Annotated in this window: 109 protein-coding genes (1 of these 109 running past the window's edge); 69 read left to right on the forward strand and 40 right to left on the reverse strand. The window is 61.6% G+C overall.

Features of this window, described 5'->3' with window-relative positions:
- Positions 1-227 precede the first annotated feature (227 nt).
- On the reverse strand, positions 228-953 hold the full coding sequence (locus RA20_RS07680; protein ID WP_039126365.1) for a uroporphyrinogen-III synthase: 726 nt from the start codon (positions 951-953) through the stop codon (positions 228-230).
- 74 nt (positions 954-1,027) lie between these two features.
- Here RA20_RS07680 and tsaD point away from each other — a divergent pair, with 74 nt between their 5' ends.
- The 6 genes from tsaD (at position 1,028) to RA20_RS07710 (ending at position 5,155) form a co-directional block, all read left to right on the forward strand.
- Positions 1,028-2,125, forward strand: a complete 1,098-nt coding sequence (gene tsaD, locus RA20_RS07685; RefSeq protein WP_039126368.1) for a tRNA (adenosine(37)-N6)-threonylcarbamoyltransferase complex transferase subunit TsaD — start codon at positions 1,028-1,030, stop codon at positions 2,123-2,125.
- Positions 2,122-3,084, forward strand: a complete 963-nt coding sequence (locus RA20_RS07690; RefSeq protein ID WP_039126371.1) for an NAD(P)H-dependent glycerol-3-phosphate dehydrogenase — start codon at positions 2,122-2,124, stop codon at positions 3,082-3,084. Before tsaD ends, RA20_RS07690 begins: the two co-directional genes overlap by 4 nt.
- Position 3,085: 1 nt before the next feature.
- Positions 3,086-3,358, forward strand: coding sequence for a YciI family protein (locus RA20_RS07695; RefSeq protein ID WP_039126373.1), 273 nt, complete (start codon positions 3,086-3,088; stop codon positions 3,356-3,358).
- Entirely contained in the window at positions 3,358-3,780 is a 423-nt protein-coding gene (locus tag RA20_RS07700) for an EVE domain-containing protein (protein WP_039126377.1), read from the forward strand. The genes RA20_RS07695 and RA20_RS07700 overlap by 1 nt, the downstream gene beginning before the upstream one ends.
- A gap of 45 nt (positions 3,781-3,825) precedes the next feature.
- Positions 3,826-4,221 carry a DUF1761 domain-containing protein gene (locus RA20_RS07705; RefSeq protein WP_039126380.1) on the forward strand — a complete coding sequence of 132 codons (396 nt, stop codon included), beginning with the start codon at positions 3,826-3,828 and terminating at the stop codon, positions 4,219-4,221.
- A 286-nt stretch (positions 4,222-4,507) separates the two neighbouring features.
- Positions 4,508-5,155 carry a DUF899 family protein gene (locus RA20_RS07710; RefSeq protein WP_052248883.1) on the forward strand — a complete coding sequence of 216 codons (648 nt, stop codon included), beginning with the start codon at positions 4,508-4,510 and terminating at the stop codon, positions 5,153-5,155.
- A 165-nt stretch (positions 5,156-5,320) separates the two neighbouring features.
- Here the strand turns inward: RA20_RS07710 and ahcY are convergent, their stop codons facing one another.
- Both ahcY and RA20_RS07720 read right to left on the reverse strand, forming a co-directional pair.
- Complete coding sequence (gene ahcY, locus RA20_RS07715; protein ID WP_039126386.1) at positions 5,321-6,709, reverse strand: adenosylhomocysteinase; 1,389 nt, start codon at positions 6,707-6,709, stop codon at positions 5,321-5,323.
- Positions 6,710-6,859: 150 nt separating this feature from the next.
- Positions 6,860-7,174 (reverse strand): hypothetical protein, encoded by a 315-nt coding sequence (locus tag RA20_RS07720; protein WP_039126389.1) that lies wholly within the window; start codon positions 7,172-7,174, stop codon positions 6,860-6,862.
- Positions 7,175-7,430: 256 nt separating this feature from the next.
- On the opposite strand from RA20_RS07720, the gene RA20_RS07725 reads away from it, so the two are divergent.
- Positions 7,431-8,021, forward strand: a complete 591-nt coding sequence (locus tag RA20_RS07725) for an HD domain-containing protein (protein ID WP_039126392.1) — start codon at positions 7,431-7,433, stop codon at positions 8,019-8,021.
- Between the two features lie 162 nt (positions 8,022-8,183).
- Here RA20_RS07725 and RA20_RS07730 read toward each other — a convergent pair whose 3' ends face one another.
- Positions 8,184-8,738, reverse strand: coding sequence for an ActR/PrrA/RegA family redox response regulator transcription factor (locus RA20_RS07730; RefSeq protein WP_039126394.1), 555 nt, complete (start codon positions 8,736-8,738; stop codon positions 8,184-8,186).
- A gap of 78 nt (positions 8,739-8,816) precedes the next feature.
- Entirely contained in the window at positions 8,817-9,437 is a 621-nt protein-coding gene (locus RA20_RS07735) for an SCO family protein (protein WP_039126397.1), read from the reverse strand.
- Between the two features lie 116 nt (positions 9,438-9,553).
- On the opposite strand from RA20_RS07735, the gene regB reads away from it, so the two are divergent.
- From regB to RA20_RS07785, 10 genes are all read left to right on the forward strand, one after another.
- Positions 9,554-10,951, forward strand: coding sequence for a sensor histidine kinase RegB (regB, locus tag RA20_RS07740; RefSeq protein ID WP_039126400.1), 1,398 nt, complete (start codon positions 9,554-9,556; stop codon positions 10,949-10,951).
- 88 nt (positions 10,952-11,039) lie between these two features.
- Positions 11,040-12,587 (forward strand): PAS-domain containing protein, encoded by a 1,548-nt coding sequence (locus RA20_RS07745; protein ID WP_039126404.1) that lies wholly within the window; start codon positions 11,040-11,042, stop codon positions 12,585-12,587.
- A 49-nt stretch (positions 12,588-12,636) separates the two neighbouring features.
- Positions 12,637-13,113 (forward strand): tRNA (adenosine(37)-N6)-threonylcarbamoyltransferase complex ATPase subunit type 1 TsaE, encoded by a 477-nt coding sequence (gene tsaE, locus RA20_RS07750; protein ID WP_039126407.1) that lies wholly within the window; start codon positions 12,637-12,639, stop codon positions 13,111-13,113.
- Positions 13,110-14,105: an aminoglycoside phosphotransferase family protein gene (locus RA20_RS07755; protein WP_039126410.1), complete on the forward strand. Its 996-nt coding sequence runs from the start codon at positions 13,110-13,112 to the stop codon at positions 14,103-14,105. Before tsaE ends, RA20_RS07755 begins: the two co-directional genes overlap by 4 nt.
- Positions 14,105-14,797, forward strand: coding sequence for a nucleotidyltransferase family protein (locus RA20_RS07760; protein WP_241482224.1), 693 nt, complete (start codon positions 14,105-14,107; stop codon positions 14,795-14,797). Before RA20_RS07755 ends, RA20_RS07760 begins: the two co-directional genes overlap by 1 nt.
- Positions 14,787-17,720, forward strand: a complete 2,934-nt coding sequence (gene addB, locus RA20_RS07765; RefSeq protein WP_193748798.1) for a double-strand break repair protein AddB — start codon at positions 14,787-14,789, stop codon at positions 17,718-17,720. The genes RA20_RS07760 and addB overlap by 11 nt, the downstream gene beginning before the upstream one ends.
- A complete protein-coding gene (gene addA / locus RA20_RS07770; RefSeq protein ID WP_039126415.1) occupies positions 17,717-21,070 on the forward strand; it encodes a double-strand break repair helicase AddA in 3,354 nt (1,117 codons plus the stop codon). Before addB ends, addA begins: the two co-directional genes overlap by 4 nt.
- 63 nt (positions 21,071-21,133) lie before the next feature.
- Entirely contained in the window at positions 21,134-21,454 is a 321-nt protein-coding gene (trxA, locus tag RA20_RS07775) for a thioredoxin (RefSeq protein ID WP_039126418.1), read from the forward strand.
- 156 nt (positions 21,455-21,610) lie between these two features.
- Positions 21,611-21,958 carry a Lin0512 family protein gene (locus RA20_RS07780; protein ID WP_039126420.1) on the forward strand — a complete coding sequence of 116 codons (348 nt, stop codon included), beginning with the start codon at positions 21,611-21,613 and terminating at the stop codon, positions 21,956-21,958.
- Complete coding sequence (locus RA20_RS07785) at positions 21,955-22,320, forward strand: Lin0512 family protein (RefSeq protein WP_039126422.1); 366 nt, start codon at positions 21,955-21,957, stop codon at positions 22,318-22,320. Before RA20_RS07780 ends, RA20_RS07785 begins: the two co-directional genes overlap by 4 nt.
- Positions 22,321-22,387: 67 nt before the next feature.
- On the opposite strand, the gene RA20_RS07790 is transcribed toward RA20_RS07785, so the two are convergent.
- Positions 22,388-22,579 (reverse strand): DUF1127 domain-containing protein, encoded by a 192-nt coding sequence (locus tag RA20_RS07790; protein WP_039126424.1) that lies wholly within the window; start codon positions 22,577-22,579, stop codon positions 22,388-22,390.
- A 141-nt stretch (positions 22,580-22,720) separates the two neighbouring features.
- Positions 22,721-23,638 (reverse strand): hypothetical protein, encoded by a 918-nt coding sequence (locus RA20_RS07795; protein WP_039126425.1) that lies wholly within the window; start codon positions 23,636-23,638, stop codon positions 22,721-22,723.
- Positions 23,639-23,741: 103 nt separating this feature from the next.
- Between RA20_RS07795 and hslV the strand changes: the two genes are divergently transcribed.
- Complete coding sequence (gene hslV, locus RA20_RS07800; RefSeq protein ID WP_039126428.1) at positions 23,742-24,305, forward strand: ATP-dependent protease subunit HslV; 564 nt, start codon at positions 23,742-23,744, stop codon at positions 24,303-24,305.
- A 1-nt stretch (position 24,306) separates the two neighbouring features.
- Complete coding sequence (locus tag RA20_RS07805; RefSeq protein WP_039126429.1) at positions 24,307-25,377, forward strand: hypothetical protein; 1,071 nt, start codon at positions 24,307-24,309, stop codon at positions 25,375-25,377.
- Between the two features lie 195 nt (positions 25,378-25,572).
- On the opposite strand, the gene RA20_RS07810 is transcribed toward RA20_RS07805, so the two are convergent.
- Positions 25,573-25,968: a DM13 domain-containing protein gene (locus RA20_RS07810; RefSeq protein WP_039126432.1), complete on the reverse strand. Its 396-nt coding sequence runs from the start codon at positions 25,966-25,968 to the stop codon at positions 25,573-25,575.
- Positions 25,969-26,170: 202 nt separating this feature from the next.
- Between RA20_RS07810 and hslU the strand changes: the two genes are divergently transcribed.
- Positions 26,171-27,484, forward strand: a complete 1,314-nt coding sequence (gene hslU, locus RA20_RS07815) for an ATP-dependent protease ATPase subunit HslU (RefSeq protein ID WP_039126435.1) — start codon at positions 26,171-26,173, stop codon at positions 27,482-27,484.
- A gap of 82 nt (positions 27,485-27,566) precedes the next feature.
- Entirely contained in the window at positions 27,567-28,685 is a 1,119-nt protein-coding gene (locus RA20_RS07820; protein ID WP_039126438.1) for an alpha/beta hydrolase, read from the forward strand.
- Between the two features lie 14 nt (positions 28,686-28,699).
- On the opposite strand, the gene RA20_RS07825 is transcribed toward RA20_RS07820, so the two are convergent.
- The 3 genes from RA20_RS07825 to RA20_RS07835 are packed head-to-tail and all read right to left on the reverse strand — an operon-like array spanning position 28,700 to position 30,993.
- Positions 28,700-29,287, reverse strand: coding sequence for a Smr/MutS family protein (locus RA20_RS07825; RefSeq protein WP_039126441.1), 588 nt, complete (start codon positions 29,285-29,287; stop codon positions 28,700-28,702).
- The gene (gene mltA, locus RA20_RS07830; RefSeq protein WP_039126444.1) at positions 29,288-30,340 is read right to left on the reverse strand and encodes a murein transglycosylase A; all 1,053 of its coding nucleotides are present in this window, start codon (positions 30,338-30,340) and stop codon (positions 29,288-29,290) included.
- Positions 30,337-30,993, reverse strand: a complete 657-nt coding sequence (locus tag RA20_RS07835; protein WP_039126447.1) for a Tim44/TimA family putative adaptor protein — start codon at positions 30,991-30,993, stop codon at positions 30,337-30,339. Before RA20_RS07835 ends, mltA begins: the two co-directional genes overlap by 4 nt.
- 115 nt (positions 30,994-31,108) lie before the next feature.
- On the opposite strand from RA20_RS07835, the gene RA20_RS07840 reads away from it, so the two are divergent.
- Together RA20_RS07840 and secB are read left to right on the forward strand one after the other, a co-directional pair.
- Positions 31,109-31,609, forward strand: a complete 501-nt coding sequence (locus RA20_RS07840) for an FxsA family protein (RefSeq protein ID WP_039126451.1) — start codon at positions 31,109-31,111, stop codon at positions 31,607-31,609.
- Between the two features lie 56 nt (positions 31,610-31,665).
- On the forward strand, positions 31,666-32,154 hold the full coding sequence (secB, locus tag RA20_RS07845) for a protein-export chaperone SecB (RefSeq protein ID WP_039126454.1): 489 nt from the start codon (positions 31,666-31,668) through the stop codon (positions 32,152-32,154).
- A 100-nt stretch (positions 32,155-32,254) separates the two neighbouring features.
- On the opposite strand, the gene dnaQ is transcribed toward secB, so the two are convergent.
- Genes dnaQ through RA20_RS07865 form a run of 4 tightly spaced genes read right to left on the reverse strand, consistent with a single transcriptional unit; the run spans position 32,255 to position 34,992 of the window.
- Positions 32,255-32,980, reverse strand: coding sequence for a DNA polymerase III subunit epsilon (gene dnaQ / locus RA20_RS07850; protein ID WP_039126457.1), 726 nt, complete (start codon positions 32,978-32,980; stop codon positions 32,255-32,257).
- On the reverse strand, positions 32,973-33,566 hold the full coding sequence (gene coaE / locus RA20_RS07855; RefSeq protein ID WP_039126460.1) for a dephospho-CoA kinase: 594 nt from the start codon (positions 33,564-33,566) through the stop codon (positions 32,973-32,975). The genes dnaQ and coaE overlap by 8 nt, the downstream gene beginning before the upstream one ends.
- Positions 33,563-34,396, reverse strand: a complete 834-nt coding sequence (locus RA20_RS07860) for a shikimate dehydrogenase (RefSeq protein ID WP_039126464.1) — start codon at positions 34,394-34,396, stop codon at positions 33,563-33,565. The genes coaE and RA20_RS07860 overlap by 4 nt, the downstream gene beginning before the upstream one ends.
- On the reverse strand, positions 34,393-34,992 hold the full coding sequence (locus RA20_RS07865) for a Maf family protein (protein ID WP_039126465.1): 600 nt from the start codon (positions 34,990-34,992) through the stop codon (positions 34,393-34,395). Before RA20_RS07865 ends, RA20_RS07860 begins: the two co-directional genes overlap by 4 nt.
- 409 nt (positions 34,993-35,401) lie before the next feature.
- On the opposite strand from RA20_RS07865, the gene RA20_RS07870 reads away from it, so the two are divergent.
- The 7 genes from RA20_RS07870 to RA20_RS07900 all read left to right on the forward strand — a co-directional run bounded on the left by RA20_RS07870 (position 35,402) and on the right by RA20_RS07900 (position 42,846).
- Positions 35,402-35,857 (forward strand): CopD family protein, encoded by a 456-nt coding sequence (locus tag RA20_RS07870; protein ID WP_039126468.1) that lies wholly within the window; start codon positions 35,402-35,404, stop codon positions 35,855-35,857.
- A 176-nt stretch (positions 35,858-36,033) separates the two neighbouring features.
- Positions 36,034-37,305, forward strand: a complete 1,272-nt coding sequence (rho, locus tag RA20_RS07875; RefSeq protein WP_039126471.1) for a transcription termination factor Rho — start codon at positions 36,034-36,036, stop codon at positions 37,303-37,305.
- A 30-nt stretch (positions 37,306-37,335) separates the two neighbouring features.
- The gene (mnmE, locus tag RA20_RS07880; protein WP_039126473.1) at positions 37,336-38,622 is read left to right on the forward strand and encodes a tRNA uridine-5-carboxymethylaminomethyl(34) synthesis GTPase MnmE; all 1,287 of its coding nucleotides are present in this window, start codon (positions 37,336-37,338) and stop codon (positions 38,620-38,622) included.
- Positions 38,623-38,635: 13 nt separating this feature from the next.
- Entirely contained in the window at positions 38,636-40,510 is a 1,875-nt protein-coding gene (gene mnmG, locus RA20_RS07885; RefSeq protein ID WP_039126817.1) for a tRNA uridine-5-carboxymethylaminomethyl(34) synthesis enzyme MnmG, read from the forward strand.
- Positions 40,507-41,124 (forward strand): 16S rRNA (guanine(527)-N(7))-methyltransferase RsmG, encoded by a 618-nt coding sequence (gene rsmG / locus RA20_RS07890; RefSeq protein WP_039126476.1) that lies wholly within the window; start codon positions 40,507-40,509, stop codon positions 41,122-41,124. Before mnmG ends, rsmG begins: the two co-directional genes overlap by 4 nt.
- Positions 41,117-41,926: a ParA family protein gene (locus RA20_RS07895; protein WP_039126479.1), complete on the forward strand. Its 810-nt coding sequence runs from the start codon at positions 41,117-41,119 to the stop codon at positions 41,924-41,926. Before rsmG ends, RA20_RS07895 begins: the two co-directional genes overlap by 8 nt.
- Before the next feature lie 26 nt (positions 41,927-41,952).
- Positions 41,953-42,846, forward strand: coding sequence for a ParB/RepB/Spo0J family partition protein (locus tag RA20_RS07900; protein WP_039126482.1), 894 nt, complete (start codon positions 41,953-41,955; stop codon positions 42,844-42,846).
- On the opposite strand, the gene RA20_RS07905 is transcribed toward RA20_RS07900, so the two are convergent.
- Genes RA20_RS07905 through rph form a run of 4 tightly spaced genes read right to left on the reverse strand, consistent with a single transcriptional unit; the run spans position 42,836 to position 45,665 of the window.
- On the reverse strand, positions 42,836-43,189 hold the full coding sequence (locus RA20_RS07905) for a YbaN family protein (protein ID WP_039126485.1): 354 nt from the start codon (positions 43,187-43,189) through the stop codon (positions 42,836-42,838). The genes RA20_RS07900 and RA20_RS07905 overlap by 11 nt on opposite strands.
- 4 nt (positions 43,190-43,193) lie before the next feature.
- Positions 43,194-44,348: a radical SAM family heme chaperone HemW gene (gene hemW / locus RA20_RS07910; RefSeq protein ID WP_039126487.1), complete on the reverse strand. Its 1,155-nt coding sequence runs from the start codon at positions 44,346-44,348 to the stop codon at positions 43,194-43,196.
- Positions 44,341-44,955, reverse strand: a complete 615-nt coding sequence (gene rdgB / locus RA20_RS07915) for an RdgB/HAM1 family non-canonical purine NTP pyrophosphatase (RefSeq protein ID WP_039126490.1) — start codon at positions 44,953-44,955, stop codon at positions 44,341-44,343. Before rdgB ends, hemW begins: the two co-directional genes overlap by 8 nt.
- Entirely contained in the window at positions 44,952-45,665 is a 714-nt protein-coding gene (gene rph / locus RA20_RS07920; protein ID WP_039126493.1) for a ribonuclease PH, read from the reverse strand. Before rph ends, rdgB begins: the two co-directional genes overlap by 4 nt.
- 143 nt (positions 45,666-45,808) lie before the next feature.
- Here rph and hrcA point away from each other — a divergent pair, with 143 nt between their 5' ends.
- Together hrcA and RA20_RS07930 are read left to right on the forward strand one after the other, a co-directional pair.
- Positions 45,809-46,873: a heat-inducible transcriptional repressor HrcA gene (hrcA, locus tag RA20_RS07925; RefSeq protein WP_039126495.1), complete on the forward strand. Its 1,065-nt coding sequence runs from the start codon at positions 45,809-45,811 to the stop codon at positions 46,871-46,873.
- A 9-nt stretch (positions 46,874-46,882) separates the two neighbouring features.
- Positions 46,883-47,443 carry a nucleotide exchange factor GrpE gene (locus RA20_RS07930; protein WP_039126498.1) on the forward strand — a complete coding sequence of 187 codons (561 nt, stop codon included), beginning with the start codon at positions 46,883-46,885 and terminating at the stop codon, positions 47,441-47,443.
- 84 nt (positions 47,444-47,527) lie between these two features.
- Here RA20_RS07930 and mutS read toward each other — a convergent pair whose 3' ends face one another.
- The gene (gene mutS / locus RA20_RS07935; protein ID WP_039126501.1) at positions 47,528-50,158 is read right to left on the reverse strand and encodes a DNA mismatch repair protein MutS; all 2,631 of its coding nucleotides are present in this window, start codon (positions 50,156-50,158) and stop codon (positions 47,528-47,530) included.
- A gap of 102 nt (positions 50,159-50,260) precedes the next feature.
- Positions 50,261-51,094 (reverse strand): flagellin N-terminal helical domain-containing protein, encoded by an 834-nt coding sequence (locus RA20_RS07940; RefSeq protein ID WP_039126504.1) that lies wholly within the window; start codon positions 51,092-51,094, stop codon positions 50,261-50,263.
- A 296-nt stretch (positions 51,095-51,390) separates the two neighbouring features.
- On the opposite strand from RA20_RS07940, the gene RA20_RS07945 reads away from it, so the two are divergent.
- The gene (locus RA20_RS07945) at positions 51,391-53,646 is read left to right on the forward strand and encodes an NADP-dependent malic enzyme (protein ID WP_039126507.1); all 2,256 of its coding nucleotides are present in this window, start codon (positions 51,391-51,393) and stop codon (positions 53,644-53,646) included.
- Between the two features lie 6 nt (positions 53,647-53,652).
- The gene (locus RA20_RS07950) at positions 53,653-54,525 is read left to right on the forward strand and encodes a ribokinase (RefSeq protein ID WP_039126510.1); all 873 of its coding nucleotides are present in this window, start codon (positions 53,653-53,655) and stop codon (positions 54,523-54,525) included.
- A 78-nt stretch (positions 54,526-54,603) separates the two neighbouring features.
- Here RA20_RS07950 and msrA read toward each other — a convergent pair whose 3' ends face one another.
- Positions 54,604-55,269 (reverse strand): peptide-methionine (S)-S-oxide reductase MsrA, encoded by a 666-nt coding sequence (msrA, locus tag RA20_RS07955; RefSeq protein WP_039126512.1) that lies wholly within the window; start codon positions 55,267-55,269, stop codon positions 54,604-54,606.
- Positions 55,270-55,417: 148 nt separating this feature from the next.
- Between msrA and RA20_RS07960 the strand changes: the two genes are divergently transcribed.
- Positions 55,418-56,326, forward strand: coding sequence for a D-amino acid aminotransferase (locus RA20_RS07960; protein ID WP_039126514.1), 909 nt, complete (start codon positions 55,418-55,420; stop codon positions 56,324-56,326).
- A complete protein-coding gene (locus RA20_RS07965; RefSeq protein ID WP_039126820.1) occupies positions 56,326-57,039 on the forward strand; it encodes a sulfotransferase-like domain-containing protein in 714 nt (237 codons plus the stop codon). The genes RA20_RS07960 and RA20_RS07965 overlap by 1 nt, the downstream gene beginning before the upstream one ends.
- Before the next feature lie 69 nt (positions 57,040-57,108).
- Here the strand turns inward: RA20_RS07965 and RA20_RS07970 are convergent, their stop codons facing one another.
- The 3 genes from RA20_RS07970 to RA20_RS07980 all read right to left on the reverse strand — a co-directional run bounded on the left by RA20_RS07970 (position 57,109) and on the right by RA20_RS07980 (position 59,159).
- Positions 57,109-57,393 carry an SCP2 sterol-binding domain-containing protein gene (locus tag RA20_RS07970; RefSeq protein ID WP_039126517.1) on the reverse strand — a complete coding sequence of 95 codons (285 nt, stop codon included), beginning with the start codon at positions 57,391-57,393 and terminating at the stop codon, positions 57,109-57,111.
- Positions 57,394-57,471: 78 nt separating this feature from the next.
- The gene (locus tag RA20_RS07975; protein WP_039126520.1) at positions 57,472-57,936 is read right to left on the reverse strand and encodes a DUF1810 domain-containing protein; all 465 of its coding nucleotides are present in this window, start codon (positions 57,934-57,936) and stop codon (positions 57,472-57,474) included.
- Positions 57,933-59,159, reverse strand: coding sequence for an argininosuccinate synthase (locus RA20_RS07980; protein ID WP_039126523.1), 1,227 nt, complete (start codon positions 59,157-59,159; stop codon positions 57,933-57,935). Before RA20_RS07980 ends, RA20_RS07975 begins: the two co-directional genes overlap by 4 nt.
- A 137-nt stretch (positions 59,160-59,296) precedes the next feature.
- Between RA20_RS07980 and RA20_RS07985 the strand changes: the two genes are divergently transcribed.
- Together RA20_RS07985 and ilvA are read left to right on the forward strand one after the other, a co-directional pair.
- The gene (locus RA20_RS07985; RefSeq protein WP_039126524.1) at positions 59,297-60,070 is read left to right on the forward strand and encodes a hypothetical protein; all 774 of its coding nucleotides are present in this window, start codon (positions 59,297-59,299) and stop codon (positions 60,068-60,070) included.
- A gap of 72 nt (positions 60,071-60,142) precedes the next feature.
- Positions 60,143-61,369: a threonine ammonia-lyase IlvA gene (ilvA, locus tag RA20_RS07990; protein WP_039126526.1), complete on the forward strand. Its 1,227-nt coding sequence runs from the start codon at positions 60,143-60,145 to the stop codon at positions 61,367-61,369.
- Between the two features lie 15 nt (positions 61,370-61,384).
- On the opposite strand, the gene RA20_RS07995 is transcribed toward ilvA, so the two are convergent.
- Complete coding sequence (locus tag RA20_RS07995; protein ID WP_039126528.1) at positions 61,385-61,708, reverse strand: Hpt domain-containing protein; 324 nt, start codon at positions 61,706-61,708, stop codon at positions 61,385-61,387.
- A gap of 188 nt (positions 61,709-61,896) precedes the next feature.
- Here RA20_RS07995 and RA20_RS08000 point away from each other — a divergent pair, with 188 nt between their 5' ends.
- Entirely contained in the window at positions 61,897-63,150 is a 1,254-nt protein-coding gene (locus tag RA20_RS08000; RefSeq protein WP_152618457.1) for a PP2C family protein-serine/threonine phosphatase, read from the forward strand.
- A gap of 80 nt (positions 63,151-63,230) precedes the next feature.
- Here the strand turns inward: RA20_RS08000 and RA20_RS08005 are convergent, their stop codons facing one another.
- Positions 63,231-63,674 carry an NUDIX hydrolase gene (locus RA20_RS08005; RefSeq protein ID WP_039126534.1) on the reverse strand — a complete coding sequence of 148 codons (444 nt, stop codon included), beginning with the start codon at positions 63,672-63,674 and terminating at the stop codon, positions 63,231-63,233.
- A 77-nt stretch (positions 63,675-63,751) separates the two neighbouring features.
- On the opposite strand from RA20_RS08005, the gene hslO reads away from it, so the two are divergent.
- From hslO to RA20_RS08045, 8 genes are all read left to right on the forward strand, one after another.
- Positions 63,752-64,738 (forward strand): Hsp33 family molecular chaperone HslO, encoded by a 987-nt coding sequence (hslO, locus tag RA20_RS08010; RefSeq protein ID WP_039126537.1) that lies wholly within the window; start codon positions 63,752-63,754, stop codon positions 64,736-64,738.
- Complete coding sequence (locus tag RA20_RS08015) at positions 64,713-65,348, forward strand: CoA pyrophosphatase (RefSeq protein WP_052248884.1); 636 nt, start codon at positions 64,713-64,715, stop codon at positions 65,346-65,348. Before hslO ends, RA20_RS08015 begins: the two co-directional genes overlap by 26 nt.
- Positions 65,339-66,490, forward strand: a complete 1,152-nt coding sequence (locus RA20_RS08020) for a CCA tRNA nucleotidyltransferase (protein ID WP_039126541.1) — start codon at positions 65,339-65,341, stop codon at positions 66,488-66,490. The genes RA20_RS08015 and RA20_RS08020 overlap by 10 nt, the downstream gene beginning before the upstream one ends.
- A 221-nt stretch (positions 66,491-66,711) precedes the next feature.
- Positions 66,712-68,550, forward strand: a complete 1,839-nt coding sequence (locus RA20_RS08025) for an ABC transporter ATP-binding protein (protein ID WP_039126544.1) — start codon at positions 66,712-66,714, stop codon at positions 68,548-68,550.
- Complete coding sequence (locus RA20_RS08030) at positions 68,547-70,394, forward strand: ABC transporter ATP-binding protein (protein WP_039126547.1); 1,848 nt, start codon at positions 68,547-68,549, stop codon at positions 70,392-70,394. Before RA20_RS08025 ends, RA20_RS08030 begins: the two co-directional genes overlap by 4 nt.
- 54 nt (positions 70,395-70,448) lie before the next feature.
- Complete coding sequence (locus tag RA20_RS08035; RefSeq protein ID WP_039126826.1) at positions 70,449-71,696, forward strand: class I SAM-dependent RNA methyltransferase; 1,248 nt, start codon at positions 70,449-70,451, stop codon at positions 71,694-71,696.
- A gap of 1 nt (position 71,697) precedes the next feature.
- Positions 71,698-72,507 (forward strand): ion transporter, encoded by an 810-nt coding sequence (locus RA20_RS08040; RefSeq protein WP_039126550.1) that lies wholly within the window; start codon positions 71,698-71,700, stop codon positions 72,505-72,507.
- A gap of 91 nt (positions 72,508-72,598) precedes the next feature.
- Positions 72,599-73,126 (forward strand): L,D-transpeptidase family protein, encoded by a 528-nt coding sequence (locus RA20_RS08045; RefSeq protein ID WP_039126552.1) that lies wholly within the window; start codon positions 72,599-72,601, stop codon positions 73,124-73,126.
- Between the two features lie 101 nt (positions 73,127-73,227).
- On the opposite strand, the gene RA20_RS08050 is transcribed toward RA20_RS08045, so the two are convergent.
- A complete protein-coding gene (locus RA20_RS08050) occupies positions 73,228-73,710 on the reverse strand; it encodes a CAP domain-containing protein (RefSeq protein ID WP_039126555.1) in 483 nt (160 codons plus the stop codon).
- A gap of 170 nt (positions 73,711-73,880) precedes the next feature.
- On the opposite strand from RA20_RS08050, the gene RA20_RS08055 reads away from it, so the two are divergent.
- Both RA20_RS08055 and RA20_RS08060 read left to right on the forward strand, forming a co-directional pair.
- Positions 73,881-74,498, forward strand: a complete 618-nt coding sequence (locus tag RA20_RS08055) for a L,D-transpeptidase (protein ID WP_039126559.1) — start codon at positions 73,881-73,883, stop codon at positions 74,496-74,498.
- Positions 74,499-74,636: 138 nt separating this feature from the next.
- The gene (locus RA20_RS08060; RefSeq protein WP_039126562.1) at positions 74,637-74,819 is read left to right on the forward strand and encodes a hypothetical protein; all 183 of its coding nucleotides are present in this window, start codon (positions 74,637-74,639) and stop codon (positions 74,817-74,819) included.
- Between the two features lie 80 nt (positions 74,820-74,899).
- Here RA20_RS08060 and RA20_RS08065 read toward each other — a convergent pair whose 3' ends face one another.
- The 3 genes from RA20_RS08065 to RA20_RS08075 all read right to left on the reverse strand — a co-directional run bounded on the left by RA20_RS08065 (position 74,900) and on the right by RA20_RS08075 (position 79,983).
- Positions 74,900-77,908 carry an aminotransferase class III-fold pyridoxal phosphate-dependent enzyme gene (locus RA20_RS08065; protein WP_039126565.1) on the reverse strand — a complete coding sequence of 1,003 codons (3,009 nt, stop codon included), beginning with the start codon at positions 77,906-77,908 and terminating at the stop codon, positions 74,900-74,902.
- 71 nt (positions 77,909-77,979) lie between these two features.
- Positions 77,980-79,041 carry a ferrochelatase gene (gene hemH / locus RA20_RS08070; RefSeq protein WP_039126568.1) on the reverse strand — a complete coding sequence of 354 codons (1,062 nt, stop codon included), beginning with the start codon at positions 79,039-79,041 and terminating at the stop codon, positions 77,980-77,982.
- Positions 79,042-79,152: 111 nt separating this feature from the next.
- A complete protein-coding gene (locus RA20_RS08075; protein WP_039126571.1) occupies positions 79,153-79,983 on the reverse strand; it encodes a methyltransferase domain-containing protein in 831 nt (276 codons plus the stop codon).
- Between the two features lie 13 nt (positions 79,984-79,996).
- On the opposite strand from RA20_RS08075, the gene RA20_RS08080 reads away from it, so the two are divergent.
- The 4 genes from RA20_RS08080 (at position 79,997) to RA20_RS08095 (ending at position 82,351) form a co-directional block, all read left to right on the forward strand.
- Positions 79,997-80,725 carry a ComF family protein gene (locus RA20_RS08080; RefSeq protein ID WP_039126574.1) on the forward strand — a complete coding sequence of 243 codons (729 nt, stop codon included), beginning with the start codon at positions 79,997-79,999 and terminating at the stop codon, positions 80,723-80,725.
- 82 nt (positions 80,726-80,807) lie between these two features.
- Positions 80,808-81,065: a glutaredoxin 3 gene (gene grxC, locus RA20_RS08085; RefSeq protein ID WP_039126576.1), complete on the forward strand. Its 258-nt coding sequence runs from the start codon at positions 80,808-80,810 to the stop codon at positions 81,063-81,065.
- Between the two features lie 15 nt (positions 81,066-81,080).
- On the forward strand, positions 81,081-81,911 hold the full coding sequence (locus tag RA20_RS08090; protein WP_039126578.1) for a carbon-nitrogen hydrolase family protein: 831 nt from the start codon (positions 81,081-81,083) through the stop codon (positions 81,909-81,911).
- Positions 81,911-82,351, forward strand: a complete 441-nt coding sequence (locus tag RA20_RS08095) for a MarR family winged helix-turn-helix transcriptional regulator (protein ID WP_039126581.1) — start codon at positions 81,911-81,913, stop codon at positions 82,349-82,351. Before RA20_RS08090 ends, RA20_RS08095 begins: the two co-directional genes overlap by 1 nt.
- Before the next feature lie 293 nt (positions 82,352-82,644).
- Here the strand turns inward: RA20_RS08095 and ubiG are convergent, their stop codons facing one another.
- Positions 82,645-83,391, reverse strand: a complete 747-nt coding sequence (ubiG, locus tag RA20_RS08100) for a bifunctional 2-polyprenyl-6-hydroxyphenol methylase/3-demethylubiquinol 3-O-methyltransferase UbiG (protein ID WP_039126584.1) — start codon at positions 83,389-83,391, stop codon at positions 82,645-82,647.
- A 50-nt stretch (positions 83,392-83,441) separates the two neighbouring features.
- Between ubiG and pip the strand changes: the two genes are divergently transcribed.
- Together pip and RA20_RS08110 are read left to right on the forward strand one after the other, a co-directional pair.
- Positions 83,442-84,422 carry a prolyl aminopeptidase gene (gene pip, locus RA20_RS08105; protein ID WP_039126588.1) on the forward strand — a complete coding sequence of 327 codons (981 nt, stop codon included), beginning with the start codon at positions 83,442-83,444 and terminating at the stop codon, positions 84,420-84,422.
- Complete coding sequence (locus tag RA20_RS08110) at positions 84,419-85,264, forward strand: ABC transporter substrate-binding protein (protein ID WP_039126590.1); 846 nt, start codon at positions 84,419-84,421, stop codon at positions 85,262-85,264. The genes pip and RA20_RS08110 overlap by 4 nt, the downstream gene beginning before the upstream one ends.
- Positions 85,265-85,316: 52 nt before the next feature.
- Here RA20_RS08110 and RA20_RS08115 read toward each other — a convergent pair whose 3' ends face one another.
- Positions 85,317-86,255 carry a c-type cytochrome gene (locus RA20_RS08115; RefSeq protein ID WP_039126593.1) on the reverse strand — a complete coding sequence of 313 codons (939 nt, stop codon included), beginning with the start codon at positions 86,253-86,255 and terminating at the stop codon, positions 85,317-85,319.
- A gap of 140 nt (positions 86,256-86,395) precedes the next feature.
- Here RA20_RS08115 and RA20_RS08120 point away from each other — a divergent pair, with 140 nt between their 5' ends.
- The 6 genes from RA20_RS08120 to infB all read left to right on the forward strand — a co-directional run bounded on the left by RA20_RS08120 (position 86,396) and on the right by infB (position 93,267).
- Positions 86,396-86,863, forward strand: coding sequence for an RNA polymerase sigma factor (locus tag RA20_RS08120; RefSeq protein ID WP_275041457.1), 468 nt, complete (start codon positions 86,396-86,398; stop codon positions 86,861-86,863).
- On the forward strand, positions 86,860-87,609 hold the full coding sequence (locus RA20_RS24580; RefSeq protein WP_052248885.1) for an anti-sigma factor family protein: 750 nt from the start codon (positions 86,860-86,862) through the stop codon (positions 87,607-87,609). The genes RA20_RS08120 and RA20_RS24580 overlap by 4 nt, the downstream gene beginning before the upstream one ends.
- Positions 87,610-87,918: 309 nt before the next feature.
- The gene (gene rimP / locus RA20_RS08130) at positions 87,919-88,509 is read left to right on the forward strand and encodes a ribosome maturation factor RimP (RefSeq protein WP_039126594.1); all 591 of its coding nucleotides are present in this window, start codon (positions 87,919-87,921) and stop codon (positions 88,507-88,509) included.
- Positions 88,509-90,125, forward strand: coding sequence for a transcription termination factor NusA (nusA, locus tag RA20_RS08135; RefSeq protein WP_039126597.1), 1,617 nt, complete (start codon positions 88,509-88,511; stop codon positions 90,123-90,125). Before rimP ends, nusA begins: the two co-directional genes overlap by 1 nt.
- A 26-nt stretch (positions 90,126-90,151) precedes the next feature.
- Positions 90,152-90,772, forward strand: a complete 621-nt coding sequence (locus tag RA20_RS08140; protein WP_039126600.1) for an RNA-binding protein — start codon at positions 90,152-90,154, stop codon at positions 90,770-90,772.
- 8 nt (positions 90,773-90,780) lie between these two features.
- Positions 90,781-93,267, forward strand: a complete 2,487-nt coding sequence (gene infB, locus RA20_RS08145; RefSeq protein WP_039126602.1) for a translation initiation factor IF-2 — start codon at positions 90,781-90,783, stop codon at positions 93,265-93,267.
- Between the two features lie 663 nt (positions 93,268-93,930).
- Here the strand turns inward: infB and mutT are convergent.
- From mutT to RA20_RS08160, 3 genes are read right to left on the reverse strand one after another with little or no spacing between them, the layout of a single operon-like run.
- Positions 93,931-94,329, reverse strand: coding sequence for an 8-oxo-dGTP diphosphatase MutT (mutT, locus tag RA20_RS08150; protein WP_039126605.1), 399 nt, complete (start codon positions 94,327-94,329; stop codon positions 93,931-93,933).
- Positions 94,326-95,552, reverse strand: coding sequence for a bifunctional glutamate N-acetyltransferase/amino-acid acetyltransferase ArgJ (gene argJ, locus RA20_RS08155; protein WP_039126608.1), 1,227 nt, complete (start codon positions 95,550-95,552; stop codon positions 94,326-94,328). Before argJ ends, mutT begins: the two co-directional genes overlap by 4 nt.
- Before the next feature lie 2 nt (positions 95,553-95,554).
- Complete coding sequence (locus RA20_RS08160; RefSeq protein WP_039126611.1) at positions 95,555-96,406, reverse strand: peptidylprolyl isomerase; 852 nt, start codon at positions 96,404-96,406, stop codon at positions 95,555-95,557.
- A 177-nt stretch (positions 96,407-96,583) separates the two neighbouring features.
- On the opposite strand from RA20_RS08160, the gene secA reads away from it, so the two are divergent.
- The 3 genes from secA (at position 96,584) to RA20_RS08175 (ending at position 102,040) form a co-directional block, all read left to right on the forward strand.
- The gene (secA, locus tag RA20_RS08165) at positions 96,584-99,280 is read left to right on the forward strand and encodes a preprotein translocase subunit SecA (protein WP_039126614.1); all 2,697 of its coding nucleotides are present in this window, start codon (positions 96,584-96,586) and stop codon (positions 99,278-99,280) included.
- A gap of 276 nt (positions 99,281-99,556) precedes the next feature.
- On the forward strand, positions 99,557-100,462 hold the full coding sequence (locus RA20_RS08170) for a hypothetical protein (RefSeq protein WP_039126617.1): 906 nt from the start codon (positions 99,557-99,559) through the stop codon (positions 100,460-100,462).
- Between the two features lie 24 nt (positions 100,463-100,486).
- Positions 100,487-102,040 carry a phosphate ABC transporter substrate-binding/OmpA family protein gene (locus RA20_RS08175; RefSeq protein WP_039126620.1) on the forward strand — a complete coding sequence of 518 codons (1,554 nt, stop codon included), beginning with the start codon at positions 100,487-100,489 and terminating at the stop codon, positions 102,038-102,040.
- Between the two features lie 104 nt (positions 102,041-102,144).
- Here the strand turns inward: RA20_RS08175 and radC are convergent, their stop codons facing one another.
- From radC to dnaK, 3 genes are all read right to left on the reverse strand, one after another.
- The gene (gene radC / locus RA20_RS08180; protein ID WP_039126623.1) at positions 102,145-102,909 is read right to left on the reverse strand and encodes a RadC family protein; all 765 of its coding nucleotides are present in this window, start codon (positions 102,907-102,909) and stop codon (positions 102,145-102,147) included.
- Between the two features lie 616 nt (positions 102,910-103,525).
- On the reverse strand, positions 103,526-104,683 hold the full coding sequence (dnaJ, locus tag RA20_RS08185) for a molecular chaperone DnaJ (RefSeq protein ID WP_039126627.1): 1,158 nt from the start codon (positions 104,681-104,683) through the stop codon (positions 103,526-103,528).
- A gap of 75 nt (positions 104,684-104,758) precedes the next feature.
- Positions 104,759-106,681: a molecular chaperone DnaK gene (dnaK, locus tag RA20_RS08190; protein WP_039126630.1), complete on the reverse strand. Its 1,923-nt coding sequence runs from the start codon at positions 106,679-106,681 to the stop codon at positions 104,759-104,761.
- Between the two features lie 213 nt (positions 106,682-106,894).
- Between dnaK and RA20_RS08195 the strand changes: the two genes are divergently transcribed.
- The gene (locus RA20_RS08195) at positions 106,895-107,497 is read left to right on the forward strand and encodes an alpha-ketoglutarate-dependent dioxygenase AlkB family protein (protein WP_039126633.1); all 603 of its coding nucleotides are present in this window, start codon (positions 106,895-106,897) and stop codon (positions 107,495-107,497) included.
- Positions 107,498-107,574: 77 nt separating this feature from the next.
- Here RA20_RS08195 and RA20_RS08200 read toward each other — a convergent pair whose 3' ends face one another.
- Positions 107,575-108,396 (reverse strand): ABC transporter permease, encoded by an 822-nt coding sequence (locus tag RA20_RS08200; protein ID WP_039126836.1) that lies wholly within the window; start codon positions 108,394-108,396, stop codon positions 107,575-107,577.
- Between the two features lie 112 nt (positions 108,397-108,508).
- On the opposite strand from RA20_RS08200, the gene cysQ reads away from it, so the two are divergent.
- From cysQ to galE, 4 genes are all read left to right on the forward strand, one after another.
- Complete coding sequence (gene cysQ / locus RA20_RS08205) at positions 108,509-109,306, forward strand: 3'(2'),5'-bisphosphate nucleotidase CysQ (protein WP_039126636.1); 798 nt, start codon at positions 108,509-108,511, stop codon at positions 109,304-109,306.
- Positions 109,306-110,106 (forward strand): 3-deoxy-manno-octulosonate cytidylyltransferase, encoded by an 801-nt coding sequence (locus RA20_RS08210; RefSeq protein ID WP_039126638.1) that lies wholly within the window; start codon positions 109,306-109,308, stop codon positions 110,104-110,106. Before cysQ ends, RA20_RS08210 begins: the two co-directional genes overlap by 1 nt.
- A gap of 176 nt (positions 110,107-110,282) precedes the next feature.
- Positions 110,283-111,176, forward strand: coding sequence for a UTP--glucose-1-phosphate uridylyltransferase GalU (gene galU / locus RA20_RS08215; RefSeq protein ID WP_039126641.1), 894 nt, complete (start codon positions 110,283-110,285; stop codon positions 111,174-111,176).
- Positions 111,177-111,226: 50 nt separating this feature from the next.
- On the forward strand, positions 111,227-112,199 hold the 5' portion of the coding sequence (gene galE / locus RA20_RS08220) for a UDP-glucose 4-epimerase GalE (protein WP_039126644.1). The gene runs 11 nt beyond the window's last position; the window shows 973 of its 984 coding nt (coding positions 1-973); its start codon is at positions 111,227-111,229; its stop codon lies off the right edge, out of view.

Here is a 112,199-nt window from a genome sequence, read left to right on the forward strand (position 1 = left end):
GGTCTCGGTCTCGGTCTCGGAAACCGGGGACTCCATATCGTCGGATGCGTCAACCGCCTCTTCAGCAGCGTCCGCAGTCACGTCTTGTTCTGAAGTCTCTGCAACATCTTCTGCCGGCTGGGTCTCACCGGGGCCGGGCTCAATCACGTCTTCCGGATTTTTCTTGTCAGCCACGCCGGCTTCCCCCCTCGATTCCTAAAAATACATTCTTTCGAACACACTGGACACTACTCTGCGCGATCCTTGCCCTCAAGCCGGGATAGCTGCGCTGCGGCATCAAGGACGGCCTCGCCCATAGCCTGAGCATCCGGAGCCCTACTTACGCGCAACGTCTTGCATTTCAAGCCTTTCAGAGGGCCAGCCACCGCCTGGCTCAGCGCAATCAGATGCAAATTCGCCCCGTCCCCGCACAGATTGGCAAAATGGCGCGCAGTTCTGGGAGAGAAAAGCGGCACGATCACGTCATTTTGCGCAGCGATTGCCGCTTGTGCTTCTTCAGGCAGCGGCAGCAGCACCTGATCGTAAACAACCTGTTCGCGGCAGATCAGTCCGGCATCCGTCAAACGCTGTGCGATTTCCCCCCGCGCATGCGCTCCGCGAAGATGCAGCAGCGGCGCCTCTGGGCATTGTGAAGCCAGTGCTGCCACCAGTTCATCCGCGCAGGTTCCGAGGCAGGATGCCTCCCAGCCCTCCGCCGCCGCGGCCTTGGCGGTGCGCTGCCCCACGCAAAAAGCAGGCAGGCGGGCAGCGGTTTCACGTGAAGCGGCCGCGACCCCGTTTGCAGAAGTGAAAATCACGGCCTCGGCGTCCCTGAGCAATACGGGCGCATTTGCCGGGCGGATTTCGATCAGCGGCGCATAAATCACCTGCATATCCGCGCACTCCGCATCCGGCAGCCCGGCCACGAAGCTCTCTGCCGCCGCCAGCGGGCGTGTCATCAGCAAAGCGGCCATCGCAGGGCTCCCGGGATTGTTTGCAGGCAGCTTAGGTGGTAGCCCCGGCTGCAATTCGATGCAACGGTAAGGCCATGACAAAGACCCTGACCATTCTGGGGCTGGAGAGCAGCTGCGACGACACCGCCGCCGCCGTGGTGCGGCAGTCAGAGGACGCGGCACCTGAAGTTCTGTCTTCGATCGTGTTCGGCCAGACCGAACTGCACAGCGCCTATGGCGGCGTGGTGCCCGAGATCGCCGCGCGCGCCCATGCCGAAAAGCTGGACCTCTGCGTCCGCGATGCGCTGGCCGAGGCCGGGCTGACACTGAAGGACATGGATGCGGTTGCAGTGACAGCCGGTCCCGGCCTGATCGGCGGCGTAATGTCCGGCGTGATGTGCGCCAAGGGGATCGCGGCTGCCACCGGCCTGCCGCTGGTGGGCGTGAACCATCTGGCGGGCCATGCGCTGACACCGCGGCTGACGGATGGTATCGCCTATCCCTACCTGATGCTGCTGGTCTCCGGCGGCCATTGCCAGTACCTGCTGGCGCGAGGGCCGGAGGATTTCACGCGGCTCGGCGGCACCATCGACGACGCGCCCGGCGAGGCGTTCGACAAGACTGCCCGCCTTTTAGGCCTGCCGCAGCCCGGCGGACCCTCGGTCCAGGCTGAGGCCGAAGGCGGCGACCCCAAACGCTTCCGCTTCCCGCGGCCCCTGCTGGACCGGCCGGATTGCAACCTGTCATTCTCGGGCCTGAAAACCGCGCTGATGCGGATGCGGGATCAGATCGTGGCAGAGAAAGGCGGCCTCACCCGCCAGGACCGCGCCGACCTCTGTGCCGGTTTCCAGGCGGCTGTGGTGGATACGCTGGCCGAGAAAACCCGCCGCGCGATCCGCCTTTACATGGAAGAACAGCCGGCGCAGCCAACCGTCGCCGTGGCTGGCGGTGTTGCGGCAAATACCGCCATTCGCGCCGCGTTAGAGACTGTTTGTGCTGAAGCTGGCGCTGCCTTTACCGCGCCGCCGCTGCGGCTTTGCACGGACAATGCCGCGATGATCGCCTATGCGGGCCTCGAGCGGTTCAAGGCGGGTGCGCGCGACGGGCTGGACCTGACCGCCCGCCCGCGCTGGCCGCTGGACCAAAGCAGCCCGGCACTGATCGGATCCGGCCGCAAGGGAGCCAAGGCATGAGCATTTCTGTACTGGGATCAGGCGCGTTCGGCACCGCTTTGGCCATCTCTCTGGCCGGCAACGGGCCGATGACCCTCTGGGCCCGCAACGCCATGAAGGCGCAGTCGATGCAGGACAGCCGCCGCAACGGCACCCGCCTGCCCGGCGTGGCGCTGCCGGAGAATCTGTCGATCACTGCAGATATTGCGCAGGCCTGCGCATCTGACGTGCTGCTGCTGGCGGTGCCGATGCAGACTCTGCGCGAGGTTCTGGAAGAGCATCAGGCACATATGGGCAGCAAGACGCTTGTTGCCTGCTGCAAGGGGATCGAGCTGGACTCTGGCCTGGGTCCGGTTGCCGTCATCCAGGAAGCCCTGCCGGAAGCAGACGCCGCCCTGCTGACCGGTCCGAGCTTTGCGGCCGACATTGCCCGCGGGCTGCCGACCGCCCTGACCCTTGCCTGCGGCGACGCAGAGCAATGCAAGGTGCTGCAGGAGCAGCTGACCACCGCCAACCTGCGTCTTTACCGCACAACGGACACTGCCGGCGCCGAGATCGGCGGCGCGCTGAAGAACGTCATGGCGATTGCCTGCGGCGCTGTCATCGGTGCGGGCCTTGGCGACAGCGCCCGCGCCGCCTTGATGACCCGCGGCTATGCCGAGATGCAGAGGATGGCGCTGGCCTGCGGCGCCAAGGCGGAAACGTTGGCCGGGCTTTCCGGTTTCGGAGACCTCACGCTCACCTGCAGCTCCGACCTCTCCCGCAACTACCGTCTGGGTCTTTCCATCGGCCGCGGCGAGGAATTTGATTCCAGCATTACGGTCGAAGGCGCCGCCACCGCGCGGGCCGTTGCAGCGCAGGCCCAGCGGATGGGATTGGACATGCCGATCACACTCACGGTAACCAATTTGCTCGATCAGCGCTTGACGATCAGCGAGGCAGCGGCACATTTGCTTAAAAGACCATTAAAAGAGGAATAAAATGCTCATCGCATTGATTGCCCGCGACAAACCCGGCGCCCTGCAGACCCGTCTCGACAACCGCGACGCGCATCTGGCCTATATCAACGACACCGGTGTTGTGGCACAGGCCGGCCCGCTGCTGGATCAGGATGGCAATATGGCCGGCTCTCTGGTTATTCTGGACGTCGAAGACATGGCAGCCGGCCAGGCCTGGGCGGACAACGATCCCTACAACAAGGCAGGCCTGTTTGAAGCTGTCGAACTGATCACCTGGAAAAAGGTCATCGGCTGATGCGTTACTGGCTGTTCAAATCCGAACCCTCCACCTGGAGCTGGGACAACCAGGTCTCCAAAGGCGAAGACGGTGAAGAATGGGACGGCGTGCGCAACTACCAGGCGCGCAATTTCATGCGCGAGATGAAAATCGGCGATCGCGGTTTTTTCTATCACTCGCAGAAGGAAAAATCCGTGGTCGGCATCGTCGAGGTCTGCGCCGAGGCGCATCCCGACAGCACCACCGAAGACGCGCGCTGGGAATGCGTGGACATCAAGGCGGTGCGCCCCTTTGCCAAGCCAGTCACCCTGGACCAGATCAAGGGTGACCCGCGGCTGGAAGAGATGGTGCTGGTCAAAAACTCCCGCCTGTCAGTGCAACCGGTGAGCGAAGCCGAATGGACCGCCATCTGTGCGCTGGGGGAGACAGATCCCGGCTGATCTGCCAAGCTGCTCTCCACAGGCAGAAAAATCAGGGAGAGCATCATGGAACTTGTAAGTGTGATTGCGGCAGCGGCGGCTGCCTTTGTGCTGGGCGCAGTTTATTACGGTGCCTTGGCCAAGCCCTGGGTCGAGGCCGCGGGGGTGGAATGCGATGAGACCGGCAAGCCGAAGGGCGGCCAGAGCCCGGCGATCTTTGCCATGGCCTTTGTTCTGCAGCTGATCGTCGTTGGCATGATGCGCCATGTATTCACCCTGTCGGGCATTGATTCCCTGGGCGCGGGCCTGGTCGGCGGTGCCGGTGTCGGGCTGTTTTTCATCAGCCCCTGGATCGCGCTGAACAACATGTATGGGATGCGGCCGGTGAAACTGACGCTGATCGACGGCGGCTATGCCACGCTGGCCTGCGCTGCTGCCGGCGCGGTCCTGGGGCTGTTCTGATACCGCTGCGTCTAAATTGAAAAAGGGAAGGTCTTGGGGACAAACAAGACCTTCCCTTCCACCCCGCGTGCTCCATATCCACCACACGCGTATGAAAATCTGTGTCTTGGCCGTCCTGACCGTGACATCAGGTATAGGCTGCCCGGCCCCGATTCCGCAAAGCAATAACCCGGACAATGCGAGACAAATGGGAATGGCCGCTTAAGCCGCGGACCGGACTTGACAGGCAGCTCTTTTATTTAACAGTATTGTTAAATATAGATCAGCCAGCCAGGAAAGGCACATCATGCCTGTAAGCCTCCCCAACGAAAGCGCTGCCTACCGGGCGGCCCGCAACGAACTGCTGAAAGCCGAGCTTGCGCTCAGGGCGCAGACGGAAGAAGTCGCCGCCCTGCGCCGCGCTCTGCCGGAAGGCGGGCTGGTTGCACAAGACTACAGCTTCCGCAGCACCAGCGGGGCTGAGGTCTCCATGCAGGACCTGTTCGGCGGCCACAGCACCCTCGCCATCTATTCGCTGATGTACGGATCGCAGGCCAAGGCCGCCTGCCCGATGTGCGCTGCCTTCCTGGACGGCTGGCGCGGGCAGGTTTCCCACGCGCAAGAGCGGATGGCGTTTGCCGTTGTCGCGCAATCCTCACCGGAGCGGCTAACGGCGCTGCAGGAGGACAAAGGCTGGCAGGCGCTGCCGCTCTATTCTGCTGAGGGCACCAGCTATCAGCAGGACTACCTGGCTGAGAATGACACCGGCGCGCAGCTGCCGATGCTGCATGTCTTTACCCGCACAGGGGACAGCATCCGGCATTTCTGGGGGTCCGAGATGTTCTTTGAGCCCAGCCCCTGGCAGCCCCGCCACATCGATGCGCTGTGGCCACTCTGGAGCTTGTTTGACCTGACACCCGAAGGCCGCGGCAGCCATATGCCAAACCAGCGCTGAGCATTGATCAGCCTGCCCTTCTGATGAGGGCGGCGCCCTCCCGCGGGGAGGGTCGGGCGCTGCCCGGCAGTGCCGCCGGGCGGATCGTTGTTGTCGAGATGATTTGACAAAAGAAAAGCGCCGCCGGATTGCTACAGCGGCGCCTATTCTTCCAAGCGGAACCGCTTAGTAGCGGTAGTGCTCCGGCTTGAACGGGCCTTCCGGCTTCACGCCGATGTAGGCAGCCTGCTCAGAGCTCAGTTGGGTCAGTTTGACGCCGATACGGCCCAGGTGCAGGCGGGCGACTTTCTCGTCCAGATGCTTGGGCAGGATGTAGACGTCGTTTTCGTAGTTGTCGCCGCGGGTCCACAGTTCGATCTGCGCCAGCACCTGGTTGGTGAAGGAAGCGGACATCACGAACGACGGGTGGCCGGTGGCGTTGCCGAGGTTCAGCAGACGGCCTTCGGACAGCAGGATGATGCGGCTGCCCGAGGGCATCTCGATCATGTCCACCTGGTCCTTGATGTTGGTCCACTTGTGGTTCTTCAGCGCCGCGACCTGGATTTCATTGTCGAAGTGGCCGATGTTGCCGACGATCGCCATGTCCTTCATCTCGCGCATGTGCTCGATGCGGATCACGTCCTTGTTGCCGGTGGTGGTGATGAACACGTCGGCGGTTGCGACTTCATCTTCCAGCAGGGTGACCTCAAAGCCGTCCATGGCGGCCTGCAGGGCGCAGATCGGGTCGGCTTCGGTCACTTTCACCCGGGCGCCGGCGCCGCGCAGCGAGGCAGCCGAGCCTTTGCCCACGTCGCCATAGCCGCACACCACAGCGACCTTGCCGGCCATCATGGTGTCGGTGGCGCGGCGGATGCCGTCGACCAGCGATTCCTTGCAGCCGTATTTGTTGTCGAACTTCGACTTGGTGACCGAGTCATTGACGTTGATCGCCGGGAACGGCAGCTGGCCGTTCTTCTGCAGATCATAAAGGCGGTGCACGCCGGTGGTGGTTTCCTCGGAAACACCCAGGATCGCGTCGCGGGTCTTGGTGAACCAGCCCGGGGAAGCCTCCATGCGTTTCTGGATCTGTGCCTTGATAACCGCTTCTTCCTCAGACTGCGGCACCGGGATGATCTCTTCGCCTGCTTCGGCACGGGCACCCAGCAGCACATAAAGGGTGGCGTCACCGCCATCGTCGAGGATCAGGTTGGCGCCTTCCGGGAACATGAAGGATTTATCCAGATAGTCCCAATGCTCTTCCAAGGTCTGGCCCTTGATCGCAAAGACCGGAATGCCGGCTTCGGCAATTGCCGCGGCAGCGTGGTCCTGGGTTGAGAAGATGTTGCACGACGCCCAGCGCACATCTGCGCCCAGCGCCACCAGCGTTTCAATCAGAACCGCGGTCTGGATGGTCATATGCAGCGAGCCGACGATGCGGGCGCCTTTCAGCGGTTTGCTTTCACCGTACTCCTCGCGCAGTGCCATCAGGCCCGGCATCTCGGTTTCAGCGATATCCAGCTCTTTGCGGCCAAAGCCTGCCAGCGCGATGTCTTTGACGATATAATCCCCGGCCATAGTCTGCTCCATTCCGGTTACACGTTATCTTGCCGAAGGCCCTAACACCGGGAGTGTTTAGATTCAACGAAGATACCGGCAACCTGAGAATTCAACTCAGGCCGTCTGGACGGTTCAGGCTGTTGGGGGAGCCCGCCTGGGCGGCCAAGCTCAGCTTGGCGTGCCCGGGACTTTCTTTACTTCCTTAACCTGGAAGAATGAGGAACCGGTTGCCACAACGCAGCTGATTCCGTTTGCATGTGTCACCAGAACAGTGAAGGTTCCGGTTTCATCCGACGACCAGACCTCGATCACAGTGGCCTCGGGACGGCTTTTTTGCAGCCCGCCGGCTGTCAGCCGCTCGGAGTATCCGCTTTCCAGCTTGGCGGTCATGACTTCACGGTCGCCGCAGCTGGCAGCCAGGGCCGGCGGAGCGGTTGCCGCCATGCCGAACAGCAGGGAAAGACCTAACAGACGCTTAAACATGACTTGCTCCTTTCGTTCGCATCACGTTCGCGAAAGGGGCTTGCCTGGGAGGGGCAATGACCCCTGTCGTACTAATAATATGGGGTCGCAACGGGCATTTTTCAAACTCACAACCGGTCACCCTGGCGTCACACAGGGTAAGGCGGCTGCATCTTTCTGCGCCGCAATTTTGCTGATTTCAGCCTATGGAATCCGGGGCTTGCACGGTATTCTGAGACCTCACGCAGGCAGAAGCAAAAAATCTGAAAGGCAGCCCATGAAACACCCCCGCGCCTGGCAACGGATGCTTTCTGGCCGCCGCCTGGACCTGCTGGATCCGACGCCGGTGGATATCGAGATTGAGGACATTGCCCACGGCCTCGCCTTTGTCGCCCGCTGGAACGGGCAGACCCGGGGCGACTTTGCTTATTCAGTCGCTGAGCATTCGCTGCTGGTTGAGGACATTTTCACCCGGATGCAGCCCAAGGCGCCGGTCAAATGGCGGCTGGCGGCGCTGCTGCACGACGCACCGGAATACGTCATCGGCGACATGATCTCGCCGGTGAAGGCTGCCGTAGGACCGGGATACGGAGAGCTGGACCTGCGGCTGACCGCGGCAATCCACCTGCGCTTCGGCCTGCCCGCTGTGCTGCCCAAGACCGTCAAGGCGCAGATCAAACGGGCCGACAAGGTCAGCGCCTGGATGGAGGCGGTGCAGATTGCCGGGTTTTCCGAGAAGGAGGCCACCAAGTTCTTCGGCAGGCCAAATGAAGACATCGTCCGCAACCTGGAGATTCATCTGCGCCCGCCTGTTGAGGTACGGCAGGATTTCGTGGCCCGGCATCTTGAGCTGCTTGAGCTGCTTTAGGCGGCCGCTGCCGAACCTGCACATCCGAAATGGCAATGCAAAGGCTGCAGAGACCCGCGGGCGCGCGCAATCGCGCCGCCCCATGGGAACGGGTCGGCGCGGCCCGGCTTGCTGCCGGGCGAGCCTCATCCGCAAGGCGAAGAGGTCTATTCCGATGTAGCCCTAGCGCGGGCTGCGCTTGGCCAGGATCCGCTGCAGGGTGCGGCGGTGCATGTTCAGGCGCCGGGCAGTTTCCGAGACATTGCGGTCGCAAAGCTCATAGATCCGCTGGATATGCTCCCAGCGCACCCGGTCGGCGCTCATCGGGTTCTCCGGCGGCGGCGGCAGCTCATCGCCGCTGGCCAGCAGCGCGTTCATGATGTCGGTGGCATCGGCCGGCTTGGACAGATAATCAGTCGCGCCGATCTTGACCGCGGCAACTGCGGTGGCAATGGCACCGTATCCGGTCAGCACCACAACCCGGCTGTCGGGCCGCTTTTCGCGCAGCACTTCGACCACGTCGAGGCCGTTGCCATCCTCCAGCCGCAGGTCGACCACGGCATAGGCCGGCGGGCGCGCTGTGGCGATGGCGCTGCCTGCGGCGACCGAGCCGGCAGTCTCAACCTCAAAGCCGCGTTTCTCCATTGCCTTGGCCAAACGCCGCAGAAACGGCTCGTCGTCATCGACCAGCAGCAGCGTCTTGTCGGGTCCAATGTCCTGCAGAGCAGTTTCGGCCATGCCCGGTCCTCCGCGAAGTTTTTCAGTTCACGCAAGAATATGACCGGGCAAGGGGAAAGGTCAAACAGCTATCCTGCTTCAGATTTTCTCGACGAAACAGGCGGTTTTGTCGGCCATCTGCTCCGCCGTTTCATCGCGGCGGAAGAACTCGACAAAGCCATCCTCGGGCAGCACCAGGTAGGAGAAGGTGGAGTGGTCGACCAGGTAGTAATCCTCGTCGCCTTCGTTCTTCTTGAAGTAGGTCTTATAGGCTTTGCTGGCCGCCTTGACCTGGTCCAGCGAACCGGTGAGGCCAATCATCTTTTCATGCAGGTTTTCGGCAAAATCGCCAACGGCCTCAGGGGTATCGCGGTCCGGGTCGATGGAGATGAACACCGGCGTCACACTGATTCCGCGCTCCGCCAGAACGTCGACGGCATCGGCGTTGCGGGCCGAATCCATCGGGCAGACATCGGGACAGAAGGTGTAGCCGAAGTAGACGATTGACGGCTCGGTGATCACGTCCTTGTCGGTCACCGTCTCACCCTGTGCGTTGACCAGCTCGAACGGCCCGCCGATGGTATCCGCGCCGCCGGCGATCTGGCTGCTGCGGCACTGTGCGAATTTGTCGCCCCCGCCGCCTCCGCGTGTCAGCATCCAGGCGCCGCCCAGCAGGGCAGCAACAAAAACGGCAGCAAGAAGAGCATAAAGGCGGGTCATGAGATCACACTTTTCGTCAGGGAAGGGTTGTTGATCGTTTGCGGCGCCAGACCTATCAAGAAATACAGCCGATGCAACTGGCGCACGGCGTCACATCTGCGGGAGCACCGAAGCACATGAGCGAACGCCCTTACCGGCTGCTGAGCGGCCAGGAGCACAGCAACTGGATCCGGCTGCGCACCCTGATCCTGCTGCGCTGGGTTGCAATTGCGGGCCAGGTGACGGCCATCGCCGTTGCCCAGTACCGCTTCAACCTGCAGCTGGAGCTGGCGCTGTGCTACCTCGCCATCGGCGTTTCGGCCGCGGGCAATCTGATCGCCGTCTTTGCCTTCCCGGAAAACAAGCGCCTGAGCGAGTTCGAGAACTTCCTGATGGTGCTGTTCGACCTCCTGCAGCTGGCGTTCCTGTTGTATCTGACCGGCGGGCTCAACAACCCCTTTGCGCTCTTGGTGCTGGGGCCGGTGACAATTTCCGCTGCGGTGATGGGGCTGCGCTCCACCCTGATCATCGGCGCCACAGCCATCATCCTGGTCACCCTGATGGCCGAGTTCCACCTGCCGCTGCGCACCGAGCAGGGGTTCATTCTGCGCATTCCGGATGTGTTCATCTTCGGCAACTGGATTGCGATTGTGATCGCCATTCTGTTCATCGGGGCCTATTCCTTCCGGGTCAGCAACGAGATGCGGTCGATGTCGGACGCGCTGAGCGCCACCCAGCTGGCCTTGTCGCGCGAGCAGAAGCTGACCGATCTGGGCGGTGTGGTTGCGGCCGCCGCGCATGAGCTGGGCACGCCGCTTGCGACCATAAAACTCACCAGCGCTGAGCTGATCGAAGAGCTGGATGACCGCCCCGACCTGCGCGAGGATGCCGCCCTGATCCGCGAGCAGGCTGACCGCTGCCGCGACATCCTGCGCAGCATGGGCCGGGCCGGCAAAGACGACCTGCACCTGCGGCAGGCTCCGTTCTCGACCCTGGTGAACGAGGCCGCCGAGCCGCATATGAACCGCGGCAAGGCGATCCTCTACAATGAGGAGCCGCTGGAGGGCGGGGATTTCCAGCAGCCGACCGTGATGCGGAAACCCGAGATCATTCACGGGCTGCGGAACCTGGTGCAAAATGCCGTCGACTTTGCCAAAACCACCGTCTGGATTGATGCCGCCTGGAACGACGACCGGATCATCCTGCGGATCTGCGATGACGGCCGCGGCTTCCCGCCTCAGCTGATCGGCCGGATCGGCGACCCCTTTGTGCGCCGCCGCCGCGGCGAGAGCGAACTGAAACAGCGGCCGGAGTATGAAGGCATGGGCCTGGGCCTGTTCATTGCCAAAACCCTGCTGGAGCGCACCGGCGCGCAGCTGCGATTCGCCAACGGAACCGACACCTTCCAGACCCTCAACCCCTACCAGGACCGCCGCGGCGCAATTGTCGAGGTGTCCTGGCCGCGCAAAAAGATCGATGCCCTTGCCGGCGGCGGCAGCCCGGCGCTCGGAAAAAATATTCCTCTAGAAATTTAACTATTCACTTTTGGGCAACCAATTAAACTTGATTTAACCTTTATTAGGGAACCATGCCGGTAAACGAGAGCTGAACTGGGCAGGAAACATGCAGAACTTCGCTTCGATCGAATGGTTTGTACTGGCAGCACTGTGCGCCGCAACCGCCGCGGCCGCGGTCTGGTGGCTGTCGCCAACGCCCCGCCGCCGCGGCATGGAACATGACCTGCTGGCCGGTGACGGCCGCACCGATGCGGTGTTCCTGTTCGACGAAAACAGCCTGATCGGCTGGTCCTCCGGCGCCCGCAAGTTCATTGGCGACCAGGCCGAGAACTTCGACTGGAGCATGCTGCGCGACCAGCTTGCCCGCAGCTACCCCGGCCTGCCGCAATCCCCTGGTTTTCTTAAGGATGTCGGCCCGCTGGTGCTCTCCGGCACCGCCTCTGCCGAAAGCCGCGAGGCGCATTGCGAATGGATTGACGGAGTCACCCGGGTGCAATTGCGCCGCAGCACCCTGGAAGAGCAGAACAAATCCCTGGATCAGGAACTGACCACCCTGCGTGCCGCTGTGCATCAGGCCCCCTACCCGGTCTGGCTGCAGTCGGAAGAGGGCAATGTCACCTGGTCCAACCTTGCCTATGACGATCTCAGCCAGAAGATCCGCGGCCGCAGCGCCGATTTTGCGGAGCCCCTGTTCACCGATCTGCACGACCCGATGACCAGCGGAAAGCCTGAGCGAATCTCCATCCCGCTGCCGGAAAGCAGCAAAAAGCTGTGGTACAACGTCTCGACCACCGAAACCGAGGCCGGCTGGCTGTGCCATGCGGTGGACGTCAACGCCGTGGTCGACGCCGAGGTCGCACAGCGCAACTTTGTGCAGACCCTGGCCAAGACTTTTGCCCAGCTGTCGATCGGCCTTGCAATCTTTGACCGCAACCGCCAGCTGGTGCTGTTCAACCCGGTGCTGATCGACCTGACCGCCCTGCCCGCAAATTTCCTCAGCTCGCGCCCGAACCTGCTGACCTTCTTCGACCGGCTGCGCGACCAGCGGATGATGCCGGAACCGAAAAGCTATTCCAGCTGGCGCCACCAGATGGCCGACCTGCTGGAAGCTGCCGCCGAAGGCCGTTACCAGGAAACATGGTCGCTGCCGTCGGGCTCGGTCTACAAGGTCTCGGGCCGGCCGCACCCCGATGGCGCCATCGCCTTCCTGTTCGAGGACATCACCGCCGAAGTGACCCTGACCCGCCAATTCCGGTCCGAGCTGGAAATGGGCCAGTCAATCATGGATCAGATGGACGAAGCGATTGCGGTTTTCGCCAACGATGGCAGCATGACATTCTCCAACAGCGCCTATGGCAGCTTGTGGCAGATGGACCCGGAGGCCAGCTTTGCCAAAGTCTCGATCATGGACGCCAGCCGCGTCTGGCAGGACACCTGCGCCCCCACCCCGGTCTGGGGCGAGATCCGCGACTTTGTCGCCGGCTGCGAAGGGCGGGATACCTGGTGGTCCCATGTGCAGCTGCGTGACGGAACGGCAATGATCTGCAAGGTCTCCGCGATCCAGAACGGTGCCACCATGGTCAGGTTCCACACCCCGGAAACTGCCACTTTGCCAGCGGATCAGGAGCGTTTCCCCGCCCTCAGTCAAAACTGAACCCGGAAACCCGCTTGCAGCAGGCAAACGGCGGCGCCATTCTAGCGCCATGACACCGAATACCGCGTCCCGCACGCTGAACTCACCGGATGAAACGGCCCAATTGGCCGCAGAAATCGCCGGGGCCCTGCGCCCCGGCGATTGCCTGCTGCTGGAGGGTGTGATCGGGGCCGGCAAGACCCATTTCGCCCGCCATCTGATCCAGTCGCTGATGGATGTTCCCGAAGATGTCCCTTCGCCGACGTTCACCCTGGTGCAGACCTATGACGTGCCCGCCGGAGAGCTGTGGCACACCGACCTCTACCGGCTCTCCTCCCTGGATGAGCTGGAAGAACTGGGCCTGACCGAAGCTTTCGACAGTGCCATCTGCCTGGTCGAATGGCCCGGCCGGCTGGCTGAGCTGACCCCGCCCCACGCCCTGCACCTGACCCTTGCCCTGGATCCCGATCACGAAGACCGCCGCCACTTGACGCTGAGCTGGAGCGACGCGAAATGGCAGCCCCTGATGGAGCGCATCTGCGCATGACCGACCGCAACACCCTGTGCGAAACCTTCCTCGCAGCAACGCCTTACGCTGGCTGGCAGCGCGGGCCCCTGGCCGGCGATGCCTCGAACCGGCGGTACGAGCGGCTGACCTCTGGCGGCAGAACCGTTGTGCTGATGGACGCGCCGCCGGAGAAGGGCGAGGACGTCCGCCCCTTTATCCGCATTGCGGAATACTTGCGCGCCCAGGGCCTCAGCGCGCCGGAAATCCTGGCCCGGGACGTCGAGCACGGCTTTTTGCTGCTGGAAGATCTGGGCGACGATCTCTTTGCCCGTGCTGTCCTGCGTGAACCCAAGCTGGAAAAGGAGCTGTACCAGGCAGCAACCGATGCCCTTGTTGTCCTGCACCAGGCGCCGATGCCGGAACTGGAGCCCTACGGCCCCCGGATGATGGCAGAAATGGCTGGTCTTGCCCTGTCCAAGTACCGCGACGGTATCCTGGGCGGACATGATCCAAACCTGCAATCCAGGTTTGAAGACCAGTTCGAAGACATCCTGCGCGAAACCATTAAGGGCGATCCGGTGCTTGTCCAGCGCGACTACCACGCGGAGAACCTGCTGTGGCTTCCCGAGCGCTCGGGCGTTGCCCGGGTTGGCCTGCTGGATTTCCAGGATGCCCGCTCCGGCCACCCGGCCTATGATCTGGTCTCGCTGCTGCAGGATGCCCGCCGCGATGTGCCCGCCGGCATCGAAATGCAAATGATCGACCGCTACATTGCCGCCGCCGGCGCCGACGATTCCGGTTTCCGCACCGCCTATACGGTGCTGGGCGTGCAGCGGAACCTGCGCATTCTTGGCGTCTTTGCCCGCCTCAGCATGGAGTATGGCAAGCCGCACTATGTGGACCTGATCCCGCGGGTCTGGGACCATTTCATCCGCGGGCTGGAGCATCCTGCATTGGCGCCGGTTGCCGGGCTGCTGCGCGACAGCTTGCCTGCGCCCACTCCGGACAACCTGAACAAGCTGAGGCCCTGATGCAGCGTTCCCCCGATGCCGTGATGCTGTTTGCCGCGGGTTTTGGCACCCGGATGCGGGAGCTGACCCGTGACAAGCCGAAACCGATGATCGACGTCGCTGGCCGGCCATTGATTTCCCACGCGCTGGAGCTGGCCAAGGCCATCCAGCCGGCCCGGATTGCGGCGAACCTGCATTACAAGCCTGAGTCTCTGAAAGCCTTGTTAGAGCCTGAAAATGTGCAGATCAGTCTCGAAAGCCCCGAGATTCTCGACACTGGCGGCGGGCTGCGCTACGCCTTGCCTTTGCTGGGAGACGGGCCGGTTTTCACCATGAACACTGATGCCATCTGGAAAGGCCCGAACCCGCTCCAACTGGCGCTTGAGGCTTGGGATCCCGACCGCATGGACGCGCTGCTGGTCTGCGTGCCGCTGGAACGCGCCGTGGGCCGCACCGGCGGCGGTGATTTCTCGGCAGACGCGGAGGGCCGCATCAGCCGCGGCGGAAATCTGGTCTATGGCGGTGTTCAGATCCTGAAAACAGACGGACTGCACCAGGTCGAAGAACAAGTGTTTTCGCTGAATGTGCTGTGGAACAAAATGGCTGCGGACAACCGGCTGTTTGCACTGGAATATCCCGGCCGCTGGTGCGATGTGGGCCGCCCCGAAGGGATTACATTGGCCGAGGAGCTGATCGCCGCAGATGATGTTTGAACCCTCCAGCACACCGCGCGTCTTTGCCGTGCCCTGCGGCGTCGATTTCCCGCGGGCGCTGGTCGAGGGCCTGCGCAGCCGCGCCCATGGACAGCCGCCCGAGGCACTGGCCTGGGCCGAGTTGATCCTCAACACCTCCCGCATGGCGCGCCGGGTTCGGATGCTGTTTGACGACGGCCCTGCCCTCTTGCTGCCGCGGATGCTGATGCTGACGGATCTGGCCCAGCGCGCCACGCTGGAGGGCCTGCCGCCCGCCCTGCCCCCGCTGCGGCGCCGGCTGGAACTGTCGCAGCTGATCGCCAAACTGCTGGACGCCCAGCCCGATCTGGCCTCGCGCGCCTCGCTCTATGATCTGTCTGACAGCCTCGCGGCGCTGATCGACGAGATGCAAGGCGAAGGCGTCAGCACCGATACCATCCGCGATCTAGATGTCTCCGACATGTCCGGCCACTGGGCGCGGGCACAGGCCTTTATCGGCATCGCCGATGAGTTCACCGGTCTGCATGAGGGCGCGATGGATGCCCAGGCGCGGCAGCGTCAGGTGGTGCTGAACCTGATCGAACAGTGGCAGCACACCCCGCCTCAGCATCCGGTGATCCTGGCCGGTTCCACCGGCTCGCGCGGGACTACGCTGCTGCTGATGGAAGCCATCGCCCGCCTGCCGCAAGGCGCCGTAGTGCTGCCCGGATTCGATTTCGACCAGCCGGCACAGGTCTGGAGCGGGCTGGATGACCCGATGATCTCGGAAGATCACCCGCAGTACCGGTTCCACAAGCTGATGAAAGACTTGGAGATTTCACCGGCGGATGTACTCCCTTGGACCGATGCAGCGCCGGTCTCTCCAGACCGGAACAAACTGGTGTCCCTTGCCCTGCGCCCTGCTCCGGTCACCGACGCCTGGATGAGCGAAGGCCCGCTGTTGACCGGATTGGACGCGGCCACGGAAAAGGTCACCTTGGTTGAGGCCCCCAGCCCCCGTTCCGAGGCTTTGGCCATTGCATTGCGTCTGCGTCAGGCAGCCGAGGACGGCCAAACTGCCGCGCTGATCACACCTGACCGGATGCTGACACGCCAGGTTTCCGCCGCGCTCGACCGCTGGGACATCCTGCCCGATGACTCGGCCGGCCAGCCGCTGCAGCTGTCTCCTCCCGGCCGTTTCCTGCGCCATGTGGCGGGGCTGTTCTGCAAGCCGCTCACCTGCGACAGCCTGCTGACGCTCCTGAAACACCCGCTCACCCACGACGGCGCTGATCGCGGCAATCACCTGCGCCAGACCCGCGAGCTGGAGCTGTCCTTGCGCCGCAACGGCCCGCCCTTCCCCGATGCCGAAAACTTTGCGGCCTTTGAAACGGGCCGGGAACTGACGCCCGGCTGGACCGCCTGGCTGAGCAGCAGTTTCGCAAATCAGGAGATCACCGGCACCCAGCCCCTGACGGATTGGGTCACGCGCCTACGCGATCTGGCTGAACGCATCGCGGCCGGCAGCCAGGCCGACGGCGCCGGAACCCTGTGGGACAAGAAGGCTGGCCAAGCCGCGCTTGCCTGCATTGAGGATCTTGAAGCCGAAGCGCCCTATGGCGGCGAGATGACCGCCCGCGATTTTGCCGACTTGCTGGGCGCTCTGCTCAGCCAGGGCGAAGTGCGCGACCGCGATGCGCCTTACGGCTTGATCATGATCTGGGGCACGCTGGAGGCGCGCGTTCAAGGCGCCGATCTGGTGATCCTTGGCGGTCTCAACGAAGGCAGCTGGCCGGAAGCCGCCTCTCCCGACCCCTGGCTGAACCGACAGCTGCGCAATCAGGCGGGGCTGCTGCTGCCGGAACGCCGCTTCGGCCTGTCGGCGCATGACTTCCAGCAGGCCATTGCCGCGCCCGAGGTCTGGCTGACCCGATCTGAGCGGTCCGAGGAAGCCGATACAGTCCCCTCGCGCTGGTTGAACCGGCTGACCAACCTGCTCTCCGGCCTGCCAGATCAGGGCGGCCGCGATGCGCTGGACAGAATGCGGGCCAAAGGCCGCCAGTGGCTTGGCTGGGCCGATGCGTTGGAGGAACCAACGCCGGTCCCGCAAATGCCGCGCCCCTCGCCGCGCCCGCCGGTGCCGAGCCGCCCGCGCCGGCTGACGATCACCGAAATCCCGCGGCTGATCCGCGACCCTTATGCGATCTACGCCAAACATGTGCTGCGGCTGAAACCGCTCAATCCGCTGGTGCAGGAACCCGATGCCTTGCTGCGCGGCATCGTGGTGCATGAGGTGTTCGAGCATTTCATCAAGGAAGCCCAGGCTGATCCGTCCCTGCTGACTGCCGATCACCTGGTCGAAAAGACCCGCGAGCTGCTGGACACCCATGTGCCCTGGCCGGTTGCGCGCATCCTGTGGCACACGCGCATCCGCAAGATCGCCGCGGATTTTGTGCTGGCAGAGCAGGAACGCCAGTCCCGCGCCAAACCTGTTGCCTTTGAGGCCAAGGGCAGCGCCCGGCTGGACCCGCTGGACTTCACCATTGCCTGCCGCGCCGACCGGATCGACAGGGACGACCACGGTTTCCTGCATCTTTATGACTACAAGACCGGCGCGCCGCCCTCGGAGGCGCAGCAGAAGAAGTTCGAGAAACAGCTGCTGATCGAAGCTGCCATGGCCGAGGAAGGCGCCTTTGAGGATCTTGGCCCGGCCGAGGTCGCCCGCGCCCTGTTCATAGGATTGGGCAGCAAGATGAAGGAAGTGCGTGCGCCGCTGGATGAGCAGCCGCCCGCCAGGGTATGGGATGAGCTGCGCACCTTGATCGGAGCCTATTTCGAGCCTGAACAAGGCTATTCGAGCCGCCGCATGGTGCATCGCGACGATATCGCCGGCGACTATGACCACCTGGCACGCTACGGCGAATGGGACCGCAGCGCCACGCCGCAGCCGGAGGATCTGGCATGACCATCCGCGATGCCGCCTCCGAGGCGCAGTTCCGCGCCGCCCGCCCCGATGCCTCGACCTGGCTGGCGGCCAATGCCGGATCGGGCAAGACCAAAGTGCTGACCGACCGGGTTGCGCGGCTGTTGCTGAAGGACGTGCAACCGCAGCATATCCTCTGCCTCACCTATACCAAGGCCGCAGCCAGCGAGATGCAGAACCGGCTGTTCAAACGGCTGGGCGAATGGGCGATGCTGGGTGATCCGGCGCTGATTGGTGCCCTGACCGAGTTAGGCGAAGTCAACACTGCTGCCGAGGATCTTGCCAAGGCCCGCACCTTGTTTGCCCGCGCCATCGAGACGCCTGGCGGGCTGAAGATCCAGACCATCCACTCCTTTTGTTCGTCGCTCCTGCGCCGCTTCCCGCTGGAAGCCGGCGTCAGTCCGCAGTTCTCCGAGATGGACGACCGCGCGGGCCAGCTCTTGCGGGCGGAAATCATGGAGGACTTTGCCCAAGGCGAGGAGGCCCCATTAGTCGACGCCCTGGCGCGCCATGTCAGCGACAGCGATTTTGAGACCCTGACCGCAGCAATCTGCCAGCGCCGCGCCGATTTCGGTGAGCCGCTGGACTGGGCCGGGCTGCTGGAGCTGTTCGAGCTGCCCGAAGGGTTTGACGAAACCGCACTGGAAGCATTGGTCTTCCTTGGCGGCGAAGAGGAGCTGCTGCAGCGGACCCGTGAGATGCTGGGGCAGGGCGGCGCTACCGACCAGAAAGCGGCCGCCAAGCTGGCGGGCGTCACCGCGCCTGCGCTCGCCGATCTCAGCACGCTGGAAAGCATCTTTCTGACCGGCGCCAGCGCCAAGGAGCCGTTTACCGCCAAGGTCGGCAAGTTCCCGACCAAGAAACTGCGTGAATCGCATCTCTCGCTAATGGATCAGCTGGAGCCCCTGATGCTGCGGGTGGAGGATGCGCGCGTCAAGCGGCTCGGTCTCACCGCTGCCCGCAAAAGCCACGGCCTGCACCGGTTTGCCGCTGCCTTCCTGCCGGAATATGAACGCCGCAAGCAGCTGCGCGGCTGGCTCGACTTTGACGATCTGATCCTGAAGGCCCGGCAACTGCTGAACGATCCGGGCGTGGCGGCCTGGGTGCTCTACCGGCTGGACGGTGGCATCGACCATATCCTGGTGGACGAGGCGCAGGACACCAGCCCGGTGCAATGGGACGTGATCGAGAAGCTGGCGCAGGAATTCACCGCCGGCGAGGGCGCGCGGTCGGATGTGGAGCGCACCATCTTTGTGGTCGGCGACAAGAAACAGTCGATTTACTCCTTCCAGGGCGCCGATCCGGATGCCTTTGACCGGATGCAGCAGGAGTTCGGCAAGCGGCTGGCGGAAACCGGGGCAGGGCTGCAGGACGCCTCGCTGGATTTCTCTTTCCGCTCCTCGGCTGCGATCCTGAAGCTGGTCGATCTGGTGTTCAAGGACAGCCCCCGCGCCGGTTTCCGCAAGGAGGCCCTGCACCGCGCCTTCAAATCCGATCTGCCGGGCCGGGTGGACCTGTGGCCGGTGGTCGAAAAGGTCGAGGATGACGAGGACCCCGACTGGACCAGCCCCGTCGACCGCCCCAGCAGCCGCCATCACACGGTGATCCTGGCCGAACGGATCGCAGGTTCGATCAAGCAGATGATTGAGACTGGCGTGACAATCCCCGAGGATGGCACGCAGCGCGGCACGTTCCGGCGCCGGCCTGTGACAGCCGGCGATTTCCTGATCCTGGTGCAGCGCCGCTCCGATCTGTTCTCGGAAATCATCCGTGCCTGCAAAAAGGCCGAACTGCCCATCGCCGGCGCCGACCGGCTCAAGGTGGGGGCGGAACTGGCAGTGAAGGACATTGCCGCACTGCTGCGGTTCCTGGCGCTGCCGGAAGACTCTTTGTCACTGGCGGAGGCTCTGAAATCGCCGCTGTTCGGCTGGGGCGAGCAGGCACTGTTCGACCTCGCGCACCGGCGCGAGGCGATGTACCTGTGGCCGGCGCTGCGCGAACGGGCAGGGGAGTTTCCCGAAACCATGGCGGTGCTGAACGACCTGCGCGCCAATGCCGATTTTCTGCGCCCCTTCGACCTGATCGAGCGCATTCTGACCCGCCATGGCGGCCGTCAGAAACTGCTGGGCCGGCTGGGCCCGGAGGCCGAGGACGGCATCAATGCGCTGCTGTCGCAGGCGCTGGCCTATGAGCGGACGGATGTGCCGAGCCTCACCGGGTTTCTGGTCTGGATGCAAACCGATGATCTGGAAATCAAACGCCAGATGGGCGCCGCCGGCGACATGATCCGGGTGATGTCGGTGCATGGTTCCAAGGGTCTGGAAGCGCCGATCGTGATCCTGCCGGACACCGCCAAACGGCGGCCGCCAACAGATGCGGAAATCATGCTGGCGGGCAGCACTCCGGTTTGGAAGGTGCCGAAGGAGCAGATGCCCGCCGCCATGCTGGCGGCCCGCGAAGCGGCGCAGGAAAAGCTGCAGAATGAGCGGCTGAGACTTTTGTATGTGGCTCTAACCCGAGCGGAAAAGTGGCTGATCGTGGCAGCTGCCGGCGACGCAGGTGAAGCCGGCGACAGCTGGTACCGCATGGTCGAAGGCGCCATGCGGGAAGGCGGCGCCATGGAATGCGATACCGGAGGCGGCTCCGGCCTGCGCATGCAGCATGGTGATTGGGACGGTTTGCCGCTGGACATTCCGGCGGTCATAGAAGCTGAAACCCACAGCTTGCCGGAGGTCTTCACCCGGCCCGCCCGTTCTTATGAAGCACCGGCGCCGGCGCTCAGCCCCTCGGACCTGGGCGGCGCCAAGGCCTTACCCGGTGATCAGGGTCTGGATGAGGACGCAGCCAAAGCCCGCGGCAGCCGGCTGCATTTGCTGCTAGAGCATCTGCCGGGCCGGCCGGAGGCAGATTGGCCGCAACTGGCGCAGAACCTGTTGCAGGGTTCTGAGGACACCGCAGAATTGCTGGCTGAGGCGTCTGCAGTGCTCAGAAATCCGGAGCTCTCGCACATATTCCAGCCGGAAACGCTGGCGGAAGTACCCGTAGCTGCGGATCTGCAGGGAAACCGCCTGCACGGCATCATCGACAGGCTGATTGTCACACCGGAAAAAGTCCTGGCCGTGGATTTCAAATCCAACGCTTCGGTGCCGGAAACGCAAGAACAATGCCCGGAAGGCCTGCTGCGCCAGATGGGCGCCTATGCCCATGCGCTGGCACAGATTTATCCGGACCGTACTGTTGAAACCACGCTGCTTTGGACCCGCACTGCAACCCTGATGCCGCTTGCGCACGACCGCGTGACAGCGGCGCTGATGCGGCGGATGGAACCTTGACGATCCGTTAAGCCGTACCTAGGTTCCAACTCCAGTTGCCACATACTCTATGGAGACATGCATATGTCCACCGTTGCCGTCACCGACGCCACTTTTGACGCCGAAGTCAAGAACTCCGATATCCCCGTTGTGGTGGATTTCTGGGCTGAGTGGTGCGGTCCCTGTAAGCAGATTGGCCCGGCTCTGGAAGAGCTGGCCGCAGAATTCGACGGCAAGATCAAGATTGCCAAGGTCGACGTTGACAGCAACCCGAACTCCGCCGCCGCCATGGGCGTGCGCGGCATCCCGGCGCTGTTCATCTTCAAGGACGGCCAGGTGATTTCGAACCGCGCCGGCGCCGCCCCCAAGGCCGCGCTGCAGAGCTGGATCGAAGAAGCCATCTAAGCCGGATCCCTCTCGAAGGGTTTCACAGGGCTGTCCCCGAGGGGCGGCCCTTTTATTGTGTCTTGCGCTCTGGTGTAGCCGCCAGCGGCAAACTGGCTCTTTTAAATGTGTCTGTGTCCTGCGACGCTCCGCGCCGAGACAGGTACAGGAGGCACTATGGCCAAGACACGGGTATTGGTGGAATTCGGCATGGGCACATCGCTCAGGCGCGAGGACTACACTGAGGCCGCCCGCCGCGCGATCAAGGACGCGCTGTGGCACAACTCCGTCAGCATGGCGGAGCTGTTTGAGTTCCAGAAGGAAGACATGATCATCGACGCCGAGATCGGGGTGCAGAAGCCTGAGGCCGTCGACACGGACGCGCTGAAGGAGATCTTCCCCTACGGCCGGCCCAGCATCCGGATTGTGGAAGGCGGGCTCAACATCGAAAAACCCCACGGCGGCCGCACGGTGATCGCCAATGCCGCCGTTGTGGTGTCCTTTGACATGGAGGCCGCACAATGAGCGAAAAACGCATCATCCTGGAAATGGGCATGGGAAATGACCTCTACGGCCAGGACTATACCAAGGCAGCCCGGCGCGCGGTGCAAGACGCGCTGCATCACTCCTCGATCACCCTGTTTTCCAAGCTGGGGATCGATCACAGCGAGATGCGTGTCGACGTGACCATCGGCGTGCAGCAGCCGGAGGCGGTGGATTGCGGTCTGGTGGCTGAAGATTTGCCGCGGGGCAGGGCCAATGTGCGCGCGGTCAAGGGCGGCCTGGATGTCGAAGACGCCGAGGCCGGCACCAGGCACGTGGTTGCCACGGCTGCGATTGAGGCCTGGCTGCCGGATCAGGCTGGAAAGTACAAAATCAGCGGCTGAAACAAGGCTCAAAAAGAAGAAAGCCGCCCAGGCGGGCGGCTTTTTGAAATCGGTTCTGGCCGGCTGATTACAGCGAAGCGATGTCGCCGCGGACCAGGCCGATGTCTGCCAGCTGTGCGTCCGACAGCTTGTCCAGAGCGTTCCGGGTTTGACGGGCCTCGTTCCATTCCACGAGAGCAGTTTTCACGTTGATCAGTGTGTCGACCACGCGGAGAACGGTGACTGCTCCGAGCGGCGCGTAGATGTTTGCGGTAGTCATTGCGCTAGTCCTTCTGAGAAACAGCCGACCCTGTGCCGGTTGTGAGCCCCATGTAGGATGTGCTGCTGAGTCCCACAATTGCTGGAATCTCAGCCCCGCTCTGCACTGGCTGCATGGCGGGTTGCTTAGGTTTTAACGCGGTCAGACTGGCCATCCGGCCGCCTTCAGGCGGTTACGTATCTTCTCCTCCGCAGTATCCAGCCCGCCGTTGATCGACATCTGCTGCCAGAACCAATGCACATAGCCTGCAAAGTCCGGCTGCAGATGCGGGCCCATCTCCAACGCCGCTGCCGCGCCGTCCTGGATGACATTTGCGGCAATGTGGTGAAAGTCGATCTGCCCGAACAGAACCGCAGGTTTGGCAAAGAAGTACCCGAAGAAGGCAGCAGAGGAGTTCTGCGTCACCACGTAATCGCAGCCGGCTAGCAATCCGGCCATGCCGCCAATACGCACTGTCAGGCGGGGAAACCGCTTTTCCAGCTGTTCAAGCGCCGCCAGTTCCTCAGCGGAATAGGTCTCTTTCGGATGCAGGGTCGCCACCACAGGGCGGGTCCGGTCCTGCTCCAGCACCTGTTCCACCATGCGAAGCGGCGAACAGCATTGAAACGACCGGTGCTGAAGCAGCCGGCCTTGCAGCGGAACATATACAAAGCCTTGTTTTTTCACCTGTGCCGCGGCGGGGCCGAACTGCCGGTTTTGCCAGAACTTGTAAAAGCGCTGCGCCTCTTTGCGATCCGCCTTTTCCGCCGGGAAGCTGCTGCGGGCAACCTGCCAGTCCCAGCGCTTGGCCGTGGTTTCAATGGCCCAGAACGGGTACTCATACACTTTGCGCATGGTCAGCGCCCGGTCGTGAAACGGATCCGCCATGTGGAACATGGCATACCCCGGGCGGGAAACCGACAAGGTGAGCTGCTCTTGTTTCGGGCCGGTGAAGGCGACGGAGAACCCGGCCTCCCGAACGACATTGCACAGCTTGTTGATGAAATTATGCCGCCCCGCCTCTGCGCGCCGGCGCAGGCTGTCGTGCAGATAGAAAGTAAGAATACGCGCCTCGCTCATTCCCAGATTGATAAGGCTGCTGTGCCTGCGGGGGCAAGACCGCTTTCCCTTGTGCCGGAATGGGGATGGTTCCATATAAAGGGCAACTCAATTGGAGGCATGAATGGCAGACGATCAATTCCCCGGCTGGCACGGCACAACCATTATCGGCGTAAAGAAGGGCGGCGAGGTGGTTATCGCCGGCGACGGCCAGGTGTCGCTGGGCCAGACCGTGATCAAGGGCACCGCCCGCAAGGTGCGCCGCCTGTCGCCCGGCGGCTTTGATGTTGTGGCAGGTTTTGCCGGCTCGACCGCGGATGCCTTCACGCTGCTGGAGCGGCTGGAAGCGAAGCTGGAAGCCACGCCCGGCCAGCTGGCCCGTGCCAGCGTGGAACTGGCCAAGGACTGGCGCACCGACAAATACCTGCAGAAGCTGGAAGCGATGCTGATCGTCACCGACGGCAAGGACATGTTTGTGATCACCGGTGCCGGCGATGTGCTGGAGCCGGAACACAACGTGGCGGCCATCGGCTCAGGCGGTAATTTTGCCCTGGCAGCGGCGCGCGGCATGATGGACAGCGATAAATCCGCCGAAGGAGTGGCCCGCGATGCGATGGCCATTGCCGCGGATATCTGCGTCTACACCAATGGCAATCTGACCGTCGAATCTATTGGCAAGGAAGCCTGAGGTGTCCCGGATCAGCCAGGATGATCTGCGCGCCGCGGTTGGTTCGGGCCTCCTGAGCGAGGCCCAGGCCGCCTCGCTGCTGGCACTGGCAGACAGCCGCCGGGGCGCTCGCGAGAACCTGGCACCCGGCGATGAGCCGTTTGAGCTGTTCAAAGGGTTCAATGAGATCTTCATTGTCATCGGCCTCTTGATCCTGGCTTCCGGCTGGATGGCCTTTACGGCTGTGGATCTGGCCGGCTCGCTGGGCGGCTATCAGCAAAAAGCAGTCTATTCCGCTGCCGCCGGCGCCGTGGTTCTTTGGCTGCTGTCCGAGTATTTCATCCGCCGCCGCAGGATGGTGGCGCCAGCCATTGCGCTGTCGCTCCTATGGGCCGGCAACGCAGGCACCGGGTTCGCGGCGCATTTCTCGCAGCCCTTCATGATTGCGCAGAACGATTTCTCCAGCCTGCCACTGCCCTTTGCGCTGTCCACTGCCGCCATTGCCGTGTTCTGGCTGCGCTTCCGTGTGCCCTTTGCAATGGCGCTTATTGCTTTGGGGGTCTTTGTTTTTGCCTTGCTGACCGGCGCTATCCAGGCCGGCACCCCGGCAGGGGTGAGCGACCTGTTCCTGCTGTCGGCCAGCGGGCCCTTTGCCTGGATCACCCTGGCCGTCGGACTTGCCGTTTTTGCCGTTGCCATGGCGTTCGACCTCAGCGACCCTCACCGGGTGACACGGCGGTCAGCGCAGGGGTTCTGGCTGCATGTTGTTGCCGCGCCGGCCCTGGTCAACACCATCGCGCTGAGCCTGCTGGACGCCGGCACATCCGGCTCCAACATGCTGCTGTTCGGGATCCTGCTGCTGTTTGCCCTGATTGCGATCATCATCGACCGCCGGTCGTTCCTGATTGCTGCCATTGGCTACAGCGTCACGCTGGCCGGGACTGTGTTCAATGGCGAAGGCACCGCGATCACCATCCTGGCGCTTGGCGTGTTCCTGGTGGCCCTGGGCGCCTTCTGGAGCCGGATTCGCGCAGCCCTGCTGGCGCCGCTTGGCGGGGTTCTGCCCTTGCACCGGCTGCCGCCGTCTCATTAGCTCCATCGAATTCACCGGCTGTCGCGCCAGCGGCAGCCACGCGCCTGCCCGCCCCATGGCGGGCGCGTACCGCCCAGCAGGACCGAGCTGACCAAAGGCAGCAAGCTCTAGCCCTTTGCCTCCCCCAAAACAGAACAAGGGCTGAGCAACTGCCCAGCCCTCCCTTTGGCTTCGCTATGTGAGTGGCGGCGCCGGTTATTTGATCTTGGCAACGCCCAGCGGCACGCCGGCCACTTCGCACCAGATGTAGACTTCATTGTGCTTGGAAATGTCCCAGGTGGCGGGCACCGCGTAACGCTGCTTGCCGGTCAGGCTGAGCAGGGCGCCCAGCTTGGTGTCGGGGTCGTATTTGCCGTCCTTGCCCAGGGCAACACGCGGGTCCGGGCCGCCGTCCAGCGAGAAGTCATCGCCCAGTTCGACGATGTAACGGCCGCCTTCCTCGACGATTTTGACCGCGCCTGAAGTTACGTGGTTCGAGCGGCCCTCGAAATGGCCTTTGACGCCGCCGGCTACGGCAGCAGTTGCACCGGTGAGGGTCACGGCGGCGGTGGTTGCAGCAGCGGCTGCGAAGAAGGAACGGCGATTCAGCATTGTTGTCTCCCTTTGGCTCCTGAACAAAACGCTGGCTGCATCTGGTCAGGTTCCGGATCAAAAAGAAACCGGGGCTCACCGGCCTATTATCTGGCGTGTTTGACCCGTGTTCCGGCGTGAGCCATCCGTGATCAAGGCGTGATCGGCTTGTGTTTTCCTCCGCCATGATTAGGTTCCCGGTGAAACAAGAAAGCTGAGTGACATGACCGATCTGACCCCGCGCGAAATCGTTTCCGAACTGGACCGCTTCATCATCGGCCAGAAGGAGGCCAAGCGTGCCGTGGCCGTGGCCCTGCGCAGCCGCTGGCGGCGCAAGCAGCTGGCGGACGACCTGCGCGACGAGGTCTATCCGAAGAACATCCTGATGATCGGCCCCACCGGTGTCGGCAAGACCGAGATCTCGCGCCGGCTGGCAAAACTGGCGCGCGCGCCGTTCATCAAGATCGAGGCCACCAAGTTCACCGAGGTTGGATATGTCGGCCGCGACGTGGAGCAGATCATCCGCGATCTGGTCGACAGTGCCATTGCCCAGACCCGCGAGTACATGCGGGAAGAGGTAAAAGCCAATGCCCACAAGGCTGCCGAGGACCGTGTGGTCGAGGCCATCGCCGGCACCGATGCGCGCGACGCCACCCGCGAGATGTTCCGCAAGAAGCTGAAGGCTGGTGAGCTGGACGACACCGTTATTGAACTGGACGTGGCAGATACCTCAAACCCGATGGGCAACATGTTCGACATTCCCGGCCAGCCGGGCGGCGGTAATATGGGCATGCTGAACCTCGGCGACCTATTCGGCAAGGCGATGGGCGGGCGCACCACCCGCAAGAAGATGACCGTAGCCGAAAGCTATGAGGTGCTAATCGGCGAAGAGGCAGACAAACTGCTGGACGACGAAACCGTCACCCGCACCGCGCTGGAAGCGGTCGAGCAGAACGGCATCGTTTTCCTGGATGAAATCGACAAGGTCTGCGCCCGTCAGGAAACCCGCGGCGGCGATGTCAGCCGCGAGGGCGTCCAGCGGGACCTGCTGCCGCTGATCGAAGGCACCACCGTCAGCACCAAGCACGGGCCGGTTAAGACCGACCACATCCTTTTCATCGCGTCGGGCGCCTTCCACATCGCCAAGCCGTCGGACCTGCTGCCGGAACTGCAGGGCCGTCTGCCGATCCGGGTGAACCTGCGGGCGCTGACCGAAGAGGATTTCGTGCGCATCCTGACCGAGACCGACAACGCGCTGACCCGCCAGTACACCGCGCTGATGGACACCGAAGAAGTCACAGTCACCTTCACCAAAGATGGCATCGCGGCGCTGGCCAAGATCGCCGCCGAAGTGAACCAGACCGTCGAAAACATCGGTGCGCGCCGGCTCTACACGGTGATGGAGCGGGTGTTTGAGGAGCTGTCCTTTACCGCGCCGGACCGCTCGGGCGAGGCGGTAACTGTGGATGCCGGCTTTGTCATGAAGCATCTGGGAGAGCTGGGCCGGTCCGCCGACGTCAGCCGTTACGTGCTGTAACCCGCCGGAAACCGGCAGCATCTCTGGACATTGGCGGCAGGTGCAGTAGCCTGCCGTTAATTGTTTTTGAGGGCAGACATCAATGCAGGGCCTGCGCGCGGTTGCCGCTTTGTTACTGATCGGATTGGGCGGCTGCACGGACCGGTCCTACAGCCCAACCGTGCCGGAAGCATTGGAAGTGGGCACGGCCAAGACCGTTTTTGCCGCAACCACCCGCGAGCCGCTGCCCAACGGAACCTACGGATCCGAGCGGACAGAAGACTTCAGTCTACTGGAGCTTACCGTGTCGATCCCGCCAGGACATAAGGCTGGCGATCTGAAATTCGGTTACGGCGATCCGGATCCGTTGCGGGAATTCACCATGGCCGGGCGAAGGATTTTTGCCTCTGAAGCGGATTTCTCGGCCCGGCTGCGCCAGGAGCTGAGCAAGTTTCCCGCCAACCAGCGCGAAGTGACTGTGTTTGTGCATGGCTTCAACTCCACCCAGGCTGAAACCGCGTTCCGGGCGGCCCAGCTGACTCATGATATCGAAATCCCGGGCGCAACGGTGGTCTATTCCTGGCCCAGCAAGGGAAAGCCGCTGGGCTATGCCTATGACGGCGACAGCGTGCTGTTTGCCCGCGACGGACTGGAAAGGCTGCTGCGGCAGCTGCGCAGCTCCGGCGTGGACCGGATTGTGATCGTGGCCCATTCCATGGGCGGGCTGCTGACAATGGAAACCTTGCGCCAGATTGAAATCCAATCGCCCGGATGGGCGGCCAAGAACCTGGGCGGGGTGGTGCTGATGTCGCCTGATCTGGATGTTGACGTGTTCAAGACCCAGATGCGCAGGTTCGCCAAAGTGCCGGAGCCCTTTTTGATCTTCGTTTCCCGCAAAGACAACATCCTGACCCTGTCGCAGCGGCTGCGCGGACTCGACGGGCGGGAACGGCTTGGCAATCTCAACAACATCGAGGAGGTCAAGGAGTTCCCTGTTGGGATCGTTGACACCACCGAATTTGCCGAAGAAGCCGGTTCTCAGCATTTCGTGGCAGCAACCTCGCCGGCCCTGCTCGCCTTGTTGAATGGTGCACAGGAAACCACCGAGACGTTCAGGCGGGAAAGCAACGTTCCGATTGACCGTATCCTGCCAGGGCAGATTGTTATTCGCGACAATGCCACACGGGTGAACCTGCAAGCGCCGCGGGGCAGCGAAAAGTAACCGTCAGCCCAGGATCAGCGGGAGCGGCGCAGGTAAACGTAATAGGCGCCCTCGCCGCCGTGGCTGATGTGGGCCGGCGTCACCTGCAGCACCGCCTGCGCCAAGGGCGGCAGCGCCAGCCACTGCGGCACCTTATGGCGCAGCACGCCGCGCGGCACCGGAATCGGGCCCGGCTCGTCGCGGTGCTTGCCCTTGCCGGTTACCACCAGCACCAGCCGCTTGCCCGAGGCCTGGGCGGACAGGATGAACCGGGTAAGGGCAGGGTGGGCCCCATCGATGCGCATGCCGTGCAGGTCCAGCTTGCCTTCAGGCCGGATCTTGCCGCGCTTCATGCGGCGGAAGGACTTTTCATCCATCTTCACCGGATCGCCGGCCAGGCTGCGGGCGATCGAGGGCTTGAGGTCGTGTTTCACCGGTTTCGGTCTGGCGCGGCTGCCAACCTCAAACGGATCGAGCCGCGGCTCCGGATGCTTCACGGGCTTGGGCTTGGGTTTCGGCGGGTAAGGCGGCGTGGAATGGGAGCCGGGCGACAGGCGCTCAGTCTGCTTGACGACCTTCTGCCAGAGGTCGATCTCGTCTTCCGTCAATTTCCGCCGTGTCATTCAAAGGTCTTCCGGCAACATTGCATAGGCCCGCTGGATCGGCAGCAGCACCACCATCCGCCCGGGGTCTTTCATTGTGCCGGCCGTTTGTCCAGCCTCGTCGCCGGTGCCGACAAAGATATCAGCCCGCTGTGCGCCCTTGATGGCAGATCCGGTATCTTGCGCAATCATCAGCCGGCGCAGCGGCATATGGCCGTCCTTTTCCACCCAGACCGGCGCACCCAGCGGGGTATAGACAGGATCGGCGGCAATGGTGCGCATCGGCGTGACCGAGCGGTTCATGGCCCCAAGCGGCCCCTTGGAGGCAGCCACTTTGCGCACCTCGCGGAAGAAGACGTAGGAGGGATTGTGAAACAGCAGCTCCTTGCCGTCCACCGGGTTGCGGCGTACCCAGGACTTGATCACCTGAGCGCTGACCTGATGCGCATTGTAGACACCGCGGCGCACTAATTCGCGGCCGATGGATTTGTACTCATGCCCATTGGCCCCGCCATAGCCAACCCGGATGGTCGAGCCATCGGGCAGACGGATCCGCCCGGAGCCCTGGATCTGCAGAAAGAACAGCTCGACGGGATCGTCGACCCAGGCGATTTCCAGCCCGCGGCGCTCCATCACGCCGCTGGTCAGGATGTCCCGGCGCGGCAGCCACAGATTGGTTTGGCGCGCCTCCGGCGGCATTTTGTAAACCGGATAGCGGTAGCGGCCGGACGGGTAGCGGGAGCCGTTCAGCTCAGGCTCGAAATATCCGGTGAACAGGGCCTTGTTGCCATCCTCAATCAGCACCGGGCGGAAGAACAGCTCGAAAAAGGCCCGGGCGCCTTCCGGCGCCTGGGCCTGCGCGGCCTTGCACAAAGCCGCCCAATCCGGGTCCTTGAGGTCGCGGCAGGTTTCCAGAAAAACGGATAGCGCTGCCGCGTGGTCGTCCTCTGCCCAGCCCTCCAGCTGGGAAAACTCCAGAATGCTGGAGACGGTCTCTGACTGCGCCCCGGAGGCGGTCATCGCGGCACCTGCAAATGCAGCTGCCCGAAGTGCCCCCCGAAGCGCGGCAATCATGCGTCCGTCGCGACCAGCTGCCAGTTGGGGTCGTCCGCGCCCATGTTGCGCGCAAAAACCCAGGTGTCCTTCTGGCGTTTCACCGCCTTCGGGTCACCCTCGACAATGTCGCCGCCGCGGTCGCGGACCACCGAGGTCATCTCTCCGACAAAGCGCATAGTGATCTCGGCGCGGCCGGACTGGCTGTCGAACGTAGCATCGGCGACAGTGGTTTCACGCACGCCGATGAACTCCGCCTCGATCTTCAGGCCCTGATCTTCGCGCTGTGCAACGGCGTCGACAAAGCTTTCGAAGACATCCCCGGCCAGGAACGGCTGAATGTCGTCCAGGTTGCCGTGTTCGAACCCCATCAGGATCATCTCGTAAGCGCCACGGGCACCCTGAACGAAATCCTGCACCTGGAACGAAGGCTCAACCCGCTTCATCTCCGCCAGCGCCAGCGCCTGAGCACTGCCGTCGGCGACATAGTCGGTGATGTCCCGGTCCGGGCCGCCTTCGATCACTTCCAGATCAGGGCGGCGGCCGCGTGCTTCGGATTGCGGCAACGGCGGCTTTTCAAAGCCCTCGCGTGTTCCGAGCACGCTTTTCAAGCGCAGGATCAGAAACACAGCAATACCGGCCAAAACCAAAAGCTGAATCACAGGCGACTCCATAGATACCTCATGCTAGGCGTTCGTGCTTGGTTTGAAACCAAAGCGGTCAAGTCTTATGTAGGTGACGGGCGGGGGCAAGTCTACCGCTGCAGCGTATGATCTCAAGGAAACCCTAATGTATCTTTTCCTGGCCTTTCTGATGGTTCCCATCATTGAAATCGCTTTGTTTATTCAGGTGGGGGGTGCCATCGGGCTGTGGCCGACCCTGGCCATCGTGGTTCTGACCGCGGTTATCGGCACCTGGCTGGTGAAAACACAGGGCCGCATGGCGATGGGCCAGCTGAGATCGTCTTTTCAGCAGTTGAACGATCCGGCAGAGCCTTTGGCCCATGGGGCTATGATCCTGTTTGCAGGCGCTTTGCTGCTGACGCCGGGTTTCTTTACCGATGCCTTTGGCTTTGCCCTGCTGATGCCGCCGGTGCGGCTGGCGGTGTACCGCTATCTGCGCGCCCGTGTCACGGTGGCGCAATTCCAGATGGGGCCGGGCAGCATGCATGGCCGCCACTATCCCGGCGCAGCCGGAAAACCGGATGACATCATCGACGGCGATTACGAAGATGTGACCCCGGGGAAGCGCCCCGAAGGCCCCTCAGGCTGGGTTGACGGCCCCCGTTGAGATACCCGGACCAAGCTGTTAAGCACGGTCCAAAGCATTTTTTCAGGAGTATCCCGATGGCCGAAAACGGCGAAGCCCAGCAGCAGCCCCAAGTTCAAATGAACATCCTGGGCCAGTTCATCCGCGACATGTCGTTTGAGAACGTGATGGCGCAGAAAGGCTCTGGCGGCGAGGTTCAGCCCGACGTCAGTGTTCAGGTGAACCTGGATGCCAAGAAGCGTTCCGCCGAGAACCAGTATGAGGTTGTCACCAAGCTGACCGTCGAATCCAAGAACAAGGAAGGCGGCGAAGTCCTGTTCGTGCTGGAGCTGGAATATGTCGGCGTGTTCAACATCGCAGGCGTTCCGGAAGACCAGCTGCATCCGTTCCTGCTGATCGAATGCCCCCGCCAGACCTTCCCGTTCCTGCGCCGGATCGTGTCCGACGTGACCCGCGACGGCGGCTTCCCGCCGCTGAACCTGGACAACATCGATTTCGTGGCGATCTACCGCAACGAGCTGGCCCGCCGCCAGCAAGAGGCCGCCGCGGCTGCCCCGACCCAGTAAGGGTTCAGAGTTTTGAAACAGAAAACGCCGCTGACATTCAGCGGCGTTTTTCGTTTTTCGGGCCGGCTTGGGTCAACCTGCGTGGGCCAAGCTGCGTAGGTCAGGAGGCCTTCCACAGGGCATCATCCCCCATCTTGGCAACAAAAGCGTCATGCGCGGCCTGTTCCTCGGCTGTGATCCGCGAGGGCAGGGGCGTTTGCCGCGGGACCGGGCGCCAGTCATCTTCCACTTGGGCAGTGCTGGAGGAGGCCTGCGTCGACAGGCCAAAATCGGGCTGGCGGCCGCCGATCAGCTCCAGATAGACATCGGCCAGGATCTCGGAGTCGAGCAGAGCGCCGTGCAGGGTCCGGTTCGAGTTGTCGATGTTAAACCGCCGGCAAAGCGCATCCAGCGTCGCCGGCGAGCCCGGAAAGCGCTGGCGGGCCATCGCCAGCGTGTCGATCGCCTGATCCATCGGCAGTTTGGGCAGCCCCATCCAGCCAAGCTCGGCGTTGAGGAATTTCATATCAAAGCTGGCATTGTGAATGACCAGCTTGGAATCCTGCACAAAGTCCAAAAACTTCTGTCCGATCTTGGCAAACACCGGTTTGTCCCGCAGCGTCACCGCGCCGGGTTCGGGTTTTTGCGGCGGTTCCAGCAGGTCCGGGCCGATGCCATGCACCGAGAACGCCTCGGCCGGCATTGAGCGTTCCGGATTCATGTATTCGTGAAACGTCTTGCCGGTGGGCATGTGGTTGTAGAGCTCCACCGCGCCGATTTCCACGATCCGGTCGCCGGAGAACGGGTCAAAACCGGTGGTTTCCGTATCAAGAACGATTTCACGCATGGCTCAGTTTGCTCCTGATATCTGCGAGGATCCCTGCCACCTGCGCCTCGGCATGCTCCAGCGTGTCCGTTTCGATCACATAATCAGAGCGGGCACACTTCTCCTCAATCGGCATCTGTTTTTGCAGGATATGCCGGAACTGCTCAACCGTCATCGTGCCGCGGGCCAGAACCCGTTGCTGCTGGGTTTCCGCGTCAACACTCACACAGGCCACTGCGTCCATTTCGGCATTGCCGCCGGTTTCAAACAGCAGCGGGATGTCGAAGACCAGAACATCGCTTTTTGCTTGCGCCCGGAAGGCGGCCCGGTCCTGCGCGACCAGCGGATGCACGATGGTTTCGATGCGTTTCAATGCGTCTGGATCAGCGCCAATGATCTTCTTCAAGGCAGCACGGCTGACTGCGCCGTCCTCGATTGCCTCAGGGAAAGCGGCCTGCATCGGTGCAACCGCCGCACCGTCTTTGCCATAAAGCCGGTGCACCGCCGCATCCGCATCCCAGACCGCGCAGCCCTGGGCCGCAAACAATTTGGCGGTAGTGCTTTTGCCCATGCCGATCGAGCCGGTAAGGCCGAGGCTGAAACTCATCTGAGCGCCGCCGCGCGGGTGGCTGCATCCACGTCTGGGCGGTGGCCGAACCAGCGCTCGAAACCCGGAACCGCCTGGTGCAGCAGCATGCCAAGCCCGTCGACCACGGTGCAGCCGGCCTCCTCAGCCGCTTGCAGCAGGTCGGTTTTCAGAGGCGCATAGATCAGGTCGGTCACCACGGCGCTGCGCTGCAGTCCGTCCAGCGGCACCCGCAGGCGGGGCTTACCAACCATGCCCAGCGAGGTGGTGTTCACAATCAGAGCGCCTTCTTCAATAATATTGCCGGCCTGGACCCAGTCAGACACTTTCACCCGGCTGCCAAAATCGCTCTGCAGCTGCTCGGCGCGGTCGCGGGTGCGGTTGGTCAGCAGAATCTCGGGCACGCCGGCCTCCAGCAGCGAGGCCACCACCGCGCGGCAGGCGCCGCCGGCGCCCAGCACCACGGCCGGCCCGGACTGCGGTTCCCACAGCGGCGCGCCCTGATGCAGGTTGGTGATGAAACCATAGCCGTCGGTATTGTCGGCCATGATGGTGCCGTCCTTGCGGAAGATCAGCGTATTGGCCGCACCGATCAGCTTGGCCCGGTCGGTGACCTTGTCGGCAATCTCCATCACCGCTTCCTTGTGCGGGATGGTCACGTTGGCGCCGACAAATCCCATCTTCGGCATCATCCGGATGGTGTCCGCCAGATCCTCCGGCTCCACATGCATCGGCACATAATGCCCTTTGATGCCATGCGTGTTCAGCCAGTGGCGTTGCAGCTGCGGGGATTTGGAATGTGCAACCGGACAGCCGATAACGCCGGCGAGCGGGATTTTTGCTTCTGTCATTGCTCGATTACCCCTTGCAGGCCTAAGTAACTGATAAGCTCCATCAGCGGCAATCCCAAGACATTAAAGTAGCTTCCGTCAATGGAGGCGAACAGACGCACGCCTTCCTCCTCCAGCTTATAGGCGCCCACCGCGTTGCGGATGCTGTCCCAGTTCCGGGTCACATAATCCTGCAGATAAGCATCCGAGCATTTCCGCATCACCAGCCGGACCTGTCCCACATGGCGCCAAATAGGTTCACCATCACGGTAGATCACTGCCGCCGACAGCAGCATATGCCGCTTGCCGCACATCTCCTTGAGCTGCGCCAGCGCAACCTCTTCACTGGCTGGTTTGGACAGGAGTTTCCCTTCAAAATCAAGTACCTGGTCACATCCCAGAACCAGTTTACCCGGGTGTCTGCCACTGATCTTGCGCGCCTTGGCTTCGGCCAGCGCATCGGCGATATCCCGAGGCGGCGCCTGTTCGGCCAAAAGCGAAGCCTTGATCGCGTCTTCATCCAGCCGCGGGACGTCAGTGGCAAATTCTATGCCGGCCTGGCGCAGAAGATGCGCCCGGATTTCGGAACCGGAAGCCAGCACTATGTGGGCAGTCATGTGGAAAACCCCGTGGGAAAGACGCAGATCGTTTCAGGACGTTTTGTATGGTTTTCCGCGCTCAAGTAAAGACTCCAGGGGTTGACGCAAATCTCAGGATTCAGCCGGCTGAGTCGTCCTTTGTGAGTCAGGATAACTTTGAATCCGTGGATATGCCGGCTCTCCCCGGATCATCCCTGTCTTATCCCCAAGCACGGATAGGTAAACACATTCTTAACGCACCTTATTTCTAAGGCGTTAAGAAAATTTCCACGACTCCGGTCCCATCCAAGCTGGAATCTTATCCCTGCTGGGGATAAGCGAAGGAGGACTCACTTATCCACCGGAATCCACGCACACTACAAAAACATCATCCTTCTAATAATCATTTAATTATTAGAGAGATCAGATCAGTTCGGGAGATCAGCCCATGGACCTGAGCGATGTCATGTTCGCGCTCTACCCATATGCCAAGTCGCTGCACATCATGGCTGTCCTCAGCTGGATGGCGGGTCTCTTCTATCTTCCCCGTCTGTTCGTGTATCACGTGGAGCAGGCTGAGAATGTGCAGGAAGCCGTACCGATCTTCCTGCAGATGGAAGAGAAGCTTCTCAGGATCATCATGCGCCCAGCCATGTATGTCTCCTGGGCAGCGGGGCTGTTCATCATTCTAACGCCCGGAATCGTCGACTGGAGCTACATCTGGCCCTGGACCAAGGGAGTCTCGGTGATTGCCATGACCTGGTTCCATCACTGGCTGCTGTTCCGCTACCGAGATTTCAAAGAAGGCAGGAATTCTCTCACCGGCCGGCAGTTCCGGATGATGAACGAGGTCCCCACCGTGCTGATGCTGGTGATTGTGGTTTCAGTCATCTTCAAATTCTAACGCAGAGGCGCAGAAACAGGCCCAGCAGCGCCGGAACGCTTGCAGCCGGCGTTTGACTCATCTGAAACGAGTCCCTATGTATGGCTCTCAACGGGCCCGTCCGGGCGTGCCGTGTTTTCCATTCCTGTCGTCAGACCGACCCCCTGGGCAAACGGGGGAGTAGAGGCCGTATATATATGACCGTGCAATCCCTGAATCTGTCCGATCTCAAGGCAAAAAGCCCCAAAGCGCTGCTGGCAATGGCCGAGGAGCTGGAGATCGAAAACGCCTCGACCATGCGCAAGGGCGAGATGATGTTCCAGATCCTGCGCGAACGCGCGGATGAAGGCTGGGAAATCGGCGGCGACGGCGTGCTGGAAGTGCTGCAGGACGGGTTCGGCTTCCTGCGCTCGCCCGAAGCCAACTATCTGCCGGGTCCGGATGACATTTATGTTTCGCCCGACATGATCCGCCAATGGTCTCTGCGCACCGGTGACACCGTCGAAGGCCTGATCAAGGCGCCGCTGGAAAACGAGCGGTATTTTGCGCTGACCAATGTCACTAAGATCAACTTTGAAGAGCCCGAAAAGGCCCGTCACAAGATTGCATTCGACAACCTGACACCGCTCTACCCGGATGAGCGCCTGAAGATGGAGATCGAGGATCCGACCATCAAGGACCGTTCTGCCCGTGTGATCGACCTGGTTGCGCCGATCGGCAAGGGCCAGCGTTCGCTGATCGTGGCGCCGCCACGGACCGGTAAAACGGTGATCCTTCAGAACATCGCGCACTCCATCGAGAAGAACCATCCGGAATGCTACCTGATCGTTCTCTTGATCGACGAACGCCCGGAAGAGGTGACCGACATGCAGCGCTCGGTGAAAGGCGAGGTTGTTTCCTCTACCTTTGACGAGCCGGCAACCCGGCACGTTGCGGTCTCTGAAATGGTTATCGAAAAAGCCAAGCGTCTGGTGGAACATAAACGAGATGTTGTGATTCTTCTCGACTCCATCACAAGACTTGGTAGGGCCTTTAACACCGTGGTGCCGTCCTCGGGTAAAGTTCTGACCGGTGGTGTTGACGCCAACGCGCTGCAGCGCCCCAAGCGTTTCTTTGGTGCCGCGCGCAACATCGAAGAAGGCGGCTCGCTCACCATTATCGCCACTGCACTGATCGACACCGGCTCGCGCATGGACGAGGTGATCTTCGAAGAGTTCAAAGGCACCGGCAACTCGGAAATCGTGCTGGACCGCAAGATTGCCGACAAGCGCGTGTTCCCGGCCATCGACATCCTCAAGTCCGGCACCCGGAAAGAGGACCTGCTGGTCGATAAGGTTGACCTGGCCAAGACCTTTGTGCTGCGCCGGATCCTGAACCCGATGGGCACAACGGACGCGATTGAGTTCCTGCTGTCGAAGCTGAAGCAGACCAAGTCGAACTCCGAGTTTTTCGACTCGATGAACACCTGATCCGGGCCGGCGAGAGAGAAGGGCCACCCCATGGACACGATCTTTGCGCTGGCCTCCGCCCAAGGCAAGGCCGGGGTTGCGGTGATCCGCGTCTCCGGGCCTTTGGCGCTGGAGGCCGGCGCGCAGCTCTGCGGCGGTGTCTTGCCGGCACGGGGTTCCAGCCTACGAATCCTTCGGGACGAATCAGGGGAACGCCTGGATGAGGCACTGATTCTGACTTTCACTGCGCCAAAGAGCTTTACAGGCGAAAATACCGTTGAATTTCAAACACATGGAAGTACCGCAGTGGTGTCTGCCGTACTTGATTCGCTAGGGCGAATCGGTGGTTTGAGAATGGCTGAACCGGGCGAGTTCACCCGCCGGGCCCTGGAGAACGGTAATTTGGACTTGGCCCAGGTTGAAGGCCTCGCCGATCTGATTGATGCTGAAACCGAAGCACAGCGCAAGCAAGCGCAGGTGATTCTCGCCGGCGGGCTCGGTAATCTGGCTGAGAAATGGCGGGAGAAACTGATCCGGGCCGCCTCGCTGATTGAAGTCACCATCGACTTTGCTGACGAAGAGGTTCCTGTTGATGTCACACCGGAAGTTTCTGAACTTCTGGCGGATGTCCAGGCCGGCTTGGAAAAAGAGACCGCCGGCGTCAGAATTGCCGAGCGGATCCGCAGCGGTTTTGAAGTGGCTATCATTGGTGCGCCCAATGTCGGGAAGTCGACGCTTCTGAATGCGCTCGCCGGCCGCGAAGCCGCGATCACATCCGAGTACGCCGGCACGACCCGCGATATCATCGAAGTCCGTATGGATCTTGCCGGTCTGCCTGTCACCTTGCTGGACACTGCCGGCCTGCGCGACACAGACGATCACGTCGAAGGTATTGGCATTGCGCTGGCGCGCAAACGGGCTGAGGACGCGGATCTGCGCGTATTCCTGGCAGAGGATGACGAAGTCCTGGACGTGGAAATGCGGGCCGGCGACATTCGCCTGCGTCCGAAAGCCGATCTGAGAGACGACGCCGGCGATGCGGTGTCCGGCCGTTCGGGGCAGGGGATTGATCGTCTGGTCGGCCACGTTTCCAGCGTTCTGGAAACACGTTCGGCCCAGGCCGGCATTGCCACACGCGCGCGCCATAGGGATGCCATGCTGACGGCCCTGGTAAACCTGCAGGAAGCGCAGGATATCCTGCAGCGCGGCCCTGAGTTTTATGATATAGCGGCTGAGGAAATGCGGTCTGCCATCCGGGCATTGGAAATGCTGGTGGGGCGGATCGGCGTCGAAAACTTGCTGGATGAGATTTTCTCGAGTTTCTGCCTAGGAAAGTGAAGGAGTGTTTCACGTGAAACATTCGGCTTATGATGTCATCGTCGTTGGCGGGGGGCACGCCGGCACTGAAGCGGCACACGCCGCAGCCCGCATAGGTGTCAAGACAGCGCTGGTCACCCTGAACAGGGACGGTATCGGTGTTATGTCCTGCAACCCTGCGATCGGCGGCTTGGGTAAAGGACACTTGGTCCGAGAGATTGATGCCCTTGACGGGGTGATGGGGCGGGTTGCGGATCTGGCCGGCATCCAGTTCCGGCTTTTAAACCGCCGTAAAGGGCCGGCTGTACAAGGGCCACGAGCACAGTCTGATCGGAAGATCTACCGGACAGAAATGCTGAAACTGACTGAGAATCAGCCGAATCTGGATATTATTGAAGGGGAAGTAACCGACTTCCTGATGTCCGGACCTTCCGTTGCCGGCGTGCTCCTTGCTGATGGCAGTGAGATACCAAGCCGGACGGTTATCCTTACGTCAGGTACATTTTTGCGCGGCGTAATCCACATTGGCGACGTTTCAAAACCTGGCGGGCGGATAGGGGATAAGCCCTCAGTCAAACTTGCCGAGCGTCTTGACAGTTTTGACTTGCCTCTTGGACGGTTGAAAACCGGCACGCCGCCCCGGCTGGATGGCCGGACAATTGACTGGGAGAGTCTTGATGCGCAGCCCGGCGATGACGATCCTGTCTTCTTTTCCTTTCTAACAAAGTCTCTCAGTGCCAAGCAGGTGTCCTGCGGCATCACCCATACAAATGCCCGAACGCATGAAATTATCCGGAAGAACCTGGAACGTTCTGCCATGTACGGAGGGCATATCGAAGGCGTTGGGCCGCGCTATTGCCCTTCGATCGAAGACAAGATTGTTCGTTTCGCCGACAAGGACTCTCATCAGATCTTTCTTGAGCCGGAAGGGGTCACCGACAACACCGTTTATCCCAACGGTATTTCCACCAGCCTGCCGACAGATGTTCAAGAGGACTATGTCCATTCGATAAGAGGGCTGGAGCAGGCGGTTATCCTTCAGCCGGGCTATGCCATTGAGTACGACTATGTGGATCCTCGGGCCCTGACGCTGGAACTGTCGTTGAAGGATGTTCCTGGGCTGTATCTTGCTGGTCAGATCAACGGGACTACCGGATATGAAGAGGCTGCAGCTCAAGGGCTTGTTGCCGGGCTTAATGCAGCTCGCAAATGCCAGGATAAGCCACCTGTTATCTTCAGTCGTGCCAGCAGCTACATCGGGGTCATGATTGATGATCTGACCGCAAACGGTGTTACCGAACCCTACCGGATGTTCACCTCGCGTGCTGAATTCCGGCTTTCATTGCGGGCAGACAATGCAGACCAGAGGCTGACCCCGCTGGCCATCGAATGGGGGTGCGCCGGCGCGGAGCGTCGGAAAGCCTTTTTGGAAAAGAGCGAGAAGCTTACTTCAGCCCGGAATGTTCTGGATACGCAAAGCTTTACGCCAAAGCAGGTCAAAGAAGCCGGGATTCGGGTAAATCAGGATGGAAACCGGCGCACAGGTTTGGATGTGCTGGCGTTTCCTGACGTCACCTTCGAGGATGTCCTGCCACTCGTGCCTGAGCTTTCGGAAGTGGAGCCTGACATCCGCCGGCAGGTGGAGAGAGACGCACTTTACGCCAACTACATTGCCAGGCAGGAGCGGGAGATTTCGGCGATGAAGCGTGATGAGGGATATGCAATTCCTGCAGATTTTTCCTATGCAGGTATTGATGGTTTGTCCAAGGAACTGCAGCAGAAACTAACTTTAGCCCGGCCTGAGACATTGGCTAAGGCGGCCCGTATTGATGGAATGACACCTGCAGCTCTGGCCTTGTTGCTGGCGCGACTGCGCCGGGATCGAGGATCCAGGGAGAAATCCGCATGAGCAAAAAACGGATTTTGGAGTCGCTGAATGTTTCACGTGAAACAATGCAGCGGCTGGAGATCTTTGAGCAGGTCATTCAGAAATGGAACCCGAAGATAAATTTGGTTTCCAAGGCTAGCCTGGATCAACTCTGGACCCGGCATATTGCGGATTCTGTACAGGTCTTCCGCTGTGTCGGACAGGTTGATCACTGGGTGGACATTGGCAGCGGCGGCGGTTTTCCGGGACTGATCATTTCCGTACTAGCGGCAGATGAGGCGCCGGCGATGAAAGTAACGCTGATCGAAAGTGATCAGCGTAAGTCGGCCTTCCTGCGTACAGCAGCGCGTGAATGCGGGGCTGCGGTCACCGTTCTGACAGAGCGTATTGAGAAGGCGCCACCCCAGAACGCTGATGTGCTGTCAGCAAGAGCGCTGGCGGATCTTTCACTGCTTTTGGAGTTTTCTGAACGCCATCTAAAAGAAGCTGGAACGGCGGTATTCCCAAAGGGGGAAAGCTGGAAAAAAGAAGTGGATAACGCGCGGGAGCAATGGCGATTCGATGCGGAACCAGTTAGAAGTCTCACAGAACAAGAAGCAGTAATCCTGAAAATAAGGGGAGTGGCACGTGTCTGATTATTCCCGGCCGGAGGGGCCTCGTATTATCGCGGTGGCAAATCAAAAAGGCGGGGTAGGGAAGACAACAACGGCCATTAATCTCGCCGCAGCCTTGGTGGAATGCGGTATGCGGGTGCTGGTGGTGGATCTGGACCCGCAGGGTAATGCTTCGACCGGTCTTGGAATCGAACCATCGGATAGGGATCTGACCACCTATGATCTGCTGGTGGAAGATGCTCAGTTGACCGATGTGATCCGGGAGACCTCGATCGATGATCTCTGCATCATCCCGGCAACCATTGACCTGAGCTCTGCGGATATTGAGCTGTTCACAAATGAAAAACGCAGTTTCCTGTTGCATGATGCTTTGCGTCAGACGGCGATGGATGACTACGACTGGGACTACGTCTTGATCGATTGCCCGCCGTCATTGAACCTGCTGACAGTAAACGCAATGGTAGCTGCCCATTCCGTGCTGGTGCCTCTGCAAAGCGAGTTCTTTGCTCTGGAAGGGGTGACGCAGCTGATGCTGACAATTCGCGAGGTCCGGCAGTCGGCGAATCCCGGATTGCGAATCGAGGGAATCGTTCTGACCATGTTCGACCGACGCAACAACCTGTCGCAGCAGGTGGAGCAAGACGCCCGGGACAACCTGGGTGAGCTCGTTTTCCAGACCAAGATACCGCGCAATGTAAGGGTGAGCGAAGCGCCGTCTTACGCACAGCCGGTTCTGAACTACGACACCAATTCGCTGGGTGCGCAGGCCTACCGTGCCCTGGCAGAAGAAATCATCAATAAACATCACAAGATCGCGGCGTAAATGCAGTACACGTACCGGAGGCAACCATGGCTGACAAAAAAACAAAACCACGCGGGCTGGGCCGGGGGCTGTCAGCATTGATGGCTGATGTGAACCCTGCGCCGGTGAGTACGCAGGCAGAAGCTCCGCGGAATGCAGAAATTCTGGTGCCGATCGAAAATGTCATCGCCAACCCGAATCAGCCGCGCCGGCAGTTTCTGCAGGAAGATCTGGATGATCTGACCGCCTCTATTAAGGAGAAGGGCGTACTGCAGCCGCTGATCGTGCGGCCGCGGCCTGGCGGGCAGTATGAGATTGTTGCCGGCGAACGCCGCTGGCGCGCGTCTCAGGCAGCACAACTGCACGAAGTACCGGTGTTGATCCGGGATTACTCTGACCTCGAGATGATGGAAGTTGCCATCATCGAGAACATCCAGCGCTCTGACCTGAACGCGATGGAAGAGGCGCAGAGCTATAAGCAGTTGATGGAGAAGTTCGGCCACACCCAGGAAAAGATGGCAGAAGCGCTTGGCAAAAGCCGCAGCCATATTGCGAACCTGGTCCGTCTGCTGCATCTGCCGGATGATGTGCAGATCCTGGTGCAAGAACGTAAGCTCTCTGCCGGCCACGCCCGGGCGCTGATTACCTCGGACAATGCCTCTGATCTTGCGAAAAAGATTGTGAAGGGCGGATTGTCCGTCCGCGCAACTGAGGCGCTGGTGAAAAAGGATGCGGCCGGGTATCAGACCGCCACTGCCAAGAAGCCGAAGAAAGCGTCCGAAAAGGATGCCGATACCCGGGCCCTGGAAGGGGATCTGTCGGCGATGCTGAAGATGAAGGTGTCGATCGATCACAAACCGGGCGGGGAAAGCGGCTCTGTGACGATCAGTTACGATGATCTCGATCAGCTGGATGAGCTGTGCAATCTGCTCAGCCGTTAGGGCGGGTCCAGATGAAGGTCAGGACTGCCGACAGTACAACGGCTTGAATGCCAAGGACGTAGGCTGGTACCCCGACAAACAGAGATAGGCCAAAGACGGCGGCAATCGAAAGGGTTGCCGCCTTTTTTGCGCCCGGCCGGATAGCTCCTTGCTCGCGCCAATCGGTGATCATCGGGCCGAAGACATTGTGGGCCAGAATCCAGTTGTGCAGGCGGTCAGAGGAGTTGGCAAAGCAAAAAGCAGCGAGAAGCAGGAAAGGCACCGTTGGAAGAAGAGGGAGGACAATGCCAATGACAGCCAAGGCCACAAAGAATAGTCCAAGGCCGGCGTAGACAAAACGCATTGCTTCAATCCATCAACAGATCGCGGAGAACCGCATTCAATACCGCGCGGCCCTGATCGGTTGCGCGAAGCCTCTGGTCCGAGATAGTGACCATGCCCATCTGTACAAGGTCATCAAGCCGGCTTTTGTGAAGATCCCGGCCGGCGAGCTGAGAATATCGCACCATATCCAGACCTTCAGACAGGCGCATCCCCATCATCAAGTATTCAGCCGCAGCATCTTCTGCTGTGAGAGCTTCGCGCAGGGATTCACCGTTGCCCTTGCCGGCGGCTTGCAGCCAGGCTCCTGGGGCGAGGTGGGTTTCAGTCGCGTATCGGATGCCGTTCAGGGTGAGGCGGCCATGGGCGCCAGGGCCGATACCGGCGTAATCGCCGTAGCGCCAGTAAATCAGGTTGTGACGGGATTCCGAACCGGGTTTGGCGTGGTTGGAAATCTCGTAGCCACCCATACCAAAGTCCGCGCAGATATCCTGGGTCGCAAGGTACATGTCGGCGGCGGTGTCATCGCTAGGCAGGTTGCGCAGCTTGCCGCGGGCGTAGCGGTCGCCAAAGGCGGTGCCGTCCTCGATGGTGAGCTGGTAGAGCGACAGGTGGTCGATGGCCATCGACAGGGCCTCGCGCAGTTCGCCCTGCCAGGCTTCCAGGGTCTGGCCCTGGCGCGCGTAAATCAGGTCAAAGCTGACCCGGTCAAAACAGTTGCGGGCGATGTCAAAGGCGGCCTTGGCTTCAGAGACGCTGTGGATGCGTCCGAGCCGGCGCAGATCCTCGTCGTTCAGTGCCTGAATACCCATGGAGACCCTGTTCACGCCGGCGTCGCGGTAGCCTGCAAAGCGGCCAGCCTCGACAGAGCCTGGGTTTGCTTCAAGAGAGATCTCTATGTCATTGGCAAAGGGCCAGATTTCACGTGCCCGTTCGATGACGGCAGACACTGTTTCCGGCAGCATTAGGGACGGGGTGCCGCCGCCGAAGAAAATCGAGTTCAGAACGCGGTCTGACAGCTGTTCAGAGAGTCTATCCAGTTCGGCCAGATAGGCCCTAACCCATAGGTTCTGGTCTATTTTCGCGGAGACATGGCTGTTGAAGTCGCAATAGGGGCATTTGGCCTGGCAGAAGGGCCAATGCACATAGAGGCCAAAGCCCCCGTTGCGCCAGTCATCCACCGAAACAGCCCTGGACGAACTGGGCCACTGCCTTGCCGCGGTGGCTGATCTTGTTTTTCTCCGCCGGGTCCATTTCGGCGCAGGTGATGTCAAAGCCGTCAGGCTGGAACATCGGGTCGTAGCCAAAACCGTGTTCGCCGCGGATCGGCCAGACCAGCTGGCCGGGCATGACGCCCTCGAAGACTTCGTCATGGCCGTCGGGCCAGGCAATGACCAGGGTGCAGCGGAACTGGGCGGTACGGGGGGCTTGGGCACCGGCTGCGTTCAGCTCGTCATTGGCGCGGGTCATCGCCAGTTTGAAGTCGCGGCCGTTGGGGGTTTCGGCCCAGTCGGCGGTATAGACACCGGGGGCGCCGTTCAGCGCGTCGATGGTGATGCCGGAGTCATCGGAGAGGGCAGGGAGGCCGGTGGCCTTGGCGGCGGCATGGGCCTTGATCCGCGCATTGCCGACAAAGCTGTCTTCGGTCTCTTCCGGTTCCGGCAGATCCATCTCGCCGGCGCCGACCACGCTGACGCCGAAGGGCGCGAGAATCTCGGTGATCTCGTGCAGCTTGCCCTTGTTGTGGGTGGCGACAAGCAGCTTGCCGCCTTCCAGTTTGCGGGTCATTTGCAGGCGGCCTTCTGCATCTCGGCCAGCTCAGATGTGCCTTGGGCGGCCAGATCCATCAGCTGGTTCATCTGGTCGCGCGAGAAGACGGAGCCTTCGGCCGACATCTGCACTTCGATCAGCTTGCCGGAGCCGGTCATGATGAAGTTGCCATCGACGCCGGCCTCAGAGTCCTCGGGGTAGTCGAGATCCAAAACCGGCTGGCCGGCATAGATGCCGCAGGAGACAGCTGCGACCGGATCCAGCAGCGGGTCGATCTGCACGTCGCCGGCTTTCATCAGCTTGTTCACTGCCAGGCGCAGCGCCACCCAGCCGCCGGTGATCGAGGCGCAGCGGGTGCCGCCATCGGCCTGCAGCACATCGCAGTCCACGGTGATCTGGCGCTCGCCCAGGGCAACGCGGTCGACGCCGGCCCGCAGGGCGCGGCCGATCAGGCGCTGGATTTCAACGGTGCGGCCGCCCTGTTTGCCCGAGGAAGCCTCGCGGCGCATGCGGGTGTTGGTGGCGCGGGGCAGCATGCCGTATTCGGCAGTGACCCAGCCCAGGCCGGTGCCTTTGATGAAAGGCGGCACGCGGTCTTCGATGGTGGCGGTGCACAGCACATGGGTGTCGCCCATCTTGATCAGGCAGGAGCCCTCGGCGTGCTTGGTGAAACCGGTCTCGATCGAGACGGCGCGCATTTCATTCAATTCTCGTCCAGAGGGTCGCATGGTATATCCTTTTGCTGTTGGCTTGGGGATAGCCCTGCGGGACAAGGCGATGCAAGCCCGATTGACCTTTTGGCCTGCTGCTCTTTAATGACATCTTGGCAGCGGCTTCTTATGTTGAAACCGCAAGACATGCTGGAAGGCCGATGAGTGACCCGCAAAACATTCTGCAGGATCTGAACGACCGCTCGCGGGAGGTGTTCCGGACGGTGGTGGAAAGCTATCTGGAGAGCGGCGATCCGGTTGGCAGCCGTACTTTAACCCGCAGCCTAAGTGAAAAGGTAAGCGCGGCGACGGTGCGCAATGTGATGCAGGATCTGGAGTTCCTGGGGCTCTTGGACAGCCCGCATATCAGTGCCGGACGGGTGCCGACGCAGCTGGGGCTGAGGATGTTTGTCGATGGTCTCCTGGAGGTCGAGGACCTGAAGGCGCAGGACCGTCAGAAGATCGACGCGACCCTGGGCAAGAATGCCGGTGATGTCGGCGGCATGTTGGACCGTGTGGGCGCGGCTTTGTCGGGGGTCACGCAGGGGGCGTCGCTGGTGCTGACGCCCAAGCATGAGGCCGAGATCCGCCATATCGAATTTGTCTCGCTGGCCCATGACCGGGCACTGGTAGTTCTGGTGTTCTCGGATGGCCACGTGGAAAACCGCCTGTTCACGCCGCCGCCGGGTCAGACGCCCAGCTCGATGCGGGAGGCGGCAAATTTCCTGAATGCCTTGATTGAGGGGCGCACGCTGAGCGAAGTGCAGCGGCAGATCCAGGGTGAGATCGCAGCACGGCGCCAGGAGATCGATAGCCTGGCGCATGCAATGATCGAAAGCGGTTTGGCGGTTTGGGAAGACGATGGCAGTGATCAGGCCCGGCTGATTGTCCGGGGCCGTGCGAATCTGCTGGCAGAAACCGGTGCCGCAGAGGAGCTGGAGCGGATCCGGACCCTGTTTGACGACCTTGAGCGCAAGCGGGATATCGCAGAATTCCTGGAACTGACCGAGGACGGCGAGGGCGTGCGCATTTTTATCGGTTCGGAGAACAAACTTTTCTCACTTTCGGGTTCCTCTTTGGTGGTGTCTCCCTATATGAACGCGGATCGAAAGATCATTGGTGCGGTGGGGGTGATTGGCCCGACACGCCTGAATTACGGACGGATCGTGCCGATTGTGGACTATACGGCACAACTGGTCGGCAAGCTGTTGTCGGACCGGAGTTAGAGGTGAAACATGGCAGAGCTCAAGGACGAAGACTTTCTGGATGACATCGCCGCCGCCGAGGCTGAAGAGCTGGCAGCGCAGACCGAGGAATTTGATGACGCCTCGCTGGAAATCGATGCGCTCCGGGCGGAACGGGATGAGCTGAAAGACCGGTTCATGCGGGCGCTGGCGGATGCCGAGAACGCCCGCAAGCGCGGCGACAAGGCACGCCGCGAGGCAGAGAACTATGGCGGTTCGAAACTGGCCCGCGACATGCTGCCGGTCTATGACAACATGAAGCGCGCGATTGAAGCGGCGACCGATGAGCAGCGCGAAGTTTCCGCGGCGCTGATCGAAGGCGTGGAACTGACCATGCGTTCGCTGCTGGGCGTGTTTGAGAAGCATGGCATCCGGATTGTCTCGCCAGAGGTTGGCGACAAGTTCGACCCGAAGGTGCATGAAGCAATGTTCGAAGCGCCGGTGCCGGGCACCAAAGCGGGCGATATCATCCAGGTGTCGGCGGAAGGTTTCATGCTGCACGACCGCCTGCTGCGCGCAGCACAGGTTGGCGTGTCTTCGACGCCGGCATAAGAAAAAGCGCCCCTGCGGGCGCTGCCTCCGGCGGGAGTATTTTTGGCAAGATGAAAGAGCGGTCCCGGTTGGGGCCGCTTTTGTTTAGCCTGCGGCTTCTTTCAGCTTGTAGAGCATTTCCAGCGCTTCACGTGGCGATAGGTCATCCGGGTGGATGCCGGCCAGGAGTTCTTCTGCCGGCGAGGGGCCTGTGGGTGCCTTGGGCTGTGGCGGCGGGGCAGCTGCAAACAGGGGCAGGTCGTCGATCTGGATCTTGGTGCCGCCTTCGCGGCTGCCTTGCTCCAGCATGTCGAGGACATCACGCGCCCGGGCCACCACAGAAGCGGGAAGACCGGCCAACTGTGCCACTTGGACACCATAGGAACGGTCGGCGGCGCCTTTGCGCACCTCGTGCAGGAAGATCACTTCGCCTTCCCATTCCTTGACCGCAACGGTGGCGTTGTCGACGCCCTCCAGCTTGGCGGCGAGCTGGGTCAGCTCGTGGTAGTGGGTTGCAAACAGCGCCCGGGAGCGGTTCACCTCGTGCAGATGTTCCAGCGTCGCCCAGGCAATGGAGAGGCCGTCATAGGTGGCGGTGCCGCGGCCGATTTCATCCAGGATCACCAGGGCGCGGTCGTCGGCCTGGTTCAGAATCGCGGCAGTTTCGACCATTTCGACCATGAAGGTGGAGCGGCCGCGGGCCAGGTCGTCGGAGGCGCCGACGCGGCTGAACAGCTGGCTGACCAGGCCGATATGGGCAGCCTCAGCCGGGACATAGCTTCCCATCTGGGCCAGCAAGGCAATCAGGGCGTTCTGGCGCAGAAAGGTCGATTTACCGGCCATGTTGGGGCCGGTCAGCAGCCAGACCGCGGCACCGTCCTGGGCTGTCAGATCGCAGTCGTTGGCCACGAAAGTCTCGCCGCCCTGCTGGCGCAGCGCCTGTTCCACCACCGGGTGGCGGCCGCCTTCCACGTGGAACGCACGGCTGTTGTCGACCTTTGGGCGGGTCCAGTTTTCACCGCGGGCCAGATCGGCGAGACCGGTGAGCAGGTCCAGCTCGGCCAATCCCCGGGCGGCAGTGTTGAGCCGGGCCGCGCAATCAAGAATAGCGCCGGAAAGCCTTGCATAGAGCCTTTTTTCAATCTCCAGCGCCAGATTGCCGGCATTCAGGATGCGGGTCTCGATCTCGCTGAGTTCCACCGTGGTGAAGCGCACCTGGTTGGCGGTGGTCTGGCGGTGGATGTAGGTCTCGTTCAAAGGCGGCGACATCATCTTGTCCGCGTGGGTGGCGGTGGTTTCGATGAAATAGCCCAGCACGTTGTTGTGCTTGATCTTCAGCGAGGCAACGCCAGTGTGCTCGGCATATTGCTTTTGCATCGAGGCAATGACCGAGCGGCCTTCGTCGCGCAGGGTGCGGGCTTCGTCCAGCTCCGGGTCATAGCCGGTGGCGATGAAACCGCCGTCACGCGCCAGCAGGGGCGGTTCGGCGATCAAGGCTGCGTCCAGCAGTGAGAGCAGGTCATCGAATCCCTGCAGGTCGGACATGGCGCGAGCCATCAGATCGGGCAGGTCCTGACCAGAGCAGAGATCAGCAATCACCTCTGCCTGAGAAAGCCCGTTTCGGATGGCGGCCAGATCGCGGGGACCGCCGCGCTCCAAGGCGAGGCGCGATAGGGCGCGGTCCAGGTCAGGGGTCTTGCGCAGTGAAGCACGCAAATCTTCTGCGGTCTGCGTCTGATCAACAGTGAAATCCAGGGCGGCAAGGCGCTGGTGGATCACATCCAGACTGCGCGAGGGGCTGGACAGGCGCTGTTCCAGCAGGCGGGCGCCGCCGGGGGTGACGGTGCGGTCCACCACCGACAGAAGCGAGCCGGCCCGGCCGCCGGACAGCGAGCGGGTCAGTTCCAGATTGCGGCGGGTTGCGGCGTCAATCTGCACCACCCGGTCCTGGGCCTCCTGCTGCGGCGGCTGCAGCAGCGGCAGCTTGCCTTTCTGGGTGATCTCCAGATAGTCGATCAGCGCACCCATGGCTGAGACTTCCGCGCGGGTGAAGGTGCCAAAGCCGTCCAGGGCGCTGACGTTGAACAGGCTGCAGATGCGTTTTTCTGCTGCGGTGCTGTCAAAGCTTGCTTTGCCCAGCGGGGTCAGCGGGATTTTGTATTCATCAGCCAGCGGCAGGGCGGCGTCATAGGCGGGGCCGTCGGCGACAATCAGTTCGGAGGGGGCGAGGCGGGCCAACTCAGGAGACAGGCGGACCCGGGCAACCGGCATCACGTGAAACGCGCCGGTGGAGATATCGGCCCATGCAAGCGCGGCCTCATCCCGCAGTTCGGAGTAGGAGACCAGGAAATTGTGGCGGCGTGCCTCCAGCAGGGAATCCTCAGTCAGGGTGCCAGGGGTCACCAGCCGCACCACATCGCGTTTCACCACGGATTTGTAGCCGCGTTTCTTGGCCTCGGCCGGGCTTTCCATCTGTTCGCCCACGGCGACGCGGAAGCCTTTGCGGATCAAAGTCAGCAGATAGCCCTCGGCGGCATGAACCGGCACGCCGCACATCGGAATGTCTTCACCGTTATGCTTGCCGCGTTTGGTCAGCGCGATGTCGAGGGCTTCGGCCGCATTCACCGCGTCCTCAAAGAACATCTCGTAGAAATCGCCCATCCGGTAAAAAAGCAGCGCGTCTGCATGCGCTGCCTTGATCTCGAGATACTGCGCCATCATGGGCGTTACGGTCATGAAAAGTCCCCCGGGGTCGTCGTTGCATGACATTTACATTGGGGGGAGTCCGAGGGGAACCCGGATATGGCCGCCGCCGGCTGTCCCGGCGGCGGCCTGCTGTCAGTAGAGGTTGCGCAGCGTGTCGGGCATGGTGTTGGCGATTGAAAGCGCCACGGTGCTGAGCTGCTGCTGGGCCTGCAGGGCACGCCATTGGGCAGCGGCTTCCTCCATGCTGGTATCGATCATCGAGCTGACGCCCTGGGTGATCGAATCCGATAGCTTGCTATTGAAATCGTTCTGTCCAGCCAGGCCGTTGGCGCTGGCGCCTAAAGCAGCCGAACTGTCGATGGCGTAAGACAGAAAACCTTCGATTTCGCTCAAAGCTGTCAGCGCACTGGCACTGTCAGTGATGGATGTCCGGTTGCCGAGGTCAAACAACGGGCTGCCTTCGAAATCAACACCGTCAACGCTGAGGGTTGACACGCCACCGGCACTGGACAGCGAAGAAGCAACCGTAAGCGAGGTGCCGCCATTGCCATCAACATTGGTTTTCAGCAGGTTTACGCCGTTGAAGCTGGAGGATGAGACAATTGAATTGATCTGCTCGGTTTTGCTGGCCATGGCGGCTTCATACGTGCTGAAGTCGCCCATGCCGCTGCTGGCCATGATTGCCAAAGACCTCATTTCTGACAGGGTCTCGGTGATCTGCTCAGCCCCGGCAGAGGCCACGGCTACGGTTGCCTCGCCCAAGGACAGAGAATCCGAAACCGAGCGCAGGCCGGAGATGTCCGAGTTCATCAGCTCTGATATGGCCCAAAGCGCAGCATTGTCCTGCGCGGTATTGACTTCCTGACCGGTTGAGATGCTGTTCTGAACACTGTTGAGCTGTTCAGTAGTGCCTCCCAAGGTCTGCAAGGCAACCATCGCACCGGAATTGTTGTGGATGCTTATCATTCCTCATTATTCCTTTGATCCTATGCCCGGTTTCGGGCGGACAGACGTCATTCTGACAGGTGCTTCCAGACTTGATATTCGAGCCGCAGCGCCACCTGGCCTACAGGTGCGGGTTAACAGCTAATGAATAATTGCAGCATCTGGCGGTCTACTTTAAGGCGAAAGGTTGACGGAATTTATCGTCTTTTAGCCGCTTTTTTCTCAATTCTGGCTATACAGATTCTTGAAACCCTTGATTGAGGGCTGCGGTTGGCTGGGATAAGACGGGCTGCGACGAGGAGAGGACACGAGTTTCAATGCCCAAATCAAAGATCACCAACGAAGAAGCCCTGGCGTTCCACCTGCAGCCGACGCCGGGTAAATGGGAGATCAACGCCACCGTTCCGATGACGACGCAGCGGGACCTGTCGCTGGCCTACTCTCCGGGTGTGGCAGTTCCCTGTGAAGCGATCGCAGAAAACCCCGAGACCGCCTATGATTATACCAACAAGGGCAACCTGGTTGCTGTGATCTCCAACGGTACCGCAGTGCTGGGCCTGGGCAATCTGGGGGCGCTGGGCTCGAAACCGGTGATGGAGGGCAAGTCGGTCCTGTTCAAACGGTTTGCCGATGTGAACTCGATCGATATTGAGCTGGACACTGAAGATCCGGACAAATTCATCGACGCGGTCAAGCTGATGGGTCCGACCTTTGGCGGCATCAACCTGGAAGACATCAAGGCGCCCGAGTGTTTCATCATCGAGCAGCGCCTGAAGGAAGAAATGGACATTCCGGTCTTCCACGACGACCAGCATGGCACCGCGGTGATCTGCGCTGCGGGCCTGATCAACGCGCTGCATCTCTCGGGCAAGAAGATCGAGGACGTGAAAATCGTCCTGAACGGTGCCGGTGCGGCGGGCATCGCCTGTATCGAACTGCTCAAGGCAATGGGCGCGCGGCACGAAAACTGCATCGTCTGCGACACCAAGGGTGTGATCTACCAGGGCCGCACCGAGGGCATGAACCAGTGGAAATCGGCGCATGCCATCACTACCGATCTGCGCACTCTGGAAGAAGCGATGCGCGGTGCCGACGTATTCCTTGGCGTGTCGGTCAAGGGCGCGGTGACCCAGGAGATGGTTGCCTCGATGGCCGACAATCCGGTGATCTTTGCGATGGCCAACCCCGATCCGGAGATCACCCCGGAAGAGGCGCATGAGGTGCGGGTGGATGCCATTGTTGCGACTGGCCGGTCGGACTATCCGAACCAGGTCAACAACGTGCTGGGCTTCCCCTACCTGTTCCGCGGCGCGCTGGACATTCACGCCCGTGCCATTAACGACGAGATGAAAATCGCCTGTGCCCATGCCTTGGCCGCTCTGGCGCGTGAAGACGTGCCGGACGAGGTGGCGCTGGCTTATGGCAAGTCGCTGTCCTTCGGCCGCGATTACATCATCCCGACCCCGTTCGACCCGCGGCTGATCCACCGGATCCCGCCGGCGGTTGCCAAGGCCGGCATGGACACTGGAGCGGCCCGCCGCCCGATCATCGACATGGATGCCTATGAAGTCGGCCTCAAGTCCCGCATGGACCCGACCGCTTCGATCCTGCGCGGCCTCAACGCACGGGCCCGCTCGGCCCAGTCGCGGATGATCTTTGCCGAGGGCGACGACCCGCGGGCGCTGCGCGCTGCGGTGATGTACCAGCGCTCGGGCTTTGGCAAATCGCTGGTGGTCGGCCGTCAGGAAGATGTGCGCGAGAAGCTGGAAAAAGCCGGCCTGGGCGACGCAGTGCGCGAGCTTGAGGTGGTCAATGCCGCCAACACCCCGCATTTTGATGCCTACAAGGATTTCCTCTACAGCCGCCTGCAGCGCAAGGGGTTTGACCACAAGGATATTCACCGCCTGGTCGGCCGCGACCGGCATGTGTTCTCTAGTCTGATGCTGGCGCATGGCCATGGCGACGGTCTGGTGACCGGGGCTACCCGGAAATCCGCGCATGTTCTGGAGCGGATCAACCATGTGTTTGATGCCGATGCCGAGCATGGTGTTGCCGGCGTCACCGCGCTTTTGCACAAAGGCCGGATCGTGCTGATCGGCGACACGCTGGTGCATGAATGGCCGGACGAGAACCACCTGGCCAACATCGCCGAGCGCGCCGCCGGCGTGGCCCGCCACATGGGGCTTGAGCCGCGGGTGGCTTTTGTCAGCTTCTCCACCTTCGGCTACCCGGTGTCGGAACGGGCCGAGAAGATGCATGTCGCCCCCACCGTGCTGGATCAGCGCGGCGTCGATTTTGAATACGAAGGCGAGATGACCGTTGATGTGGCGCTGAACGAGCGGGCGCAGCGCTACTACCCGTTCCAGCGCCTGACCGGCCCGGCCAATATCCTGATCGTGCCGGCCCGCCACTCGGCTTCGATTTCGGTCAAGCTGATGCAGGAGATGGGCGGCGCCACCGTGATCGGCCCGATCCTCTCGGGCATCGACAAGCCGATCCAGATCTGTTCCACCACCTCCACCACCAATGACATTCTGAACATGGCGGTGCTGGCGGCTTGCAACATCGGGTGATCCGGCATGGCGATCTGGAATCTGGGCTCGATCAACGCGGATATGGTCTATGCCATGCCGCATCTGCCGGCGGCGGGGGAAACCCTTGCCGCCTCCAGCCTGGACCGGTTCCTGGGCGGCAAGGGCGCCAATATGTCGGTTGCCGCCGCCCGTGCCGGCAGCGAGGTGTTTCACATCGGTGCAGTAGGGCCGGACGGGCTTTGGGCGCGCGAACGGCTGACGGCCTTTGGCGTGGACACAGGCCATGTCATGGAAACAGGGACACCGACCGGACATGCGGTCATTGCGGTTGAACCGGGCGGTGAGAACCAGATCATCCTGTTTCCCGGCGCCAACCGTGCTTTGGCGCTGGAGCAGCTGACACAGGCGCTTTCCAAAGCCAGGGCAGGCGACACTCTGGTGATTCAGAATGAAACCAGCTTGCAGGCTGAGGCGGCAGAGCTGGGCCGGCGGCTGGGTTTGCGGGTCTGCTACGCGGCAGCCCCTTTCGATGCTGATGCTGTGCAGGCAGTGCTTCCGTTTCTGGACTTTCTGATCCTGAACGAAGTCGAGGCGGCACAGCTTGAGCAGGCCATTGGCAAGCCGCCCGGTGCAATCGGCGTCAGGGATGTGATCATCACGCTCGGCGCCAAGGGGGCCCGGCATATCGATGGCGGCACGGGCGCGGTTCAGGATGTGCCGGCCTTGCCGGTCACCGCGGTCGACACCACCGGTGCCGGCGACACGTTCACCGGCTATGTGCTGGCAGGCCTGGACCAGGGCCTGGCCATGGAGAAGGCAATGGCAGCAGCCAGCCGCGCCGCGGCATTGATGGTGACACGGCACGGCACGGCAGACGTCATTCCTGAGCTGGCAGAGGTACAGGCCGCCCGTTTCTGATCCTGGGCGCCCTGCTTCTTTCTGGTTCCAAATACCCCGGGGGAATTGGCTGTCAGGCCAAGGGGGCAGCGCCCCGCCTTAATGCCCTTTGGCAAAGGGAGCAGCATCCCCCCACAATTGCGCTACCCGTGCGTCACGGCCGCAGGCCTGGCGGTAGCGCTTGTAGGCTGCGGCCTGCCTTTTCGGGCCAAAGCGGGTGAACACCAGGCTCTCTCCCTTGTAGTAGTCCTGGTGGTAATCTTCTGCCTCGTAGAATGTGCCTGCCTGCAGGACCGGAGTCACAATTTTCTGCCCCAAGGCCGCCTGAGCGTCTGCCTTTACCTGGCTGGCCAATGACTTTTCTGCAGGATTAGAGACAAACACAGCGGTTCGGTAGCTGTCTCCGCGGTCGCAGAACTGGCCGCCGGCATCGGTGGGATCGACTGAGCGGAAAAACAATTCCAGAAGCCGTTCCCGAGACACTTCTGCCGGATCAAAGGTGATTTGCACCGCCTCGTAGTGGCCGGAACCTCCGCGGGTCACCTCCTTGTAGGTCGGGTTTTCCGTCTTGCCGCCGGTATAGCCCGAAACCGCTTCGACCACCCCGGGGACGCTCTCGAAATCGCTTTCCACGCACCAGAAACAGCCGCCCGCAACGGTCAGCACCTCGGTGGACTGGGCCTGCAGCGGATTTGTTTGCGCTGCAGTGCCGATGGCAATCAGGCCCATCAGGGCCAGGGGTTTCAAGGTTTCCAGAACACGCATTCTCTGCCTCCATCCTGTTTGCAGCCACCCTGCCGGCTCGCGCCCGGCCGCTCAACCCGCCGGCGCCGGATTTCACAGACAGGTGACAGCAAGTTACTGCTTGGAAATTGGATCCAATATTACTAGTTTGCGCCCGCAGGAGGACAGCATGACCGAAAAGATGAGCACCCATCAGGCACAGGAAGATCAGCGCAACGAAGAGATCCTGATCTATCTGAATGGCGAGGTAGTACCGAAGGCTGAGGCCAAGGTGAGTGTCTATGACAGCGGTTTCATGCTGGGGGACGGTGTCTGGGAGGGGCTGCGGCTCTACAACGGCACCTGGGCATTTATTGATGAGCATCTGGACCGGTTGTTCGAGGCGGCCAAGGCGATTGACCTGGACATTGGCATGGACCGGGAAGCTGTCAGAAATGCCGTGTTAGAGACACAAAAAGCCAATGGCATGACCACAGATGCCCATGCGCGCCTGATGGTGACGCGCGGGGTGAAGACGCGGCCGTTCCAGCATCCATCCCTGTCGCAGCAGGGGCCGACCATGGCGATCATCATGGAGCATTCGCGCCCCAACCTGCCGCGGCCGATCAAGCTGGCGACGGTGCCCCATATCCGCGGGCTGCCGATGACCCAGGATCCCAAGCTCAACTCGCATTCCAAACTGAACTGCATCATCGCCTGTGTGGCGGCTGAAAAAGCCGGCGCGGATGAGGCGCTGATGCTGGACGTGAATGGTTTTGTGAACACCACCAACGCCTGCAACTTCTTCATCGTGCGCAAGGGCGAGGTTTGGACCTCGACCGGCGATTACTGCATGAACGGAATCACCCGGCAGAAGGTAATCGACCTGTGCCGCGAAAACGGTATCCCGGTGTATGAACGGAACTATTCGCTGGTCGACACCTATGGAGCCGATGAGGCCTTTCTGACCGGCACCTTCGGGGCGCAAACCCCAGTGGGCGACATTGACGGCCGGCAGATCGGCAGCGGCGTGATGGGGCCGATGACCGAGCGCATCCGCGGCCTGTATAAGGCACTCATTGAGCGGGAGTGCGCCTGATGCGGATTGCCATGTGGTCCGGGCCGCGGAACCTGTCGACGGCTATGATGTATGCCTTTGGCAACCGCGGCGATTGCGCGGTGGCGGATGAGCCGTTTTATGCGGCCTACCTGGCGATGACCGGCCTGGATCATCCCATGCGGGCAGAGATTTTGGACAGCCAGCCGCAGGATCCGGAAACCGTGGCCAAAGCGCTGCTGGGGCCGGTCCCAGCGGCCAAGCCGTTTTACTATCAAAAGCATATGACCCACCACATGATCCCCGGCGTTCCGCGGGACTGGATGCGGGAAGTGGTCAATGTCTTCCTGATCCGGCATCCGGCCCGGGTGATAGCCTCTTATGCGGTGAAACGGGAAAACCCCACGCTAGAGGATATCGGTTTCCGCCAGCAGGCCGAGCTGTTTGATTTGGTGCGCAGCTGGGGGCAGACGCCGGTTGTCGTGGACAGCCACGATATCCGCGAGGATCCGGCCGCCAAGCTGGAGCAGCTGTGCGAGGCAATTGGCATGCCGTTCTCGCCCAGAATGCTGAGCTGGCCCAAGGGCGGCCACAAGGACGATGGTGCCTGGGCCGCGCATTGGTACGGGGCGGTTTGGAACTCCACCGGTTTTGCCGGCCCGGAAGAGGCGCTGCCTGAGGTTCCGGAGGAGCTGCAGCCAGTGCTGGAGGCAGCGATGCCGTACTATGAGAAGATGAAGGCGGCAAAGATTTGAGGGAAGGAGGGGCTTTGCCCCTCGCGTCTGGGGCGCTCACCCCAGGATATCTTGGCCAGAAGAAGAGACTCAGGTGATCAGCTTGCTGAGTTTCAGGGCGACGCTCATGTCGCCGGAGATTTTGATCTTGCCCATCATAACGGCGGTCATCGGATTGAGCTTGCCGGTCAGCAGTTTGGTCAGGTTTTCGGGAGACAGCCGCAAGGTGCAGTCGGTGTCCCGGTCTATGGTACTGGCGTCTCCGTTTGCCAGGACAATCACACCGTCCTCACCGCAATCGAATTTGAGGGAGCCGTCAAAGCTCTTGCCGGTCAGGCCATTCTTGATGTGTGCGGCAATTTCGTCCAGCGCCATAACGTCCTCCCCAGCTGAGGGAAGGGTTAGGCGGGCTAGTTATCACAGGCAATATTGACCAAGGGGGAGGCTGGGTCGTTACCCGGCGGCAAGCGCCTCTTGGGTCAGCGGGCAGGGCTGGCCGCCATAGAAGGCATTCAGCACTTGCTGGAAGTCTTCCGGCGCGTCCGGCACCGCGGCAAACAGTGTCATCGAGGAGCGCAGTTTCTTGGCGTCGATGCCGCCGAGGATCTGTGCAGCATCCTGGCCCTGATGCGACAGCATCAGCCGGCTGACCTCGATCAGGCGGGCGCGCAGTTTCCCGTGGTTCAGATAGGCGGTGGCTTCAGCAAGATCCTCGATCCCGTAAAGCTGCGCCATATGGGAACGGCCGAGCTCGGCCAGCTGGGGAAAGACGAACCACATCCAGTGGCTCGTCTTCTGTCCTGCAGAGAGTTCCCTCAGGACATCCGCCCATACGGTGTCCTGAGCTTCGACGAACATATCCAGCTCTTCCGCGAAATCGTCCTCGAAATCGCCGTCTATGTCGTCGTATTCACTCATTTCTTGACGCGGCGCTCGCGGGCGGCCAGCAGCTTGAGACGCAGGGCGTTCAGCTGGATGAAGCCTGCGGCGTCTTTCTGGTCGTAGGCGCCGGCGTCTTCTTCAAAGGTCACATGCGCCTCGGAGTAAAGCGAGTTTTCCGACCAGCGGCCAACGGTGTTTACCGAGCCTTTGTAGAGTTTCACGCGCACGGTGCCGGAGACATGGGTTTGGCTCGCGTCAATCGCCGCCTGCAGCATTTCGCGCTCGGGCGAGTACCAGAAGCCGTTGTAGATCAGCTCAGCATACTGCGGCATCAGCTGGTCTTTCAGATGCATCGCGCCGCGGTCCATGGTGATGGATTCGATGCCGCGGTGGGCTTCCAGCATGATGGTGCCGCCCGGGGTCTCGTAGATGCCGCGGGACTTCATGCCGACAAAGCGGCCTTCGACCAGGTCGAGGCGGCCGATGCCGTGCTTGCGGCCGTATTCATTGAGCGCGGTCAGGATGGTTGCCGGCGACATCGCCTTGCCGTTGATGGCAACCGGATCGCCTTTTTCAAAGGTGATCTCGATGTATTCCGGGGTGTCGGGTGCGTCTTCCGGGTGCACGGTGCGCTGGTAGACATAGTCGGGCGCCATTTCCGCCGGGTCTTCCAGCACTTTGCCTTCAGAGGAGGTGTGCAGCAGGTTGGCATCGACGGAGAAGGGCGCCTCGCCGCGCTTGTCCTTGGCGATCGGGATCTGGTGGGCCTCGGCGAATTCCAGCAGCTTGGTGCGCGAGGACAGATCCCACTCGCGCCAGGGCGCGATCACCTTGATGTCGGGGTTCAGCGCGTAAGCCGCCAGTTCAAAGCGGACCTGGTCGTTGCCTTTGCCGGTGGCGCCGTGGGAAACGGCATCGGCACCAGTCTGTTCGGCGATCTCAACCAGGCGCTTGGAGATCAGCGGGCGGGCGATGGAGGTGCCCAGCAGGTACAGACCCTCGTAAACCGCATTGGCACGGAACATCGGGAAGACGAAGTCGCGGACAAATTCCTCGCGCACATCTTCGATGAAGATGTTCTCCGGCTTGATGCCCAGCATTTCCGCTTTCTTGCGGGCGGGCTCCAGCTCTTCACCCTGGCCGAGGTCGGCGGTGAAGGTGACAACTTCGCAGCCGTATTCGGTCTGCAGCCATTTCAGGATGATCGAGGTGTCGAGGCCGCCGGAGTAGGCGAGCACAACTTTCTTGGGCGCGGACATGGAATTCCCTCTCAGGTCAGAACGTGTGGGGCGTAGCGGGTTTTGCCCGGAAGGGCAAGGTTGTCCGGGGTTTTCTAATCCGCCGGGCACGCATAACGTGCGCGGCAATACAAAACGTTCTTTTGGAGAATGCCCGTATGAAAGGCTGGTCGATTTTCGCACACTCGGTTCGAATGGTTCTTAGGAACTTCGAGTGGGCGATAAGAATTGCACTTGTGCCCGTCTTGATTGGTTTTGCGCTCATCTATGCTGTACTCAGCTCAACCGGGCAACCGATTGCCATGTTTTGGGATGAGCAGGCTTTGTCAGATACTTTGCAATCCGGCAAGCTGGGTTTTTCGTTCATCGCCGCAATGCTGATCTTCATAGCGGTTCAATTTTGGATCTTTGTGGCATGGCACCGGTTCATCCTTCTGGAAGAGTATCCAACAAGCTGGTTTCCCGCTTTCAAAGGAGATCGGATATTGTCCTATTTCGGGCACATGCTGGTCATCGGGTTTCTAGTGGTTGTGCTCTATATTCCACTGATGCTTCTTGTTAACGGCCTTATCTCTGCGATGGGACCGGGAGCGCTGGTACCTATGCTTCTCTTGATCGCTGGGTACTCTATTTTCGTTCTTATTGCGATGTACCGAATGCTTCCCGTTTTGCCGGCTGTAGCCATTGGCAGGCCGCTATTGCTGCGTGAGTCGTGGAGAGCCACTTCCGGATCCTCCGGCACAATCTTCGTTGTTCTTGTCCTGTTGGGGATTCTGCAGCTTTTGCTGCAGTTTATTTCTGGGTTGTCGATAGCAGTTTTCGCCCCGCTTGGAGTTGTCTTTTCAGCGGTGGCCATGCTGGTCATGTCCTTGGTGAGTGTCAGCGTTCTCACCACTTTCTATGGCCATTTTGTCGAAGGCCGCGCGGTTTGACAGCCGGTATTCTTATGTATGCTTTTCGCCCGCCCCTTGCCTTGGGGGCGGGCTTGCGCCACTGAAGGATACATGAGCGATTTCAAGACCCAGGCCCGCAAGGCCGAGGCGGCGATGCGCGATGTGTTTCCGCCCACGCCGCTTCAACGCAATGTGCATCTGTCCGAGCGTTTCGGCGCTGACATTTATCTGAAGCGCGAAGACCTGAGCCCGGTCCGCTCTTACAAGATCCGCGGCGCGCTGAATGCGATGCGCAAGCAGCCCGATCAGGAGCTGTTTGTCTGCGCCTCGGCCGGCAACCACGCTCAAGGCGTGGCGTTCATGTGCCGCCACATGGGCAGGCGCGGGGTGATTTTCATGCCGGTCACCACGCCGCAGCAGAAGATCCAGAAGACCCGGATGTTCGGCGGCGACAATATCGAGATCCATCTGGTTGGCGACTATTTCGATATCTGCCTTGCGGCGGCGCAGGAGTGGTGCGCCAAGGAGGGCGGGCATTTTCTGTCACCCTTCGACGATGCGGATGTGATCGAAGGCCAGGCCTCGATCGCGGTGGAGATCGAAGCGCAGCTGGGCAAGGCGCCGGATCATGTGATCCTGCCGGTCGGCGGCGGCGGCATGTCTTCCGGCGTTGCATCCTGGTTTGGCGATGAGGTGCACAGCCTGTTTGTGGAACCCTCCGGCGGTGCCTGCCTGCGCGCGGCGCTTGCCGCGGGCAAGCCCGTGGCGCTGGATCACGTCGATACCTTTTGTGATGGTGCTGCGGTGGGCCGGATCGGCAGCAAGACCTTTGACATCCTGAAGGACGTTCCGCTGCCGGATGTGCTCAGCATCGCGGAGGACCGGATCTGCGCCACCATCATCGAGATGCTCAACGTCGAGGGCATCGTTCTGGAGCCGGCCGGGGCACTGTCGGTGGAGGCGCTGCAGGACGTGCGCAGCTGGATCCGCGGCAAGACCGTGGTGTGCCTCACTTCCGGCGGCAACTTCGATTTCGAGCGGCTGCCCGAAGTCAAGGAACGGGCGCAGCGCTATTCCGGAGTCAAAAAATACTTCATCCTGCGCCTTCCGCAGCGTCCCGGCGCGCTAAAGGAGTTTCTTGGCATTCTAGGGCCGGAGGATGACATCGCCCGCTTTGAATATATGAAGAAGTCTGCCCGGAATTTCGGATCGGTGCTGATCGGCATTGAAACCAAACGGCCGGAGAACTTTGAGCTGCTGTTCGCGCGGTTGGATGCAGCTGGAATGACCTATACGGACATCACCCAGGACGAGACACTGGCGCAATTCGTGATCTGATGCCGGGCTGAGAGGTCAGAATCTTTCCTGCAAACCTGCCAGGAAAACGGCCTTCGAATCGTGAAAACTGGCAATGATGGCAGAGACATCGACGTTTTCGGCATCGCCCTGCGCGGACTTTCGCTCGCCGTCGAGGCACATGTCTGAGAAGTCTGCAAACCCAAGGTTGAGCGCGCTGCCTTTCAGGAAGTGCAAGTTCTGTTCCAGCTGGCTCCGGTCGCTGTCCTGTAGCTTGCCGATGACCTCCTCGACCTCTTCGAGAAAGATTTCAACGACTTCTTCAAAATCTTCTGCCCCAACTTCTTCGCGCAGCTCGGTCACACGCGGCCAGTCAATCATGTCATAGCGTCCTTACGATCTATCGCGATGGGCAATTTCTTAAGTTGATTGCAGTAAAAATATAGTGAAAGAAAGAGGGAAGCTCAAATTTTAGGTTTCACCGCCTGTTAAATTTCTGGACCGATAGTATCACAAGCTCATCTGATTATGCCATTTGTGAGGTGCCTTCGGTGCTGCCAGAAAGTTCGATGGACAACGAGGACCACACAGTGGCCGGATCAATACGCCGTGTGCTGGTTGTCGACGACAGCCGGCTTCAGAGACGCATCCTTGTGGCCTCTCTCAAGAAATGGGGATTTGAGGTTGTCGAGGCCGAGAGCGGCGAGGCGGCGATGGAGATCTGTCAGGCAGAAACCCCGGATCTGATCCTCAGCGACTGGATGATGCCGGGCATGAACGGGCTGGAGTTCTGCCGCGCCTTCCGCAACCGTTCCAGCGAAGATTACGCCTATTTCATCCTGCTGACCTCCAAGAGTGAGAAGAACGAGGTTGCCGAGGGCCTGGACGCCGGCGCCGATGATTTCCTGACCAAGCCGGTCAGCTCGGATGAGCTGCGTGCGCGTATTTCTGCAGGTGAGCGTATTCTGCGGATGCAGCGGGAACTCTCCGAGAAGAACCGCATTGTGTCAGAGACGCTGGGCGAGCTGCAGCGGGTTTACGACGCAATCGACAAGGACCTGATCCAGGCCCGCAAGATCCAGGAATCGCTGGTGCCGGAGCTGTCCAAAGATTTTGGCTCCTCCACGGTCAGCTTGCTGCTGAAGCCCTGCGGCCATATCGGCGGTGACCTGGTGGGCATGTTCTCTCCGGGGGTTAATCGAATTGGGTTTTATTCGATTGATGTCTCGGGCCACGGCATCACGTCTGCAATGATGACGGCGCGTTTGGGCGGCTATCTGTCCTCGAACTATTTCGATCAGAACGTCGGTATGGAGAAGCGGTTCAACCGGTTCTACGCCCTGCGGCAGCCCGAGGAAGTGGCCAGCCTGCTGAATGCACGGCTGATCGCGGACACCGGCATCGAAGAATACTTTACCATGGCCTATTGCATCGCCGACCTGCGCAGCGGGGTGGTCAAGATGGTGCAGGCCGGCCACCCGCATCCGCTGCTGCTGCGGCAGAACGGCGAGCTGGAGTTCATCGGCAAGGGGGGCGTGCCGGTGGGGCTGGTGCCGGATATCGGGTACAGCCAGGAAGAATTCACCATGGAAAAGGGCGACCGGCTGCTGTTGTTCTCCGACGGTTTCACTGAGGCGCGTCTGGAAGACGGTTCAATGCTGGAGCCCGAGGGCCTGCTGGAGCTGGTGGGTAAATGCAGCTCTGATCAAAGCGGCAAGGAATTCCTTGACGATCTCTACTGGCATCTGACCCAGGTGATGAGCAAGGAACACGGCCTTGAGGATGACGTCTCGGCAACACTGTTCGAATATCAGGGACCGTAACTTCTTCTTTCCGCATGCTGTCAGACATCCCCCGGCCGTAGCTGGGATTTTGTGTTTTTAGAGGGTGCTTTGGCAGTGACTTACAGACGCGCAGCCAGTTGCGCGGCGAAATGGCGGTCGCCGGCATTGCCTAGCCGGATTGCTGCTTCCTGCGGGAGCATCCACAGCGCTTCGTGATCTTCTTCCAAGGGCGGTCCAACCTGGCGCAGCGGCCGGGCCACATAGATGTGGCACAGTTTTTCTGCCCAAAGATCATACTCTGGCATATAGGCGAAGCGCCGGAACACGCCCAGCTTTCGCGGCGTTGAAATCTTCCAGCCGGTTTCCTCGTAAACCTCGCGGTGCAGGGCAGGGATAGGCGACTCGCCCGGATCGATGCCGCCGCCGGGAAGCTGGATGTCGGGGTCCGGATCATACTGGCAGGTGACCAGCAGCTTGCCGTCCCGCGGCAGCAGCGCATAGGCGCCGGGGCGTCTGCGGTAGGTCTGGCCCTTCTGCGGCGTCTCGCCAAATCGTCTGATCACCGGCCGGCCCCTTCACTCTGCTGCCGTTTCTCCTATATAGCCCCGGTATGCCAATCCCCGGCGCGTAAGGAAACCCCATGACTATTGGTTCGAAAATCGCGTGGGACGACACCGTCCTGCCCTTCCAGCTTGATGCATCCGACATGCGCGGCCGCGTAGCGCGGCTGGACGGTGTTCTGGATGGTATCCTGAAACAGCACGACTACCCGCCGATGGTCGAGGCGCTGGTTGCCGAAATGGCGCTGCTGACCGCGCTGATCGGCCAGACCATCTCGCTGCGCTGGAAACTGTCGCTGCAGGTGCAGTCCAAGGGGGCGGTGCGGATGATCGCCACCGACTATTACGCGCCGCAGAAAGAGGGTGAGATCGGCCAGATCCGCGCCTATGCCAGCTTTGACCGCGACCGGCTGACGGACGGCGATCCGTTTGAACAGGTGGGCGAGGGTTACTTTGCAATCCTGATCGACCAGGGCAACGGCACCCAGCCCTACCAGGGCATCACGCCGCTGTCCGGCGGTTCGCTGCGCGCTTGCGCCGAGGCGTACTTCGCCCAGTCCGAACAGCTGCCGACCATGTTCAAGCTGAGCTTTGGCAAGTCGGCCGAGCCGGGTGTGCCCGAGCACTGGCGCGCCGGCGGTGTGATGCTGCAGAGCATGCCGAAGGCGTCGCCTTTTGCAGCGCAAGGCGAAGGCTCCGGTGAGGTTCTGCAAGCCAGCGATTTGGTCTCCGGCGACGAGGAAGAGAACTGGAATCGGGTCACCATGCTGCTGAATACGGTGGAAGCGCTGGAGCTGATCGGCCCGTCGGTCACGCCGACTGATCTGCTGATCCGATTGTTTCACGAGGAACAACCGCGGGTCTATGACTTCCAGCCGGTCCGTTTCGGCTGCACCTGCTCGGAAGAGCGCGTGCGCCAAAGCCTGTCGATCTACTCGTCCAAGGACATTGAGAAGATGACCACGGATGACGGCCGGGTGACTGCCGACTGCCAGTTCTGTGGCGCGCATTACGATCTGGACCCGGCCTCGCTGGGGTTTGATGCGGAAAACCCGCCCAGTGCGTGAGACCGCGCTGGATCTAACCAACAGACTTGCCGCCGCGCTGGGCAAACAGGGCGGCGGCTCCTCTGACTTTGACCTCAACCCGGGCACCGTGCTGCCGGAAGGGCGCAAGCTGCGGCCTGCTGGAGTGCTGGTGCCAATCTCCCTTGCCGCTGGCGCACCGCGGCTGATCCTGACCAAACGGTCCTCGGCGCTGAAGCACCACCCCGGCCAGATCGCCTTTCCCGGCGGCAAGGTGGATGCCGGCGATAAGGACGCCTGCGCCGCCGCGCTGCGCGAAGCCTGGGAGGAGATCGGCCTGCCGCAGGCACTGCCGGAGATCGTCGGCTGTCTGCCGGAGCATGAGACGGTCACCGGTTTCTCGGTCACTCCCGTTGTTGCGCTGATCCGGGACGGTTTTACCTCCCGTCCGGAAGCGGGCGAAGTGGCAGAGGTGTTTTCGGTGCCGCTCTCCCACGTGCTGGATCCGGAAAACTACATTATCGAGTCCCGGCGCTGGCGCGGCACCCGCCGCCGCTACTATACCGTACCCTATGGCCCCTATTACATTTGGGGTGCGACCGCGCGGATGCTGCGCGGGCTTGCGGCACGGATGGAGAGTTCATGCGGATAGATCAGCCTTGGCTGAATGACCCGGCAACCCAGGCGGTTTGCAAAGCGGTAACGGCAGACGGGGCGCAACTGCTGTTTGTCGGCGGATGCGTGCGGAATGCGCTGCTGGGAGAGCCAGTGTCGGACATGGATATTTCGACCGACGCCCTGCCGGATCAGGTCATGGAGCTGGCGGCGCGCGCTGGCATCAAAGCCATCCCGACCGGTATCGACCACGGCACCGTAACGCTGGTGAAGAACGGTATTCCGCATGAAATCACCACTTTCCGCAAGGATGTGGCCACGGATGGCCGCCGCGCGGTGGTGGCGTTTTCGAAAGACATCACCGAGGACGCCCGCCGCCGCGACTTCACCATGAATGCGATCTATGCGCGCCCAGGCGGGGAAATTGTCGATCCGCTTGGCGGAATAACGGACCTGAAGGCGCGCCGGGTGCGTTTCATAGGCTCTGCGGAAAACCGCATCCGGGAGGATTATCTGCGGTCTTTGCGCTATTTCCGGTTTCATGCCTGGTATGGCGATCATGCCGAGGGGTTCGACGCAAACGCACTGGCCGCCATTGCAGCAAACCTGGACGGATTGGCGACTTTGTCCAAAGAGCGCATCGGGGCCGAGCTGCTGAAACTTCTGGCAGCGCCGGACCCTGCGCCCTCTGTCGCGGCGATGCGGCAATCCGGCGCTCTGATCCATGTGCTTCCCGGTGCGGACGACCGTGCGTTGGCTCCGCTGATTCATTTGGAAGGTGACCGGGCTGCCTCCCCCATCCGGCGGCTTGCCGCGCTGGGCGGGGAGGGGGTTCAGGAAGCCCTTCGGCTCAGCAAAGCGCAGGCGGCTCATCTGGCTGCAATCCGGGACGCTGCGGAGGGCACTGCTGGAGCAGGGGAACTGGGCTACAGACTGGGTGCAAAGCAAGCCTTGGATGCGCTGCTTCTGCGTGCTGCCTTGCTCGAGCAGCCGGTTTCGCCCGGTTTAGAGCCTGATGTTGCGCTGGGTGCAGATGCTGTCTTTCCGGTGAAAGCCCGTGATCTTCTGCCGGACTACAAGGGTCCTGCGCTGGGTGCGGCCTTGAAAAAGCTAGAAGCTGACTGGATCGCTTCGGGTTTCGCTCTGAGCCGCGAAGAGCTGCTCGCCTCCCTCCGCTGACACACGCTGTCAGCAGCGTCACAACCGCAGGGGGGTGACAAAGCAAAAAATCTTGCTTAAGCCTAGGGCAGCCACCACATGACGGGAGGAATGCTGATGTATTACGGGATTTGGTTTCTCTAACGCCTGAGACCTAGCCCCGTTTGGGACGTGGGAGCCTTGGGCGGCCCGCTGTCTTCATCTGTATTCCTAAATAATGCTCGAACGCCTGGAGCACCCGCATGTTTCGCTTTTTTGAAAACCTCATTGATCCTTATTGCGCCTACCCTGAAACCGACACGCCGCCGACACGGCTGTGGCCGTTTCTGCGCGGCTATTCCAAGCCGTTCAAAACTGTTTTTGTCCTGACCGCTCTGATGTCGGTGATCGTCGCCGCGATTGAGGTCGGGCTGATCTATTACATGGGCCGGGTGGTGGACATCATGTCCGGTACGCCCGAACAGGTCTGGGAGACCTACGGCACCGAGCTGATCCTGGTGGCCCTGTTCATCCTGCTGCTGCGGCCGCTGATCCAGTTTCTGGACGTGGTGCTGCTGAACAACGCAATCCTGCCGAACTATGGCACGCTGATCCGATGGCGGGCGCACAAGCATGTTCTGCGCCAGTCTGTTGGCTGGTTTGAGAACGATTTTGCCGGCCGGATTGCCAACCGGATCATGCAGACGCCGCCTGCGGCGGGAGAGGTGATCTTTCAGGTCTTTGATGCGATCACTTTTTCGCTGGCTTACCTGGTCGGCGCGGCAGTGCTGCTGTGGGTTGCCGACGTGCGGCTGATGCTGCCGCTGGCGATCTGGTTCGGCCTCTATGCTCTGCTGGTGATGTGGACCGTCAAGCGGGTGGGGCCGGCCAGCCAGGCGTCCTCGGATGCGCGTTCGACTGTGACGGGGCGTGTGGTCGACAGCTACTCCAACATCCACTCGGTCAAGATGTTTGCCCATCACGACCACGAGCTGACCTATGCGCGCGATGCGATCGAAAACACCCGTAAGACCTTCCAGGCAGAGATGCGGATTTTCACTGTCATGGATGCGGCGCTGGTTACGCTGAACGGGCTGCTGATTGTCGGCGTCGTCGGCTGGGCGGTGATGCTGTGGATGCAGGGCACAGCCTCGGTTGGCCTGGTGGCAGCGGCAACGGCGCTGACCCTGCGGCTCAATGCGATGACGGGCTGGATCATGTGGGCGCTGACCTCCTTCTTCCGCCAGCTGGGCGTTGTGGCCGAGGGCATGGAAACCATCGCCCAGCCTATCGACCTGGTGGATGCCGCCAATGCCGACCCTTTGCGGCTGGCCGAGGGAGAGATCGAGTTGCGCAATCTTTCGCACCACTACGGGCGCGAGGCCGGCGGGCTGGACAGGATCAGCATGACCATCCAGCCGGGAGAAAAGATCGGCCTGATCGGGCGGTCGGGGGCCGGCAAGTCGACGCTGGTGAAGCTGCTGCTGCGCTTCTATGACGCTGAAAGCGGCCAGATCCTGATCGACGGCCAGGACATCCGTGCGGTGACGCAGGACAGTTTGCGCAGCCGGATCGGCATGGTGCAGCAGGACAGCGCGCTGATGCACCGCTCGGTGCGGGACAACCTGCTGTATGGCCGCCCTGATGCCACTGAGGAGCAGATGATCGCGGCTGCCAAGCAGGCCCAGGCGCATGAGTTCATCCTCGATCTGGAGGATCCGCAGGGCCGCAAGGGCTATGACGCCCATGTGGGTGAGCGCGGGGTGAAACTGTCGGGCGGCCAGCGCCAGCGGGTGACGCTCGCGCGGGTGATCCTGAAGGATGCACCCATCCTCGTGCTGGACGAGGCGACCTCGGCACTGGATTCCGAAGTGGAAGCGGCCATTCAGGAAACTCTCTATGGCATGATGCAGGGCAAGACGGTGATCGCTATTGCACATAGGCTGTCCACCATCGCGCAGATGGACCGTATCCTGGTGATGGATCAGGGCCGTATAGTTGAAGAAGGCACGCATGAGGCGCTATTGGAAGCGCAGGGGCTTTATGCACAGCTCTGGGCCCGCCAGTCCGGCGGCTTCCTGAACATCGAGGCAGCAGAATGAACATTGGCAATCTGATCGACGCCTTCCGCCCGGCCGAGGGGCCGCCGCCGCAGCGGCTGGGGGCCTTCCTGCGCTGGTGCCTGTCCGGTGCCTGGCCGATGCTGTTCATGGCAGCAGCATTTTCGGCGCTGGCCGGCGGGATGGAGGCGGGCACCGCCTTTATCCTCGGCATGGTGATCGACACCGCCATTGCCAGCGGGCCCGAGCAGTTCTTTTCCGCGGGCAACGTGGCGGTGATCGCACTGGCGCTGGGCTTCTTCCTGTTTGTGCGCCCGGTGCTGTTTGGACTGTCTGCTGCTTCGAACGCCATCGTGGTGCAGCCCAATGTGAACCCGCTGGTGCTGTCGCGGCTGAACCGCTGGACGCTGGGCCAGTCGGTGCGGTTTTTCGACGACGATTTTGCCGGACGGATTGCCCAGAAACAGATGCAGACAGCCACGGCGGTGACTTCTGTCACCACTGAGATGATCAATGTGGTGGCCTTTGCTCTGGCCTCGCTTGCGGGTTCTTTGGCCTTGTTAGGCTCTATCGATTGGCGGATCACTGGTGTGTTTCTGGCCTGGCTGATCGGCTACTTCGCGCTGATCCGCTGGTTCCTGCCGCGCGTGCGCAAACGTTCCGGTGCGCGGGCCGGCGCGCGGGCGATGGTGACGGGCCAGGTGGTCGACTCGATCACCAACATCAAGACGGTGAAGCTGTTTGCCCATGCCGATCACGAAGAACGCACGGCGCAGGACGCCATGGTTTCCTTCCGGGAGAAGTCGCTGGACTTCGGCTATCTCTCGGCCAGCTTCCGCTTCTGCCTGATGTGCCTGGCCGGTGTTCTGCCGGTGCTGCTGATCGGTGCGACCCTGTTTCTGTGGCAGTCGGGCACGGCCACCGAAGGTGACATTGTCGCTGCCGGCGCGGTCTCGATCCGTATTGCCCAGATGACCGGCTGGGTCAGCTTTACGCTGATGGCGATCTATTCCAACGTGGGCGAGATCGAGAACGGGATGAAGACCCTTTCGGTGCGTGAGCGGGTCGAGGATACTCCGGATGCTGCGGAGCTGCAGGTCAGCGAGGGCGGCATTGTCTTTGACCAGGTGGAGTTTGCCTATGGCCGCGACGTAGGCGGGGTGCAGGGCATCAGCCTGACCATTCAGCCGGGTGAAAAGCTCGGTATTGTGGGCGCATCAGGGGCCGGGAAATCGACCCTCGTGTCGCTGCTGCTCAGGCTCTATGACGGGGAAAAAGGGCAGATCCGGATCGATGGCCAGGATATTTCCGGCGTTACTCAGAATTCGCTGCGCAGCCGGATCGGCATGGTCACCCAGGAAACCGCGATGTTCAACCGTTCGGCGCGGGAGAACATTCTGTACGGACGGCCCGATGCCTCGGAAGAAGAGCTGATCGCCGCGGCGGAAAAAGCCGAGGCGCATGATTTCATCACCGAGCTGGAAGACGGGCAGGGACGCCAGGGATATGACGCCTATCTGGGTGAGCGCGGTGTAAAGCTCTCGGGCGGCCAGCGGCAGCGGATTGCGCTGGCGCGCGCCATCGTGAAAGACGCGCCGATCCTGGTGCTGGACGAGGCGACATCGGCACTGGATTCCGAGGTTGAGGCCGCAATCCAGGCAGCGCTGCACCGGGTGATGGACGGCAAGACCGTGCTGGCGATTGCGCACAGGCTGTCGACGCTCAGCGAGATGGACCGGATCATTGTGATGGAGAAGGGCCGGATTGCCGAATGCGGCAGCCACGAGGAGCTGCTGGCCCAAGGCGGGCTTTATGCTCAGTTCTGGGCACGGCAGTCGGGCGGCTTTATCTGCACCGATGACGACGCGGCTGAGGCAGCTGAATAGAATTCCCCGTTCATTTTGCTTTTGCTGGGCCATGTGCCGCGCTATGGAGCGGCCATGACTGACGCAGCCAGAACCACAGCAAAGATCAGCCGACTGGGTCATCAGGGTGATGGCGTGGCCAACGGCCCCCTGTTTGCCCCGCGTACCCTTCCTGGCGAAACCGTTTCCGGCATCGCCGATGGCAGCCGCCTGACCGGTATCCGGATCGAGACCCCGTCCGAGCACCGGGTGCAGCCGCCCTGCCGTCATTATAAATCTTGCGGCGGCTGCCAGCTGCAGCACGCCAGCGATCCCTTTGTGGCGGAGTGGAAGACCGATGTGGTGCGCACTGCGCTGACGGCGCAGGGGCTGGAGACTGAGTTCCGCCCCATCCGCACCTCGCCGCTGCGTTCGCGCCGCCGTGCGACGCTGGCGGTGCGCCGCACCAAGAAGGGGGCGATGGCCGGGTTTCATGGCCAGGCGTCGGATGTGATTACAGAAATTCCCGATTGCCAGTTGCTGGAGCCGGCATTGATGGCGGCGGTTCCAGTGGCCGAAGCGCTGGCTCTGGCCGGCGCCAGCCGCAAGACTCCGCTGGCGGTGACCGTCACCACCTCGGATGCCGGGCTGGATATGCTGGTCAAAAACGGCAAGCCGCTGGATGGGCCTTTGCGCATTGAACTGGCGCAGCTGGCGGAGAAGCACCGGATTGCCCGGCTGACCTGGGATGATGAACCGGTTGCGATGGAGCAGCCTCCGGTGCAGCCCTTTGGCGCGGCCCGTGTCTGCCCGCCGCCGGGCGCCTTTTTGCAAGCCACCCGCGAGGGCGAGGATGCGCTGCTGGCAGGGGTGCTGGAAATCACCAAAGGGGCCAAGCGGATCGTTGACCTGTTTGCCGGCTGCGGCACCTTCACGCTGCCCCTGGCGCAGCACGCCGAGGTGCACGCGGTGGAAGGCGAGCGGGAGATGGTGGAGGCACTGGATGCCGGCTGGCGCAAGGCGCAAGGGCTGAAGAAAGTCACCACCGAGGCGCGCGATCTGTTCCGCAACCCGCTGCTCCCTGAAGACCTGAACCCCTTTGGTGCGGCTTTTGATGCTGCGGTGATTGACCCGCCGCGGGCCGGCGCTGAGGCGCAGACCGCACAGCTGGCCAAGGCGCGCACACCGGTGATTGCTTATGTCTCCTGCAACCCGGTGAGCTTTGCCCGTGACGCAAAGGCCCTTGTCTCGGCGGGCTACAGCCTTGATTGGGTGCAGGTTGTTGACCAGTTCCGCTGGTCGGCCCATACCGAACTGGTTGCGCAATTCACTTTGGAAGACTGAGATGACCGATACCCAAGCGACACCTCCAACCGGCCGCCTGGCCGCTATCCTGGACAGCGACCGCTTCGGCCGGTTCATTACAGCTGTCATCCTGGTCAATGCGGTTACCTTGGGATTGGAAACGGCGCCTTCGGTGATGGCCAAAATTGGCGGGCTGATTCACCTGATCGACTACATCTGCCTGTCGATTTTTGTGGTGGAGATTCTGGCCAAGCTCATCGTGCGGCGGCACCGGTTTTTCCTAAGCGGCTGGAACGTGTTTGATTTCGTGATCGTCGGCATTGCGCTGGCGCCCGGCACCCAAGGGCTGTCGGTGCTGCGGGCGCTGCGGATTTTGCGGGTGCTGCGGGTGATCTCGGTGGCGCCGCGGCTGCGCCGGGTGGTTGAAGGCTTTATCACCGCGCTGCCGGGTATGGGATCCGTGTTCCTGCTGATGGCGATCATCTTCTACATCGGCTCGGTGATCTCGACCAAGCTGTTCGGCCAGGACTTCCCGGAATGGTTCGGCGATCTGGGCCTCAGCGCCTATTCTCTGTTCCAGATCATGACCTTGGAAAGCTGGTCGATGGGGATCGTGCGTCCGGTGATGGAAGTGCATCCGCATGCCTGGGCGTTCTTCGTGCCCTTCATCATGGTGACGACCTTTGCGGTGGTGAATCTGCTGGTCGGCCTGATTGTGAACTCGATGCAGGATGCCCATGGCGAAGAAGAAGGCGAGCGGACCGATGCCTACCGGGATGAAGTATTGACCCGTCTGGCGGCAATCGAGCAGAAGCTGTCCGGCCCGTCTGCCCAGGACAAGGAGCCTTGAGCGAAACCGAAAGCAGGAAAATGTGAATTTTCTTAATGCCGGTTTCGCGGTATGGGCTGGTTAGAGGCAAATAAGAACTACAGGCTCAACAATGGACAGAAGGGCATTTGGAATCGGTGCCGCGGCCAGCTTGGCGCTGGCGGGCTGCAGCAATGCGGCCAGCACAGTCAGCAGGTTCAAGACGTACAACGGGCCCCAGGTCACTTCCGTGGTGATCAACAAGGGCGCGCGCAAACTGTACTTGCTGCACAATGATGAGATCCTGCGGGAGTACGAAGTTGAACTGGGATTTGCGCCGCTGGGGCATAAGCAGTTCGAAGGCGATGGCAAAACCCCGGAAGGCACATATCTGATCGACCGGCGCAATCCGAACAGCAGTTACCACTTGTCGGTAGGGATTTCTTATCCCAACGGGCAGGACAGGGCCCACGCCCGGGCCCAGGGGAAACGGCCGGGCGGCGAAATCTTTATTCACGGCCAGCCGAACAACACCAAGGAGCGCAAGCGGGCAGCCCGGGTGGACGACTGGACTGCGGGTTGCATTGCCGTGACAAATGAAGAGATCGAGGAGATCTATGCGATGGTGCAGAACGGCACCACCATCGCACTGCGGCCCTGATCAGATGCCGGGGGCGCTCCCGCGCCTGCAGATGCGCCGGCTTGGCCGGCCCATCTTGGCAGACTTGGGCCTGGCGCCGCGCTGACGCACGGCGCGGCAGCTCAATTGGCCATGACCATTGTCCACCAGATTTTGCCGTTGTCTTCCTGGAACCAGGAGAAGCCCATGTTCACAGCCTTGGGGTCAAGGATCACCGCGCGGGTCGCGGGCTGTTCCAGCCAGGCGGTCAGCGTTTGCTGCTCATTCTCGTAAGTTTCCGAGATATTCTCGCCCAAAAGCGTGCCGGAGTAGCCCGCACGGGCAATCCGGTCCAAGGGAGAGGAGCCGTCGGAGCCGAAGTGCCAGGGCCGGTTCTGCACCGACATGTCGCGGGAGTGGGTGGCAGCGGCGGCGGTTAATTCTGCATTCAGCTGAACGGTTTGCGCGCCTGCGGCCTGGCGCAGGGCATTGACGGAATCAAGCATCCGGATCTGCACCTTGTCGGCATTCCGAATCCTGTAAGCGCCGCCGGTTTCGGTTGCCGGCGTGCAGGCCGCGGCAAGGGTCAGGATTGCAGCAGCTGCCAGCAGAAAAACACGTTTCATTTTGCTCTCTCGCTCCGTCAGATGCCGTTGGACTTATCCTTCCTGTGGCAGAGGTGCAAATGCGCCGGCAGAAATATGCGGATTGGTCGGCCGGATTGATTTGCGACTGCGGCTTTCCGGTCATAAAATGCGGCAACCTTGGATCCAGATTGCGTGAATTGGAAAGAGTGATGTCCCGAAATCCGTTTGACAACCTCAGCAGGCGGCAGTTCCTTGCCGGCACTGCAGCTGTGATATCTACCCCCGTCCTGGCGCAGGAAGAAGCAGAGGAAACACAGCAGGCTTTTGATCCGCTGCGCCCGCCGCCGGAACCTGAACCGCCGGTTCAGCGCAACATTTCCGCATTCCGAGCCAAATCCTGGACGCCCTACTTCGACAATCTGCGCAACGGAGCGATTCTGGTCGATATCGACAGCCGCGCGCTGCACTACTGGTCCCACGATGAAAGCATCTACAAACTGTTTCCGTCCTCGGTGCCGCTATCGGATGATCTGACCCGCCGCGGCCGGACCACAATCACACGCAAGGTCGAGGGGCCAAGCTGGGCGCCGACACCCAATATGCGCAAACGCAATCCGGAATGGCCGGCCTTTATTCCGCCGGGCCCGGATAATCCGCTTGGCAGTCATGCGCTGTATCTGAGCTGGAAATACTACCGGATCCACGGCACCCACGACACGCGTAAGATCGGCCGCAAATCCTCCAACGGTTGCATCGGTCTTTACAATGAGCATATCGCCGAATTGTTCAGCCTGGCCAAAGTCGGCACGCAGGTGTTGCTTATTTGACGACACGGGTCCGGGCGCTAAGCTGTTAACTATAACAAGCAATTGCAATCCCGCATTTTTGCTGGTTAGAAAAAATTACGAGGTAAGTCTTGGGTGCGTGGTTCAGTTGTTTGATCCGCGCAAATTCTGGAGGTTAACATGAAAAAACTCGTTATCGCCGCTGCGCTGACTGCTGCTGCTTCGACCGCCACTGCTGGCAACCTGTCCGAGCCGGTTGTTGAACCGCCGGTCATCGTGGAAGAAGCTCAGGGTTCTTCCAGCGGCATCCTGCTGCCGCTGCTGCTGCTGGTCCTGATCGGCGCAGCTGTTGCATCGAACTAATTTCGATACACGGTTACAGAAAAGGCGGTGGTTTCCCACCGCCTTTTTTGTTGCCTGATTGCAGGAGGTGAAGGGGCCTGTCAGGCCGCCTCCACTTCGGTAAGCACGCCGTCCAGAACGGTGATGATCATCTCCACATCCGCTTCTTCGATGGTCAGCGGCGGCCGGATTTTCAGAATGCTGTCTTTGGGTCCTTCGCTGCCGATCAGGATGCGGTGGTCGCGCATCCGGTTTTTAATGTAGGAGCAAATTTCTGTGGCCTCTGACCCGTCAGGGTTGATCAGCTCCAGACCGAGGAACAGCCCCATGCCGCGAACGTCGCCAACGCAGGCATGCTTTTGCTCCAGTGCTTTCAAAGCCTCAATCAGCTTGCCGCCCATCACACGGGCATTTTTCTGCAGGCCTTCGTCGTCAACGATGTCCAGCACTTCCTTGCCAGTCCGGCACGAGAGTGTAGAGCCGCCAAAAGTCGAGAAGAACTCTGGCCCCTGGGCAAAGCTTTCGGCAATCGCCTTCGTTGTTACAAGAACGCCTAGCGGGTGGCCGTTGCCGATGGGCTTGCCCATCACCACGATATCCGGCAGCGCGCCTTGGTGTTCAAAGCCGAAGTAGTAATCGCCCAGACGGCCAAGGCCGGTTTGCACTTCATCGGCAATGCAGATACCGCCCGCAGCGCGGATCTTTTCATAGACGGCAGGCAGGTAGCCCTTGGGCGGGATGATCTGACCGCCAACCGACGGGAAGGTTTCGGCGATGAAGCCGGCAACACCGTGGCCTCTTTGCTGAAGGCTTGCGATGGCCGGATCCACCAAGCCGGCAAATTTTTGAGCACGCTCCGGATCATCGCGGCGGAAGGAGCCGCGGTAGTCATCGGCAACCTCTACCAGCTCAACCCAGTCGGACTGGCCCACGCCGCCAGGTTTGTTGAACTTGTAGGCGGAGATGTCTATCGCGCCGGTGGTGTTGCCGTGATAGCCGTGATCAGGGGTCACCATACCCTTGGCACCGGTGTGGGCCCGGGCCAGACGGAGAGCCAGCTCGTTGGCCTCAGTACCGGAGTTCACGAAGAAGCATACCTCGAAGTGGTCCGGCAGTTTTGACAGGATTTTGTCTGCAAAGGCGGTTTGCGCCGGGTGCAGATAGCGGGTGTTGGAGTTCATCCGTTTCAGCTGGTCCGCCGCGACGGCCTGGATGCGGGGATGGGCGTGGCCGACGTGGGGGACGTTGTTGTAGGCGTCCAGATAGGGCCGGCCCCATTCGTCGAACAAATGGTGCTTCCAGCCGCGCACCAGCATCACCGGGTCGTTGTAGGTGAGGCTGAGGTTGCCGCCGAAATGAGCGCGGCGGCCAGCCAGAACTTCGCCCTTGTCAGTGGGGTGGTAGCGGACTTTTTCATCCGGCAGGTTCAGCAGGGCTGCCGGGTTCGGGCAGATCGCGCGCCACATGTACATCTCGTCAGGATCGCCGACGCCGGGCCAGTCTGCCTCGATGCCTTCGGTGGTCAGAGCAAGCTGGAAGTGCACATGCGGCGCCCAGCCGCCGTTTTGGCCGGGATCGCCCAGGCGGCAGAATTCCTGCCCTTTCTCCACCACGTCACCGGGTTTCAGCCGGTCGAGGAATTCGGGGTTCAGATGTCCGTAGAGCGTATAGAACGGGTCGCCTTCCGGCGTTTCGTGTCGCAGGATGATGACCCCGCCATAATCCAGATGCCCGGCACGGTACTCAGCCACAAAAACTTCACCGCGCAAGGGGGCGAACATCGGCGTCCCTGCAGGCGCAAAGGCGTCAACAGCCAGGTGCACCGTACGGCGGTCGCTGGCCTTCCACGGCCCCTTGCGGAAAGCCGGCTCCGCATAGATCAGCCGCGGTTCGTGGTAATAGCCGAGCCAGATGCGGCCGTTGTCCTCGAACTCCTCGCCGACCTTGGCGGCCTCCTCCAGTGGCATGTGGAACGGGTTCTGCGGCCAGGTGGAGTGTTCTACAGAAAGCGAGCCCATTGGCGCATCCGCCAGATCCGCGCCCATAAGCGGGGCGAAATTGCCGCGTTCCTGTTCCAGCCAGGCCATCACCCGATCAGCGCCTTCCACCACCGGCAGGCCGCAGGCGGCGCGCAGCCGGGCGTTCAGCAGACCGCTGTGCAATGCAGTACCTTCGAGGAACCGCCAGGCAGGTGCCTGCGAGATGGTGACATAGGGATCGCCGGGGTTGTCCGCCGCCATCAGAGTGGAGTTCACTACGCTCACCGCAAGGCGGGCCCGCAGCAGAGGCCAGACCATATCCGCTTCGGCGGAAGTCAGCGGATACACCTCATGATAGCCCGCCACTAGCGCCGCAAGGGCCGCTTCAGGCGAAGGGTGGTCCAATACGATATAGGCCGCAGCAATCGCCAGATCGCAGATCCGCGGCGCGGCGCACATGTCGCCCAAGTCAATGAGGCCGGATACGCGGCGCGGCGCGCCCAGATCACCTGCGACCATGATGTTGTAGTCATTGGCGTCGTTGTGGATAGCCTGTTTTGGAAGCTTGCTTAGAACAGGCTCCAACTTGGCGAAATCAGCGGCAATGTCCTCCAGAATCGCTCGGCGCGCGGGATCGCCGATGCAGGAGAGCTGATCCGTGATCCAACCCGCGCGCATCAGGTCCCATTTGAAATCGCGCTCTAGCCCTTTGTGCTGGAAATCCGCCAGCGCCTTGGCAGAGCCGCCCAGAACCTGGCCGATTTCACGGATCAGCGCATCGCTTTTGGGTTCAGCCTTGGCATAGCAGCGGCCAGGCAGCTGGTTCAGAAGCCAGACCAGCCGCTGCTTGCCGTCTTCGTCTGCGATACTCAGCAATGATTGACCGTCCATCGAGGTGATCACCCGCGGACAGGGCAAATCAGGCTGGCGTTCGGCGATATGCTCAAACGCCTTCACCTGCATATCGACCAGCCAGGTCTCGCAACCGGGGCGCATGGCTTTCAGGATGTACCCCTGGCCATCCGCCCCTTTGGCTAGGAAATTCAGGTCGTATTCCCCGTCCAGGCGGGTCAGTTCCGCCTCGATGCCCCAATGCTGTTTCAGGGCGGCCGCCCAATGCGCAAGCGTCATCCAAACTCTCCCCGGTCTGCCGGTGTGCCCGGCGATCCAATATTGGATCCTATTTGGACCGGGACGGGCGTTTAGTCCAGCCAGCCTTTCAGGTTCTGCTCGATAACGCCTGTCAGTGCCGCAACGTGATCCTCATCATCGTTGAGGCAGGGGACATAGAGGAAGTCCTCGCCGCCTGCGTGCTCAAAGCTCTCGCGGATCTCTTCGTTGATTTCTTCCAGCGTTTCGATGCAATCGGCGGAGAAAGCCGGCGCGATCACCGCGATGTTCTTCTTGCCCTCTTTGGCCAGCGTAGCGACGTGATCGACGGTATAGGGTTTCAGCCATTCTTCGGGGCCGAATACCGACTGGAATGTGGTTGTGATCTGGGTGTCGTCCCAGCCCAGCCGTTCCTTTAGCAGCCGCGTCGTCTTCTGGCACTGGCAATGGTAGGGATCGCCCTGCATCAGATAGCGTTTGGGCATCCCGTGGTAGGAGACCACCAGGATGTCCGGGCGTTTTTCCGCCGTGGCATAGGCATCCTCGACCGAACGCGCCAAGGCGTCGATATAGGCGGGCTGGTCGAAATAGGGCTCGATGGTGCGGGCCGCGGGCTGCCAGGGCTCCTCCATCAATGCGCGGAAGAACTGGTCGTTGGCTGTGCCCGAGGTGGCGCCGGCGTACTGTGGGTAGAGCGGCACAAACAGGATCTTCTGACAGCCGGCCTTCACCATTTCCCGCACCTTGGATTTGGTCGACGGATTGCCGTAGCGCATGCAGAAATCGACCATTACCTGATCGCCGTAGCGCGCTTTCATCACCTCGGCCATCTTGGCGGTCTGGTCCTTGGTGATGGTCATCAGGGGGCTCTCGCCCTTGTCGTGATTCCAGATCGATTTGTAGGCCGCACCCGAGGAAAACGGCCGTTTGGTCAGGATGATCAGCTGCAAGAGCGGCTGCCACTTCCAGGACGGGTAGTCGATCACCCGCTTGTCGGACAGGAACTCGCTCAAGTACCGGCGCATGGGCCAGTAGGAGTAATCGTCCGGAGTGCCGAGGTTTGCCAGCAGGATGCCGGTTTTCTCTGCTGCGACCTTGGGATGATCGGCAGGAGCGTGGGCAGGGCAATTGGCGGTCTGGGCGGCGTCCAGCATGGGCAGGTCCTGTGGGGCTTGGAATTCGGTGAACGAGGGGAAGTTACTGTCTTTACGGGCGAAAGGCCAATTGGATCACATTGGCGCAGCCATAGCTGCAGGTTATCGGGATCAGAGCTTGGATTCCGGTACTTTCAGCGCATCGGCCAGCCGCATCTGCGCCGAGCCGGGACGCAAAGGTTTCTGCTGGCTGTCCGAGGGCGACCAGCCGGTGAGGCAGACCAGCTCGAAAGTTGCGGGCAGGCGGCCTTCGGCATTGGCGAAGTGTTCGCGGTAGATGTGGTCTGCCAGCTGAAACAGCGCCCGCGGCGCTGGGCGTTTCAGGCGCTGGGCAAGGGCGTTGGTCTCGCCCATGCCGCGCAGATCATGGATCAGGTGGGTCAGGTCGCGGTATTCGGCTGTGAGCGGCACCAGATCAGCCACCGGCAGGGCAAACCCCGCCCGCTGCAGCAGGCCGCCCAGGTCGCGGATTTCTCCCATCGGGGCAATGCGCGGTGACAGGCCGCCCATCACGATGGTCTCTGCCTCGGCCATGGCGGCGCGCAGCTCGCGCAGGGTCTGGCCGCCCAGCAGGACGACCAGCAAAAGCCCGTCTTCCTTCAGCGCGCGGCGGCATTGGATCAGCTGGCCGACCGGGTCATTGGCCCAATGCAGGCTCATGGCATGGATCACGACGTCATGCGCGCCAGCTTCCAATGCCAAAACATCGTCGTCCTGGACAACTTTGGCTCCGGGCGCGAACCCGTCCCAGACTTCCGGGAACGGGCAGACCACGGCAGGCGCCGTAAAGGTTCTGTTAACCAAGCTCAGGCGATCCTCAACCTCGTCGCGTGCCATCTGATGCAGGAACATTGCGTCCGCGCGCCTGCGGGCACGGCGGGCTGCCAAAGTGCGGCGGTCGAAAAGCTGCTGAGGCGCCTGGCTTCCGGGTGCTTGTGTCATGGGGGCTATTTAGATGCTGCTGGCCGGGATTCAAACCGCTGTTTCGCTGATTTACCCGTCGCAATGCATGAGCTGCGGCGGTCTGGTCGATAGCGACTTCGGCCTTTGCGGCGCCTGCTGGGCGGACATGCACTTTATCAGCGGCACAGTATGTGAGGCCTGCGGGGTGCCTCTGCCGGGGGAAGCGGATGGTTTCCGGCTGGAATGCGACAGCTGCCTGCGTCACCCGCGGCCATGGAGCCAGGGGCGCTCGGCGTTGCTTTACGAAGGGCAGGGGCGCAGGCTGGTTCTGGGCTTGAAACACGGCGACCGGACAGAGATTGCGCAGACAGCAGCGGGATGGCTGGAGCGGTTGGCGCAGCCGCTTTTGCGGGATGATCCGCTGCTTTGCCCGGTGCCGCTGCATTGGACCAGGCTGCTGAAGCGCAAGTACAACCAGTCGGCTCTGCTGACCGATGCGTTGGCGAAACGCAGCGGCTTGGAGCATTGCCCCGATCTGTTGCTTAGGACACGCAAGACACCAGCGCTCGAGGGCAAGACGCGGGACCAGCGCTATCAGCTTCTGGGGCCGGCGATCACGGCGCATCCGCGCCGGCAGGAGCGGATCAAGGGCCGCGCTGTCCTGATCGTGGATGACGTGATGACCTCCGGCGCCACCCTCAGCGCCTGCACCGATGCGTGCCTTCTGGCGGGCGCGGCGGAGGTGCGCGTTGCAGTGCTGGCCCGGGTCACGCAAGCGTGAGGCAATGAGCCGCCCTCTGGCAATTGTTGCAATGAGACCCCAATTCCTCCAAAACCTTGCAAACCAGATCATGGGGTCCTGAATGAAAACCGTCGAAATCTACACCTCGCCTCTCTGCGGCTTTTGCCACGCGGCCAAACGGCTGCTGAACCAGAAGGGTGTCAGCTTTTCCGAAGTCAACGTGCTGGCAGAGCCGGGCCGCAAGGCCGAAATGATCGAACGTGCCAATGGCGGCCGCACCGTGCCGCAGATCTTTATCGGCGATACCCATGTCGGCGGCTGCGACGATCTTTATGCGCTGGAGCAGGCGGGCAAGCTCGACCCGCTGCTGGCGGCCTAAGTCCGGAGAACAGACATGCGCACAGCTCTGCTGCAGATGACATCCACCGACATCCCGGCTGAAAACCTGGAAACGGTGAAAGCGATGATGGCAGAGGCTGTACGCGGCGGAGCTGGCTTTGTGCTGACGCCCGAAGTCACCAATTGCCTCTCCGGAAGCCGCACCCATCAAAACGGTGTGCTGTGCCACGAAGAGGACGACCCGATCCTGGCCGCCCTGCGGGATGAAGCTGCCAAACACGGCATCTGGCTGCTGCTGGGCTCGCTGGGAATCAAGACGCACGACGATGACGGCCGCTTTGCCAACCGGCAGTTCCTGATTTCCCCGGAAGGGGACATCAAGGCGCGTTATGACAAGATCCACATGTTCGATGTGGAGGTCACGCCCGAGGAAACCTATCGCGAATCCGACGGCTACCGCCCGGGCACCCAGGCGGTTGTGGCGGAAACACCCTTTGCCAATATCGGGATGACCATCTGCTATGACGTGCGTTTCCCGCATCTGCACCGGGCCTTGGCCAAGGGCGGCGCGCAGATCATCACCGCGCCGGCAGCGTTCTCATATGTGACCGGTGCTGCGCATTGGCATTCGCTGCTGCGCGCCCGTGCGATCGAGACCGGCTGCTTTGTGCTGGCTCCGGCCCAGACCGGCAAGCACCCTGCTTCCCGCGGGCCAAGCCGCAAGACCTATGGCCATTCTCTGGCCGTGGCGCCCTGGGGCGAGGTGCTGGCCGATGCCGGTCAGGAACCGGGCGTAACCTTCGTTGATCTCGACCTCGAAAAAGTGGAAGAAGCACGCAAGCGCGTGCCTTCCCTGACCCACGACCGGGAGTTTGACGGACCCTGATGGATGAGACCAATTCCCTGGCGGTATCGCTGTTCAGCGAAATACTCATGGCTGACCAGCTGGCCCGGTCACGGCTGAGCAAAGTGCTGCCCAAGGGAATGGAGCTGTCGCATTTCTCGGTGCTGAACCATCTGGCCCGCGCTGGGCTGGAACGCTCGCCCGCGCAGCTGGCCAAGGCATTTCACGTGACCCGCGGCGCGATGACCAACACGCTGAACAAGCTGGAGGTGGCCGGCTACATCCATGTCCGCCCAGACTGGGACGACGCGCGCCGCAAGATGGTGGCGATCAGCCCGGCCGGCAAACAGGCCCGCGACGCGGCACTGGCGGGGATTATTCCAGTGATTTCTGAGGTGGTTGGCGAGCTGGGAAGCGACCGGGTCCGCGCGACACTGCCTATTCTGCGTGAGCTGCGCGGCAAGCTGGAAGAAAGCGGCTGAACCCGGATTGGTTTCCTAAGTGCCGAAAAAATAAGAAGGACGCCTGCAAGCAGGCGCCCATCTTCCCCATCGATCCCCATCAATCCGTGAGTGGCGGTTAGAAAACCTCTGGGCGGACCCACCAGCAACGGTGGCAAGCATTCACTCAGTTTTGGAGCTTTGCCCCTTGCAGACCGGATAGTATTCCAAATCTGCTATCTGACGATAACAAGCACGGCCCGTGCGCTAAAGAGCGCATAGGGATTACCACCTATCCTTAAGGATAGAAGTGCGCAGATTTTAACGTCCGGCTGTCACCCAGGCTTCACGCTGGCGGTGACATAGTTCACCGACAGGTCGCGTTCGGAAATCGACCAGTTCCAGGTGATCGGGTTGAACACGAACCCTTTGCGGTCGACCGGGCTGAGGTCCGCGTTGCGCAGAAGTTCGAACAACTCATCCGGGGTGATGAACTTGGACCATTCATGGGTGCCGCGCGGCAGCCAGCGCATGATCACTTCGGCACCGACAATTGCCACCGCAAAGCTTTTGGGGTTGCGGTTGATGGTGGAGCAGATCAGCAGCCCGCCGGGTTTCAGCAGCTGCTGGCTGGCGGTGAGGAAACCCAGCGGATCGGCGACATGCTCCACCACTTCCATGTTCAGCACCACATCAAACTGTTCGCCTGCCGCGGCGAGGGCTTCGGCGGTGGTGTGGCGGTAGTCGATCTCCAGACCGGACTGCTCCGCATGGATTCGGGCGACCGGCAGATTGCCTTCGGCGGCATCGGCACCGATCACGGTGGCGCCCAATCGCGCCATCGGTTCGCTCAGCAGCCCGCCGCCGCAGCCGATATCCAGCAGGCGCAGGCCTTCGAACGGGCGCTGTGACGTGAGGTCGCGGCCGAACTCGCCGGCGATCTGGCTGGTGATATAGTCCAGGCGGCACGGGTTTAGCATATGCAGCGGCTTGAACTTGCCGTTCGGATCCCACCACTCCGCCGCCATCGCCTCGAATTTGGCGACTTCCGCAGGGTCGACTGTGGATTGATGCGCTTGCATTCCTGTCTCCGTGTGCTCTTTTGTAGTCTGACGTTTCACTAAGGTCAGTAATGGATAGATACCCGGACCAAAAGCGCGCTGTGCATTATCTTTACCCGCCGGTCGAGCCCTTTGACCAGCGCATGATCGACGCAGGCCAGGGCCACCGCATATATGCCGAGCAAAGCGGCAATCCCAATGGCATTCCCGTGATCGTGTGCCATGGCGGCCCCGGCGGCGGCAGCAGCCCGGCAATGCGGCGGTATTTCGATCCGGATGTGTACCGAATCATCCTGTTCGACCAGCGCGGCTGCGGCCGCTCGCGCCCCTATGCCTCCTGCGAGGACAACACCACCTGGCATCTGGTTGCCGACATGGAACTGATTCGCCGCCAGTTCGGCATCGAGTCCTGGATCCTGTTCGGCGGCAGCTGGGGGGCGACCCTGGCGCTGATCTATGCCCAGACCCACCCGGACCGGGTGCAGAACATCATCCTGCGCGGCGTCTTCCTGATGACCAAGGGCGAGCTGGACTGGTTCTATGGCGGCGGCGCCGGCAAGTTCTGGCCCGAAACCTGGGCCAAGTTTGTGTCGCTGGTGCCGGATTCCGAACGCGGCGACATTATTGCGGCCTACAACAAGCGGCTGTTTTCCGGGAACCTGGACGAGGAAGTGCGCTTTGGCCGGGCCTGGTCTGCCTGGGAGAACGCGCTGGCCTCGGTGCATTCCAATGGCCAGAGCGGCGAAAGTCCCGGCGACTATGCCCGCGCCTTTGCCCGGCTTGAAAACCACTATTTCATCAACCACGGCTTCCTGGACTACGACGGCCAGATCCTTGCCAACATGGGGCGGATTTCGCACATCCCCGGGATCATCGTGCAGGGCCGCTATGACATGATCTGCCCGCCATCCTCTGCCTGGAAATTGAACGAACTGTGGCCAAATGCGGAGTTGAAGATGGTGCGCAATGCCGGCCATGCTTTGTCGGAGCCGGGAATCAGCGCTGAGCTGGTCCGGGCGATGGACCGGATTGCAGGGGAGCTTGTCCGATGACGCGCATCGACCGCCGCGCGCTGTTTACCTCGGGTGCTGCAGCCGCCTTGCTGGCGGCGGCCGGCGGGTCGGTCAATGCTGCGCCCAAGGCCGGCGGTGTGCTGCGCCTGGCGGTGCCGCGCGACGGCGGCATGCTGGAACAGGCGGCCCGCGGCGCAGTCTATGACACGCTTACCGAAATTGCCCCCGACGGAGTGCTGCGCGGCGAGCTGGCCACGGCCTGGCATTCCACGGCGGATGCCAAGACCTGGACCTTTGAGTTGCGCGAAGGCGTGGCGTTTCATGATGGCACTCTGCTGACGGCGGAGGACGCGGCCGCGTCGCTTGCCACTCAGGGGATCACCGGAGCAGAGGTGCAGGCTGTCACGGCGCTGGGCAGCCGGCAGTTGCTTGTCGAACTGGCGCAGCCCAATCCGCATCTTCCCTATCTGCTGGCCGGCGCTGATCAGATGATTGCTCCCGGCGGCGCGTTGCCGGTTCCGCTGGCCGAGGCCGTTGGCACCGGCTGCTACAAGGTGGAACGCGGCCAGGAAGGCCGTCATTTCCGTGCCTCCAAAGTGGCTGATCACTACAAATCCGGCACGGCCGGCTGGGCGGATACGGTTGAGATCATCGTGATCCCCGATGCCGCAGTCCGCGCCGAGGCGCTGCGCGACGGTTATGTCGACGTGGCCGCTCTGCCGGAGCCGCGCGGCCTGCTGAAACGGGGCGAGTTCCTGTATCATCCCTCGTCCAGCGACATGGCGCTTGCGGCCCGGCACACTGTTGGCATTCCCCGCAAGGTGGGCCAGCGCTCAGCGCTGGACGATGGCCGCATCGCCGAACGCTGGTGGCTGGCCTAGGCACGCAGTTTGGGGGAGGTCTTTTGGCGGCCGTCCCCCCTGCTCGATATTCTCAGCTTTCCTGACGGATGTAGGCGATCACGTTCTGGATATCCTCGTCCTTTTTCAGCCCGCGAAAGCCCATGCGGTTGCCCGGCACCACGCCCTTGGGATCGGCCAGGAAGGCCGCAAGCTGATCTTCGCTCCAGGTCAGGTTGGCCTCCTGGAAGGCGCTTGAGTATTTGAACCCGTCGGCGGCGGCTGAACCGGTGCCGATGATGCCGTGCAGGCTGGGGCCGGCACCGTTCTTGCCTTCGTCAAAGCTGTGGCAGGCCTGGCATTTGCGGAACACTTTCTTGCCTTTGGCCGGATCGCCGGCGAGTGCAACTTCAACCTCTTCCTGGACGGGTGCCGCCTGCGCGGTGTCGCCATCGCTTTCAAAGACAAAGCGGGCCGTCACAGGAACTGTGCGGGTAATGCCCGGCAGCTTGGCCAGCTCCTGCAGAATGTCGACGCCTTTGGTGAGCCCCGCATCCTCGACGCCCAGAAACAGCAGATCGTTGGTCGAGACCATCACCTTGCGCTCCGACAGGCGGGCAACGAACATTTCGGTTTCCACTGCAATTTCACGGCCCAGAAGGCTTAGCTTGCCCTCCACATCCGCCACCATCGTGCCGGCGGCGGGCAGGGCCTCCAGCGCGGCTATGTCGACCTGCGCGGTCAGCGTCGCCTCAGCCGCACCTTTGAACACATGTTCGATCATCCGCTCGTTGCGGATATCGATGAAAGTCTCCACGGAGGGCAGCGAAATCGATACGCTCACCGCGCCGTCCTTGCTCACCGTGCCGGACAGCTCCTCGAAACTGTTCACTTCACCGACGCTGTCCTTCTTGATCGAGCCATATGCGAGTTTGGAGCTGGCGCCGTCCAGCACCCAGCCGCCTGCCAGCGCTGCCTGGCCTGCCAATACGAGCGCTGCAACAGAAACGCCACGAAACAGTGAGTTGAGCATCCTATGTCCTTCCGATTATCAATGTCTTTGTGGCGCGGCGTTTCGGCCGGCCCTGGGATCAAAACACGGCAGGAGCGCGGATTATTCGCTGGTTCGGCAAAAAATCGGCTGAGGACGAGATCCGGGAGGGGATAAGCCCCCTGTACCCGCGGCTGTGGCGGTTCTGCCTGATGCAGACCGGCCGGCGCGACCGGGCGGACGATCTGGCGCAGATGACCTGCCTGCGCGCGCTGGAAAAACATGCGGGCTATGAGGCGGGAACGCATCTGGACCGCTGGCTGTTCCGCATGGCGCACCGGCTGTGGCTGAATGAGCTGCGCGCGACGGCTGTGCGCACCGGCGGCGGGCTGGTGGCGCTGGAAGAAACCGAGATCCCGGATCAGCGCGCAAACACGGAAACGAATATTTTTGCCCGTGAGGTGTTTTCAAAGATAGGGGAACTGCCCGAAAGCCAGCGGGTCACGGTTCTGCTCGTCTATGTCGAAGGCTTTGCCTACAAGGAGGCGGCGGAAGTCCTGAATGTCCCCATCGGCACGGTGATGAGCAGGCTGGCGGCCGCCCGCAAGAAGATCGCGGCAGAGCTGTCGGAAACGGAGACGGGAACATGAATGAAGCGCAAGCGGCATTCACAGACGAAGAGCTGACGGCCTATCTGGACGGTGAGGCCGACGCCGCTCTGCGCGATCGGGTTGAGCTTGCGCTCACCTCCGATGCCGCGCTGGCGCAACGGCTGCAGGCGCTTGATTTGCCGGTGGCGGCTTTGCGCGATGCGTTCTCGCCTGAGGCGCTGGGCGCGCCGCAAATGCCCGAGACGCTGATTCCTGCTCCACGTGAAACCCGCACTCCGCTGCGGCTGGTGGCCGGGCTGGCGCTGGCTTTTGGCCTGGGCGTGCTCTCCACCTATCTGCTGCAGCCGGGACCGCAGCCCGTCAAGGCGCCGGGCTGGAAGGCGGTCGTTGCCTCTTACCAGTCGCTCTACATCACCGACACCGTGGCCAATGCCAAGCAGTCGCCCGATGCGGCCGCAGAAGTGCTGGCCGGGTTCGGCAGCGGCCACGGCGTTGACCTGTCCCCGGCGCAAACCGTCGCGGGGCTGGAGTTCAAGCGCGCGCAGCTGCTGGGATTCAAGGGCAAGCCACTGCTGCAAATGGCCTATCTCGGCCCGGACGGCGTGCCGGTGGCTTTCTGCATCACCCGCTCTTCTGGTGATGACAAGCCGATGCAAAGCGAGGTTCTGGCCGGCATGGCTGCGGCCTCCTGGGTCAGCGATGGTGTTGGATATCTGGTGATTGGCGGCCAGGATCAGGGCTTTGTCGACGCCGTCGCAGAGGATATCCGCGGCAAACTGGGGTAAGAGCCTGCAAAGCATGTACCGCCCGGCGGCACGCCGGGCAGCGCCCGACCCTCCCCACGGGAGGGCGCTTTCGCACCCGCCCAGGGTCGGGCGCTGCCCTTAGAATTCTCTCATTCAGGTGCTATAAATGCCTTGCCGCTGCACATATCGGCATCCCCCCTTGCAGATTCGCCCAAACCCGCCTATATGCCTTTGACAACAGCGGCGCGTTGAACCTCTGGCTCAAGGCTCCACCGGGAATTTCGACGGGCCGCGCGCCCGTTTTTTTGTGTTTGCAGGCCCGGCCTGCGCGCGCCAAGTGGAGGTCTGATGACCAACGACCTGATTGCCAAAGCCGCCATCGACCGGCGCCTGGCCGAGATCGTCTCTCCGGTGATCGAGGACCTGGGCTATGAGCTGGTGCGGATCCGGCTGATGTCCGGCAAGACGACAACGCTGCAGATCATGGCCGATAAGCCCGAAGGCGGCATCGAGGTGGATGACTGCGCTGCGATCTCGAACGCGGTCAGCGCAACCCTGGACGTCGAGGACCCGATCATCGACGCCTATGCGCTGGAAGTGTCGAGCCCGGGCATTGACCGCCCGCTGACCCGGCTGAAAGACTTTGATATGTTCGAAGGCTACGAGGCCAAGCTGGAAACTGAAGAGCTGGTCGGCGGCCGCCGCCGCTTCAAGGGCGAGCTGGCGGGCACTGAAGACGACGAGGTTCTGATCAACATCGAGGATCAGGGCCAGCCCGTGACCATCGGTCTGAAATTCGACTGGCTGAGCGATGCCAAGCTGGTTCTGACCGATGAGCTGATCAAGGAAATGCTGCGCCAGCGCAAGGAAGCCGGCACGCTGAACGAAGACGCATTCGACGAAATCGAGACCGAAGAGTCTGACGAGGAGAACAAGTAATGGCGATCACCTCTGCAAACCAGCTGGAGCTGTTGCAAACCGCTGAGGCCGTGGCACGCGAAAAGATGATCGACCCCGGTCTGGTCATCGAGGCGATGGAAGAAAGCCTCGCCCGCGCCGCCAAAAGCCGCTATGGCGCCGAGATGGACATCCGCGTGTCGATCGACCGCAAGACCGGCCGCGCCACCTTTACCCGCGTGCGCACTGTGGTTGCTGATGACGAGCTGGAAAACTATCAGGCTGAGATGACCGTCGAGCAGGCGCGCCAGTACATGGCAGACCCTGAAGTCGGCCAGACCTTCGTCGAAGAAGTGCCGCCGGTCGAAATGGGCCGGATCGCCGCCCAGTCGGCCAAGCAGGTGATCCTGCAGAAGGTCCGCGAAGCAGAGCGCGACCGCCAGTACGAGGAATTCAAGGACCGCGCCGGCACCATCATCAACGGCCTGGTCAAGCGCGAGGAATACGGCAACGTCATCGTCGACGTGGGCGCCGGCGAAGCCATCCTGCGCCGCAACGAGAAGATCGGCCGCGAAAGCTACCGCCCGAACGACCGTGTGCGCTGCTACATCAAGGACGTGCGCCGCGAGCCGCGCGGCCCGCAGATTTTCCTGTCGCGCACCGCGCCGGAATTCATGGCCGAGCTGTTCAAGATGGAAGTGCCGGAAATCTATGACGGCATCATCGAGATCAAAGCCGTGGCCCGTGACCCCGGTTCCCGTGCCAAGATCGCCGTGATTTCCTATGATGGCTCGATCGATCCGGTCGGCGCCTGTGTGGGTATGCGCGGCTCCCGCGTGCAGGCCGTTGTGAACGAGCTGCAGGGCGAAAAGATCGACATCATCCCGTGGAACGAAGATCAGCCGACCTTCCTCGTGAACGCACTGCAGCCGGCCGAGGTCTCCAAGGTTGTTCTGGATGAAGAAGCCGGCAAGATCGAAGTTGTGGTGCCGGAAGAGCAGCTGAGCCTGGCCATCGGCCGCCGCGGCCAGAACGTGCGCCTGGCCTCGCAGCTGACAAACCTCGACATCGACATCATGACCGAGGAAGAAGAATCGGCCCGCCGCCAGAAGGAATTCGAGGCGCGCACCAAGCTGTTCATGGAGACCCTGGATCTGGACGAGTTCTTTGCCCAGCTGCTGGTTTCCGAAGGCTTCACCAACCTGGAAGAAGTCGCCTATGTCGAGCTGGACGAACTGCTGGTCATCGATGGTGTCGACGAAGGCACTGCCGAGGAGCTGCAGGCCCGTGCCCGCGATTATCTGGAAGCACAGGCCAAGGCAGCGATCGACGCAGCCCGTGCCCTGGGTGCCGAAGACAGCCTGATCCACTTCGAGGGGCTGACCCCGCAGATGGTCGAGGCTCTGGCCAAGGACGACGTCAAGTCGCTGGAAGATTTCGCCACCTGCGCCGACTGGGAACTGGCCGGCGGCTGGACCAACGACGGCGGCGAGCGCGTCAAGGACGACGGCATCCTGGAGCCCTTCGGCATGTCGCTGGAAGAGGCGCAGGATCTGGTGATGACCGCCCGCATCATGCTGGGCTGGGTGGATCCGGCAGAGCTGGAAGCGGAAGCGTCCGAGGACGAAGACGCTGGTGAAGAGGAAGGCGAGGCCTGATCCCGGGCTTCGCACAGGAGAGCTGAATGACACGCGGCGGCGCCACAAAAGACCGGTCCGAAGGCAGCGAGCGCAAATGCATCGCAACCGGCGAGATCGAACCCAAACAGGGCCTCATCCGTTTTGTGATGGGCCCTGAGGGTCAGGTCGTGCCTGATGTGATGGGCAAGCTGCCGGGCCGCGGCGTCTATGTGGCGTCCAACCGGGATGCGCTGGAAACCGCTGTGAAGAAGAAGCTGTTTGCCCGCGGCTTCAAGGCACAGGTCAAATTGCCGGACGAACTGGTAGAGGAAGTCGAACGGCAGGTTGTCCGCCGCTTGGTGGAGCTGCTGAGCCTGGCGCGCAAGTCCGGCGATGCAGTGGCTGGCTTTGAAAAGGTCAAGGACTGGCTCTACAAGGAAGACGCAAAGGTGCTGATCCAGGCTTCCGACGGCTCCGGGCGGGGCAAGTCGAAGCTGAGCACGCCTTACAAGGGCAAATTTATCGGCTGCCTCACGGCGGACGAGCTGGGAATGGCATTTGGGCGCCAAACTGTGATACATGCCGCCGTCGCCTCTGGCGGACTCAGCAAACGTGTTGTAGATGAGGCGCAACGACTGCAAGGTTTGCGCGAAATGGTGGGCGGCATCGGCCGCACGGAAGGATAAAGAGCTTTATGAGCGATAGTGACGGCAAAAAGACACTGGGTCTGCGTGGGGGTTCCCGTCCGGGGAACGTGAAACAGAGTTTCAGCCATGGACGGACCAAGAATGTCGTAGTGGAAACCAAGCGCAAGCGCGTTGTGGTTCCCAAGCCGGGTGCAGCCAAGGGCGGCAGCGGTGCTGCGCCGGCTGGTTCCGGATCCCGCCGGCCTGCCGGTATCAGTGACGCTGAAATGGAGCGCCGCCTGAAGGCGCTGCAGGCTGCCAAGGCCCGCGAAGCGGAAGAAGCCGCGCAGCGCGAAGCCGAGGAAAAGGCCCGCGCCGAAGAGCGTGAGCGCCGCCGTGCCGAAGCGGAAGCCAAAGAGCGCGAGCAGCGTGAAGCGGAAGAGCGGGCAAAAGCTAAGCAGGAAGAAGAAGAGCGCAAGAAGCGTGAAGCGGAAGTGGCAAAAGAACGTGCCGCTGCTGCTGCCGCTGCGCCTGCTGCGGAATCGCCCAAAGCCTCCCGTCCGGCTCCGAATAAACCGGCGCCTGCAGCCACGCCCCGCAAGGCGGACCGTGAACGCGAACAGCGTCAGAACCGCGGCAAGGGCCAGGACGATGGCCGCCGTTCGGGCAAGCTGACCCTGGGCCAGGCAACCGGGGGCGGTGGAAACCGCCAGCGGTCGATGGCCTCGATGAAGCGCAAGCAGGAGCGCGCACGCCAGAAAGCCATGGGCGTTCAGGTCGAGCGGGAAAAGATTATCCGCGACGTGCAGCTGCCAGAAACCATCGTTGTGTCCGAGCTGGCCAACCGGATGGCGGAACGCGTTGGCGAAGTTGTCAAATCGCTGATGAACATGGGCATGATGGTCACGCAGAACCAGACCATTGATGCCGATACCGCCGAGCTGATCATTGAAGAATTCGGCCACAAGGTTGTCCGGGTTTCCGACTCTGACGTCGAAGACGTGATCAAAGAGGTGGAAGACAAGGACGAGGACCTGCAGGGCCGTCCGCCGGTCATCACCATCATGGGCCACGTCGACCACGGCAAGACCTCGATTCTGGACGCAATCCGCAACGCCCGCGTTGTGGCTGGCGAAGCCGGCGGCATCACCCAGCACATCGGCGCCTATCAGGTTCAGACCGAAAGCGGCACCACGCTCAGCTTCCTCGATACGCCTGGCCACGCGGCCTTTACCTCGATGCGCTCGCGCGGTGCTCAGGTGACCGATATCGTGGTTCTGGTTGTGGCAGCAGATGACGCGGTCATGCCGCAGACCATCGAAGCGATCAACCACGCCAAAGCGGCCGAAGTGCCGATGATCGTGGCGATCAACAAATGCGACAAGCCGGCCGCGGACCCGAACAAGGTGCGCACCGATCTGCTGCAGCACGAGGTGATCGTGGAGCAGATGTCCGGTGAAGTGCAGGACGTTGAAGTTTCGGCGCATACCGGCCAGGGCCTGGACGAGCTGCTGGAAGCCATTGCGCTGCAAGCAGAAATCCTGGAACTGAAAGCGAACCCCGACCGCGCAGCCCAGGGCGCCGTGATCGAGGCGCAGCTGGACGTGGGCCGCGGCCCGGTTGCCACCGTTCTGGTTCAGAACGGCACCCTGCGCCAGGGCGACATCTTTGTTGTGGGTGAGCAGTACGGCAAGGTCCGCGCGCTGATCAACGACAAGGGCGAGCGCGTCAAGGAAGCCGGCCCCTCGGTTCCGGTTGAGGTTCTTGGCCTCAACGGCACCCCGGAAGCGGGCGACGTTCTGAACGTGACCGAGACCGAAGCGCAGGCGCGTGAAATCGCCGCCTACCGCGAGCAGGCCGCCAAGGACAAGCGCGCGGCTGCCGGTGCTGCGACCACGCTGGAACAGCTGATGCAGAAGGCCAAGGAAGACGAAAACGTCTCCGAGCTGCCGATCCTGGTCAAAGCTGACGTGCAGGGGTCCGCCGAAGCCATCGTTCAGGCGATGGAAAAGATCGGCAACGAGGAAGTGCGCGTGCGCGTGCTGCACTCGGGTGTCGGTGCGATCACCGAAACCGATGTTGGCCTGGCGGAAGCCTCCGGCGCGCCGATCATGGGCTTCAACGTCCGTGCCAATGCCTCGGCCCGTAACACTGCCAACCAGAAGGGTGTGGAAATCCGTTATTACTCGGTGATCTATGACCTGGTTGATGACGTGAAAGCAGCGGCTTCGGGCCTGCTGTCGGCAGAGATCCGCGAGAACTTCATCGGCTATGCGCAGATCAAGGAAGTCTTCAAGGTCACCGGCGTTGGCAAGGTTGCCGGCTGTCTGGTCACCGAAGGCGTTGCCCGCCGCTCGGCCGGCGTCCGCCTGCTGCGCGACAACGTGGTGATCCACGAAGGCACGCTGAAGACCCTGAAGCGCTTCAAGGACGAAGTTGCCGAGGTTCAGTCCGGCCAGGAATGCGGTATGGCCTTCGAGAACTACGACGATATCCGCCCGAACGATGTGATCGAGATTTTCGAGCGCGAGGAAGTGACCCGCACCCTCGACTGATCCGCACTGGTATTGAAGTTGGAAACAGGCCCTGGCACATCCGCCGGGGCCTGTTTTTTTGAACCCGGGGTGGATGGAAAGCTCAAGCACGTTTCGTGCAGCAGCAAGACCAAGCACTTTCCACGGGGAAATCCTGCCGGACGACACAGGCGCGGCCTTTTGCTGCTGCATGGGAAGCATACCCCGTCCGCGGCTGGGGTGAAATCTGGCTGAAAGACGGGATTGCAGGCGCGCAAGGTTACCGGTCTATCCGGAAGAGTGCCGCCTGTTTTCCAAAGGAGTAGCGCTCCGGCAAGGAAAAAGGGCAGCTGGCTTCAGCTGCCCTTTTCCGCCTGAATGAGGTGAGTGGCGGCTCAGGCTGCAGGTGTGACGGGATGGCCTTCGTATGTTTTTCTGCCAACCCGCACCGCGATTTTCCCGTCCGGGAGTGCCCGTATGAAAATGCCCTGAACCAGTGAGAAACTTCCCACGGTGATTGTTTTAAGCATGGTCGCCTCCTGCCCTTGTGCAATTCCGGGTGGTGGTGTGGATCGTCCTCTAATGTTTGAAGAGAATGATTAACAAAAAGTTCACGACCCGAATCGCAGCAGTTAAACGCCCGGAAAAGCAGTTGAAATTCCGAATGGCTAGGCGCAGGCCCCGGGCTGTCCGGGGCCCGGCATGCTATAGCCAGTCGCGCAAGACCGGGATCAGCGGAATATCGGCCGGCGGCATCGGATAGTCGCGCAGATCCTGCGGCCTCACCCATTTCAGGGTCTGGCCTTCCTTGGCCTGCGGGATGCCTTCCCATTTGCGGCAGGCAAACAGCGGCATCAGCAGGTGGAAATCCTCGTAAGAATGGCTGGCAAAGGTCAGCGGCGCCAGGCAGGAGGCCCAGGTGCCGATCCCCAGCTCCTCATGTAGCTCCCGGATCAGTGCGTCCTCGGGTGTTTCGCCCGGCTCGATCTTGCCGCCGGGAAACTCCCAGAGGCCAGCCATCGACTTGCCTTCCGGCCGCTGCGCGAGCAGCACGCGCCCATCCACGTCGATGAGCGCGACTGCGGAAACCAGAACCACCTTCACGACCGGTAATCCGCGTTGATCGAGATGTACTGATGCGTCAGGTCGCAGGTCCAAACAGTAGACTTGCCCGCGCCCAGTCCCAGATCCACCTTGATGGTGATCTCCTGCTTCTTCATCTCGGCCGCGCCCAGCTCTTCCTTGTAGTCCGGCGACACCCAGCCCTTTTCCGCCACCAGAACATCGCCAAAGGAGATCGACAGCAGGTCCCGGTCGGCGGCGGCACCGGACTTGCCGATTGCCATGACCACCCGGCCCCAATTGGGATCCTCGCCGGCGATTGCGGTCTTCACAAGCGGCGAATTGGCGATGGCCAGCCCGTGGATCTTGGCATCCGCATCGGATGCGGCGCCAGTGATTTGGATCTCGACAAACTTGGTGGCGCCTTCGCCGTCCCGCACCACCTGGTGCGACAGGTCCAGCATCACCTCCTCCAGAGCAGTGGCGAATTCCGCATTTCCGGTGGCATCCACGCCCGAAGCTCCGGTGGCACAAAGCATCAGACTGTCCGACGTGGAGGTGTCGCTGTCCACGGTGATGCAGTTGAAGCTGCGGTTGCAAATCTCTGCCAGCTGCGCCTGCAGCGCGGCCTGCTCGATCTTTGCGTCAGTAAAGATGTAAACCAGCATCGTCGCCATGTCCGGCGCGATCATGCCGGAGCCTTTGGCAATGCCGGCAATCCGGACCGACTCGCCATCGATCTTCACCTCCGCCGCGGCGCCCTTGGCAAAGGTGTCGGTGGTCATGATCGCCTTAGCCGCGTCTTCCAGCGCGCCCGCATCCAGCGCGCCGTTCAACTGACCGATCTTGGACACGATCCGGTCATGCGGCAGCGGTTCGCCGATCACGCCTGTGGAAGCGGTAAAAATCCGCTCGCCCGGCAGGCCGGTGGCATCCGCCACCGCCGCGGTGATCTCTGCCACTGAGCTTTGCCCGTAGTGGCCGGTGAAGGCATTGGAGTTGCCGGAGTTCACCAGGATTGCTGCGCCGGCATCCGTAGCGCCACCCAGCTTGGCCTGGCAATCGAGCACCGGTGCCGACCGGGTCTTGGACCGGGTGAAGACGCCTGCGACAGCAGTGCCCGGATCCATCACCGCCAGCATGACATCTGTGCGGCCTTGGTATTTGACACCCGCTGCAGCAGCGGCAAAGCGCACGCCCTTGATAACCGGCAATTCCGGGAAGCTGGCCGGAGCCAGCGGAGAAACAGGCATCGTGCCGCCCATGATCAGTTCCTTACCAGGCTAATGTCTTTGAGAATGGCCGGATCCAGGTCTTCGATCTCGGGCCGTTCGATGTCCGAGGCGGCGGTCAGCTCGTTCACCCGCTCCTCGACCGCTTTCTGGCGCAGCTCGTCCGCAAGCTGGGTCCGCACCTCGTCAAACTCGGGCGCTTCGGTCTTGCGGCGTTCGTGCAGCAGGATCACATGCCAGCCGAACTGGGTCTGTACCGGGCCGGAAACCTCGCCGGAATGCAGCTTCAGGACCGCTTGTTCGAATTCCGGCACCATGCGGCCAGTGGTGAACCAGCCCAGATCGCCGCCATTGGGGCCAGAGGGTCCGGTGGATTTTTCCTTGGCCAGGGTTGCGAAATCGGCGCCGGCATCCAGCTCCTTTTTCACATCCAGCGCATCTTCCTCGCTCTCGACCAGGATATGGGCGGCATGAAACTCGTCGCCGCCATCGCCCGACGAATATTTCTCGTCATAGGCTGCCCGCAGCTTCTCATCGGAGCTGGCCTTGCTCATGATCGTTTCGATCACATCTGCCGCCAGCATGGCGCGTTCTTCGTTTTCGACTGACAGCTGCACATAGTGGGGCACTTCGCCATGCAGCTGCTGTTTCAGCGCGGTTTGCTGAATCAGCTGGTCCAGGATGGCGTTGTAGAGCACATCATCGGGCAGCTGTTTGTACTGCTGCGGCAGGTTTTCGCGGGCCATCACCATATGGCCGATGGTGATCTCCTCGCCATTGACCGTGGCAACCACCGTGTTGGCATGAGGGGCCGCTGCGGCAGCCACCGGAAGCGAGGCAAAAGCCACCACCGCCATGCCACGCAGAAAAGTGAGACCTTTACGCATTGAAATCTTCCTATTCCTAGGCCGCACGGGGGCCTGCCGTTGACACTCAATACCCTGCCGCTTACATCGCCTTGAGGCCATTGGCAGAGCCGTCTTTCCACCCTTGTTTATGGGTTGCGGAGAGGGCGGGCAAGCCTGCCGGATGCAAAGGCCGCAGATAGGATCGCTGGAGAAAATATGCTGGGTTTCGGAACACTCGCCAAAAAGGTTTTCGGCACACCGAACGACCGTAAAATCAAGGCGACGCGGCCGCTGATCGCGCAGATCAACGGGCTGGAAGAAGAGTTCGCGAAGCTAAGCGATGAAGGGCTGATCGGAAAAACCCAGGAGTTGCGCAAGCGCGCGCTGGACGGCGAAAGCCTGGATGCGCTGCTGCCCGAAGCTTTTGCAAATGTGCGTGAAGGCGCCAAGCGGGCACTGGGCCTGCGTGCCTTTGACACCCAGCTGATGGGCGGCGTGTTCCTGCATCAGGGTAACATTTCCGAGATGAAAACCGGTGAGGGCAAGACCCTGGTGGCGACCTTTCCGGCCTATCTGAATGCGCTGACCGGCAGGGGTGTGCATGTGGTCACGGTCAACGAATACCTGGCCAAGCGCGACAGCGAATGGATGGGCAAGGTGTTTGCCCAGCTTGGCATGACCACCGGCGTGATCTGGTCCGGCCAGCCCGACGCTGAGAAGATGGCGGCATACGAGAGCGACGTGACCTATGCCACCAACAACGAACTGGGCTTTGACTACCTTCGCGACAATATGAAACCGTCGCTGGACCAGGTGTTCCAGAAGCAGCACAACTTTGCCATCGTCGACGAGGTGGACTCGATTCTGATCGACGAGGCCCGCACCCCGCTGATTATCTCCGGTCCGGCCGAGGACCGCTCTGAGCTGTATGCGACCATCGACAAAGTGATCCCGCTGCTGGCGGAGGAACACTACGAGATCGACGAGAAAACCCGTGGTGTGACCTTTACCGAGGATGGCAACGAATATCTCGAAGAGAAACTGTGCGAGCATGGTTTGCTGGAGGCCGAGGCCTCTCTGTACGATCCGGAAAGCACCACGGTTGTCCACCATGTGAACCAGGCGCTGCGGGCCCACAAGCTGTTCCAGCGGGACAAGGATTATATCGTCCGTGACGGCCAGGTGGTGCTGATCGACGAATTCACCGGCCGCATGATGCCGGGCCGCCGCCTGTCTGAAGGGCTGCACCAGGCCATCGAAGCGAAGGAAGAGGTCGATATCCAGCCGGAAAACACGACTTTGGCCTCGGTGACCTTCCAGAACTACTTCCGCCTCTATAACACGCTGTCGGGCATGACCGGCACTGCGATGACCGAAGCTGAGGAATTCCAGGAGATCTATGGCCTGGGCGTGGTCGAAGTGCCGACCAACCGGCCGATTGCCCGTGTCGACGAGGATGATCAGGTCTACCGCACCGCCCGCGAGAAATACGAGGCGATGATCAGGGAAGCCAAAGTGGCGCATGAGAAGGGCCAGCCGGTTCTCCTCGGCACCACCTCGATTGAAAAGTCTGAATTGCTGAGCCACCTGCTGGAGCAGGAGAGCATCCAGCACAACGTTCTGAACGCCCGCCATCATGAGCAGGAAGCGCAGATCGTTGCCGACGCCGGCCGCCACGGCGCGGTAACCATCGCCACCAACATGGCCGGTCGCGGAACCGATATTCAGTTGGGCGGCAATGTCGAAATGAAAGTGCTGGAAGCGCTGGCCGCAAACCCCGAGGCCGACCCGGCAGAGCTGCGCGCGGCTGAAGAAGCCAAGCACGCTGAGGAAAAGCAAAGGGTGCTGGACGCAGGCGGGCTGTTTGTGATGGCCTCCGAGCGCCACGAAAGCCGCCGCATCGACAACCAGCTGCGCGGCCGTTCCGGCCGTCAGGGCGACCCGGGCCGTACCCGTTTCTACCTCAGCCTCGAAGACGACCTGATGCGTATCTTCGGCTCTGAACGGCTGGACAAACTGCTGTCGTCGCTCGGCATGAAGGAAGGCGAGGCGATCATTCACCCCTGGGTGAACAAGTCGCTGGAACGCGCCCAGGCCAAGGTCGAGGGCCGCAACTTCGACATGCGTAAAAACGTTCTGAAGTTCGACGACGTGATGAACGACCAGCGCAAGGTGATCTTCAATCAGCGCCGCGAGATCATGGCTGCTGAGGACCTGTCCGAGATTGTCGACGACATGCGCCACGAGGTGATCGACGATCTTTTGGACACCCATATGCCGCCCAAGACCTATGCGGATCAGTGGGATACCGAAGGCCTGCAGGAGCAGGTCCGCGAAATGCTGGCGATCGACGCCCCGGTTGCAGAATGGGCCGCAGAGGAAGGCGTGGATGACGAGCAGATCCGCGAACGTCTTGTTGAAGCCTCCGATAAGCTGATGGCAGAGAAGGCTGAGGCTTTTGGCCCCGAAAATATGCGCAACATCGAAAAACAGGTGCTGCTGCAGACCATCGACAAGAAATGGCGCGAGCACCTGCTGACGCTCGAGCATCTGCGCTCTGTTGTGGGCTTCCGCGGCTATGCGCAGCGCGACCCGCTCAATGAGTACAAGAACGAGAGCTTCCAGCTGTTTGAAAGCATGCTCGACTCCTTGCGCGAAGAAGTTTCCCAGCAGCTCAGCCGCGTGCGCCCGATGACCGAGGAAGAGCAGCAGCAGATGCTGATGGAAATGGCTGCCCGCCAGGCTGCGATGCAGCAGATGGCGGCACAGCCTGCGGCAGCAGCGCCTGCAGAAGAGCCGGCGCCGGGTTTCGTCGAGGATGATCCTTCCACTTGGGGCAACCCCTCGCGCAATGACAAATGCCCCTGCGGCTCCGGCAAGAAGTTCAAGCACTGCCACGGCAGTCTCACCTGATATTCGTGGCCTGCAGGGCTCTCCCGCCCGTCGCCGGCCATCTGGCAATGACCGCTCCCGTTGGGCGTGGCGCAGCGCCACGCCCAAGGCCGGCAGGGTGGTTCTGGCGCTAGCCAGGTCACCCGCGGACGCGGGAGGACCCCCCTGAGTTGTTTCCAAATACGCGGCAAAGACGGCGTTTTTGCCTGATTTGCCGGATTCTCTCCTGCAAGCAGCCACAAACTGGCCGGAATTTACCGGCAGGCTTTCCTGGCTGAAAAGATTCAGGAGGATCTCATGCTGAGCAAACAGGTAATGCTGACAAGCGCCATGACTCTGGCTTGCGCATTGGGTATCGGCTTCTACATGCAGGCATCCGGCCCGGGCTGGGTGGCAGGATCCTCCTCCGCCGCAGATCCGCAGCTGCCTGGCGAGCCTGAGGCCGCTCAGCTGCAATTGGAGAAAATCACCCTGACGTCGGCACCCTCTGCGGCAAAGCAGACGCCAGAACTCCGCGAAACCTCCAGGCCTGTGCAAACTGCAGCTTGTGAAATGACAGCTGAGGCTGAAACCCTGCCTGCGGCAATGGTATCGCTTTCCGTTTCGGCTCCCTGCCGGGCCGGCGAGCAGCTGACAGTGCATCACAGCGGTTTGAGTTTCACGGTGGAACTGGACTCAGCGGGCCGCTTCACTGCCCAAGTTCCTGCTTTGGCGCGGATGGCGGTCTTCATCGCCGAGACAGCAAGCGGCAACGGCGCGGTTGCGGTCGCTGAAGTGACGGATCTTGGCATGGTCGAGCGAGTGGTTCTCCAGTGGAGCGGCAGCAGCGGTCTGGAAATCCATGCCCGGGAATTTGGCGCAGACTATGGCAGTGCCGGCCATGTCTGGCACGGCGCGGACACCGGAACCGGAGCGGGGCAAATCATCCGCCTTGGCGACGATACGCTTCTGGCGCCGCGTGTGGCCGAAATCTATAGTGCGCCGGCCGGTCAGCCGGGCCAGTCCGGAACCGTGTCCCTGACCGCTGAAGCCGAAGTGACTGGCCGCAATTGCGGCAAGGACATCGCGGCTCAGGCCTTGCAGCTGCGCGGTGGCCACCTCAGCAGCCGGGATCTGGTAATGGCAATGCCGGACTGTGATGCAATGGGCAGTTTTCTGGTGTTGAATAATCTGGTGGAAGAACTGAAAATCGCGTCCAACTGATTTGCGGTAACTTCAGGGATACTCATGACCTTCTTGCGTGCGGCCGCCTGCGCCGCACTTTTTCTGACATCCCTGGCGCGCAGCCTTGCGGCTCAGGATGTCACCTTGTCGTCGCCGGATGGCGCGGTGGAAATCACTGGCACGCTGCTGGGATTTGACGGAGAGTTCTACCGGGTGCAGACCCAGTTTGGCGAGCTCACCGTGGATGGATCCGGTGTGGCCTGTGACGGGCCAGGCTGCCCCAGCCTGTCCGGTTTTGTGGTGGAAGTCACTCTGGCCGGTTCCTCTGCCATGTCCGAGGTGCTGCTGCCTGCCTTGATTGAAGGTTTTGCGCTGCGCAATGGGTACCAGACCCGCCGGGAAACACTGCCGGAGGGAAATTTCAGTCATGTTTTGCTGCGCGGGCAGTCGCCTGCAGCCAGGTTTACCTTTCTGCCCGGCACAACCGACGGCGGTTTTGCGGCTTTGCTCGCTGATGAAGCGGATATGGCGATGGCCTTGCGGGAAATACGTCCGTCTGAGCAAAGCGCTGCCCGCGCCGCCGGGCTTGGGGACCTGACGGCGCCAGGCCGCAGCCGGGTGCTGGCGCTGGACGCCTTTGTGCCGGTTGTGGCTCCCAGCAACCCGGTGCAGGAGATTTCCCTGCCGCAGCTGGCGGCAGTGTTTTCGGGTGAAATTACCAATTGGCGGGAGCTCGGCGGCCCTGATGCTCCGGTGTCGCTGCATATGCCGGTTTCCGGTTCAGGTCTTGCACAGGCAGTGGAAGACAAGCTGATGGCCCCATTTGGCGCAGTGTTTTCATCGGAAGTCCGCCGCCATGGCCGCAGCAGTGCTTTGGTCCGGCAAGTTCTGGTCGACCCCTTTGCCATCGGCATAGCCAGCTATGCGGAGCGGGGCGCAGCCCGGATGCTGACGCTGACGGGGCCTTGCGGGTTTTCGCTGCAGGCCAGCCGCCGCGCTGTGAAGACCGAAGATTATCCCCTGACAGTGCCGGTGTTTCTGTATCTGCCTGCCCGCCGCTTGCCGAAGGTTGCCCGGGATTTTCTGGTCTATGTGAGGGGCTCGGCAGCACAGGCCGTCATTCGCCGCGCAGGTTTTGTGGATCAGGCGCCTGAACTGATTCCGGTCAGCCGCCAGGGCAGCCGGCTGGCCAATGCGGTTCTGGCAGCCGAGAAGCAGGCCGGTCTGGAAGAACTGCAGCGGCTGGTGGCATCCCTGGGGGATATGCGGCGGCTGACTGTTTCTTTTCGCTTTGAGCCAGGTTCAGCGCGTCCGGACGCCCAGTCCCGCAGCAATATCGAGCAGCTTGCCCGCGCCCTTGAAGCTGGAGAGTTTGATGCGAAGGAGCTTGTTTTCGCTGGGTTCTCCGATGGAGTGGGACCTGCGGATGGGAACCGGAAGATTGCACTGCAGCGGGCGGGCGCGGTGCGGGATGCCGTCATCGAAGCTGCAGAAACGGCAGATGCCAGCCGGGTGAGAATCCGCACTGAAGGATTTGGCGAGGCGCTGCCGATGGCGTGTGACGACAGCGAGTGGGGCCGTCAGATAAACCGCCGGGTCGAGGTCTGGGTCCGGTAGGGACTTGAAAAATGCTGGCAAGGGCTCCCGCGCGATTGCCGGGCATCTGAGATGCCCTGCAATCCCTTGGGCCCGGCACCGCGCTGGCGCGCGGTGCTGCAGCGCTAAAGATACCCCTGGGCGCGGAAGCTGAGTTCGGTGGACTTTCCGATGATCAAGTGATCGTGCAGGGTGATTCCCAGCGCTGCCAGAGCCGCCTGGACCTGGTCGGTCATGGCGACGTCGCTGTCTGAGGGTGTTGGATCTCCAGACGGGTGATTATGCACGAGAATCAATGCACTGGCGTTCAGTTCAAGGGCGCGTTTGGCGACTTCGCGGGGGTAGACAGGGACGTGGTCAACGGTGCCCTGGGCCTGTTCTTCGTCGGCGACCAGCACGTTTTTGCGGTCCAGGAACAGGATGCGGAACTGTTCGGTCTCACGATGGGCCATGGTGGTATGGCAATAGTCCAGCAAAGCGTCCCAGCTGGAAATCACCTGCTGCTGCATCACGCGGGCGCGGGCCATGCGGTGGGCGGCGGCCTCAAGTATTTTGAGGTCGGTGATCACTGCGCCCCCTATGCCTTTGATGGCTGCGAGCCGCTCAGGGGGCGCTGTAACGACGCGGTTGAAATCGCCAAATGTATCTAGGAGCTGCCGAGCCACAGGTTTTACATCGCGGCGCGGAATGGATCGGAACAGCACCAGTTCCAGCAGTTCGTAATCCGGTACCGCCGCAGCGCCGCCAGTCATGAAGCGGTCGCGCAGGCGGGCGCGGTGGTCCTTGATGTAGGAGGGCAGGCGGCCGGGGAGCAGAGGCTGCGCCGGGGCTTCGTCGCTGCCGGGGAACAGCGGCAATGAGACATCCTGGAATGAGGGATCCTGTGCCATGGTGGTGTCATCATGGTTGAGGAAGTGTTAATGCGCGCGCTGCAGAGGTCGTTAGTGGGGTGATACGCGTGCACCGGCTGTGTATCCTTTGTGCATCGCCGTGATAAGGCGTGATATTTGCACCATATGTTGGAGAACAAAAGAAAAACACACTCTATATAGTGTGTGCGGATGGACTCATATTCCACGACTTGGTAAAAAGAAGGCGCAGCACGGATTCGCGGTCCGGCTGCGCCTGTACTGCGACGCCGTTTGGGGCGCCTAAGTGTTATATATAACAGTTTACGTTTATCGTTGCTGTCCTGCTTTGGTCAACCCCTAACGGCTTTCCTGAACCTGTATGAAAGGATTGCCTAATGGCAAAATCGACTAGAAACACCGGCAAGGCTTGGTCTAAAACTGATGTTGGTCAGTTGAAAAAGCTGGCCAAAGAGAACTCTCCGACAAGGGTAATAGGTCTCAAACTCGGACGTACTCCCAGCGCAGTTTATTCAAAAGCATCTGAGACCGGCACAAGCTTGAAGCCGACCAATCAGAGCCCCTACAATCGTACGAAAAAGTAAGCTCTTTAAGTTCGTAAATGCTTCTTAGGAGGGCATTAACTGCCCTCCTAATCTCACCCCTTCATGCCATCCCAGAAGCTTTTCACCGAAGAAAAGAAGCTGCGGGATTCGGGATTGGTGTTCTCCTCGGAAATCTCCTCGAACTCGCGCAGAAGCTCTTTCTGGCGTGCGGTGAGGTTGACCGGGGTTTCCACCGCCAGCTCGATGAACATGTCGCCGGTGGCGCCGCCGCGCAGTGCAGGCATGCCTTTGCCGCGCAGGCGCATCTGGCGGCCGGACTGGCTGCCCTCGGGGATCTGTACCCGGCCGCGGCCGCCGTCGATGGTCGGCACCTCGATGGAGCCGCCAAGGCCCGCTTTGGCCATGCTGACCGGCACCCGGCAATAAAGGTTGTTGCCGTCGCGTTCGAACAGCGCGTGCTGGCTGACCTCGACAAAGATGTAGAGATCGCCCGGAGGGCCGCCGCGCAGGCCGGCTTCGCCTTCGCCTGCCAGTCGGATACGGGTGCCGGTTTCCACGCCTGCCGGGATGTTCACCGACAGCGAGCGGTCCTTTTCCACGCGGCCGTGGCCGTGGCAGGATTTGCAGGGGTTTTTGATGATCTGGCCCAGGCCCGAACAGGTGGGGCAGGTGCGTTCAACCGTGAAGAAGCCCTGTTGCGCGCGGACCTTGCCCATGCCGGAGCAGGTGGGGCAGGTGGTTGGTTCCACACCGCCTTCAGCGCCTGTGCCTTCGCAGGCGGTACAGGAGACCGAAGTCGGGACCTTGATGGTCTTGTGCAGCCCGCCAAAAGCTTCCTCGAGCGAGACGCGCAGGTTGTAGCGCAGATCGGCGCCGCGGGATGCCCGCTGCCGTCCGCCGCCGCCGCGCTGGCCGCCCATGAAGTCGCCGAACAGGTCGTCGAAAACATCGGAGAAAGCGGAGGAGAAGTCGCCGCCGCCAAAACCCTGGCCGCCGCCGCGCGGGCCGCCGCCGCCCATGCCGTTTTCAAAGGCAGCATGGCCAAAGCGGTCATAAGCCGCTTTTTTCTCGGCGTCTTTCAGGACGTCATAAGCCTCGTTGGCTTCCTTGAACTGCGCCTCGGCGTCCGGATTGTCGGAATTCCGGTCAGGGTGCAGTTCCTTGGCCTTCTTGCGAAAGCCCTTTTTGATTTCATCGGCGGAGGCGCCTTTGGCCACCCCGAGAACATCGTAATAATCGCGTTTTGACATCGGTTACCCCATCTGCCGCAACGAAAATGGGCCGGTCCGGGATCCGGACCGGCCCGCTATGGCCTGATGTCAGGCTTAGCGCTTATCGTTGTCCAGGTCTTCGAATTCCGCGTCAACGATGTCATCGTCGGCGGGGCCGGCGGCTTCGTCCGCTGCAGCCGGCTCTTCTTCGCCGTCCGCTTCGGCCTGCGCCTTGTAGATCGCCTCGCCCAGTTTCATCGCGGCTTCAGTGACGTTCTGGATGCCGGATTTGATCTTCTCGGCGGTCGATTTCTCGTTTTCCAGATCGTCTTTCAGCGCAGCAACCGCCAGTTCGATCACTTCGATGGTGGACGGGTCGACCTTGTCGCCGTGCTCCTCGACCGACTTCTCGGTGGAGTGGATCAGCGATTCGGCCTGGTTCTTGGCTTCGATCAGCTCGCGGCGTTCCTTGTCCGCCTCGGCGTTCTCTTCGGCGTCCTTGACCATCTTTTCGATGTCGTCGTCGGACAGGCCGCCGGAGGCCTGGATGGTGATCTGCTGTTCCTTGCCGGTCGCCTTGTCCTTGGCGCCGACCGACACGATGCCGTTGGCGTCGATGTCAAAGGTCACTTCGATCTGCGGCATGCCGCGCGGCGCCGGCGGGATTTCCTCGAGGTTGAACTGGCCGAGCATCTTGTTGTCGGCTGCCATTTCACGCTCGCCCTGGAACACGCGGATGGTCACGGCGTTCTGGTTGTCTTCCGCGGTCGAGAACACCTGCGACTTCTTAGTCGGGATGGTGGTGTTGCGGTCGATCAGACGGGTGAAGACACCGCCCAGGGTTTCGATACCCAGCGACAGCGGGGTCACGTCGAGCAGCACCACGTCTTTGACGTCGCCCTGCAGAACGCCGGCCTGGATGGCAGCGCCCATGGCAACCACTTCATCCGGGTTCACGCCTTTGTGGGGCTCTTTGCCGAAGAATTTGGTCACTTCTTCGATGACTTTCGGCATGCGGGTCATGCCGCCGACCAGAACCACTTCGTCCACGTCGGAGGCGGACAGGCCTGCGTCCTTCAGAGCCGCCTTGCACGGATCCATGGAGCGTTTGATCAGGTCAGCCACCAGGCTTTCCAGCTTGGCGCGGGTCAGCTTCATCACCATGTGCAGCGGCTGGCCCGAGGAGGGGTCCATCGAGATGAACGGCTGGTTGATCTCGGTCTGCGAGGTGGAGGAGAGTTCGATCTTGGCTTTTTCAGCGGCCTCTTTCAGGCGCTGCAGGGCCATCTTGTCTTTGGACAGATCGACGCCGTTTTCCTTTTTGAACTCGTCCGCCAGGTAGTTGACGATGCGCATGTCGAAGTCTTCGCCGCCCAGGAAGGTGTCGCCGTTGGTCGACTTCACTTCGAACAGGCCGTCGTCGATTTCCAGGATGGTGACGTCGAAGGTGCCGCCGCCGAGGTCATAAACCGCGATGGTCTGGGTGTCTTCCTTGTCGAGGCCATAGGCCAGCGCAGCCGCGGTCGGCTCGTTGATGATGCGCAGAACTTCGAGGCCTGCGATCTTGCCGGCGTCTTTGGTGGCCTGGCGCTGTGCGTCGTTGAAATAGGCCGGCACGGTGATCACAGCCTGGGTGACTTCCTCGCCCAGGTAGGATTCCGCGGTCTCTTTCATCTTGCCCAGGGTGAAGGCGGAGATCTGCGACGGGGAGTATTTCTCACCCTTGGCTTCCACCCAGGCGTCGCCGTTGCCGCCGTTGACGATGGCGAAGGGCACCATTTTCTTGTCTTTGGCGACGGCCGGGTCGTCGTTGCGGCGGCCGATCAGTCGCTTCACACCAAAGACGGTGTTGTCGGGGTTGGTGACAGCCTGGCGCTTGGCCGGCTGGCCGACGAGGCGCTCGTCGTCGGTGAAGGCAACAATCGACGGGGTGGTGCGTGCGCCCTCGGCGTTTTCAATCACGCGGGGCTGGGAGCCATCCATGATGGCCACGCAGGAATTGGTGGTACCCAGGTCGATGCCGATAACTTTGCTCATATTCGATCCCTTTTACTACTCAAGGCGATTACCCGAGGCCTGAACCCGTTGCGGCATCCTGGCCCCGATTGAAGTTGCGGTTTGGTCTGCACCTTGCCGCGTCCCGGCGTATATAGGGAGCAGAAAACGCCCCTGCAAGCGCCCAGATCGGCTGTGATGCGTGAATCGATGCGCTTTTTTGCAAGGGTCATGGTTAAGGATGGATGAACGGCAATGTCCCTGCTGCGAGTGCGCGGATTCGATGTCCACAAGGGGTATCTGGAGCCTGCCCGTCAGGCGGCGCTGATCGAGGCGCTGAGAGGGGTGCTGAAGGCGGCGCCCTTGTTTTCACCAAAGGTGCCAGGCGGAGGCCGGATGTCGGTGCGGATGACCTCGGCAGGGCAGTTCGGCTGGTATTCGGATACTTCCGGCTACCGCTATGCAGAGCAGCATCCGTCCGGGCGGGGCTGGCCGGCGATTCCCGACGAGGTGCTGAGTATCTGGCGGGCGCTGACCGGGCTGGAGCGGCTGCCGGAATGCTGCCTGCTCAACTACTACGGTGAGGGCGCCCGGATGGGGCTGCACCAGGACAAGGATGAAGCGGATTTCTCCTTTCCTGTGGTTTCCATTTCGCTAGGGGACGACGGGCTGTTCCGAATCGGCAGCCAAACCCGCGGCGGCAAGACCGAATCGCTGTGGCTGAATTCGGGCGATGTGGTGGTGATGGGAGGAGGCGCGCGGCTCACCTATCACGGGGTGGACCGGATCCGGTTCAAATCCTCGCGGCTGCTGCCCAAGGGCGGGCGGATCAACCTGACCCTGCGTGTGGTCACCTGATGCCGATGGGGTGCAAAAGTTTTAAGGAAAACTTTTGCCAAGACTTTTGCTGAAAAGTCTTGGACCAGCGCCTGCGGTCAGCGCCGCGCGCTCCAGCTGATAGAGACGTGGCGGCGGGTGTAGAATTCGCCCATCAGCCCGATCACGAGAAGCACCAGCGCCACCCAGGCGGCATACTGCCAGGAGCTGAAATGCGGGTTGTAATTGATGAAGACATAGCCGCGGGCCTGGTCGATGCAGTGAAACAGCGGGTTCCAGTCAAACATCGCCAGCATGAAGCTGGGCAGCGTATTGGCAAGGAACATCTTGCCTGACGCGATCATATTGGCGCGCTGGTAGATCATCGTCAGGATGCTGACCAGGCCGGGCGCCCAGGGTTTCAGCACCAGGAACACCAGCCCGACGGCCGCTCCGGTGATCCAGGACAGCAAAACCATGCCAAAGGCCGGAATCGGCTCTTCGATATGCACCGGCGTGAAGGCGACGTGATAGACGAACAGGATGATGAACAGCGACAGCACCTGAATGTACAGCGCCCCGATGGCGGCTGAGAGGATGGCGACCACCGTATTCATCGGCGCGTGCTGCATCATCGGGCTGCTGGGGCCTTCGGCGCCGGCAACCGCGCTTACGGTTTTGGTGTGCACCATGAACAGGAACACGCCGGACATGACATAAAGCAGAAAGTCGCCGCGGATGGCTGAGCCGCGCAAGCCCAGCAAGGCGAACATGATGTAGAAGGCGGCGACGAACATCACGGCCTGCAGGATATTCAGCCCGAGGGCGATGAAAGCATTGTTGTGCTTGGAGCGGACGCTGCGCACAACCGAGTGGAACACCACCTCGATCAGGGAGACAAATCCGGAAAACCAGGATTGCTGTTTGCGCTGCTGAAACATTAGACCTGTATTCACTGCCCGAAGTTGATGCGGCTGCTTGCCGTTCTGATACCGCCGCATCATAAGGGGTGAGAGGCAAATTTTCAATTAAACCCGTGTTAGGGAGACCTGAGTGACTTACGAAGACCTGGTGCCCGTGATCCGCCGGCTGGCCATTGAGGCCGGTGCAAAGATCATGGAGATTTACAATTCCGACGATTTCGACGTGAAGGTCAAATCCGATGAAAGCCCGGTGACGGCAGCCGATGAAGCGGCCGACGCGTTGATTTCGGCCGGTCTGCGGGCAGCGTTCCCGGACATGATGCTGGTCACCGAAGAGCAGGCAGCCTCGCATAAAGAGCGCGGTGACACCTTCCTGATTGTCGACCCGCTGGACGGCACCAAGGAGTTCATCCACCGCCGCGGCGATTTCACCGTGAATATTGCGCTGGTCGAAAAGGGCGTTCCCACCCGCGGCGTGGTTTATGCTCCGGCCAAGCAGCGGATGTTCTTTACCCTGGCTGACGGCAGCGCGGTTGAGGAAACCGGTGCATTCGATCCTGAAACCATCGGCGAAACCCGCCCGATCCGGGTGGCCGACAGTGACAATTCCGCGCTGATGGTGGTGGCTTCGAAATCCCACCGCGACCAGGCAACTGACGACTACATCGGCAAGTACAGCGTGAAGGACAGCAAGAGTGCAGGTTCTTCACTGAAGTTCTGCCTGGTGGCCACCGGCGAGGCGGATCTTTATCCGCGGGTTGGACGCACCATGGAATGGGACACCGCAGCCGGTCACGCGGTGCTCGCGGGAGCTGGCGGCAATGTGGTGCGTTTTGACGATCATTCCCCGCTGATTTATGGCAAAGAGGGCTATGCGAACCCGTTCTTCATCGCCTATGCACCGGCCGTGGAACTGAAGAAAGCCTGATGTCTGTCCTGATCGTCATCCCCGCCCGCTATGCCTCGACACGCTACCCTGGCAAGCCGCTGGTGCCGCTGACCGGCGCCACTGGCGAGAAACGCACGCTGGTGGAACGCTCCTGGCGGGCGGCCTGCTCAGTTCAGGGCGCGGACCGTGTGGTTGTGGCGACGGATGACGATCGCATCAAAGACGCGGCCGAGGCATTTGGCGCCGAAGTTGTGATGACCTCGGAAGACTGTGCCAACGGCACCGAACGCTGTGCCGAGGCGCATGCGGCGCTGGGCGGCGGCTATGAGATCGTGGTGAACCTGCAGGGCGATGCGCCGCTGACACCGCATTGGTTTGTCGAGGATCTGGTAGCGGGTCTGCGGGCAGCGCCCGGAATGGGCCTGGCGACGCCGGTTTTGCGCTGCAACGGCGAAACCCTGAACAGCCTCCTGGCCGACCGTAAGGCGGGCCGGGTGGGCGGCACGACGGCGGTATTTGCCGAAGACCGCAGTGCGCTCTATTTCTCCAAGCAAGTGGTGCCCTATTGCGGCAGCACCTATGCGGATGGCGAAAACACGCCGGTCTTTCATCATGTCGGCGTCTATGCCTACCGTCCGGACGCCTTGGCGGCCTATCCTGACTGGGAGACCGGGCCGCTGGAGAATCTCGAAGGGCTGGAGCAGCTGCGGTTCCTGGAAAACGGCCGCAAGGTGCTGTGTGTTGAAGTGGAAGCGCGCGGGCGCGAATTCTGGGAGCTGAACAATCCCGAGGATGTGCCGCGCTTGGAAACGATGATGAAGAAAATGGGTCACGAGTAACTGAAGTATGGTAATGAGGGCAGGAACAAAAAGACGGCGGCTGCAAAGCAGCCACAGGCAGCGGGCAGCTGCTTTACAATTTGTTGGAGATAGCCCGGCATGATACGGGGCCAGCTTCCGCGCAGCTCGCGCAGAGACAGCCGCCCATCCGGGAATTTGAGTATTGAGAGAACGACATGCGCAAAAAAGTAACTAAGGCGATTTTTCCAGTAGCAGGTCTGGGGACCAGATTCCTGCCCGCAACAAAATCCGTTCCGAAAGAAATCATGACCCTGGTCGACCGGCCGCTGGTGCAATACGCCATCGATGAGGCGCGCGCAGCCGGCATCAAGGAGTTCATCTTTGTGACCTCGCGCGGCAAAGGGGCGCTGGAGGATTATTTTGATCATTCCCCGGTGCTGGAGCAGGAGCTGCGCAAGAAAGGCAAGGACGAGCTGCTGGAAGTGCTGCAAAGCACCAATATGGAATCCGGCGCCATTGCCTATTTGCGGCAGCACAGGGCGCTGGGCCTGGGTCATGCAGTCTGGTGTGCCCGCCGCCTGATCGCCAACGAGCCCTTTGCGGTTATCCTGCCGGATGATGTGATTGCCGCGGAAAAGCCCTGCCTGCAGCAGATGGTCGAGGCCTATGAGGAAACCGGCGGCAATATGGTTGCAGCGATGGAAGTGCCCCCGGAGAAGACCTCTTCCTACGGTGTGCTGGACGTGAAGGACGACATGGGCCAGGTGGTTTCCGCCAACGGCATGGTCGAAAAGCCGAAGGCTGAGGATGCACCCTCGAACCTGGCGGTGATCGGTCGTTATATCTTGTCGCCCTCGGTTCTGAAAAACCTGAACAAAATGAAATCGGGCGCCGGCGGCGAGATCCAGCTGACCGATGCAATTGCCGAGGACATTGCCCAAGATGTGCCGGTCTATGGCTACCGGTTCCGCGGCCAGCGGTTCGACTGCGGCTCCAAGGCGGGCTTCCTGCAGGCGACCGTCGCCTTTGCTCTGGCGCGTGACGAGCTGCGGGATGACCTGATGAGCTACATCACCGAGATCGCGCAGGTCGGCAAAGCCGCGCAGTAACCACTCTGGCCGCCCTCCCCTCGGGGGCGGCCCAGCATGGGGCAGAGACAGTGACCAATATTCTTGTGACCGGCGGTGCCGGATACATCGGCTCGCATGCCTGCAAGGCACTGAAGGCGGCGGGCTATACCCCTGTAACCTATGACAACCTGGTGACCGGCTGGCAGGATGCGGTGAAATTCGGACCCTTCGAGAAGGGCGACCTGAATGACCGCGCCCGGCTGGACGAGGTCTTTGCCAAGTACCAGCCCGCCGCCGTGATGCATTTTGCGGCGCTCAGCCAGGTTGGCGAAGCGATGAGCGAGCCGGGCCGCTACTGGGCCAACAACACCGGCGGTTCGCTGAACCTGATCGAGGCGGCAGTGGCGGCCGGCTGCATGGACTTCGTGTTCTCCTCGACCTGCGCCACCTATGGCGAGCACGACAATGTGGTGCTGGACGAAAACACCCCGCAGCTGCCGCTGAACGCCTATGGCGCGTCCAAGCGGGCTGTGGAGGATATCCTCAAGGACTTTGGCGCCGCACACGGGCTGCGCTCGGTGATCTTCCGCTATTTCAACGTGGCGGGAGCGGACCCCGAGGCCGAGGTGGGCGAGTTCCACCGCCCCGAAACCCACCTGGTGCCGCTGGTTCTGGATGCGATTGCGGGCAAGCGCGATGCGCTGACCATCTTCGGCACCGACTACGACACGCCGGACGGCACCTGCATCCGCGATTACGTGCATGTCTGCGATCTGGTGGATGCGCATGTGCTGGGCTTGAAGTGGCTGGAAGCGGGCAAGGGCAGCCAGGTGTTCAACCTGGGCACCGGCTCTGGCTTTTCGGTGCGCGAGGTGATGGACAAGGCCGAAGCGGTGACCGGGCAGAAAGTGCCTTGCAACACCGGTGAGCGCCGGGCGGGGGACTGCACCAAGCTGGTGTCGGGCTCGACCCGGGCGGTGACCGACCTGGGCTGGGAGCCGCAGCGGTCGACGCTGGAGGTGATGATCGCCGACGCCTGGAAGTGGCATAAGACAGGCCACT

It is taken from the genome of Leisingera sp. ANG-Vp, from assembly GCF_000813725.1.
Lineage (GTDB): Bacteria > Pseudomonadota > Alphaproteobacteria > Rhodobacterales > Rhodobacteraceae > Leisingera.

Bases quoted from the DNA above. Each gene is read 5' to 3' on its own strand.
- RA20_RS07785 (WP_039126422.1), top strand. From the start codon at position 21,955: ATGAGCGAAAAACGCATCATCCTGGAAATGGGCATGGGAAATGACCTC.
- RA20_RS24580 (WP_052248885.1), top strand. From the start codon at position 86,860: ATGAATGAAGCGCAAGCGGCATTCACAGACGAAGAGCTGACGGCCTAT.
- msrA (WP_039126512.1), bottom strand. From the start codon at position 55,269: ATGCGTGTTCTGGAAACCTTGAAACCCCTGGCCCTGATGGGCCTGATT.
- hslV (WP_039126428.1), top strand. From the start codon at position 23,742: ATGGCAGACGATCAATTCCCCGGCTGGCACGGCACAACCATTATCGGC.
- addA (WP_039126415.1), top strand. From the start codon at position 17,717: ATGACCATCCGCGATGCCGCCTCCGAGGCGCAGTTCCGCGCCGCCCGC.
- RA20_RS07905 (WP_039126485.1), bottom strand. From the start codon at position 43,189: ATGCGTTTTGTCTACGCCGGCCTTGGACTATTCTTTGTGGCCTTGGCT.
- RA20_RS08210 (WP_039126638.1), top strand. From the start codon at position 109,306: ATGTCTGTCCTGATCGTCATCCCCGCCCGCTATGCCTCGACACGCTAC.
- pip (WP_039126588.1), top strand. From the start codon at position 83,442: ATGGATAGATACCCGGACCAAAAGCGCGCTGTGCATTATCTTTACCCG.
- secB (WP_039126454.1), top strand. From the start codon at position 31,666: ATGGCCGAAAACGGCGAAGCCCAGCAGCAGCCCCAAGTTCAAATGAAC.
- RA20_RS08075 (WP_039126571.1), bottom strand. From the start codon at position 79,983: ATGACACAAGCACCCGGAAGCCAGGCGCCTCAGCAGCTTTTCGACCGC.
- RA20_RS08050 (WP_039126555.1), bottom strand. From the start codon at position 73,710: ATGAAACGTGTTTTTCTGCTGGCAGCTGCTGCAATCCTGACCCTTGCC.
- mltA (WP_039126444.1), bottom strand. From the start codon at position 30,340: ATGATTGCCGCGCTTCGGGGGGCACTTCGGGCAGCTGCATTTGCAGGT.
- rimP (WP_039126594.1), top strand. From the start codon at position 87,919: ATGACCAACGACCTGATTGCCAAAGCCGCCATCGACCGGCGCCTGGCC.
- hslO (WP_039126537.1), top strand. From the start codon at position 63,752: ATGACTATTGGTTCGAAAATCGCGTGGGACGACACCGTCCTGCCCTTC.
- RA20_RS07825 (WP_039126441.1), bottom strand. From the start codon at position 29,287: ATGACACGGCGGAAATTGACGGAAGACGAGATCGACCTCTGGCAGAAG.
- RA20_RS07950 (WP_039126510.1), top strand. From the start codon at position 53,653: ATGGCGATCTGGAATCTGGGCTCGATCAACGCGGATATGGTCTATGCC.
- RA20_RS08035 (WP_039126826.1), top strand. From the start codon at position 70,449: ATGACTGACGCAGCCAGAACCACAGCAAAGATCAGCCGACTGGGTCAT.
- trxA (WP_039126418.1), top strand. From the start codon at position 21,134: ATGTCCACCGTTGCCGTCACCGACGCCACTTTTGACGCCGAAGTCAAG.
- tsaE (WP_039126407.1), top strand. From the start codon at position 12,637: ATGACACCGAATACCGCGTCCCGCACGCTGAACTCACCGGATGAAACG.
- RA20_RS07945 (WP_039126507.1), top strand. From the start codon at position 51,391: ATGCCCAAATCAAAGATCACCAACGAAGAAGCCCTGGCGTTCCACCTG.
- RA20_RS07720 (WP_039126389.1), bottom strand. From the start codon at position 7,174: ATGTTTAAGCGTCTGTTAGGTCTTTCCCTGCTGTTCGGCATGGCGGCA.
- RA20_RS08175 (WP_039126620.1), top strand. From the start codon at position 100,487: ATGACCTTCTTGCGTGCGGCCGCCTGCGCCGCACTTTTTCTGACATCC.
- dnaQ (WP_039126457.1), bottom strand. From the start codon at position 32,980: ATGCGTGAAATCGTTCTTGATACGGAAACCACCGGTTTTGACCCGTTC.
- RA20_RS07760 (WP_241482224.1), top strand. From the start codon at position 14,105: ATGCAGCGTTCCCCCGATGCCGTGATGCTGTTTGCCGCGGGTTTTGGC.
- dnaK (WP_039126630.1), bottom strand. From the start codon at position 106,681: ATGAGCAAAGTTATCGGCATCGACCTGGGTACCACCAATTCCTGCGTG.
- mnmE (WP_039126473.1), top strand. From the start codon at position 37,336: ATGGACACGATCTTTGCGCTGGCCTCCGCCCAAGGCAAGGCCGGGGTT.
- grxC (WP_039126576.1), top strand. From the start codon at position 80,808: ATGAAAACCGTCGAAATCTACACCTCGCCTCTCTGCGGCTTTTGCCAC.
- RA20_RS07985 (WP_039126524.1), top strand. From the start codon at position 59,297: ATGAAAGGCTGGTCGATTTTCGCACACTCGGTTCGAATGGTTCTTAGG.
- hemH (WP_039126568.1), bottom strand. From the start codon at position 79,041: ATGCTGGACGCCGCCCAGACCGCCAATTGCCCTGCCCACGCTCCTGCC.
- tsaD (WP_039126368.1), top strand. From the start codon at position 1,028: ATGACAAAGACCCTGACCATTCTGGGGCTGGAGAGCAGCTGCGACGAC.
- rsmG (WP_039126476.1), top strand. From the start codon at position 40,507: ATGAGCAAAAAACGGATTTTGGAGTCGCTGAATGTTTCACGTGAAACA.
- rho (WP_039126471.1), top strand. From the start codon at position 36,034: ATGACCGTGCAATCCCTGAATCTGTCCGATCTCAAGGCAAAAAGCCCC.
- RA20_RS07695 (WP_039126373.1), top strand. From the start codon at position 3,086: ATGCTCATCGCATTGATTGCCCGCGACAAACCCGGCGCCCTGCAGACC.
- nusA (WP_039126597.1), top strand. From the start codon at position 88,509: ATGGCGATCACCTCTGCAAACCAGCTGGAGCTGTTGCAAACCGCTGAG.
- rph (WP_039126493.1), bottom strand. From the start codon at position 45,665: ATGCGACCCTCTGGACGAGAATTGAATGAAATGCGCGCCGTCTCGATC.
- radC (WP_039126623.1), bottom strand. From the start codon at position 102,909: ATGGCACAGGATCCCTCATTCCAGGATGTCTCATTGCCGCTGTTCCCC.
- RA20_RS08160 (WP_039126611.1), bottom strand. From the start codon at position 96,406: ATGCGTAAAGGTCTCACTTTTCTGCGTGGCATGGCGGTGGTGGCTTTT.
- RA20_RS07820 (WP_039126438.1), top strand. From the start codon at position 27,567: ATGCAGGGCCTGCGCGCGGTTGCCGCTTTGTTACTGATCGGATTGGGC.
- RA20_RS07700 (WP_039126377.1), top strand. From the start codon at position 3,358: ATGCGTTACTGGCTGTTCAAATCCGAACCCTCCACCTGGAGCTGGGAC.
- ubiG (WP_039126584.1), bottom strand. From the start codon at position 83,391: ATGCAAGCGCATCAATCCACAGTCGACCCTGCGGAAGTCGCCAAATTC.
- hrcA (WP_039126495.1), top strand. From the start codon at position 45,809: ATGAGTGACCCGCAAAACATTCTGCAGGATCTGAACGACCGCTCGCGG.
- RA20_RS07780 (WP_039126420.1), top strand. From the start codon at position 21,611: ATGGCCAAGACACGGGTATTGGTGGAATTCGGCATGGGCACATCGCTC.
- RA20_RS07735 (WP_039126397.1), bottom strand. From the start codon at position 9,437: ATGACCCGCCTTTATGCTCTTCTTGCTGCCGTTTTTGTTGCTGCCCTG.
- RA20_RS08000 (WP_152618457.1), top strand. From the start codon at position 61,897: ATGGACAACGAGGACCACACAGTGGCCGGATCAATACGCCGTGTGCTG.
- galU (WP_039126641.1), top strand. From the start codon at position 110,283: ATGCGCAAAAAAGTAACTAAGGCGATTTTTCCAGTAGCAGGTCTGGGG.
- RA20_RS08080 (WP_039126574.1), top strand. From the start codon at position 79,997: ATGCTGCTGGCCGGGATTCAAACCGCTGTTTCGCTGATTTACCCGTCG.
- RA20_RS07940 (WP_039126504.1), bottom strand. From the start codon at position 51,094: ATGATAAGCATCCACAACAATTCCGGTGCGATGGTTGCCTTGCAGACC.
- regB (WP_039126400.1), top strand. From the start codon at position 9,554: ATGAGCGAACGCCCTTACCGGCTGCTGAGCGGCCAGGAGCACAGCAAC.
- RA20_RS08020 (WP_039126541.1), top strand. From the start codon at position 65,339: ATGCGGATAGATCAGCCTTGGCTGAATGACCCGGCAACCCAGGCGGTT.
- RA20_RS07960 (WP_039126514.1), top strand. From the start codon at position 55,418: ATGACCGAAAAGATGAGCACCCATCAGGCACAGGAAGATCAGCGCAAC.
- RA20_RS07710 (WP_052248883.1), top strand. From the start codon at position 4,508: ATGCCTGTAAGCCTCCCCAACGAAAGCGCTGCCTACCGGGCGGCCCGC.
- RA20_RS07690 (WP_039126371.1), top strand. From the start codon at position 2,122: ATGAGCATTTCTGTACTGGGATCAGGCGCGTTCGGCACCGCTTTGGCC.
- RA20_RS07745 (WP_039126404.1), top strand. From the start codon at position 11,040: ATGCAGAACTTCGCTTCGATCGAATGGTTTGTACTGGCAGCACTGTGC.
- RA20_RS08200 (WP_039126836.1), bottom strand. From the start codon at position 108,396: ATGTTTCAGCAGCGCAAACAGCAATCCTGGTTTTCCGGATTTGTCTCC.
- RA20_RS08195 (WP_039126633.1), top strand. From the start codon at position 106,895: ATGTCCCTGCTGCGAGTGCGCGGATTCGATGTCCACAAGGGGTATCTG.
- RA20_RS07680 (WP_039126365.1), bottom strand. From the start codon at position 953: ATGGCCGCTTTGCTGATGACACGCCCGCTGGCGGCGGCAGAGAGCTTC.
- RA20_RS07705 (WP_039126380.1), top strand. From the start codon at position 3,826: ATGGAACTTGTAAGTGTGATTGCGGCAGCGGCGGCTGCCTTTGTGCTG.
- RA20_RS07970 (WP_039126517.1), bottom strand. From the start codon at position 57,393: ATGGCGCTGGACGAAATTGCCGCACACATCAAGAATGGCCTGACCGGC.
- RA20_RS07835 (WP_039126447.1), bottom strand. From the start codon at position 30,993: ATGGAGTCGCCTGTGATTCAGCTTTTGGTTTTGGCCGGTATTGCTGTG.
- RA20_RS08015 (WP_052248884.1), top strand. From the start codon at position 64,713: ATGCGGAAAACCCGCCCAGTGCGTGAGACCGCGCTGGATCTAACCAAC.
- RA20_RS08110 (WP_039126590.1), top strand. From the start codon at position 84,419: ATGACGCGCATCGACCGCCGCGCGCTGTTTACCTCGGGTGCTGCAGCC.
- RA20_RS07900 (WP_039126482.1), top strand. From the start codon at position 41,953: ATGGCTGACAAAAAAACAAAACCACGCGGGCTGGGCCGGGGGCTGTCA.
- RA20_RS07860 (WP_039126464.1), bottom strand. From the start codon at position 34,396: ATGACAGAAGCAAAAATCCCGCTCGCCGGCGTTATCGGCTGTCCGGTT.
- argJ (WP_039126608.1), bottom strand. From the start codon at position 95,552: ATGGGCGGCACGATGCCTGTTTCTCCGCTGGCTCCGGCCAGCTTCCCG.
- dnaJ (WP_039126627.1), bottom strand. From the start codon at position 104,683: ATGTCAAAACGCGATTATTACGATGTTCTCGGGGTGGCCAAAGGCGCC.
- RA20_RS08030 (WP_039126547.1), top strand. From the start codon at position 68,547: ATGAACATTGGCAATCTGATCGACGCCTTCCGCCCGGCCGAGGGGCCG.
- coaE (WP_039126460.1), bottom strand. From the start codon at position 33,566: ATGAGTTTCAGCCTCGGCCTTACCGGCTCGATCGGCATGGGCAAAAGC.
- RA20_RS08055 (WP_039126559.1), top strand. From the start codon at position 73,881: ATGTCCCGAAATCCGTTTGACAACCTCAGCAGGCGGCAGTTCCTTGCC.
- RA20_RS07795 (WP_039126425.1), bottom strand. From the start codon at position 23,638: ATGAGCGAGGCGCGTATTCTTACTTTCTATCTGCACGACAGCCTGCGC.
- RA20_RS08025 (WP_039126544.1), top strand. From the start codon at position 66,712: ATGTTTCGCTTTTTTGAAAACCTCATTGATCCTTATTGCGCCTACCCT.
- RA20_RS08090 (WP_039126578.1), top strand. From the start codon at position 81,081: ATGCGCACAGCTCTGCTGCAGATGACATCCACCGACATCCCGGCTGAA.
- hslU (WP_039126435.1), top strand. From the start codon at position 26,171: ATGACCGATCTGACCCCGCGCGAAATCGTTTCCGAACTGGACCGCTTC.
- RA20_RS07995 (WP_039126528.1), bottom strand. From the start codon at position 61,708: ATGATTGACTGGCCGCGTGTGACCGAGCTGCGCGAAGAAGTTGGGGCA.
- RA20_RS08065 (WP_039126565.1), bottom strand. From the start codon at position 77,908: ATGACGCTTGCGCATTGGGCGGCCGCCCTGAAACAGCATTGGGGCATC.
- mutS (WP_039126501.1), bottom strand. From the start codon at position 50,158: ATGACCGTAACGCCCATGATGGCGCAGTATCTCGAGATCAAGGCAGCG.
- RA20_RS07725 (WP_039126392.1), top strand. From the start codon at position 7,431: ATGAAACACCCCCGCGCCTGGCAACGGATGCTTTCTGGCCGCCGCCTG.
- RA20_RS08140 (WP_039126600.1), top strand. From the start codon at position 90,152: ATGACACGCGGCGGCGCCACAAAAGACCGGTCCGAAGGCAGCGAGCGC.
- RA20_RS07930 (WP_039126498.1), top strand. From the start codon at position 46,883: ATGGCAGAGCTCAAGGACGAAGACTTTCTGGATGACATCGCCGCCGCC.
- RA20_RS07730 (WP_039126394.1), bottom strand. From the start codon at position 8,738: ATGGCCGAAACTGCTCTGCAGGACATTGGACCCGACAAGACGCTGCTG.
- RA20_RS07840 (WP_039126451.1), top strand. From the start codon at position 31,109: ATGTATCTTTTCCTGGCCTTTCTGATGGTTCCCATCATTGAAATCGCT.
- RA20_RS08170 (WP_039126617.1), top strand. From the start codon at position 99,557: ATGCTGAGCAAACAGGTAATGCTGACAAGCGCCATGACTCTGGCTTGC.
- RA20_RS08095 (WP_039126581.1), top strand. From the start codon at position 81,911: ATGGATGAGACCAATTCCCTGGCGGTATCGCTGTTCAGCGAAATACTC.
- RA20_RS07870 (WP_039126468.1), top strand. From the start codon at position 35,402: ATGGACCTGAGCGATGTCATGTTCGCGCTCTACCCATATGCCAAGTCG.
- ilvA (WP_039126526.1), top strand. From the start codon at position 60,143: ATGAGCGATTTCAAGACCCAGGCCCGCAAGGCCGAGGCGGCGATGCGC.
- addB (WP_193748798.1), top strand. From the start codon at position 14,787: ATGATGTTTGAACCCTCCAGCACACCGCGCGTCTTTGCCGTGCCCTGC.
- RA20_RS07755 (WP_039126410.1), top strand. From the start codon at position 13,110: ATGACCGACCGCAACACCCTGTGCGAAACCTTCCTCGCAGCAACGCCT.
- RA20_RS08040 (WP_039126550.1), top strand. From the start codon at position 71,698: ATGACCGATACCCAAGCGACACCTCCAACCGGCCGCCTGGCCGCTATC.
- RA20_RS08115 (WP_039126593.1), bottom strand. From the start codon at position 86,255: ATGCTCAACTCACTGTTTCGTGGCGTTTCTGTTGCAGCGCTCGTATTG.
- RA20_RS07790 (WP_039126424.1), bottom strand. From the start codon at position 22,579: ATGACTACCGCAAACATCTACGCGCCGCTCGGAGCAGTCACCGTTCTC.
- RA20_RS07865 (WP_039126465.1), bottom strand. From the start codon at position 34,992: ATGACTGCCCACATAGTGCTGGCTTCCGGTTCCGAAATCCGGGCGCAT.
- RA20_RS07965 (WP_039126820.1), top strand. From the start codon at position 56,326: ATGCGGATTGCCATGTGGTCCGGGCCGCGGAACCTGTCGACGGCTATG.
- RA20_RS07810 (WP_039126432.1), bottom strand. From the start codon at position 25,968: ATGCTGAATCGCCGTTCCTTCTTCGCAGCCGCTGCTGCAACCACCGCC.
- infB (WP_039126602.1), top strand. From the start codon at position 90,781: ATGAGCGATAGTGACGGCAAAAAGACACTGGGTCTGCGTGGGGGTTCC.
- RA20_RS08060 (WP_039126562.1), top strand. From the start codon at position 74,637: ATGAAAAAACTCGTTATCGCCGCTGCGCTGACTGCTGCTGCTTCGACC.
- rdgB (WP_039126490.1), bottom strand. From the start codon at position 44,955: ATGACCCGCAAACTGGAAGGCGGCAAGCTGCTTGTCGCCACCCACAAC.
- secA (WP_039126614.1), top strand. From the start codon at position 96,584: ATGCTGGGTTTCGGAACACTCGCCAAAAAGGTTTTCGGCACACCGAAC.
- RA20_RS07975 (WP_039126520.1), bottom strand. From the start codon at position 57,936: ATGAGTGAATACGACGACATAGACGGCGATTTCGAGGACGATTTCGCG.
- ahcY (WP_039126386.1), bottom strand. From the start codon at position 6,709: ATGGCCGGGGATTATATCGTCAAAGACATCGCGCTGGCAGGCTTTGGC.
- RA20_RS07980 (WP_039126523.1), bottom strand. From the start codon at position 59,159: ATGTCCGCGCCCAAGAAAGTTGTGCTCGCCTACTCCGGCGGCCTCGAC.
- RA20_RS08045 (WP_039126552.1), top strand. From the start codon at position 72,599: ATGGACAGAAGGGCATTTGGAATCGGTGCCGCGGCCAGCTTGGCGCTG.